Below are 100,990 nucleotides of genomic sequence, written 5' to 3' on the forward strand. Positions count from 1 at the left end.
GGCCGGCATCGAGTCGAGGGCCGGCATCGAGTCGGCCCGTGAGATTGTCGTGAGCGTACGCATGGGGTCGCTGTGGGTAGGAAGATGTGGGTCATGCACGGTGACGTGGATGTGGTGGGGCTGGAGCAGGTCGTCAAGTCGTATGGCGGTGGTCTGGCCGGGGTGACGGNGCTGCGGGGCGTCAGCGTCGGATTCAGGCGCGGTGCCTTCACGGCGGTCATGGGGCCCTCCGGCTCCGGAAAGAGCACGCTGTTGCACTGCGCCGCCGGGCTGGACCGTCCCACCTCGGGGTCGGTGTGGCTGGCGGGACGGGATCTCGCGCGGATGCCGGAGCCGGAGCTGACCGAACTGCGTCGCCGGGAGATGGGGTTCGTCTTCCAGGCGTTCAACCTCGTCGAATCGCTGACGGCCCTGGAGAACATCACGCTGCCCTTCCGGCTGTCCGGAACCCGTGCCGACCGCGCGTGGGTGCGGGAGGTGGTGGCGCGCACCGNCCTGCCGGAGCGGGTCCGGCACCGCCCGGCGGCGCTGTCCGGCGGGCAGCAGCAGCGGGTGGCCATCGCCCGGGCGCTGGTCACCCGTCCCGAGATCGTGNTCGCCGACGAGCCCACCGGGGCGCTGGACATCGAGTCCGGGCGGGGAGTGCTGCGCCTGCTGCGGGAGGCGGTCGACGACTACGGCCAGAGCGTGGTGATGGTCACCCACGACGCCGGCGCGGCCGAGTACGCCGACGAGGTCGTGTTCCTCGCCGACGGCCGCGTCGTGGACACCGTGCCCCATCCGTCGGCCGCGGCGGTGGCCCGACGCCTGCTCGGGCTCGGGGGGTGACGGTGCTCTGGCTGGCGCTGCGGACGCTGNGGACGCGCAGGTCCGCCTTCCTCGGCTCGTTCGTCGCCCTGGTGTGTACCTGCGCGCTGATCACCGCGTGCGGGCTGCTGTTCCAGTCCGCGCTCACCTCTCATCCGCCGGCCGAGCGCTACCGGGACGTCCCTCTGGTGGTCGCGGGCAGGCAGTCACTGGCCTTCACCTACGGCTCGGGGGACGGGAAGAACACCGAGCACGTGGCACTGCCAGAGCGGGTACGCCCCGCACCGGGCCTCGCCGACCGGCTGCGTGCCGTCCCCGGCGTGGCCGAGGTGGTACCGGACGTCTCGCTGCCCGTCGGACTGGCCACAGCCGGAACCGAGATCACCACCCCCGACACCGTGCAGCTCCACGGCTGGGACAGCGCCCGGCTCACCCCCTACCGGTTGACGAAGGGACGCGCACCGGCCGGCCCCGGGGAAGTGGTGGTCGACGCCGACCTTGCCCGCCGCGCGCGTCTCGCTCCCGGAAGCCGGGTGACCGTGGCCGCCACCGACCGGGTAGCAGGCGGTTACAGCGTCGTCGGTGTCGCCGCTCCCCACAGCGCCGATCCGGGGCCCGCCGTCTTCGTCGCCGACGCCGAGGCGAACCGCCTCACCGCCGGCCTGGTGGACGTCCTCGGCGTCTATCCCGCCCCCGATTCCGACTCCGCAACCGTGGCCAAGGCGGTCCGCCGGAGCCTGCACGGCCTGCCGCTGTCGGTGCGCACCGGCGACGGCCGCGGCGCCGCCGAGTTCCTCGACGTGGACGGCGCCCTGGAGAACGTCGTCGCGCTCAGCGCGACCTTCGGCGGCATCTCGATGGCGGTCGCGCTGTTCGTGCTCGCCGGCACCTTGGCGCTGTCGGTGCAGCAGCGCCGGCGCGAGCTGGCCCTGCTGCGCGCGGTCGGCGCCACCGGACGCCAGATCCGCCGGCTGATCTGCGGGGAGACCCTGGTACTCGGCCTGCTCGCCTGTCTGCCCGGCCTGGTGGGCGGTGCCGCGCTGGCCTGGGTCCTGCGCGCCGTCCTGGTCGACCACGGGGTGGCACCCGCGGCGATGCGCCTCGACGTGGGATGGATCCCGCTGCTCGTCGGCGCGGGCGCCACCGTGCTCACCGCACAGCTCGCCGTTCTGGTCACCGGACTGCGAGCGGGCCGCCTGCGCCCGGCGCAGGCCCTGTACGAGGCCACCGTTCCGCCTGCCCGCCTCGGATTCGCCCGGCTCCTGCTCGGGCTGCTGTGCGCGGCCGGCGGGATCGCCGTGGTCGCCACGACCCGTTTCCTCACCGGCGGCGTGCTCACGGCCATCGCCGCCGGCGCCGTCCTGCTCCACCTGTTCGCCGCCGGCCTGCTCGGACCGCTGGTGGCCCGCCTGGCCCTCGCCCTGCTCGGCCCCTTCATCCGCGGCCTGTCCCGCNCCACCGGCTTNCTCGCCGTGGCCAACAGCAGGGCCCACACCCGTCGGGTCACCGCGGTGTTCACCCCCCTCGTCCTGTGCACCGCCCTCGGCGGAACACTGCTGTTCCTCCAGACCAGCCGCTCCCACGCCAGCGAGGTGCAGGGCCGCGACCGCGTCCTGGCCGACCAGGCGTTGACCACCCGCCAGGGACTGCCGGCCGGCTTCGTCGACACCGTCCGCGCCACCCCCGGCGTCACCGCGGCGGCCGGCCTCACCCCCACCACCGTCGTCACCGGCGGCTCGGACAGCTACGCCGCCCAGGCCATCACCTTCGCCGGCCCCCCCGGCCCCCCCGGCACCCCCGGTGGCACCTCGGGCCTGCTCGACCTCGACGTCACCGCCGGCTCGCTGGCCGACCTGCGCGGCGACACCGTCGCCCTGAGTGCCGACCGGGCCCACGGCAAGCACGTGGGGCGCACGGTCCGACTGTGGCTCGGCGACGGCACCCGACGCGACCTGCGCCTGGTCGCCGTCTACCGGCGCAGCATCGGGTTCGGCGACTACCTGCTGCCGTCTCCGGTCGTGGCCACCCACACCACCAGCCCCCTGATCCAGACCATCCTGGTCGACACCGCACCCGGGGCCCACATCGACTGGCGGGCGCTGGTCGCCGCCCAGCCCGGGCTGCACGTCCACGACCGCGCAGCCCTCGGGAGCGCGGCCCTCGACGGCGCCGAACAGCAGCAGGAGGACCTCGGCGCCTGGTCCAACTACCTCCTGGTCGCCCTGCTCACCGCCTTCGCCGCGATCGCCGTCGTCAACACCCTGACCATGGCCACTCTGGAACGCGGCCGGGAGTTCGCCACCCTGCGACTGACCGGCGCCACCCGCCGCCAGGTGATGCGCATGGTGCGCTGGGAGGCCGTCCTCATCACCGCCATCGCCCTCGTCGTCGGCGCCGCCATCACCGCCGCCACCCTGGTGCCCTTCAGCCGGGGCATCAGCGGGACCGGCACCCCGTACGTACCACCGCAGTGGGTCGCCGCCCTGTTGGGCTCCGGCCTGCTCCTGNCCATGGCCGGCAGCCTGCTCCCCGCCCGCGCCGTCCTGCGCACCCCACCCGTCCAGTCCGCGGGAACGGGACGGTGACGGCCGCCTGTCGCGACAGGTGGCGCACCGGTGGCGGCGACGATGGGTGAGCGGCTTCGGCGTCAGGTCCCGCGGCGTGGCGAGGCCGGCTGGTTCGGGTGGACGAGCGGGTCGGCGCCGAGCAGGCGCAGGGTCCGGGCGCGTTCCTCGGCCGTGCCGACCAGGCTGACCAGGACATCGGTGGCGCCGAGCGCGTGGTAGGCGGCGAGCTGGTCGACGACCGCGTCTTCGTCGCCCACGACGGCGATGGCGCCCGGCTGGGTGAAGCCGTCACGGTCGAGGGCCGTGCGGTAGGACGGCAGGGCGGCGTAGTCGGCGTACTCGGCGTCGAGCTCGGTGCGGATCCGGTCCGGTGCGGACGTCACCGCCACCGGCAGCCCGACGACGACGCGCGGCGCCGGCCGGCCGGCATCCCGGGCGGCCGCGCCGATCAGCGGGACCACGTGGTCACCGATGGTGCGGGGTCCGGCCAGGAAGGTGATCGTGCCGTCGGTGCGTTCCCCGGCCAGCCGCAGCATCGTGGGGCCGAGGGCGCCGAGCAGCACCGGGACGCGGACCCCCGCGCCGGGCACGGCGCTGCCGGCGGGGTCGGATCCGATCCCCGTGGCGCCGGGAACGCGGCGTCCGTCGAGGATCGGCAGCAGGGTGTCGAGGTGGGTGCGCAGCGCGGCGACCGGCCGGTGGAACGGCTGGCCGTAGATCTCCAACAGGCCGGGATGGCTGACGCCGAGCCCCAGGGTGAACCGGCCGTGCGCCGCGGCCTGCGCCGTCAACGCCTGCCCGGCCAGCACCCGGGGATGGCGCGGCTGGACGACGACGACGGAGGTGCCCAGCTCGATGCCCGGCACCTCGCGGGCCACCGCGGTCAGGACGCCGATGGAGTCGTAGCCGTAGCCCTGCGGCAGCCAGGCGGTGGACACCCCGGCGGCGGCCACCGTCCGGGCGATCGCCGCAAGGTCGTCGATGAGGTTGCCGGAACCGGGAGTGCCGAGGCCGGCAGNGAGGTTGACGCCGATACGAATCACGTCCACCAGCCTGGTCGAAGGTTGGGTACGCAGACCAGGAGCCTGCCGATGGTGCCAGTGGAAGTGACACCCTGGACGGCCACCCCGGCCACCCCGGCCACCCCGGCGGCTCGGCGACGTGAGCTCGGGGCCTGCCTGCGGGCGTACCGCAGGTTGGTCGAACCGGCCAGCGTCGGACTCCCCGCCGGGGGGCGTCGCCGCATCCAGGGGCTGCGCCGCGAGGAACTCGCGTCCCTGGCCGGCGTCAGCCTGACCTGGTACACCGGGCTGGAGCAGGGCCGGGTGACGGCCTCGGCGCAGGTCCTCGACGCCGTCGGCCGGGTGCTGCGCCTCGACGAGGTGGGCCGGCGGCACCTTCGCCGGCTGGTGGCGCCCGAGCCGCCGGCGATCGCCCCGCCCGGCGAGCATCTGCGTGGGCTCGCCGGGCTGCTGGACAGCTGGCCGGCGAGCCCGGCGGCGCTGCTCGACCACCATCTCGACATCGTCGCCACCAACGCGGCCTGGGCTCGGGCCTGGGGCGACCCCGCCGGGCACGAACCGGCACGCCGGCACGTGCTCTGGCTGCTCGCCGCCGCGTCGGCGCCCGCCGAGCTGCTGCTGCCGGTGGCACGGCAGTTTCGCATGGCCGCCGACCTGCACGCCGGTGACCCGCGGATCGCCGAGATCGGCGCGCTGCTGCGCGCGGACCATCCGGCCCTGGACCTGGTGTGGGACTGCCGGGGAATCGGCGCGTTCGGCCATCCGACGTTCGACCTGGTCGGGGAACCGGCGGCGGCCCATCTGCTGCATCCCACCGGCCGGCCCGAGATCGCCGTCCTCGTCGCCGCGCGCCCGCGCCCACGCCCACGCCGGACCGGCTGACCCGACCCCCGCGCCTTCCTCGCCAGCTACCTCAACGCACCTTGCTCAACCCGCGGAGTCCGGCGGGAACTCGACCGGGTAGGGCTCGGCGAAGTCGGCCGAACGGCTCACGTCGCGCCAGGCGAGGTCCGCCGCCAGAAGTCGGCGATCCAGTGCGATCGACCCCTCGGCGGCGTTCACGCCCAGCGGCAGGTGCTCGGGGATGTCACGGCGTCGGGCCAGGGCGACGAGGATCTCCGCCGCCCGCGCCGGATCGCCCGCGGCGCCGGAGTCGCTCTGGCGCACCCGCGCGTTCAGCGCGCCCACGGTGCTCGCGTACTCGGCGGGAATGTCGTGCACGGTCATGGACGCCCCGGCCCAGTCGGTGCGGAATCCNCTCGGCTCCACCACGACCACCCGGACGCCGAACGGTGCGGTCTCGGCCCGCAGGACCCGNCTGAAGCCGTCGATGGCGAACTTCGCCGCCTGGTAGGACGCGATCCCGGGCGACCCCCCGACCCGGCCGCCCACGGACGAGAACTGCATCACGAGCCCGCCGCCCTGCGCGCGCAGCAGGGGGATCGCCGCCTTCGAGACGTGGTAGACGCCCCAGAAGTTCGTCTCGAACTGGGCCCGGAAGTCCGCGTCGTCGCCGGTCTCGATCGGCGCCACGTTGGCGTAGCCGGCGTTGTTCACGATGACGTCCAGCCGGCCCAGCCGCGACGCGGCCTGCGCGAGGGCGGCGCGCGCCGCCGCCGGGTCGGTGACGTCGAGCTGGAGCGGCACGACGGCGTCGCCGTACTTCGCGACGAGATCGGCGAGCTGTTCGGGCCGCCGGGCGGTCGCGGCGACCCGGTCGCCGGCGGCGAGGGCGGCGACCGCGAGGGCGCGGCCGAACCCGCGCGAGGAACCAGTGATGAACCAGGTCTGCTGCCTGGAGGTCTGCTGCATGGGGTTAATAAAACACCGTTCCGCTAAGTTGCGCAACCGCGTTGCGCTATGATCGGCCGGTGTCGACGGACGACTTCCAGCGCGCTCGTTCGCCCGAGGCCAAGCGCGTCCGCGAAGCCGCGATCCTCGACGCGNCCCGCAGGCTCGGCGAGCAGCACGGGGTCCGGCAGGTCACGCTGACGGACATCGCCGCCGCGGTCGGGATGCACAAGTCCGCCATGCTGCGGTACTTCGAGACGCGTGAGGAGATCTTCCTGCGCCTCACCGCCGAGGGCTGGCGGGAATGGGCGCCGGCAGTCTGCGCGTCGCTGCGCGCCCTCACACGCCCCGTCGCCGACGCCAGTGCCCCCGCCGATGCGGACGCTGTCGCGGCGGTGTTCGCCTCGACGCTGGCCGCGCGGGCGCTGTTCTGCGACCTGCTCGCGCAGGCTCCGATGAACCTCGAACGGAACGTGTCCGTGGCCAGGGTGCGGGAGTTCAAGCTCACGACCCGTGGCGCGCTGGCGGAGATCGTCGCCGCGGTGCGCGAGGCCCTGCCCGGCCTCCCGGAGGGGTCCGTCGTCGACCTGGTGGCAGCGGCGACGGCGTTGGCCGGCACGTTCTGGCAGATCGCCACGCCGTCGCCCGAGATCGCGGCGCTCTATCGCGCCGACCCCCGGCTCGCGCACGCCATCGTGGACGTCGAACCGCGCCTGGCCAGGATCCTCGCCGCGATGCTGCGCGGCCTGCAGCCCTCCGGCGCCGGCGGCCAGTAGCGCGGTCGCAGCCGGCAGCGGTGGTCGTGGTCGGCTACCCGGCCGCCTGCCGCTCGGACCGTCGCCTACGAATCGTCGTCGTGAAACCTGTTCAGTTCGGCGTTCCAGTCGACCTGGTCGCTCTCCGCGCCGGAGGGAACCGCCGCCAGCGTGTCGTTGATGAACGCGGCGACCTGCTCGTGGCGGAGCTGGACCTCGGTGTGCCGGGACGCCGACTTCAGCGACAGGACGAGCAGCCTGGTCCCGTCGTGGAACGCCGGGCGCACCTCCACGGCGCCGACACCGGTCGGCCGCCGGGCGCCGTCGATGAGGAGCTGACGGGCGAACGTCCACGTGACCGTCTGCACGGTGCTCGTCCGTAGCCGCAGGCTGACGGCGAACGGATCGGCCCGGTCGAAGCGCAGCGCCGCGGGCAGCGGCGCGCGGGTGCCGTCCGGCTGGACGAGGAAGGCCGACATCTGCGACTCGAAGGGGTTCGCGACCGGCGGGCGGCGCTGTGACATAGCATCCTCCGCTTCCCCGGCTCACGGCCCACGACCGGCAATCGGCGCGGCCGGCGGTCCGCCGACCCGACCCGACATCCCGTCCATCGTCACACGTCGGCGCGACCTCCGTGCGCGCGCGTCCCGGACAGGCCGGCGCCCCGTCGTGGCGACCATGGCCCGCACGCGGATCCCGGTCACGGGTCGTGGGGATGCGCCGACGGGCACCGTCGAACGGGAGGGAGTGAGAAGGCCGAGGTGGGCCGGGGGACGGGTCGGCGGGCGGCCATGTCCGACCGGCCTCCATGCGGGAAGGGCGGACGGTCGGCCGACGACTCCGGCTGTGTGCCGGAATCTCCGCGACTTCCGTTCCATGCGCCGACTATCCTGGAACAGGGATCACCGCGAGTCCGTCAGCGGGCGGAACTGCCTGGACCGTGAGCTCCCGGGTGAGTGGGAGATCGGGGATGGAATGAGTCAGGGTACCGGCATCACGGTGCAGGGCGGCCTCCTGTACATCGGTCGTGACGTCTACAATCTCAGTACCATCACCAGGGTCTCCAGAATCGAGCGGAGGATAGGATTTCAGGGCGGACTCGGAGCGGCCCTGCTGGCGAAATGGCGGTGGTACCTGCCGTTGGCCGTCGGCGCCTTCGTGAATCTGCCGTTCCTGGGCGCGGGAGAGTTGACTTTCCCGGCCAGCATCATCCTCGTGCTGGCTTCGGTCCTCCTGGTCGTGGGCGTTCCGGCCGCTCTGGCCGGCGTCGTCCAGGCATTCATGGCAGGCGGGCGGGGGTACATACTTCACTCGATCGTCCTCGAGTCGGCGGGAGTCCCGGTGGAGGTGGTTGTCGGGCGCGATCCGGCCGCCATCAGCCATCTCGCCGACCTGATCGCGAAGGCGGTCGAGAACCCTCGAGCGAGCCAGGTGAACACCTACTACAACAACATCACCACCAGCATCGGCAGGATCGAGCACCTGGACAACCGCGGCGGGCGGCTCGGTTCGNCGATCAATCATCAGCACCNCGACCATCAGTAGAAGCCGCGGGCCGACGAAGGGCGGGATCCGACGATGGTGTCCGACCGGCACGATTCGCAGCCGAACTCTCTCGCCGTCAGTTTCGGGGATGTCGGTACCCTCGACAACCGGGGCGGGTTCCTCGGCGCGCAGGTGAACCTGGGGCCCGCCGGCGCCGAGCGCCCCCGGGCTGGGAGTCCGGCCGCAACACCGCATGCCGCGTCGGATGACGCTCGGGGCGCAGGTTCGGACGCCGAGGACGCGGGCGGCGATGCGGGGCTGTCCGAGGCCGAGATCTCCGAGCTGGCCACGATTTACAGTTCGCGGTCGTCGGCCGGCCGGCTGCTGGTGCGCGCAGGTCTTCCGCCGCAGCGGGTGCCGGAATGGGCGGGCGACGCGGCCGAGTTCTGGCGCGGTCTGAGTGATCTGNTGACCTTCGGTGTCCTGGTCGACGGCCGGCGGCGACTCCTGCGCGCGGCGCTCGACGACTTTCCCGCGAATCGCGTTCTGGCATCGGCTCCGGGAATCCGGCCCACTGGGCCAGAAGCGTAGGGCCTGAAACGGCCGCCGGCTCGGCAGGGCGCTACGCCGAATTTCGTGTGCTCGAACGGACATCGGTCCGAACCATACCTTTCTTTGCTGTTTATGTCCTATTTGTACTAGCGTCGCGGTCATGAAATCGTGGAGATGGAGACGGCGGATCGTNCTGCCCGCGATGGTTGCGGCGAGTGCGCTGATCGGCCTGCTCATAGTGGGCTCCCCGGCGCAGGCGGNGTCGTGTACGGCGCTCGGGGCCACCGGCGACGACGGATCGTCCGTCACCTGTGTCACCTACCCGACCTCGGGCGACACACGGCTGGTCGACCTCACCGTCCATTCCGCCGCCATGAACGCCAACGAGATCGTGCGGCTCCTGCTGCCGACCGGCTATGACCCGCAGACCGACCGAACCTGGCCGACGCTGTACCTGCTGCACGNCTCGGGCAGCGGGACGTCCGGCCACGTCGACTGGACCACCAACACCGACGTCGAAAGCCAGACCGCCGGACACGGCGTGATAGTCGTCATGCCCGACGGCGGGAACGTCGGCTACTACAGCGACTGGATCTCGGATCCGCAGAAGTGGGAGACCTTCCACCTGGTCGAGCTGCGGCAGTTNCTCGAACGCAATTACCACGCCAATTCCGACCGGGCGATCGCCGGCCTGTCGATGGGTGGATTCGGCGCGGTGTCGTACGCGGCCCGGCATCCCGACGACTTCAAGGCGGTGGCGTCCTACAGCGGCGCCCTGCACCCCTACGCCGACTACCCGACCATCAGGACGCAGGTGTGGTCGGCCGGCAAGGACGTCAGGACGCTGTGGGGCGACCCGACGACCACGTCCGGGGCGGCGGTCTGGCAGCAGCACGATCCGTACTACCTGGCCGACAAGCTGACCGNCATCCCGATCTACGTCTCGTCCGGCGACGGCACCAAGGGTCCGAACGATCCCGACCCCGGCTCCACCAACACGGAGGCGATCGTCAACGCCGAGAGCCAGGCGTTCACCCAGAAGCTCAACGACNCCTACGTCGCCGCGCACCCTGGGGCCAGCGGCGATCCGCTGCTCACCACCCACTTCTACAGCCCCGGCGTCCACGTCTGGAGCTACTGGACGCAGGAACTGCACGCCTCCCTGCCCCTGCTGTTCTCCGCGATCGGCGCGTAGCGGCGCCGTTCGTCCGTGGCCGCGCGGCGGCTGCCGACCAGGAGCTGGGCTTCTGTTGCTCCGCCGCCGGTCAGCGGGCCCGGGTGAGCTTCGGCGCAGGCCCGCCGTCAGCTCAGCCGGGCCGGTGGCGGAGCCGGGCGCGCGCCGCGAACCCGGCAACGAACGCGGCCAACGCCACGATTCCCACCGCAGCGGTTCGTCCGGGCGCATGTGGGTGCCCGGACAGGGCGGCGGGGAGGGTCGGCTCCACGCGGCGGCTGCCCACGGTCAGACCCCCGAGGCGGGAGTCGACGTCGGCCCCGATGGTGACCAGCGGGCCGGCCGGTCCGTGGACCTCGACCGTCATGCCCTCGGCGGCGAGGACGTCGGCGAGTTCCCGCAGGCCGGCGCGCCCCGCGGGAACGGATGCCGGCAGCGCGCCGGGCGGGAGGGCGGCGAGCAGGTCCCCCGCGACCGACCACAGCCGGCCGGGCTGATGGGTGGTGATCCGGATCCGGTCGCCGGACGCCTGGAGGCGCCCGCCGACCGGCCCGGAGCCGTCCTCGACGCTGAAGGCGACGTCACCGGAGAATCGGGCTGTCACTAGCGCGCGGCGCCGTTGGCGAAGGCGCCGGGCGAGTCGTTGTCCGAGGTGACGATCCGCAGCGTGCCGTGCAGGCGCCAGGTCGCGCGGGCGGCGTCGGGCCCGGTGTCCCGCGGAACCTCGACAAGCATGTCGACAAACTGGTAATTGATCGCGGCGCCCTTGCCGGTCAGGAAGGACCACAGGTCCTTGCCCAGATCCGTCCAGTCGATGACCGCGCGGTCCTTACTGGTCTGCGTCATGTTTACGCTCCCCGTAGATGTCGACCAGGCGCGGAATTCGCGAAGCTCGCGCCCATCTCGAAAGTACGACGGCCGACACCGAACCGCACCCTGAGGCGATGGGTCGAGCCCGCTCTTCCCGGTCCGCCGTGGCGGAAACCTGTATTCGGCCGGAGAACGGCGCGGGTAAGAAACGACATCACGGTCGACCGGCCGAAATGCGTCTCATAGCCGTGCGTGGGGGAATCGGTGGCGGGATCACGTCGGATCGGGCGGAGAGCCGGCCACCGCCGTCCAGCCATGCTCCAGCAGCGCGAAGATCCGCATTCGTGGGTGCTCCCATCGAACCGACAGGANAGCGATCACGGAAACCTCTGTCCAGGCCGCGCCGATCGCCGTCGTCGGCGCCGGCCCCGGCGGCCTGACCTGCGCCCGGGTCCTGCAGTGCCACGGCATCGACGTCACCGTCCACGACCTCGACGCCGCGNCCGATCGCCGTTCTCCGGGATGGGGGCCAACCTCGCGATGCTCGACGGCGCCGATCTTGCCCGAGCCATCGTCGCCTCTCCCGAAAGCCCCGACGTCGACGACCTGGACGCTGCCGTTCGTGTCCACGAGAACGTGATGCTGCCGAGGTCCGCGCAGGCCGCCGCCGACGCGATCGCCTCGGCCATCGCGTCCGACGCACCGGCGGGGCTGCTCGCCCACCTGGAATTCCAGCGGTAGCGACGCCGACCGCAGAGTGGATGGCGAGAGCGGTTCCGGTCAGGCGGTCAGCCAGGCACGGCGGTTTCGCGCCGCGGCGTAAATCTGCTCGACGTGGCCCGGCCGCCACACCGCCGGGAGAGCACCGTAGGTGGCGAGCTGGTCGTGCCGGATCGCTCGGACGTCGCGCAGTGAGGACTCCACGGTCAGCTTTGCCGGTTCGACGAACGCCAGAACCGCGCTGACCGGCACTGTGAAGCCGCAGGCGTGCGTCAGCACCTTCGCCGCCCGCTCGGCCTCCGCGCGGGCCTTTCGCACGTACGGATACGGCTGGCGACCCATCTTCACGGCCTGGTCACCGACCCAGATCCGGGCGCCTACATGATATTTCGTGTTGACGGTGAAGACCCCGCCGGGACCGATCAGCAGATGGTCGATGTCGACGCCGCGGGGGAGCGGCACGGAATGCAGCACCCGCCAGCCCCAGGGGATCAGCCGCTCCAGCTCCGCCGCCGCCATCTCCTCCCCGACCAGCCCCTTACGCCACGACTCCAGCTCCGAGGGGCGGCGGAGCAGGCGGTTCAGCAGGGCACGCCAGAAACCCGGCGTCAGCTCCTCGATCTTCACCCGGATCGCCGCGCCGGGCGGATTGTCGGCAAGGTCGTCCGCAGGATGCAGCAATTCTGCAGCACGCGGCGATGCGGTCATTGCCCCGGGGGCCGCCGTTGCGGTGGTGGACGGACTGACGGGGGGAACAACGGGCGTCGGCACAGTCCACGATGAGGACGTCGCCGGTATGGCCGGTGTCCATCCGGCCGACGGTGCGGGCGGCGCCGACACGAGGGGTGGGGCGGGCGGGGGTGCAGTCGCCGGTGCCGGTGCCGGTGCCGGTGCCGGTGGCAGGGGGCCGGTCGGGGCCGCTGGCCCTTCGCCGAGGTAGGGCGCGAGGACGTCGAGCACCGCATCCCGATAGGCGTCGAGCAGGACGTTGAGCTGATGGTTCTTCAGGTCGAACCAGGCGGCGCTCTGCCCGTCGGGAAGGTTCACGTACAGCCGGTGGTGTCCAAACCGACGCCACGGCGTGACCTGTAGCTCGTGCATGCCCGGTAGCTCGCTCATGGCTCTGCCCATTCCTGCCGACGAAGATGACGGATCAAGGCCGATCGACCGGCTTTGCCGCGCGGCGGATCGGCCGTCCGCGGAATTGGACGGCTTCTACGCGGTGCGGCCGGATCACACTATCCTGACGGAACTGGCTAATGCACCGGTTCTGCGACGCCTACCGTGCCCGGCCCCCGGTAAATCGTTTCGTGCTGGGCCGCTGACCAGTGCAAATATCGATGTGAGGTCGCCCCGGAAACCCTGGGGGCCGGTTACTCTTTGTGGTGGCGAATGGGGTTCTTCGTCACGCNACGTACAAGGCGCGGTGTGGCGGGCTGTGGTCCGCCGGGAATCGTGTCGCGGTTCCGCGGAACACCAAGATCGCTGGGATCGGGGCGATCTCGTCGGCCGGCGCGGGCCCACGTGCGGTGGACCTGGACCTGGACCTCGGCGTGGGCGTGGTGCGGAGCCGGGAGAGGGGCAGGGGCGCGCGCGGAAGGGGCGTTCTGGGAGAAGCTGGGACCAGCGCGGCCCGATCGGCGGAGACCGCGACTGTCAGGAGGCGGTCATCTTGATCCGGTTCAGCGTGCTGTACCCGAGGACCGAGGGTGCGACGTTCGACCACGACTACTACCGCGACAAGCACATCCCGCTGGCCAGCGCCGCGTGGGNCATCTCGGAGATCGAGATCGACCGTGGGTTGGACGGCCCGTACGTCNCCGCCTCGCACTTCCGGTTCGCGTCGATCGAGGAGATGCAGGCGGCGATGTCCCGCGGCGACCGGGCGGCGATCGTCGCTGACGTCGCGAACTTCACCACGATCACCCCGGTGATGCAGACCAGCGAGGTGACGGGCTGAGCGTGGCGACGCCCGAACCCGAGCGCGCCCAGGTCATCGCCGCCGTCTTCGCCGTCGCCTTCGGCGAGCTGATGGCGGCGGAGCCCGGGGCGTTCCGGCGGAAGTTCCGCAAGATGGCGGCGACGCCGTTCGCCTTCTACCGGGGCTCGGCGGCGTTGTTCTACGCCGACGTCCACGCCCTCGACGACCCCTTCCTCGACGAGCGGACCAGCCGGATCTGGATCCACGGGGACCTGCACGCGGAGAACTTCGGCACGTACATGAGCAGCAACGGCGTGCTCGTGTTCAACGTCAACGACTTCGACGAGGCCTATGTCGGGCCGTTCACGTGGGACCTGCGGCGCCTCGTCGCGAGCCTGGCCCTGCTCGGGCGCGCCAAGGCGCTCAGCGACGCGGTGATCACCCGGCTCGTTGAGGCGTGCGTGGGCGCCTACGCCGACCGGATCCGCGAGCTTGCCGAGGGCGGCGATGCGTCGTCGTCCGACCTGCTGACGCTCGCGACGACCTCGGGGGTGGTTCACGCGTTCCTCCAGCAGGCGCGGCGCTCCACCAGGGTGGGGCTGCTCGACGAGCTCACCGTGGTCGAGGGCCACGACCGTCGGTTCGCCCGGGGCGACGGCATCAGCCCGGTGGACGAGGCCACCCGGGCGGGCGTCCTCGCCGCGTTCGAGCGCTACGTGCCCACGGTCCCGCCGGACCGGCGCACCCGCCCGGTGTCGCTGACGGTCAAGGACGTCGTGCTGCGCCNCGGGGTGGGCATCGGCAGCGCCGGCCTGCCGTCGTACAGCCTGCTTGTCGAGGGGCAGACGGAGGCGCTGGACAACGACGTCGTCCTGTACATGAAGCAGGGACAGGTCCCGGCGCTGAGCCGGTTCGTCCCCGACCGGCGGATCGCCGACTACTTCCGGCACCAGGGGCACCGCACGGCGCTGTCGCAGCGTGCGTTGCAGGCGGACAGCGACACCTGGCTCGGCCACACGGAGCTCGACGGCNTCGGCCAGCTCGTCGCCGAGGTGTCGCCGTACGCGCAGGACCTGGACTGGTCGGAGGTGAACGAACCCGAGCAGATGCTCGCCCTGGTCGCCGACCTCGGCCGTTCCACCGCCCGGATGCACGCCGTCGCGGACGACGACAGCGAGCACGACCTGGTGAACTTCTCCACCGAGGACGCGATCCACGGTGCGATCACGNGCGACGAGAAGGCGTTCGTCGCCTCGCTGGTCGACTTCGCCCACGACTACGGCGCCCAGGTCCACCGCGACCACCAGCTCTTCGTCGACATGTTCCGCAACGGCCAGCTCATCGACGTGGACTGAGCGGAACATGGCGGACGACCCGCAGTCCCTCCCGGACGAGCTGCTCGAGGCGCTCGGCCAGGCGGACGCCTGGGCCGGCTGGGAGGAGCAGCCGGCGGACGTGCGGGCACTGTATGTCAGGTGGGTGTCCCGGCCGTGGCGTGCCGGCGAGCGACGTCTGCGGNCCGAGACGACCGCCTACTACGCCGCCCACGGGGCGCTGGACAAGGGGGTGCAACGCCCGCGGCTGTGGGAGGCGATCGCGTCGATCCTGCCCTTCTGAGCGACCGATCCTCGCCCGGCTGGGCGACGCGCGGCATCCTTCCCGTGCTGTTCCGCCCCGTGCCGGTTCCTCCTTGGCGGCCACATCCGGCCGCGAGCAGCCTCTCCTCTGACGGGGGCCGTCGCTCACGCGGGGCTGGCGCGCACGTACACATTGTCGGAATAGGAGTGGGCCCGGACGTCGAACGGTCCACCGCAGGTGATCATGACTAGCTGGCGTGGGCCCCGCGATCCGGCGAATGCCGCCGGATCGACGCCGCCGGCCTTGGCGCGGGCGGAGACCCGACTGACCCGCCACGCGGTCTGCTGCCCGCCTGCGTCGCTGGTGTAGACGAGATCTCCGGCGTGCAGGTGGGCCAGCCGTCCAAACGCGAACGGCGGCATCCCCCGCCAGTTCACGTGCCCGACGAGCGTCACCTCCCCGGAGCTGGCGTCCAGCGCGGCCGAACCGGACCACAGCCCGACCTCGGACGGCGCCCGCGGCGGAGTCAGGATGCCCCCGTCCTCGGTCGCCCGGCCGATCCTGGCGGTGACGCCGAGCGCCGGTATCCGGAGGCTGGATGCCGGCAGATCGGACTGGTGCCGCGGGATCTGGACCGTGCCCGCCCCACCGGGCCCGGGCGACGGCTCGGGCAGGTGCGCCCCGCCGACCTCGGGCAGCGGGGCGGCCACGGGAGCCGGTCTGGCCGGCCATCCCAGGACGACCAGCGCAATCCCGGCCACCATGATCCCGGCGAGGGTCAGGGCGCCGAGGACGGGCAGTGAGACGGCCGGGCGTCTTCTGGTCAGGGGTGACCCGCGGCGGTCGGCCGCCTGGCGGCGCGTTGCACCGGCGGTCGCCTCAACGCCGGCGTCTGGTCCGTCGGGCGCCGAGTGCCCCGAGCGCGGCAAGTGCGCAGCCGGCGGTGACCGTGCCGAGTACGACCAGCTCAAGACCGCTGCGCCCGGGTTCATCGGGCTGTCCCCCCGCCACGGCCACCGGCGGATGAGCATCCTGCTGGCCCCCCGGCGCCGGCGACGCACCACCGTGGCGCTGCGGGGAACCGGGCCCGGGCCGGCCCGGGCCGGTGCCGGGCCCGTCACCAGGGCCAGTGCCGGTGCCGGGGCCGCCGCCCGGGCCGGTGCCGGTGCCGGTGCCGCCGCCCGGGCCGGTGCCGGAGCCGTTGCCAGAGCCGGAACCGCCGGTCACCGCGCCGCCGCCCACGACGGCGCCGCCCACCGCGGGGCCATCGAGACCGGGGCCATCGAGACCGGGGCCATCGAAGTCGGGGCCATCGAAGTCGGGGTGATCGAAGTCGGGGTGATGGGGAAGGCCGCCGGGGAACCCGGGTAGCCACGGCGGGGGCGGGAAGACGACGATCGGTTTGACGGTCGGGATCGGCACGCTGGCGAAGGCGGGCGGCGCGATCACCCGCCCACCCTGAGCGGCTGCGGACGCGTTCGCCACGTTTTTGACGACGCCCGCCGCGACATCCGCGGGGGTGATCGTGTGCTCGGGAACGGTGCAGGTCACAGCCTGCTTCGGGAGAAGCGACCTGGCGGGGCAGCGGACCGGGCCCGCCGTGGGATCGCTCACGGTCACCGCGGACACCACCGTGTTCCCGGTGTTCGAGACCGTGATCTTCCAGTGCACCCGGTCACCTGGACCGATCCTGCCGTCGGAGTCCGCGTCCACCACGGTTCCGCGCTTGGTGGCAGCCAGCGCCGGTGTTCCCAGGACGATGAGGCNGACGGTGGTCTGCGCCGAGCCGCTGTCCGCCCTGGCCGGCAGTCCCGGCAGGACGGCCATCATCACCAGCAGCACGGTCGTCGTCAGGACCGCTGACAGCGGCCGGTCAGGGCGACCCTTCGGTGCCGCCGGGGCGGCCGGGTGGCGACGAAGCGGCCGACGGCCGATCATGACGTCGTGGCCNCTGTCGNGCCCGCCGAGTCCAACGACGGTCCCGTCATCACAAGCTCCCCACCCAGCGTCACGGATTGTTACTCAGAGTAATTTGACGCGGACGTGGCCCGTGGTCAAATCGGCGGTGCCAGGGGCGCGGTCGAGGGCGGTCCGGCCCCGCGGCGGGGGAGCGGCTGGCCGGCGCGACCGTGTCCTCGCCACCGGCAGCTCCGATGACGCGGTGCACCTGTGGCGGGTCTCCGCCGACCGGACCTCCCTGAGCCCGTTCGGCCAGCCGATGGCCGGCGACGGCCCGGTGTGCTTCACATCCGACGGCTCGCTCGCCGCGGTCGCGACTTCGACGCCCTTAACCTGTGGAACCTCACCGGGCCGGACGCCCCGCGCCCGCAGGGGACCGCGGTGCGGGGCCACAGCTCGCTCATCGAGTCGGTGGCCTGCTCCCCGGACGGCCGCACCCTGGCCAGCGGCGGCCAGGACAGCGTCCGGATCTGGACCCTCGCCTGAGCTACCGGGTCGGCCCGCGGGTCAACCGGCGGCGACGACGCTCCGTCCGTGGCCCCAGCCCCGGCTGTCGAGGTCGGTCAGGACGCGGATCATGTCGTCGTTGGTCTGCCGGGTGGTGGCCCGCACCAGCTCGGTCAGGGCGGGGCCGGCCTTCTCGGGAGAACCGCAGTCGAAGGGCGGCTGCGGGTCGTATTCCATGGCGAGCTGGGCGATTTTCGCGACGTCGTCGCCGAACATCTGCGCGAGCAGCGTGAGGCCGAAGTCAAGGCCGGCGGTGACGCCGCCGCCGGTGATCCGGTTACGGTCGATCACGACACGGTCGTTGACGTTCTCGGCGCCGACCAGGGCCAGCACGTCGCGGCCGGCCCAGTGGGTGGCAGCCCGGTAGCCCCGCAGCAGTCCGGCGGCGCCGAGGAGCAACGAGCCTCCGCAGACGGCGGTGACGTAGCGGGCCCGCGAGCCTCGGTCGGCGAGGAAGGCGAGGACGTCCTCGTCCGCCGCAGCGGCCTGGTCCCGCCCGCCGGGGACGAACAGGACCTCGACGTCCGGCGGGCAGTCGGCCAGGGTCGTCGTCGGGATCACCGCGACGCCGGTGTCGGACATGACCGGGTCGAGCGTCCGCCAGACCAGATGCACCTCCATGACGGGGGCGAGAGCGGTCTGCGGGCCGATCAGATCGAGCAGGGTGAGCCCGGGGTACAGCAGCATCGCAGCCCGTGGCGGGGTGGGCGTGTCGGCCGTGCGATCGGTCATCGACAACTCCTCTGGTTCAGCGGTCAACCGCGTAATACGGGGCTGGCCCGTCTCCCGACCCCGGAATGGGGGGTCGGTGCCGACGCTATCGATGGGGTGCGGCGCCGACCGCCGGCCGGCGTGACAATGTTCGACGGGAAATTGCCAGCCTGATCGATGGCCGGGCGGCGCGTCCACGGCGAGGATTCAGTGCGCCGCCGCCCAGGGGCCGTCGCCGTCGTCCGATACGTCTCGCTGTACTCGCGCAGATAATCGCGCCACTGCTCGGGGGTCGTCAGCGCGGGTGCGGCCAGGGGCGCGTCGCCGTCGGCGAGATTCGACAACCGCCGGCATACCGGCGGCCGAGGTTCAGCGCGCCGCCGCCCAGGGACCGACGCCACCGACACGGTTGATCGAATAGCGCAGGACGAACCCGTCGCCCCTGGGGCCCGGAAAGTCGGCGTCCGGGTTCACGTAGACCTTCGTCAGGCTGTTCAGCAGATCCAGGGCGCCCCCGGCGGTGACGGTGGCCGTCGCATGCAGGACGGCGTACTCGGCCAGGAAGGCTCCCGGCACCCGCGGNGCGTCGAAGGAGANCACAACGCGGGGATCGCGCTNCACATTGCGCACCTTCACGTGCCGGCCCAGATGACCGCTGACGACGTCGTCACCGTCCAGCCCGATCCAGATGACGCTCACCTGGGGACTGCCGTCCGGATTGATCGTCGTCAGGTGCGCGAGCGGACCACTGGAGATCAGGTCACGGAGTTCAGGTGTCANCAGTGTCATCGCCCGATGCTCCCATCCACGACGATCAGCCTAACAATCATCGGGACGTTTCCCGTGCATTGACGGGTGCGGCGCGCCCGCATTCGAGAATGTGCTGGTCATGCGGGCACGATCCGACGGCGCGCACTCCTGCGTCCTGCGGCACGCGCCCTGCGGCACCATTTTCGCTCAGCCGGCCTCGGGGCCGGTGGCGACGGGACGGTCGGGCAGGTTCGACCACTGGGACCAGGAGCCCGGGTACAGCGCCGCGGGGTGACCGGCGATGGCCAGCGCCGCGACCTCGTGGGCGGCGGTCACGCCCGAGCCGCAGTACACCCCGACGGGCTGCTCGCCGGTGACACCGAGCGCCGCGAACCGGCGGGCGAGCTCGGCGGGGGAGCGGAACGTCCCGTCGGCGCCCAGGTTGTCCCCGGTCGGGGCGCTGTGCGCGCCGGGGATGTGCCCGGCGACCGGGTCGACCGGCTCGACCTCGCCGCGGTAGCGCTCGCCGGCCCGGGCGTCGAGCACGATCCCGTCGCGGGCCAGCGCCGCGACCCCGTCGGCGTCGAGCGTCGGCAGCGCGCCGGGGACGAGGGTGATGTCCCCGGGCGGCGGCTGGACCGGCTCCGTCTGCAGCGTCCCGCCCGCGGCCGTCCAGGCGGCGAGCCCGCCGTCGAGGATCANCACCGGCTCGACCGAGGCCCAGCGCAGCAGCCACCAGGCCCGCGCCGCCGACATCGCGCCCGAGTCGTCGTAGACCACGACGGTGTCCCCGGTGGACAGCCCCCAGCCGCGGGCGGCCCGCTGCAGCGCGGCGACGTCCGGCAGCGGATGGCGGCCCTGTGCCGNCACGGGCGGCGCGGCGAGCTCGGTCTCGAGGTCCACGAAGACCGCTCCGGGGATGTGCCCGGCCAGGTAGCCGTCCCGCCCGGGCGGACCGCCGAGCTGCCAGCGGACGTCGAGCACCCGCGGGGGCCGCGCGGAGTCGAGGAGCCGGACCAGGTCCGTCGCGGAGATCAGCACATTGCTCATGCCCCGGACGCTACCGTCCGGGAGGCCGGCACCGCGCCGCCCGCCGGACGGTCGGCGGTGCATGCGCCGGGTGGCGGGTGGCGGTTGGCGAGGCGGCCGGCGACGGGGTCGCGCCCGTCCGCCGGACCGGATGCTGATTTGTCGCCCGAGACGGATCCGTGCGAGGCTCGGCGCGATGGCGATCGGGGTCGAGGGGGTGCGGGTCGGGCACTGGACCGACCCGGTGGGCGTCACCGGGTGCACGGTGGTGGAGCTGCCGGTGGGCACGGTCGCCTCGGCGGAGGTGCGCGGCGGGGCACCGGCCTCGCGCGAGCTCGACGCGCTGGCGCCGCAGATGGCGCTTGCCAGCATCGACGCCGTGCTGCTCACCGGCGGGTCGGCGTTCGGTCTGGCCGCCGCCGACGGGGTGATGCGCTACTACGCCGAGCGTGGCCGCGGCGTGCCCACGAGCGGGGGACCGGTGCCGGTCGTCCCGGCACTGGCTCTGTTCGACCTCGCCGTCGGAGCGCCCACCGCCCGGCCGACCGCCGACGCCGGCTATCTGGCCGCGCGGGCGACCGGCGGCGAGCAGGTGCTGCGAGGCCGGGTCGGCGCCGGCACGGGGGCGTACGCGAGCCAGTGGCGCGGGCCCGAGCACCGCCGCCCCGGGGGGCTCGGCCACGCGCAACGGTGCCGCGGCGAGGTCAGCGTCGCCGCGTTGTGNGTGGTCAACGCATTCGGGGATGTCGACCACGGCGGCGATCCCGTGCCCCTCGACGCCGCCGAATCGCAGTGGCGACCGTTCGATCTTGCGGCCGGGCGGACCCACACCACGATCGGAGTGGTGGTCACCAACGCCCGCCTGGACAAGACGAGCTGCCTGCTGGTCGCGCAGGGCGCCCACGACGGGCTGGCGCGGGCCATCACTCCGCCGCACACCCGCCTCGACGGCGACGCGTTCGTCGCCGCGGCGACCGGGCGGGTCGAGGCCGACGTCGACCTCGTCCGTCTGCTCGCACTGGCGGCCGTCACCGCCGCCATCCGCTCCGTCGACCGCTCACCCTGACCTGGGTGCCTGCCGGTCGCCGGGTCGCGGCCGTGATGTGGCCGTGTCGCGGACCGAGGGATCCTGCCGGGCGGCGTGGTCCGGCGGCCGTTCCAAAGGATCGTCGGCCCGAAGGGGTCCTGCTGTCGGGGGCTCAGTCACCAGCCTGGGGCCGGGGGAGACAGACGGTTCCCGCCCGGCGGTCCCATGCCGGGCTCGGCCGAGGAACCGGCCTTCCGGACGCTGGTCCGGGGCGGGGCGCCGTCGATGTGGCAGAGGGCCGCCTTCCCGGCGGCCACGGCGTGGCTCGGCCCGCTTTCGCGGTGGCGCGGCCGTTCTGAGCGGTGGGACGGTCAGCGAGTGGGGCGACGACGCCGCTGGTTGTGCCGGACGGGGGTGGCCGCGGGCCTGCGCCGGTTCGGGGCGGCCGGCTGGTCGGCGAACGGGAAGACAGCGTCCCGGGAGGTCGCGTCCCGGGTGGTTACGTCCCGGGTGGTTACGTCCTGGGAGGCTGCGGCCGGGGCTGCCGGCGGAGCCTGGAAGACGAGGCTGGCGACCTGGGTGGCCGCGATCGGGTGCGCGCTGGCCTCCGCGNCAGGCTGGGCGAAGTCCGGGATCCGGAAGGGGCGGGTCGTCGGCGGCGGAAGCTCACGCCTCGGCTGCGACCGGGCCGCCCGTTGCGCGGAGAAAGGATGGATCGATGAGGTAGCGATGGGGGTGTCTCGCTTTCGAGGACGGATCGTCGGACGACGATCGGTATTGCGACCACACCCTGGAGCCGTTGGCCGCGGCGCGAAGCCTGCGTGCCGATGGAACCTGTGGGCGGGTCGTCAGAGCCGGTACATCCGGCTGAAGGGGCTCGGGATGCGTTCCTGCCGGGAGCCGAAATCAACATCCACGGAGGTGTCTCCAGTGACCCCGATAACCCGGCCGAGCCCGTACACGTCATGCGTGACGCGGTCACCGACCGAGAACCNCTCCTGCGCGGGGACCGCCGGAACCTTGAAGGGGCTGTTGGGTAGGCGACGTCGGGGCACCGCTGACTCGGTCATCACCTCCAGTATGCACGTCCGCGCGGGGATGGCCAGTCGCCGCCCGCCCCGGGGCCGGGCTGTCGTCCATCGATGGCCGGAAAGGGGGCGTACGCACGGCTAGTCTGGGTGCTGTGGAACGCGGGCCGGCGGGGGGNCGGGCCCATCCGACGCAGGACCTCGGTGCCCGGATGGTCGACCCCGTCCGCCTGGCCGCGGTCCGTGGGTGTGGCCTGCTCGGCTCCGACCCGGAGGAGCCGTTCGACCGGCTGACCAGGCTGGCCGCGATGATGCTGGACGCCCCGCTGGCGATGCTCACCGTGGTCGATGACCGCCATGCCTTCGTCAAGTCCCAGGCCGGCGCGACAACCCTGGCCGGCGCGCTGTCCCAGGCCGGCGTGCTGTCCCAGGCCGGGGTGGATCCGGTGGNCCGGACCGGCCGGTGCCGCCCGCTCGCCGCGGTGTTGTGCCCGTTGGTCATCGACGCCGCCGCGCCACTCGCCGTGTCCGACACGGCGGGGGACGCCCGCACCCGGGACAACCCGATGGCCACCACGCTCGGCGTGGCGGCGTGGGCCGGCCATCCGGTCTTCGGCCCGGACCGCCAGATCGTCGGGGTCTTCAGCATCGCGGACGACCATCCGCGTCCGTGGACCGACCGCGACCGCACGATCCTGGAGACGCTGTCCGAGGCGGCCTCCGGCGAGATCGCGCTGCGGGCGACGCTCGCGCGCGCCACCGAGCTGGCCCGCACCCTGCAGGCGAGCCTNCTGCCGCCCCGCCTGCCCGAGGTGCCCGGCCTGGACCTGTCGGCCCGGTACCGGCCGGCCGGCGACGGCTCCCAGGTGCTCGGCGACTTCTTCGACGTCTTCGACACCGGACCGGCCGGCCTGGGCGTCGTGCTCGGCGACGTCGCCGGCAAGGGCGTCGAGGCGGCCCGGGTGACCGCCCTGGCCCACTACACGATCCGGGCGGCAGCGAGCCANAGCACCAGTCCCGCCGCCATCCTCGGCCAGCTCAACACGGCCCTGCTGACGCAGCGCCCGGACAGCGAGCGCTTCCTGACCGCCGCCTATCTGGACGTCCGCAACGCACGTTCGGGCCGACGGCTCACCCTCTGCTCGGCCGGCCACACCCCCGTCCTGCTGCGCCGCGCCGACGGTGACGTGCGGCCGGTCGGCGTGCACGGCCTCGTGCTCGGGCTCTTCGACGACGCCGAGCTGGTGGACACCCCGATCCGGCTGGACCCGGGCGACATGCTCCTGCTCTACACCGACGGCGTCACCGAGGCGCGCCGCGGCCGCGAGCAGTACGGCGACGATCGACTTCGTTCCCTGGTCGGCGCCCTCGGCCCGGTCACCGCCGCACGGCTGACGGCGGCCGTCGAGGCCGAGGTTCTCGACTTCGCCGAGGGCGCACCGCACGACGACATCGCCATCCTCGCGCTCGGACTGCCGAGCGCCCCCGGCTCCCCACCCGCCCGGCCAGGGGCCAGCGTGGCTGGGCGGGTCGGCCCGGGTCCTGGCCCTGCACCGGTAGGTCCTGGTCAGGAGGGTGGCGGCTGCGGTGGAGGTAGCGCGCCCTCCTCGTGATCGAGCTCGTCCTCGAGCAGGCGCAGAGAGGCGTCGGACAGGTGACCGGTGTCCCGCCAGAGCTGCAGCTCGTCGCGTTCGGCCTCGATCATCGTGCGGCGAACCCGGCTGAACGCCTCCGTGAGGCTCGCGGTGGGGGGCCGGCCGGCGTCGGCGCGTTTCAGCGCACGCAGGCTGTCCTCACTGCGCCGCTTGCGCTCCTCGGCGACCGTGCGCAGCCGGAGGATGAGATCGTCGGGAAGCTGGCCGCGATCATGGAGGACGGCCAGGGTCCGCAGGCCGGCGTCGGCCGCCGCGACCCGGGCCCGGGCACGCTGCCGCCGGCCCTCGTCGATGTCGGGCCGCACCCCCAGCCGGTGCAGGACCGGTCCGAAGGTCAGCCCCTGCCCGACGAGCGTCACCAGCACCGCGACGTAGGCGCAGAACACCAGCAGGTCCCGATGCGGGAAGCCGGTCCCGTCGATGGACAGCGGGAGCGCGAAGACCGCGGCGAGGGAGATCACTCCCCGCATCCCGGACCAGGACAGCGCCACCAGCTCGCGGGTCGAGAGGTACGGATGGGGGGACAGCAGGCGCAGGCGCGTCAGCGGCGTCTCGGGGGCCGTCGGCGCTGCGGGCGCCGCCGGCGCTGCGGGCGTCGGCGGGGGCTCGTGGGTCGGCGCTGGCTCGTGGCTCGGCAGGATCGTGGGCAGCAGCAGCCACAGTGGCCGGACCAGCACGACCGCGCCGACCGTCACCGCCGTCGCGGCCGCGACGGTCGAGCGCGGGTAGTCACCGATCGCCGGGATGACCGCCGCGAGCTGCTGGCCGATGAGCAGGAAGACGAAGCCTTCCAGCAGGAGGTCCACGAGCCGCCACACCGCGCGCGCATGCAGCCGCGCGGGCCCGGAGAGCAGGCTGCGGGACTGGGAACCGAGGATCAGCCCGGCGGTCACCACCGCGAGGACCCCGGAGGCGTGCAGCTCCTCCGCCGGCACGTAGGCGGCGAAGGGCGTCGCCAGGGAGACGGTCGTCTCGGTCACCGGATCCTCGATGCGCCNCCGGAGCTGGCCGATCAACCAGGACACGGCGAGGCCGACGGCGAGCCCNCCGACGACTGCGAGCAGGAAACGGCCGGCGACCAACGGGACGTCGAACCGTCCGTCGACGACCGCGGCCACCGCCACCGTGTACAGGGTCAGGGCCGTCGCGTCGTTGAAGAGGCTCTCGCCCTCGATGACGGTGCGCAGCCGGTCCGGCAGGCCGACGCGGCGTCCGATCGACAGGGCCGACACCGCGTCGGGCGGCGCCAGCGCCGCCCCGAGGGCGCAGGCGGCGGCGAACGACAGGCCGGGCACCACGGCGACGAGAGCCGCCCCGATCACGACCGCGGTGACGACGACGAGCAGAACGGACAGCGACACCACCGCGCGCAGGTTCGCGCGGATCTCCACCAGGCTTGAGCTCAGGGCGGCGGAGTAGAGCAGCGGTGGAATGATCAGTGCGAGGACGAGGTCCGGTTCGAGCCGCACGGTGGGCCCGGGCAGCAGCGCGTAGACCGCGCTCGCGACGACCAGCAGCACGGGCGCCGGCAGGCCGAACCGGCGTGCCGTGAGGGCGGCCGTCACCACGAGCGCGACGCCGAGCAGCCCGAAGGCTATCTCTCCCAGCATGTGCCGCCCGCCGAGTATGCGTCGCCCCACCAGCACCTGCCGCCCCACCAGCACCTGCCGCCCACCCGGCACGTGCCGCCCCCGGTGGTACGCGACCCGCGCCGACGGACTCCGGCGGCGCGGCCGGGACCGTCAGAGATCAGGACGGCCCTCGGTCAGCCAGGCCTCGACGTCACGCGCCCGCCACAGGACAAAGTGGCCCACGGAGTGGATGGGGGAGGGGAAATCGTCACGGGCGCACAGCCCACGGGCGCGATGTGCCGAAATCGACAGCCGACGAGCGATATCGGCGGTCGTCCACAGATCGTCTACCGCCATAGCGCCATGCTATGCGACAACGGCACGCCCCGGCGCCGCCTCGGCGCACGCCCCGGCGCCGCCCAGGGTTGCCCTGCCCCGCCCGCGCCGGGCACCACGGACGGGCGTGCACGGCACCGCGGAGGGTCGGTACCGCTCGGCGTACGCGCCGCATGCGGGTACGCTTGCCCACGTTGCTCTTCTTGGTGTCGCCGGTCACCTTCAGGATGGCACGATCCATCGACCGGAGCGGATCCGGTCGGCGGAGATATGNGGCGCGTCGTGTGGATGCGCCGCGGCAGGAACAGTGAGGAGCGACTGTGTCAGCAGGAACCGTGAAGTGGTTCAACGCCGAAAAGGGCTTCGGTTTCATCTCGGTGGACGGTGGGGGCGGCGACGTCTTCGTCCATTTCTCCTCGATTGTGAGTGAGGGCTTCAAGTCCCTCGACGAGGGGCAGCGCGTCAGCTTCGACATCGAGCAGGGCCAGAAGGGCCTGCAGGCCGCCAAGGTCCAGGCGATCGGGTAGCCAGGCGGCTCTCACGGGCCGGTCGTCCCACGGTTCCCGGCCAGACCGGGAGCGCCTGGACGGCCCGCTCGGGCAGGCCGCGTGCCCACCGGCTCACGCGGCCCGCCGCTCGCCCCGTCCTCGCGGCGCCGGCTACCAGCTCCCGGGCCCTGACAACCAGCCACCTTGGTTCGTCAACAAGGACGACCCGCCGATGCCGAGCCATTCGGCGAACAACAGCCTGACCGCACGCAGATGATCGTCGACCGGACCTGAACCCACCAGCCACTGCCTGACCTCGGAACAACCCCGCGCGGTGGCGTGGAAGTACCGATGATTGACCTCGTCTGCCTGGGGCTGGATCTCGTGTGGCTCGATCAGACCTNGCCTCTCGAGGACCGGGAACGCGNTCAGGGTCAACTCGTCGAGTTGCTGGGTCCACAGCCGACCGATGATCCCGCGGGGAAGGAACGCCTGGCGAGCCAGCCACGGCGTGCTCGGCTGGACAGCGAGGACGGCCAGCGTGAGCCACTCGACGGCGATCAGATCACGCCCGGGGTCGAGGGTCAGCCCGGCCCTGGGTGACAATGGCAGTCGGGCGTCCTGGGCATGCAGGCCGATCGCGATACGAAGATTCTGACCCGTGTTGGCCGACGCGGAGTGCACGCTGTCGGGGCGGAAGGCCACGGCGTCGCCGAGTTCGAAGGTCGTCGTGCGCCACAGCGGCGCGAGCACCTCCGCCGGCGGCGGGTTTCCCGTGTTGACGAGGACCTCGCTGTGCATCGGATGGGCCACGGCCACCTCCGCGGGTTGATCTGCCATGCGGTGCGTTCCAACCGCAAGGGCAAGCGTGCCGTCGCCCTCGTCCGCACGAGTCAGCGGTATCCACAGGTTGAGATGCTCGTCGGGCGCGCCCGCGCCGAGCATGTACCAGCCGTCGCGATGCACGCGATCGGGGTCGCCCGGCACCATGACGAAGACTCTCGTGAACCGCCAGATCGCCGGTCGGCGTCCCCACATCGCCTCGACTGCCCTGCTGGCGATGCCCGTGGCCACCACCAGCTCCTCACAGGCGGCCGTCAATCCGTCGCGATACCGATCGAGACGCCGATCGAAGCTCGACGCGTCCCCGCACCAGGCGAACCGGTCCTTCTCNCCTTCGACGACCGCCACGTGTCCGTCCGCCACCAGTGCCTCGATCAACGGCGTTCGCAGCCTGCGCAGCACCTCCGGTTCCAACACGCCGCGGCCGACGAGGTGGCCCTCTCGGTCGTAGACCTCTGGATCCGCGCGGTCACCCGCGGAGATCTCGTAGGGCAGCGCACCAAGCGGAGTGATCATTGTGCCTTCTGGTGGCCAGCGTGCGGGTTCAGGCGGAGCGGTGCAGGGCGGCGCCGACGAAGGCGAGCTGGGCCGGGGCGACCGAGCGCCAGTAGGCCGGGGTGTGCCCGCCGGGGCCCAGGCTGTGTTCCTGCGGGCGCAGGTCCGCGACGGCCTGCCGGGAGACGGCGGCGAACGGGTCGGCGTCGCCGCAGTCGATCCGGTACGCCACCCCCGGCGCCGGCGCGGTTCCCAGGATCCGGTGCGCGGCGAAGTCGGCGGCGGAGTCAAACGCGCCGGGGGCGCTGGCGCCGTAGCTGCGCCACATCGCCGGGCTGCTCGCCGCCGCCGCGACCACGAGGTCGGGATGGCGCCGGGCCAGCAGCAGCGCGCCGTAACCGCCCATCGACCAGCCCAGCGCCGCCAGCCGGACGGTGCGCAAGCCCGCTGCGGCCAGCCGGGGCCGGATCTCGTCGAGGATCATCGCCTCCGGGTCGTCGCCGGTGGCCCGCCGGTGCCAGTAGGTCTCGCCGCCGTCCACGGTCACCAGGGCGAACGGCGCCACGCCCGCGCCGATCGCGGCCGGCAACANGTGGTCGAGGCCCAGCAGGCCGACGGCGCGGCGCGCGTCATCACCCCGGCCGTGCAGCACGAGGCACACGGGCAGGCCACGCCCGCCGCCTGCNGGAGTGACGGTGACCATCGTGACCGGCCGCCGCCGGGCCGCACTGCTGAACGTCGTGGTGGTCACCACGGCCGGACCGATGGCCGGCTCCGACGACGCCGCGGCCGGTGACGCCACGACCGGTGATGCCGCGCCGGGTGCCGCGCTCTCGCCGCCGGCACGCGGGTCGGCGGGGGGCGGCGTCCAGCCTGCCGCGGCAGGTCCGTCCGCGGGGGAGGATCGGCCGACGGCGCCGGCGGCAAGCCCGCCGGCGGCGAACCCGACGGCGACGGCACCGGCCGCCGCGACCGGTGCCGCGATCACCAGGGCTCGCCGGCTCGGTCGCATGGCGCCGATCATCTCATCGGGCATCGCGGGCGTTCACAGCCGAGGGCAGGGGGGAGTAGCCCTCGACCCCGGCGCCTCCGCGAGGCGGCCTACGGCCGCGGTCAGCCCTCCAGCGGGCGGGACGCGCGCGGGTACGCCTCGTTGTCCTTCCACATCAGGAGCTTGACCGACCTGTCCTCGACGAACGCGTTCCAGGCCTTGATGAACGCCGCGAGAATCTGGCGCGTCTCGGCTTTCCGCTGCTGGGCCGCCTCGCGGTAGAGGCGCTCGCGCAGGGCCAGGATCGAGCTTCCGGGGGTCAGGTTCNCGCCGTCCAACAGCGGCCCCCAGAAACGAGCGGCCGACTCTGGTGCCGCCCGAGCGATGATCCAGTATGCCGCGGNGGCAGTGGAGATGGTCACAGGCAGGGTGCGCTTGAGCGCTCGTGCCTGTTTGACGGCCGTGTGCAGGCTCTCGCCGTGGTCGTCGACGAACGCGGAGACCTGAGCAGGAGTTCCGCGCCGTAGTGTAGTGGTACGTCGCCCCAGCGTGTTGTTGGTGTAACCCCAGCAGAGCTGGGCTGTTGCGGCAATGTTGTTGGGATCTCCCACTCCCTGGAGCTGGAGGATGTTGCCGATGGTCCGTTTCGCACCCAGGTCCATGGTTTCCTGGGCTTCGGGCGCCAGGCCGACGACTATGACGTAGGGCAGAGCGACGCCCGAGCGGGCGATTGCCTGGAGTCGGTGTTGCCCGTCCAGTAGCACGCCGTTCACATCAAATCTCAGCGGGTCGCCGTTNAACTTCCACTCGCCTCGGATCATCTCGCTGGAGTATCCGGCCTGTCGGTACGAGCTGGCGGTGCGGTTGTGGATGTTCCGCTCGCCTAGCCAGTAGGCCGCTAGTGCCGGCGTGACGACTTTGATCATGGTTTCGGGCGCATCGCTGATCGTGAAGTCGGGGTCTGGCGGCTGAAACTGTAGGTCGGTGGTCATCCTGCTCTACCTCTCCATCCTGAGGTCGGACGTCCAGGACGGGGCCTGGCGTCTGTGGCTTTGCACCGCATCGTCCGTCGGGCCGCGAAGAGCCGGGCGTCGCAGCCGCCGTCGAACCGCGTCATGCTGCGAGGGGCTGGCGCATCCCAGTCTTCTTCGGTCCGACTGCCCCGGCATCCGCTATTGCGCACCTTCTCCAGCGCCGGGCCGACGGGGGTTAGCAGGAGTGCCTCGCCAAGTGCGAGCGGCGGCTGGATGGCCGCTTGTGGTAGCGACATGGGAAAGGAGCGTAGTCCGCCTCCTCTGCTGCGATGTAGCCGCCCCTGTCGTGACCCGTCGCCGTCGACCCGAGCTCCGGTTGGCGGCGATCCTGATTGCTGGGAAGAAGATTTCTGACGGCAGGAGGGAAGTCTGGCGTGGGTCTCCGGCGGCAGGGGCTAGGTGCCGGCGCGGGTGACTGATTAGCCGTGGTGTCGAAGGTTTCGCGAAGATGACTTCGCGACAGAGCGCTAAGTCAGATGTGGCCTGTCGAGGACTGGCGACGAGAAGTATTTTTCTGATCACTCCTCTCCGGGAAACAAGTGACGGTCTCGCCGTGGCGATCCGTCGGCATCTGCAGCAGCGATCGCGGCCGACCCTGGCGCGCCTCAGAGGATCGGGTCGGGGCTGATGGGGCGGCCGGTCGCCCGAACCGCTAACGTAAGTCTATTTTTTTCCTTTATGGTCCTCCTCACTCTCTGGCTCAGAACCGTGTCGGTGAGGGACCGTGGTCGGGTGACCGATGATGACGACGACTGGGCCCCGCCGCCCGTGCCCTACGGTGGCGGCGATCCGGCGGTGGCCGCCGCCGAGGCGCTGGCCGAGGCCGAGGCCGCGCTGCGGGCCGGCGCCTGGNGCCCGGACCCCGACGAGATCGACGCGGCCGTGACCATCCTGCACCGGATGGATCTCGCCCGCCGAACCCCCGACGTCCCCCTGCGGCGGACTGTGCACCGCGCACTGGACGAGACGTATCCGCAGCTCACCGTCTGGCGGGCCCGCCCGCTGTACCTGTACGCGGCNGTGAAGACCGTCCAGTTGCTTGCCGCGGGGCCGCCGACCGGCGCGAACACCGTGGCCGCGCAGGCCGCCTGGGAACGTCTCGGCGAGCTGTTGGGCGACCTGACCGCGGACGTCCAGGCCGGCCCCTGACCGGGGCGCCGGCAGTCACGGGAGGTTGGCAGCTACAGGACGCCATCGACGGCAAACATCGCTAAAGGACCGATATAGGCATAGCATTCCTGGTGACTCTCGGTGGGGAGGAGATGACATGTCGCCAGGTCGGTCGGGCGTGNCGGCCGCAGCTCAGGCTCAGGTCGAGGTTCAGGCCAAGGTCGAGGCCCAGGTCGAGGTCGAGGCCCAGGTCGAGGTCGAGGCCCAGATCGAGCCGTCGGCGTTCGGCCAGGCCGTCCTGATCGGCCTGGAGATCGACGGAGTCCAGCGGCAGATCCAGCACCTGACCGACCTGCTCCGCGAGCTGCGCCGCAGCCGCCGGGCCTGGGAGGCGGGGGCGCGAGGAGAACGCGACGTCGTCCGGGTGCTCGTCGGGATGGACGACGCCGGGTGGCGGGTGCTGCCCGACCGGCGGTGGCCCGGCACCCGCCGCGCCAACATCGACGTGCTGGTGGTCGGCCCGGGCGGCGTCTTCGTGGTGGACGTGAAGAACTGGCGCGAGGTCAGAGTCGAGCACGGCCGGTTGTGGCGGGGCGACGAGAACGCCGAGGACGAACTGCGCAAGCTGACCGATCAGACGGCGGCGGTCGAGCAGGTGCTGGCGGACGCGGGCCTGCCGCCGACCGAGGTGGTGCCCCTGCTGGTCCTCGTGGGACGGCGGGGCACCGAGCAGCTCGACCGGGTGCAGGTCACCGGCGAGCTCGATCTCACCCGTGACCTGGTGCGGCGCGGCCTGCGGCTGGAACCCGCCGTCGTGGAACGCGTGCTGGCCTGCCTGGACGAGGCGTGCCCGCCGATGCAGGACGCCGCCGTGGCCGCCTCCCCGACCGACCTGCCCCGCCGAGTGCGCCCGTCGCGAGCCACCCGCACGCCCCCGCCACCGTCCGCTGCGCCGCCACTGCCCGCCGCGCCGCCACCTTCCGCTGCGCCGCCACCTCCCGCTGCGCCGGCACTGTCCGGCGTGCCGGCACCACCGGCCGGGCGGGCACCGGAGGTGGACGGGCTGTTCAGCCGCGACGAGCTGTGGCGGGAGCTCGTCGACGCCGCGGCTCGCGAGCCGATCGAGACGTGGATGACCTGGCTGCATCCGATGCAGGCCCGGCTGGTCTGCCGCCGCTCGTCCGGGCCGGCGCGCATCCGCGGCGCGGCGGGCACCGGCAAGACCGTCGTCGCGCTGCACCGGGCCAAGTACCTGGCCGCCCGCGGCGACCGGGTGCTGGTCACCTCGTTGGTCCGCACCCTCGGGCCGGTGAACCGGGCGTTGCTGGCCCGGATGGCCCCGGAGCACGTCAACCGGATCGAGTTCACCTCGGTCGACGCGCTCGCCGTTCGCCATCTCGAACAGCGGGGCGCGCGCACCCGCTACCAGCGGGGGATCGCCGAGAACTGCTTCTGGCTGGCGTGGGGGCGCGTCGGGCTTGCGTCGGTCCTGGGCCGTTGCGGGGTGGAACCGGGATACTGGCGCGACGAGATCGCCACCGTCATCAAGGGCCGGGGCCTGACCGGTTTCGAGCAGTACGCCGAGCTTGCCCGGGTCGGGCGCAGCATGCCGCTGCAGCCGACGCACCGGCGCGCCGTCTGGGAGCTGTACGAGCACTACGAGCGGCTGCGGACGGCCCGCGGGGTCCTCGACCGCGGCGACGTGCTGCTGCTGGCCCGCGACCTGGCGAGGGAGCACGCCGGCGACGAGTTCGACGCCGTCATCGTCGACGAGGTGCAGGACCTGACCTGCGTCGGCCTGCAGTTCCTGCACGCCCTCGTCGGTGACCGGCAGGACGGCCTGCTGGTCGTCGGGGACGGGCAGCAGTCGGTCTACCCCGGCGGGTTCACGCTGGCGGAGGCCGGCGTGTCCGTCGTCGGGCGGTCCACCGTGCTCGCCCGCAACTACCGCAACCGCGAGGCGATTCTGCGCTACGCCCAGCAGGTCGTCGCCGGCGACAGCTTCGACGACCTCGACGTCGCCGGTGAACGCGGCCGGCGTCACGTCGAGATCGACCGTCCCGGCGGCGAGGTCGACGAGGTCGCCGTCACCGGCCAGGCCGAGCAGGTGTCGGCGCTGCGCGCGGATCTGGTCGACGCCCACGACGGCCGCGGGGTCCGCTACGGCGACATGGCCCTGCTCACCTCGACCAACGACGCGGTCGCCAGCTGGCAGCGCCTCCTGACCCGGGCCGGCATCCCGGCGGTGTCGCTGCTCGAGTACGACGGGACGACGTCCAACGCGGTCAAGGTGGGCACTTATCACCGGGCCAAGGGCCTGGACTTCGCCCGCGTGTACATCCCGGACCGCAACCGCTTCCCGCGCCCGCGGCGCGCGACCGAGTCGGACGACGCCTACCGCGAACGCGCCGTGCTGGAACGCCGCCAGCTCTACGTCGCCCTCACGCGGGCCCGCGACAGCCTCTGGGTCGGCCTGCGGGAGCCGGTTGGTGCTGGCACGAGTGTGGGCGCCGGCGGGGGCAGCCCNCCACGTTGACGACAAATCGTCGCGCACATAGCGTGTGAGCGGCGTCACCTGTCGGAGCGGATGGGAGGTCGGTCGGGTGCGGGACCGCGTGGCGATCGTGACGGGTGGCGGGGGCGGCATCGGCGCGGAGGTGTCGGTGGAGCTCGCCCGGCGCGGCGCCATCGTCGTCGTGCTGGACAGCGGCGACGGCCTGCGCGGCGAGCCGCTGGGGGAGCGCAGCGCCGAGCGGACCGTGCGGCGCATCGAGGCTGCGGGCGGCCGGGCCGTCGCCGCGCCGATCTCCGTCACGGACGCCGACGCCGTGCGCGGGCTCGTGGCGGAGACCGTCGCCCGGTTCGGCTCGTTGGACGTCGTGGTCAACGCGGCCGGGATCGTGCGCTTCCCCCGCATCGGCGACGCCGCCGCCGAGGTCGCCGCGGACGACTGGGCGGCGCTGCTCGGCGTGCACCTCGGCGGGTATCTCACCCTGCTCGCCGCCGCGCTGCCGCGGATGACGGCCGCCGGGTACGGCCGGATCGTCGGCGTCACCTCCGGCGTCGGGCTGGCGCGAACCTCGGTCGACGGCCCGGCCTACGGCAGCGCCAAGCGGGCCGTCGCCGCCCTGACCTGGCAGCTCGGCCCGGTCCTGCCCGCNGGGGTCGCGGTGAACGCGCTGTCGCCCATCGCCGCGACCCGGATGGTGACCGAGGGTCTCGTCGCCGCCGGCGCCGATCCGCGCGGCCTCGACCTGTCCGCGATGCCGCAGCCGGAGCACATGGCCCCCGCCGCCGCCCGGCTGGCGAGCGAGGAGTTCGGCTGGTGCCGCGGGCGGGTGCTGTTCTCCGCCGGTTCCGAGCTGTCCCTGATCGCGCCGCCGCGGCTGGTCGAGGCGGTGGCGACGGGCGGTGCGGGCGCTGCCGCCGCCCTGGGCGCGCTCGCGCGCCCGGTGCTGGCGCCGGCCCACGCGCAGCAGCGCTCGACCGGCGGCTCGAACCCGCGCTCCGCACCCCTCGCCGCCGTACCCCCCGGTTCGGCGGGGCCGAGCGGTTCCGCGGAACCGGGCGTGCGGGCGTGCCTCGTCGTGGGCGATGATCGCGCGCTCGCCGACCAGCTCGCCGCCGCACTCGCCCCGTGGGGCTACACCACCGCCGCGGCGCCGGTCGGCGTCACCGGGACCGACGACGCGGCCACCGGCTTCGCCGCCGCCGAGCAGGGCCTGGGCCGGGCCGCGGCGACCACCGCCGCCGGGCTCGGCGCCGTGGTGGTCATCCACGGCGCCGACGCGACCAGCCCCGGCGGGGAATCGGGCGGGGACTGGCGTGCGATCCTCGCCAGCCACGCGGGGACGGCGGCGACGATCCTCGGGCATGCCGCGTGGTCCCGCGCCGCCGCGCGGCACGTGGCGGCGACCGGACGGGCGCTGCGCGTCGTGCACGTCGTGCCCGCGCTGAGCCCCGGCGGCCGCAGCGCCGCCCAGGCCGTCACCCAGCTCGCCCGCTCCGTCAACGACACCCCGATCATCCCGACCGCGTCCAACCCCGGGCTGCTGGAGTTCGCGGTCAGCGCGGAGAGCCCACACCCGGCCGACCGCGTCGGGCTCGTCGAGCTGGTGGCGAGCCTCGTCGCTGCGCCGGACACGGCGGCGCTGGCCGGCGCCGAACTCGTCGTCCGGCCCGGCTGGCTGGGCCTGCGCGCACACCCGGCGCCGGCCGTCACCGCGTCGCTGGCCGGGGCCGAGCTCGGCCCCTGGACCGACGACGTGCTACGCGACGCCCTCGCACCGTTCGGCTGATCGCCCCGTGCACCGTTCGGCTGATCGGCCCCGTGCACCGTTCGGCTGATCGGCTCCGTCCCCGGGAGGCTGCTGTGGAACATCCGCAACGGGTCGTCGACGCCCACGTCCACCACTGGGATCCGGCGCGCACCGACTGGTACCCGTTCCTCGCCGCCGCCGACACCTCGCTCGCCGCCGTCGGCATGCCCGCTGCCGACCGAATGCGCCGCCCGTTCGACCAGCCGACGTACCTCGCCGAGGCGGGCCACTGGAACGTCGAGGCGTACGTGCACGTCACCGCCGCGCCCGAGCACTTCGTGGGCGAGACCGCCGAGATCGCCCGCCTCGCCAAGGCCACCGGCCAGCCGCAGGCGATCATCGGCGGGGTCGACGGCCGGGACGGCGCGGCCGGGATCGTGGCGCAGCTCGACGCCCAGGCGGGCGCCCCGGGTTTTCGCGGCGTGCGCGCCAGCGCCGGTCTCGACCTCGACACGGACACCGGGCACACCCTGCTCGGCGCGCTCCAGGACCGCGGCCTGGTCTACGACCTCGTCGTCCATCCGGACGGGATGCGGGCGGCCGCCGCGGCGCTCGCCGCGTTCCCGGACCTCACCGTCGTCGTCGAGCACGCCGGCTGGCCGCTGGCGGAGGACCTGGAGCACGCCGCGGCGTGGCGCGACGGCCTGGCCCGCCTGGCCGCGCTCGGCCCGCGAGTGCACCTGAAGCTGTCCGGGCTGGCGATGACGCTGCATCGCATCGACGCCGCGTCGTTCCGGCCGTGGGTCGCGCACAGCCTGGAGGTCTTCGGTACGGCCCGCTGCTTCTTCGCGTCGAACTTCCCCGTCGACGGCATGTTCGGCAGCTACGACGACCTGTACGGGACGTACGCGCAGCTNGTCGACGAGCTCGCCGCCCCGGCCCGCGACGGCCTGTTCGCCGCCAACGCCGCCCGGGTCTACCGCTGCTGAGCGGAAGAGGCGGCGGGACGGTCGGCGAGCAGGTAGGTCGTGNCCGTGGCGGCGGCGGTGACGGTGAGGACGGAGGGCCAGGCTCCGAGCTTCTTCGCGAGCGGGTGGGCCGCCCCGAACGCCGCCGTGTACGTGCCGAGCAGCACGCCCGTCAGCACGGGACCGCGCGAGCGCAGCCAGCTGCGCCCGCAGACCGTGCCGGCGANGGCGAGGACGACGCCGGCGAGTTCCCGGCGCCCGCTGAGACGGGCGGCCGAATAGCCTCCGACGAGACCGGTCGCGACGACGGGTGCAGTGGGTACCGATGCCATACCGGGAACGCTACGCCGCCGCCGGGCACCCGCCGGGGGCCCAAGGTCGTGCCCGCCCGGGACCGGCGGCCCTGCCGCGGCGGCCCCCCAGCGGAAACCGCTGGCCGCGGGCGTCCCCGCCAGCCCGTCGCCGACGAGGTTCCCGACGCGCCCGGCGAACCGTGTTGACGTTCATCACGCCGGGGTGAGCGCCGACCCGTCCCCCGCCCGGGGGCGCCGGTCAGGTGGAGAGGCGGTCGGTGGTGGTCGAGGTCGCCGCGGACGAGGTCAGCGTGCGCGGGCCGAGGAGCTTGGCCATCAGGTGGTCGGCGACCGTCTCCGCCGGGTAGCGCGCCGGGTTGTCGGCGGACACGCAGGTCGGCAGGCACTCGACGACCGCGTCGTGGTTGCCCTCGTGGAAGAAGGCAATCGAGCGGCGCAGCGCCGGCCCACGCTCGGCGGCGGGAGGCGGCACTACCCGGTGCAGCGTCGAACGCCACCGGTCGTTCGTCCACCGGGCGAGCAGGTCGCCGATGTTGACGATGAACGCCCCCGGCTCCGGCCGCACCCCGTGCCATGCCCCGTCCGGGCCGAGGATCTCCAGGCCCGGCACGTCGTCGGCGAGCAGGATCGTGCAGGCCCCGTAGTCCGTGTGGGCGCCCATCCGCAGCTGGCCCGGCGCCGCGTCCGGCGAGCCCGGCTGGCGCAGGTACCGGTTGGCCCGCATGACGTTCGGCGCCCGCCCGGTGCGTCCGGCGAAGTAGTCCTCGGGCAGGTCCAGCGCCTGGGCGAACGCGGACATCAGCGTGGCGGCCAGCCGGGCGAGCGCGTCGAAGTACGCGACGTACACCGCCCGCATCCGCTCCGGGCGCGCCGGCCACAGGTTCGGCGCGAACATCCGGTGCGCCTCGGCCTCGTAGTAGGCGTCCCCCGCCGGCCAGGCGTCGACGCCGATGTTGAACGCCTCGAACATGTCCGGCAGCGCCGTCTCGGCGCCGAGGCTGTAGGCGAGCGCCTCGCTGCCGAACGGCGCGTAGCCCCGGTTGACCTCCGGCCCCGGCGGCAGCAGCCGCGCCTTCTCCTCGACGGGCAGCTCGAAAAACTCCGAGGTGACGGCCAACGTGTCGGCGATCAGCCCCGCCGGCACCCCGTGCCCGACGATCTGCGCGAACCCCACCGTCCGACACACCTCGTCCAGCCGCCGCGCCACCGCCCGCCGCTCGGCCGCCCGCTCACCACCATCGGCCCCGCCGTTGTCTCCGGCGTTGGCCCCGGCGTCGGTCCCAGCACCGGTCCACGCACCGGTCCACGCCGAGATGTCGACGACCGGCACAATTCCCTCGCCCACGCCGACGGTCGGCCGGACTCCGGGGGCCGGTTCCGCGGCTGATGTCGGCCTGGCGGCCCTGCTCGGCTCCGCATCGTCCGCGCCCTGGATCGGCATCGGCATCCCTCGACTCATCACCCGGCGTCCTCGACGTCGAGCACGTTAGGCCCCCCCCATTACGTCCACATGTCTCCGACCACGAGCATCAGCCGCGCAAGAGCACCCCCGCCGGCATGGCGCGGTTCGCCGGAACCCCGTGCTCACGGGCGCGGTTCCGCGGTTCCGCGGAACCGCGGAACGTCGTGATCGTCAGGTTGAGGCCCGGATCGCCTTGTAGCCGCGACCCGGCAGAGCGGGCGGCGGCGAGGAGCTCACGGCCTGATCATCGCAGCTCATTCAGGGACCTTCCGCCACGGCGCGGGTTCGATCGGCGTGGGACGGGCCGGGACGGGGTCCCGGTCCCGTCCGCGGTGGCGCCGCGGCCGGGACCGGGGGTGGGATGCGGGCGGGGGCGGGGCGCCCGCGTGGGGGTCAGCGGCCGAGCGGCTCGGCGATCGACTGGCCGGCGGCACCGAGGGCGGCGTCGAGGGCGGCGTGCCGGTGGTGCAGGCCGGGCTCGTTGCGGCCGAACACCAGCTCGGGGCGCACGCCGGTCGCCATGGTCCGCTGGATGTCGCTGGCCAGGACGTAGTCCTCGTCGCGGACGGTGGCGTGGGCGTACTCGAAGATCTCGTCCGCCGCCTTCCGGTTCCCCTCGTCGCTGAGGTCCATCGGGGTGGCGTTCTGGTGGAAGGTCACCGAGTGACCCGGTCCGGTGCCGGGGTAGACCCGGAACACCTCGCCGTTGGCCACGGTGCACGACAGGACGATGTTCGGGAACAACGCGTAGATCACCACGAAGTTGTGCAGCGGCTCCCAGCTCTCCTCCGGCTGGTCGGCGATATCGCCGATGTGGCGCATCGGGAACACCAGCCGGTGGTGCGGGCCGTAGGAGTCGAACAGCGCGCAGTTGCTCCGGGTGAACAGGGCGAACGTGTCCTTGTGCACGGTCGCGAAATGATAGTTCTCCGCGAACGTGTCCAGCGCGAGCTTCCAGTTGATCGGGAAATCGAGGGTCTTCTCGCCGATCGGTGCCCAGTTGCCGATGTTCCAGGACTCGAGCTCCGGGCCCAGATCGCCGAGGTGGGCGCCGATGTCGAGCGGCCCGGCGTCCGGGCGCAGGCCCACCCACAGGAAACCGGAATGCTCGGCGGCGGGCAGCTCGGTGAGGCGGACGCCGCCCGCCATCGTGGCGGGGAAGCCCTCCCGGCCGGGACCACCGGTGAAGCAGCCGCGGTTGTCGTACGTCCACGCGTGGTACGGGCAGACGAACCGCTCGGCCTCGCCGCAGCCCTGCGCGACCGGCGCCTGACGATGGGCGCACACATTCTGAAAGGCCCGGACAATGCCGTCCGACCCGCGGGTCAACAGCACGGGAACGTCCATGACGGTCTTCGTGCAGTAGCTTCCCGGGTTCGGCAGCTCGGACCGGTAGCCGACGAGCTGCGGCGAGTTCAGGACGAGTTCCCGCTCCTGGTCGAAGCGTTCCCGTTCCGTGTACACGGCCGCCGGTTGACGCCGCTCCTCGGGCGTCATGTCCGTTGTCTTGTCGGTGACGATTTTGAGCGCCCGTCGAGTCAGGTCGATGAGCTCGTTGCGGTCTATCGGATGCCTCCCTGATGCGGCGGACATGCCTTGGAGAACCCGCCGTACCGGCGGCCCAAGATCATATGTCCCGGTCGGAGGAAATCNTATGTGGCCGTCTTCAATGGCCGATGCTCCGGGATGAGTCGTCATTCCGACAGCAGTGGAGGTGTCGCAGGCCGTGATGAGGCGGAGATGGTGGCTGGACGTGACNCCGCCATTTGTCGTCGAGATGTTGCGGAGAGTCGTCATCGGATCGGTGTGCGGCGGACCTGCGTAACCCGGCCGAGCTCGGGCAGGGCTGCCAGGAGGGTCCGCGGACGGAGAGCAGCCCGCGGGCCGGGAGCGGCCCACGGACGAGACCAGGCCGCGGACGACGAGCAGGCGGAGAGCACCCGAGAACGGCTGAGAGAGGAACACGCTGATGACGAAGGATCTCGCTGGCACCCGGATCGCGTTCCTGACGGCGCCCGAGGGCGTCGAGCAGGTGGAGTTGACGGAGCCCTGGGAGGCCGTCCGGGAGGCCGGGGGCGAGCCGGTCCTCGTGTCGACCGCACCCGGGAAGATCCAGGCGTTCCGCCACCTCGACCGGGGCGACCGCTTCGACGTCGACGAAACGGTCGACCAGGCCGACCCCGCCGCCTTCGACGCCCTGGTCCTGCCCGGCGGCGTCGCGAACCCGGACTTCCTGCGCACGCATCGCGACGCCGTCCGGTTCACCCGGGCCTTCTTCGACGCCGGCCGGCCGGTCGCGGTGATCTGCCACGGCCCGTGGACGCTCATCGACGCCGAGGTCGTGCGCGGGCGGCGGATCACGAGCTGGCCGAGCGTGCGCACCGACCTCGTCAACGCCGGCGCCCACTGGGTCGACGAGGAGGTCGTCATCGACGCCACGGACGCGAACATGCTGATCAGCAGCCGACGCCCGGATGATCTGAAGGCCTTCTGCGCGGCGATCGTGGACCACGTCCGCCCCGCCGACCAGCAGAACACCCGCCCGGCCGGAGCCGGCCTGTCCGACGCCGAGGCCGCGCGCGAGGTCGCCGGGCAGACGTCCGCCGACCGCCGCGCCGCCGACGTGTTCGCCCGCGAGTCGGGCGGCGCCGCCGGCGACACCGAGGCCGCCCGCGCCCCCGCCGACGAGCTGCGCTGACGCCGCGATCAGCCTGGCGCACGGCCGGTCGGCCACCGCGGCCGGTCGAGGGCCGCTGCCAGTCGGGCGCGGCGGCCAGGAGGCTGGGAAAAGCGTCGCGGTGCGCGGGCGTTGCATTGTCGCCAGGCCGCTGGACGGTGACATCCGCGTCGGTATGGTGAGGGTAGGTGTGGTGACGCCGGAGCGCGCTAATCCGGGTGCGACGAGTACTGAAGGGCAGCATCGCTATGCACGACGGCGGCGGTTCCGTTCCGCCGTTCTCCGACGTGATGGCGGTGCTGCGGCGGCGCACGGCCGCGGTGCACACCCGGCTGGAAAACGCACTCGAGCTGCTGTCACCTGACCTTTCGGTCAGTCGTTATCGTGACGTCCTGATGCGGATGTACGGCTTTTACGAGGCGCTGGAGCCGCGGCTCGACGACATGCTGACCGGCGCCGGCTCGCCGCTGCCCGACTGGCCGTCGCGGCGAAAGGTGCCGCTGCTGCGCCATGATCTGCGGTTGCTCGGCGTCGACGAGGCGGCCCTCGCCGCGCTGCCTCGCCCCCGGGTGCCGGCGGTCGACGGCGTCGCGGCGGCGATGGGCGTGCTGTACGTGTTCGAGGGGGCCACGCTGGGCGGCCGGTTCATCGTCCGCCACGTCGTGACGACGGCGGTGCCGCCGGGGGCGACGGCGTTCTTCGGCTCCTACGGCGACGAGGTCGGCCGGCGCTGGAGCCAGGTCCGCCACGCGATCCGCGCCGCGACGGCCGGCGAGGCGGCGCGGGTGGAGGCCTGCACCGGCGTTGCGGCGGCCCTGTTCGGCGCCCTCGAGGCGGAATTCGCCCGGTGAGCGGCGCCGGCGAGTTCCCGGAGATGCCGCCGCCGGAGCCCGTGGATCTGACGAACTGCGACCGCGAGCCCATCCACATCCCGGGCAGCGTGCAGCCCCACGGCGTGCTGCTCGCCGTCCGCGCGGACGACGACCTCACCGTGGTGCAGGTCTCCGCCAACATCGCCGAGACCCTCGGCCGCGAGGCCGCGGCCACGATCGGCCGGCCGCTGCGCGAGCTCGTCGGCGACGCGGCGGCGAAGGCCGTGCGGGACGTCGTGCGGACCGCGTTCGACCTGCGTGGGGCAGGCCCGGTCGACCTCGTCGTCGGCGACGGTCACGACCTGCGCCGCTACGACGCCCTGCTGCACCGGGTGGGCGAGCAGGTCGTCATCGAGCTGCAGGCCGCCCGCAGCACCCGGCCGCTGTCCTATTCCGGCACCTATGCGCGGACCCGGCAGTCCGTGCTGCGGCTGAGCAGCTCCAGTTCGCTCACCGAGCTCTACGACGTGGTGGTCGAGGAGGTCCGGCGGCTGACCGGGTTCGACCGGGTGATGGTCTACCGGTTCGACGCCNCCTGGAACGGCGAGGTCGTCGCGGAGGCGAAACTCGACCGCCTGAACAGCTTTCACGGGCTGCACTATCCGGCCACGGACATTCCGGCGCAGGCCCGCGCCCTCTACGAACGGTCGTGGCTGCGGCTGATCCCGGACGTGGACTACCGGCCGGTTCCGCTCGTCCCGGCGGTGAACATCGTCACCGGTGGGCCGCTCGACCTGAGCGACGCCTGGCTGCGCAGCGTCTCGCCCATCCACATCGAATACCTCCAGAACATGGGCGTCACCGCGTCCATGTCCATCTCGCTGCTGCGTGACGGCCGGTTGTGGGGGCTCATCGCCTGCCATCACTATTCCGGCCGGCACGAGCCCGGCTACGAGATCTGCGCCGCCGCCGAGTTCCTCGGCCACCTGTTCTCGCTGCGGCTGGTCAGCCGCGAGAACGAGCAGACCCTGGAGTCGACGCTGGCAACCCGCGAGGCGCTCGACCAGATCCTCGTCGAGGCGCAGAGCGGCGGCGCCCTGCTGGTCGACGTCCTGACCTCGGGCGGGCCGAACCTTGCCGACCTGATCGACTGCGGCGGCGTCTCCGTCGCGATCGACGGCGAGTACCGCACGTTCGGCGCCGTCCCGCCGCGCGAGGCGCAGCGAGCGGCGTTCGACGCCCTGGGCACCGAGGGCGCCATCCTCGCCTGCGACGCGCTGCCCCGCGATGCCCCCCACATGGCCGAACACCGCGACGTGGCCTGCGGCATCCTCGCCTTCCGGCTCTCCGGGGACGAGGGTGTCGCCTGGTTCCGGCCGGAGACCGTCCGCACCGTCGACTGGGGCGGCGACCCGCGCAACAAGGAGCTCAACGCCCGGGAGGGCGCCGGGGTGCGGCTCAGCCCGCGCCGGTCGTTCGACCGCTGGCGCGAGGTCGTCCGCGACCGCGCCCGTCCCTGGTCGGCCCACGACCTCGCGATCGCCGCCGAGCTGCGCCAGCACCTGCTGCGGCTGGTCTACCCGGGGGCTCGGCGCGGCGCCGACCTCGCCCGGCTGATGCAGGAGAGCCTGCTGCCCGAGCGCCTCCCGCCGATTCCCGGCTTCGAGATCGAGGCGTGGTACGACCCGGCGGCGGCCGGGCGGGTCGGCGGCGACTGGTACGACGCCGTCCCGATGCCCGACGGGCGGGTGGCCCTCATCGTCGGCGACGTCGCCGGCCACGGCGTCGCCGCCGCCGGCACGATGGCGCAGCTGCGCAACGCCCTGCGTGCCTACGTCGTCGACGTCGACCCCGCCGACCCGCGGCCCGCCCGCAGCGTCCTCGACCGCCTCGACCGGCTCGCCGCCGCCCTGCTGCCGGAGGCGATCGCCACGGTCGCCGTCGCCGTCACCGACCCGGTGACCGGGCTCGCGCAGATCGCCTCGTCCGGTCACCCGCCGCCGGTGCTCCTGTCGGCCGTGGGGGAGCCGGTCGTCGTCGAGGTCGAGATCGCCCCGCCGGTGGGCGCCGCGATCCCCGGCCTGGCGGCCACGAGGCCTCCGGCGACGGCCGGCGAGGCCGTCGATGCTCCTGGCGGGTGGACGGCGCGGGTGCGTCTCGCGCCCGGGGACGCGCTGGCCCTGTTCAGCGACGGACTCACCGAGCGGCGCACCGAGGCCCCCGACGTCGGCATCGAGCGGCTGCGCGCCCAGGCCGACGGCGCGGCGGCCGCCCACCCGGACCTGCGCGGCCTGGGCGACTCGCTGTTCCGGACCTGCCGCGACCCGGACAACGACGACGACGCCACCCTGCTCCTGCTCCGCCGCCGCCCGCCCCACCAGCCCTGACGCCGGCCGCGAGAGCTACCAACGCCTCCATCCGGGCGCCGTCGTCCCCGCCACCTGAAAGGATTGGCGGCGGCAGGATCGTGCCGGCGACCCGGTCGCCGCGGAGGTGACGACAGCGTGCATGCGCGCGTGCGCCGCTCTTCCGCGACCCGGGCCCGGCACCCGACGGAGGGGAGCATTCGATGGTCGACTTCAAGGGCGCGCTCGGCAAGCTCGGCGACCTGGCGGAAGAGCACGACGACAAGATCGACGCCGCCGTCGCCAAGCTTGGCGACGTGGTCGACGACCGCACCGACCACAAGCACACCGACCACATCGACCGCGCCGTCCGCGAGATCCAGGACCGCACCTGACCTCGCCCCGCCGCCCCCACCCCGGGGGCGGCGGGCACCCGGCCCACCGATCGTCAACAATCGGTCGCCGGTCACCCCCCGCCATGATCGACGCAACGGCGGGTGACGCAGGTTCCGTTGCTCGTCCGCCGAGCCGGGTAGGAACACGCTGTGAGGTGAGGAGGAGCCGCCATGTCCGCCGCCGCTGCCGACGCCGTCCGCGCGGCCTTCGCCGCCTACCGGGCCCAGGATCGCGAGCAGGCCGCCCGCCTGCTCGCCCCCGAGTTCACCTTCACCAGCCCGCAGGACGACCATCTCGACCGCGACGCCTTCCTGGAGCGGTGCTTTCCGACGGCGGACAGGTTCGTCTCCCAGGAGATCCTGGCGCTCGTCGAGGCGAACGAGGGCGGTGTGTTCCTGCTCTACGAGTACGAGCTGCGCACCGGTGAACGGTTCCGCAATACCGAGTTCAGCACGGTGCGCGCCGGCCAGCTCGTGTGCACGGAGGTCTTCTTCGGTGGCCGGGTCGGCTGAGGGCGTGCTCGACCAGGACGACGGCGGGGGGCACGGTCGAATGGACGTCACGGGGAGCGTGCAGGTCGACCCGCAGGACGGTGTGGCGGGCGGGTCCTGCCCGTTCACCGTCGAGCAGCCCACGATGACGCAGCGGTGGGCGGAGCTGACGTTCGTGCACTGGGCGTTCGAGCCGGCGGTGGTGTCGCGGCTGGTGCCCGCCCACCTGCGGGTCGAGGTCCTCGACGGTGCCGCCTGGGTGGGCCTGGTGCCGTTTCGGATGCGGGTCGCGACCGCGGGCGGCCGGGGGCTCGGGCCGGTGACGACGTTCTGCGAGACGAACGTGCGGACCTACGTCGTCGATGCCGCGGGCCGGCGCGGGGTGTGGTTCCTGTCGCTGGACGCCGCGCGGCTCGGTGCCGTCGTCGTCGCGCGCACGCGGTTCCGGCTGCCGTACTTCTGGTCGTCGATGGCGCTGACCCGGGTCGGTGACGAGATCACCTACCGCTGCCGCCGGCGGGCCCCGCGGCCGGTGGCGGCGGAGAGCCGGGTGCGGGTGCGCGTCGGCGCGCCGCTGGCCGCCGCCGATCTCGGCCCGCGCGAGCACTCCCTGACCGCCCGCTGGCGGCTGTTCAGCGCCGCCGGTGGGCGGTGCCGGCACGCCCAGGTCTGGCACGAGCCGTGGCCGCTACACCGCGCCGACCTGCTCGACGTCGACGATCACCTGCTCACCGCGGCCGGGCTGCCGCCTCCGATCGGCGACCCGCTCGTGCACTACTCGCCGGGCGTCGACGTNCGGATCGGCGCACAGCGACCGTAATGTTGGTTCCGCGCCCACCGTCCGCCGGCCGCGCATGGGGCGATGTCGAGCAGGGACGGGCAGCGTGGACGTGGACGGCGCCGGGGCGGACTACCGCGAGGTCTTCGAGGCGGCAACCGGCCCGGCGGCCGAGGGTGCCGGAGCTCGGGACGCCGAGGGCTGGATCCGGGCGGTGCTCGAGGGGGCGCCCGCGCCGGTGCGGTGGTTCCTGCGGGCCGGCTGGCGGTTCGTGCTGGGCCTGCGGCTCGGGCCGGTATCGTCGCCGCGGCACGTGCTCGGCTGGCCGATCGTGGCGCGCGAACCGGATGTGGTCCGCCTGGCCACGGACTCGCCGCTGGTGTCCGCCGAACTGGTCCTGCGCGTGCGGCCGGCGGCGATCAGCCTCACCACCAGCGTGACCTTCACCCGGCGGGCGGCCCGCCTGCTGTGGGCCGCGGCCCTGCCGCTGCACCGGCTGTCGGTGCCGCGTCTCCTGCGCCGCGCCGTCGCCGCCTCCCCTGCCTCCCCTGCCTCTCCCACCCCGTAGAACGAGTGGTTCCCAGGCGGAACCGCCTGTTGGTGCTTGCGTGGCGGGGGGGTCGGCGGGAGGCTCGTTCGGGAGAATGTTCCGTTCGGCGTGATTGTCACGTCCAGGGGTAGTCCTCGGGTCTCGTCCGAGGTGAGGGTCGACCGCCATGCCGTTCGGCCTGGCTCGAGGGGGTGCGCGGTGGCTGTCCCGTTCCAGGCCGATCCGGACCGGCTGCGGGCTCGGCTCGCCGCCTGGCTCGCCGCGCATGCCGCCGGCGCGGGGGATGGCGGCCCGGCGGGTGCCGACGCGGCGGATGGCGGCTCGGCGAGTGGCGGCCCGGCGGGGACGGCGGGCGTGCGGTGGGAGCTCGGGGAGCCGACCGTGCCGTCGGCGCAGGGGTTCTCCGGGGAGCTGGTGGTGCTGCCGGCGTCGCGGATCGGGCCGGACGGGCGGCGGGTCTCCCGGCCGCTGGTCGTGCGGATGGCGCCGCGGCGGTTCCGGCTCTACCCGTGGGACCGGTTCGCCGAGCAGTGCCGCGTCGCCGAGATCCTCGCCCGCGACACCGACGTTCCGGTGCCGCCGGTGTACGGCCACGAGCTCGACCCGGAGGTGCTCGGCGCGCCGTTCGTCGTCCTCGGCCGGGTCGACGGCGACGTGCCCGCCGACCTCCCGCCGTACCACATGCAGGGTTTCATGATCGAGATGTCGCCGGCCGCGCGGGCCAGGGTCTGGGACGCGGGCCTGGTCGCGATGGCCGGGATCCACCGGCTCGACCCNCAGCGGCTCGGGCTCGGCTTCGCGGGGCAGCCCGAGTACGGCCCGGTCGGAGCGGTCCAGCAGCTCGCCGCCTACGAGCGGCACCTGGAGTTCTTCGCCGTCGACGAGGCCGCGCGGGGCACGGTGGACGACGCGCTGGCCTGGCTGCACGGCCATCCGCCGGCCGAGCGCCATCCCGTCCGGCTGGTGTGGGGGGACGCCCGGATCGGCAACATGATCTTCCAGGGGGAGCGGGTCGCGGCCGTGCTCGACTGGGAGATGGTCTCCCTCGGCCAGCCCGAGACCGACCTCGGCTGGTTCCTGCACCTCGACCGCCACCTCGGCGAGGGCGTCGGGTTGGCGCGGCTNCCCGGCCTGCCGGACCGGGCGGCGACGGTGGCCCGCTACGCCGAGCTCCTCGGCCGGCCGATGGAGAACATGGAGTACTACCTCCTGCTCGCCTCGCTGCGTCACACCCTGCTCGCGGCCCGGGTCACCCGGCTGATCCGCGAGTACGAGCTGCTACCGCCGGACCTCGTGCCGCCGATCGACCAGTTCGCCNCCCGGCTGCTCGCCCGCGTGCTCGACGAGGCCCGCGCCGGCGTGGGCTCGGGGGCCGGCTGACGCCCGGCGTGGCAGTCCGTGCATGGGCTGTCCAGTCTTTGTCAGTCCAGGCTTATCAACCTAGCCTGATGAAATGCCCTCGGACCCCGATGCTNAGCCCGGTGACCAGCGTGTTGTCCAGCCCGATGACCTTCACGATGTTCCTCCAGATGTCCGTCAGATCGCCGTCGCCCTGCGGCTGAGTCTCGGGATGCTCGTGCGCCGGCTGCGCCAGTCTCAGCCGGCGGGGGAGCTGACGATGCCCGAGTCGGCGGCGTTGGCCCGCCTGGACCGGGGCGGGCCGGCCACGGCGGCGGCGCTCGCCCGGCTCGAGCAGATCAGCCCGCAGGCCATGGGCGCCACCCTCGCGGCGCTGGAGGCCCGCGCCCTGGTCGAACGCCGTCGCGACCCGGGCGACGGCCGGCAGGTGATCCTCTCGCCGACCGATGCCGGCCTCGCGGCGCTGCGCAGCCGCCGCGACGCGCGCACCGAGCTGCTCGCCGGGGCGCTCTCGGCCGGGTTCAGCCGGGCCGAACTGGACCAGCTCGCCGCGGCCGCGCCCCTGCTCGAACGCCTCGCGGAGCGCGTCTGATGCCGGCGTCCGACACGGGGACGTCGGGCGCGGGGACGTCCGGCACGGGGACGTCGGGCACGGGGACGTCCGGCGTGGGGACGTCCGTCGGGGCGGCGGGTGCGAACGGCAACTACCGGTGGGTGGTGCTGGCGAACACGACCGCGGCGGTGTTCATGTCCGCGCTCGACGGGTCGATCGTCCTCATCGCGCTGCCGCCGATCTTCCGCGGCATCCACCTGGACCCGTTGGCCCCGGGCAACGTCGGCTACCTGCTCTGGATGATCATGGGCTACCGGCTCGTGCAGGCGGTGCTCGTCGTCGCCCTCGGCCGGCTCGGCGACATGTTCGGCCGGGTCCGGATCTACAACGCCGGGTTCGCGGTCTTCACGCTCGCCTCGATCCTGCTGTCGTTCGACCCGTTCGACGCCGGCCGCGGGGCGCTGTGGCTGATCGGCTGGCGGGTGCTGCAGGCGGTCGGCGGGTCGATGCTCACGGCGAACTCGGCGGCGATCCTCACCGACGCCTTCCCCGCCGAGCAGCGGGGCTTCGCGCTCGGCATCAACCAGGTCGCCTCGCTCGCCGGCCAGTTCGTCGGCCTCGTCGCCGGCGGCCTGCTCGCCGTGCTGGACTGGCGGGCGGTGTTCTGGGTGAACGTGCCGGTCGGCGTGTTCGGGACGGTGTGGGCGTACCGGCGGCTGCGCGAGACCTCCGCGGCGCGCGGCGGCGGCGGCCGGCGTATCGACTGGTGGGGCAACATCACCTTCGCGGTCGGCCTCGCCGCCGTGCTCATCGCCGTCACGGAGGGCCTGCAGCCCTACCGCGGGCACGCGATGGGCTGGACGAACCCGACGGTCGTCGGCCTGCTCGTCGGGGGAGTGGCGCTGCTCGTCGCCTTCGTCGCCGTCGAGCGCCGCCACCCCGAGCCGATGTTCGCGCTCGGCCTGTTCCGGATCAGGGCGTTCACCGCCGGCAACGTCGCCGGCCTCGCCGTGTCCGTCGCCCGCGGCGGCCTGCAGTTCATGCTCATCATCTGGCTGCAGGGGATCTGGCTGCCGCTGCACGGCTACGACTACGAGGACACGCCCCTGTGGGCCGGGATCTACCTGTTGCCGCTGACCGTGGGCATCCTCGTCGCCGGGCCGGTCAGCGGCATCCTGTCCGACCGGTTCGGCGCCCGCGGTCTCGCCAGCGCCGGGATGGCCGTGTTCGCCGGTAGCTTCGTCGGTCTGATGCTGCTGCCCGTCACCTTTTCGTACTGGGCGTTCGCCCTGCTCNTCGCGTTGAACGGGATCGGCGGCGGGATGTTCGNCGCCCCGAACTCCTCGGCGATCATGGGTAGCGTGCCGGCGGAGCAGCGCGGCGCCGCCTCGGGGATGCGCGCGACGTTCCAGAACTCCGGCACCGCGCTGTCCATCGGCGTGTTCTTCTCGCTGATGATCGCGGGTCTCGCGGCCACCCTGCCGGACGCGCTGGACGGCGGCCTGCGGGCGCAGGGCGTGCCGGCGGGGATCGCCCACGACGTCGCCGCGTTGCCGCCGGTGTCGTCGCTGTTCGCCACCGTCCTCGGCGTGAACCCGGTCGAGCACCTGCTGTCGGCCGGCGACGGGCTGGCCGCCGTGCCGCCTGCGAACCGGGCGACGCTGACCGGCCGCGAGTTCTTCCCCGAGCTGCTCGCCGGGCCCTTTCACCACGGGCTCGTCATCGTGTTCGCGGTCGCCGCCGGGCTCGGCGTGCTCGCCGGCCTCGCCTCGATGCTGCGCGGGGCGTCGGTGCCGAGCGGGGCGTCGGTGCCGAGCGGGGCGTCGGTGCCGCCGGACCGGGTAGAGATCGGGCGGCAGTCCGAGAGGATCATCGAGGAGGCGCCCGATGCGCATGGCGGTGACGACGCCGACGGGCAACGTCGGCCGGCACGTGGTGGCGATGCTGGTCCGGGCCGGCATCCGGCCGCGCCTGCTGGCCCGTGACCCGGCCGCCGTGGTGGCCGCGTCCGCCGGCGTCGACGCGCTGTGCGATCACTGCCAGAGAACGGCGCGGGTGTGGCCGCCGGGGGCCAGCGCGTCGCCGACGACCTGGCCGCGGTTGTTGATCGCCGCCGCGCGGCTCTCGCCGCCACCGAAGTCACCGAGGGCGGTCATCCGGCCGTCGCGCCAGCGGAAGCCGTGACGGTGGCCGTCCGCCGAGGTGCTGTCGCCGATCACGTCCCCGCGATCGTTGATCGCGATCGGCGAGCTGACCGGGCCGCCGAGGGTCCCGAGGTCCCGTGGCTGGCCGAGGTCCCGTGGTCGGCCGAGGTCCCAGCGCACACCGTGGCCGGGCTGGCCATCGGCGTCGGACGTCTGCCCGACGACCTGTCCGGCGTCGTTGACGGCCGTCGCCTGGCTGGTGCGGCCGGGCAGGCTGGCGCCGAGGTCGACCAGGCGCCGGCCGAGCCACACGACCGCATGGCGGGAGCCGGTGGCGGTGTCCGCCCAGCCGACGATGTCCCCGCGGCCGTTGATGTCCGTCGCCCAGGCCGCGCCCCCACCGGGCAGCGTGGGCAGCGCGTCGAGTCGGCCGCCGGCCCAGCGGGCCACGCGGGCGTGGTTGCCGTCCGCGTCGCTGACCCGCACGGCGATCTGGCCGCCGTCGCTGATCGCCACGCCGCCGCTCGACGTTCCGGGCGGGGCGCCCAGGTCAGTGGTCTGGCCGCGCCACCAGCGCACCGCGCGCCTGGTCCCGTCGGGCCCCGGCAGAGCGCCGACGACCTCACCGCGTTCGTTCTGGCCGTCGACCGGAAAGCCGGTATCGACGACGCCGCGCCCGGCGTCGAGCACGAACCCGGTGTTGAGCCTGTCCCGGTGCGGCACGAACCCGGCGATCTGATCACCATTGTTGATCTCGGACGGGCCGGGGGCGCCGTCCGGCAGCGCCGCCGACCGCCCCACCGCCCAGCGGAAGCCGTGCAGGTCGTACGACCCGCCGGAAGCGGTCCCGGCGACCACCCCGCGGTCGTTGATCGCCGTCGCGGAGTGGTAGGGCAGGTCGGGCGCGAACCCGAGATCAACCGGCGCGATCGGTCGGTCGGATCCGCCGGCCACCGGCCGCGGCCCCCCGTGCCCGCCGGTCGTGGCCTGCGCCGCCGGCCCCGTCATCGGGTTCGTCGCCAGCACCGCGGCGGCCGCCGCGGCGGCGGAGGCCATGAGGGTACGCACCGAGCGCATCGTCGTCCTCTCCACAGGTCCCGGCCCCACCCCCACGGCCGCATCGTCAGATGCGGGACAGTGTCCAAGGCGCTCCGCCTCCGCCTGTTGTTGACACTCCGTGATGAAGCGTTGACGACCGAGGGCAGGTCGAGACGACCGCCGCGACACGGGTNGACAGCGGTGGCGGACAGCGGTGGACGACAGCGGCGGACGACAGCGGTCGTCGACAGTGGTGGTCGGCGGCGGCTGGTCAGTAGATGTCGCGCAGGTAGCGGCGGTCGGTGGTCAGCTGGCGTACGTAGGCGGCGGCGCCGTCGGCGTCGAGGCCGCCGTGCAGGGCGACGATCTCACGCAGCGTCCGGTCGACGTCGGCGGCCATCCGGCTGGCATCGCCGCAGACGTAGACGTGAGCGCCGTCCTGCAACCACGACCACAGCCGGGCGCTGTGCTCGCGCATCCGGTCCTGGACGTAGACCTTCGTCCGCTGGTCGCGGGAGAAGGCGAGGTCCAGGCGGTGCAGCGTGCCGTCCGCCTGCAGCGCGGCGAGCTCGTCGGCGTAGTAGAAGTCGGTGGCCCGGCGCTGCTCGCCGAAGAACAGCCACGTCCGGCCGCGGGCGCCGCGGACGCGGCGGTCCTGCAGGAACGAGAGGAACGGGGCCACTCCCGTCCCCGGCCCGATCATCACCAGCGGCGTGTCCGGATCGCTCGGCGGTCGGAAGTGGGTTGAGCGCTGTACGAACNCCGNCACCGGCACCGACCCCGACGCCTCGTCCGGCCCGTCGGCGAGGAACGTGGAGCACACGCCTCCGCGGGTCCGGCCATCCCGGCCGTCGAACCGGACCACCGACACCGTCAGATGCACCTCGTCGGGATGGGCCAGTGGGCTCGACGAGATCGAGTACAGTCGCGGCTGCAGCCGGGACAGCACCCCCGCCCACTCGGCCGCGGTGGCCCGCACGGGAAGCTCGGCGAGCACGTCCGCCGCCTGGCGTCCCCAGCTCCAGCGGGCCAACGCGTCGGAGTTGTCCGGGCGCAGCAGGGTGCGCAGGTCCCGGTCGCCGCTACGGTCGGCGACGAACCGCAGCAAGGCCGGGGTGATCCTGGTGATGTCCAGGTGGCGGCGCAGCGCCGCGCCGAACGGCACCTCACCCACCCCGCCGACGGCCACCGGCTGCGCCGGGTCGGCGCCGGTGCGCTCCAGCCACTCCGCGACGAGGCCGGCACCGTTGACCGGCCAGACGCCGAGGGCGTCGCCGACCTCGTAGGTCAGCGCGGTGCCGGCGGTGCGCAGGGCGAACCGCCGCACCTCTTTCGCCGAGCCGGGTCCGCTGAGCAGCTCGTTGCCGATCAGCGGCACGATGACCGGCGCCGCGCGCGACGGACGGCCGGCAGGACCGCCCGGCACGGTGCTGGCCGGTGCTGTGCTGGCCGGTGCTGTGCCGCCCGGTGGTGAGCTGGCCGGTGGTGAGCTGGCCGGTGCCGTGGCCCGAGGGGCGGCGTGGCCGTCGGCGGCGGTGAGCGCGGTGAGCACGGCGTCGAGCCAGCTCGCCGCGTCCTGCTCGTAGTCCGGCTCGCAGTCCGTCCGCGGTGCCAGCCGCACCGCACCGAGCTCGCCGAGCCGCTCGTCGACGCGCCGGCCGTGGCCGCAGAAGTCCGCGTAACTGGAGTCGCCGAACGCCAGCACCGCGTAGCGCAGGTGGGACAGACGGGGTGTGTCCGGCGCCGCCAGCGACTCCAGGAACCCCGCGCCGTTGTCGGGCGCCTCGCCGTCGCCGAACGTGCTCGTGATGACGAGCAGGTCGCCGCCGCCGTGCAGTTCCTCGGGCGGGCACTCGCCCATGGACCGCACCCGCGCCGTCCAGCCGGCGGTGGTGAGCCGCTCGGCGGCGATCGTGACGGCGAAGTCCTCGGCGGTGCCCGTCTGGGACGCCCACAGCACTGTGACCTCCCGCGTCCCCGGTCCCGTTCGACCCTCCGCATCCGTGACCGTCGGGCCGGCAGGGCACTCCGGACTGGCAGNGCTCTCCGGGTCGGCGGGCACGGAGCCGCCGCGGCGCTGGGCGGGGACGTCGCCCGCGGGGACGTCGCCCACAGGGGCGAGCGGGGGTGAGAGGGTCCGGGAGAACGCCCCGGCGAGCGCGCCGTTGACCCACGCCACCTGCGCGGGGTCGAGTGGAGAACCGAGCGGTAGGACCGGAACCCCGCCCGGTGCCCCCGGGACCGCGTCGCGCAGGGCGGCGANGAAACCCGCGAGATAGCGCCGCTCGTCGTCGCCGAGGGTCGGCGCGGCGATTGCCCGCAGGCCGAACAGCTCCCCGAGCGCCTCCGCTGCGGTCGGCCCGGAACCCGCCGTCGGCGGTGCCGTGGGCTCTGGTGCGCCCGGGTGCGCGCCCGTCGGGATCGGCGCGGTTCGCGTGACCGGGGGAGGGGCGCTCGCCGCGGGGAGATCCGCCGGCGCGTCGGTCGGCGTCTCGGTCGGCGTCTCGGTCGGTGTGGCGGCGACGCGGGTGAGGGTGACCGCGCAGACCTTCAGTTCCGGCTGGAACGAGATCGGGTCGACGGCGTCGGAGGTGACCGCGTTGACGCTGAGATACTCGCCGAACAGGTCGTTCCAGTGGATCGGGGCGAAGCAGTTCCCGGGGAGCACCCGGTCGGACACGACCGCCGGCAGCACCGCCCGTCCGCGCCGGGAGGCGACCTCGACCGCGTCGCCGTCGCCGATCCCGAGGGCCTCGGCGTCGCGCGGATGGATCTCGACGAACGGGCCCGGGTTGAGTCGGTTGAGCTTCGCGACCTTGCCGGTCTTGGTCAGGGTGTGCCACTGGTGCTGGACGCGGCCGGTGTTCAGCACGAACGGGAAATCGTCGTCGGGCAGCTCGGCGGCGGGCAGGTGCGGGCGCGGATGGAACACCGCCCGCCCGGACGGGGTCGCGAACGCCAGGCGCGGCCGCGTCCCGTCGGGCCGTTCGACGAGTCGCTGGCTGACCCCGTCGTTGCGGTACCGGACCGGGTTGCGCGCCNGGCCGTCCGCCGCCGCGGCCGGCCACTGCACCGGCGTCTCGCGCAGCCGGTCGTAGCTGACGCCGCGCAGGTCGTAGCCGGTCAGCGGGTTGTGGAAGGCCTTGATCTCCTCGAAGACCTCCTCGGCGTCGCGGTAGGTGAAGGCGTCGGCGTAGCCCATCTCGGCGGCGACCCGGGCGATGAGCCGCCAGTCCGCCATGGCCTGACCGGGGGGGTCGGCGGCCTGCTGGACCAGGGTCAGGTTCCGCTCCGAATTGATCATGATGCCGGTGCTCTCGGCCCACATCGCGGCGGGCAGCAGCACATCGGCGTAGGCGTTCGTCTCCGTCTCGGCGAACGCGTCCTGGGCGACGACGAACTCGGCCGCCTCCAGTCCCTCGATCACCGTGCGCCGGTTGGCGACCGAGGCCACCGGGTTCGTGCAGATGATCCAGCAGGCCCTGATCTCGCCGGCGGNCATCCGGGCGAACAGGTCGACGGTGCCCCGCCCGGCGTCGGTGCGCAGCGTGCCCGCCGGCAGACCCCACCGTTGCTCGACGAAGGCGCGGTCGTCCGCGGCCACCACCGAACGCTGTCCCGGCAGGCCCGGTCCCATGTAGCCCATCTCCCGCCCGCCCATCGCGTTCGGCTGGCCGGTCAACGAGAACGGGCCCGCGCCCGGCCGGCAGATCGCCCCGGTCGCCAGGTGCAGGTTGCACAGCGCGTTGGTGTTCCAGGTGCCGTGGGTCGACTGGTTCAGGCCCATCGTCCACAGGCTCATCCACGCCTTGGCCGCCCCGATCCACTGCGCCGCCCGGCGGATGTCCGCCGCCGGGATGCCGGTGATCTCCGCGACCCGGTCCGGCGGGTAGTCGGCGAGGAACGCCGGCATCGCCTCCCAGCCCTCGGTGTGCTCGGCGATGAACGCCTCGTCGATGTGCCCGCCCTCGACGAGCAGGTGGAGCAGGCCGTTGAGCAGCGCGAGGTCCGTGCCCGGGTTGATCTGCAGGAACAGGTCGGCCTTGGCGGCCGTCGNGGAGCGCCGGGGGTCGACGACGATGAGCCGGGCACCGGCCCTGACCCGGTCGAGCAGCCGGAGGAACAGGATCGGGTGGCAGTCGGCCATGTTCGCGCCGATGACGAAGAACAGCTCGGCGTGGTCGAAGTCCTCGTACGACCCGGGCGGGCCGTCGGCGCCCAGCGACAGCTTGTAGCCGCTGCCGGCGCTGGCCATGCACAGCCGCGAGTTCGACTCGATCTGGTTGGTGCCGACGAACCCCTTCGCCAGCTTGTTCGCCAGGTACTGCGCCTCCAGCGACATCTGCCCCGAGACGTAGAACGCGACCGCGTCCGGGCCGTGGGTGTCGATGATCCGCCGCAGCTCCCGGGCGACGCGCCTGATGGCGGCGTCCACCTCGACCGCCGACGGCTCGCCCTGCCGGTCGCCGCGGACGAGCGCGCTGGTCAGCCGGCCCGGCGCGGCCAGCATCTCCGCGCTGGTAGCCCCCTTGGTACACAGCCGACCGCGGTTGGCCGGATGCTCACGGTCGCCGGAGACCCTGGCGACGCGGCGCCGGCCGTCCTCGCTCACCTCGACGTCGAGCACCATCCCGCAGCCGACCCCGCAATAGGAACAGACCGACCGCACCTGGCCTGCCAGGCTCTGGCAGGTCGGGGCCGGTTGGGCGGGTGCGGTCACGGGTGGTCCCCTCCCTGACCAGGGATACTCGGACGACGTCCGCACCGACTGTAGGAACGACCGGTTTCGGGGGGATCGCACGCGCCGGCGNCGGCGGTAACGTCGGGCGCACCACGGCTGACAGCCCCCTGTGAGACTCGGGACGCCGGAACAGCGGCGTCCGTACGATGGGCCATCGTGATTCTCGAAGCTGATCGGGTGGCCCACCTGCTCGCCGCGCAGGCCCGCGCGGTGGAACTGTTCGACGAGGTCACCGCGCGGGGCCTGATCGTCCCCGGCCGCGGGGAACGCGAGGTCAGCGACCAGATCCGCGACCTCGCCCACGAGATGTTCGGCGTCGAGCGGCACTGGCACAAACGGATCGTCCGGGCCGGGCCGAACACCCTGTACCCCTACGCCGACAACCCGCCCGACCGGCCGATCGGCGCCGACGATGTCGTCTTCTGCGACTTCGGGCCGGTCTTCGACGGCTGGGAGGCCGACTTCGGCCGCACCTTCGTCCTCGGCGACGACCCGGCCAAGCACCGGCTGCTCGCCGACCTGCCGCAGATCTTCGACGCCGGCCGCCGCTACTTCGAGACCCACCCGGACGTCACCGGCGCCGAGCTGTACGCCGCCGTCGGTCAGCTCGCCGCCGACGCCGGCTGGGCCTACGGCGGCCCGCTCGCCGGCCACCTCGTCGGCGAGTTCCCGCACGCCCGCATCCCCGGCAACAAGATCGATTATTACGTCACCCCCGGCAGCGATCAGCCGATGCGGCGGGCCGACCTCGACGGCCGGCCCTGTCACTGGATCCTGGAGATCCACCTCGTCGACCACGCCGCCGGTTTCGGCGGATTCCACGAGGAACTCCTCGACCTCGGCCACCGGATCGACTGACCCCTCGAACCCGCCGAGCGGAATGCCGCCACCACCCGGCCGGGCGGCGGAGCCGAGAGGAAAGATCGTCCCCGTCCGCCGATCCGCCGATCCGCCGATCCCCTGGGCCGCTGGGCCGTTCCCACGACGGCCCCCCGTCGGTCGACAGATCGAGCGATCCGACGTCATCTGGCTGCGCGGCGGCCGCGGTGACCGATCGCGGCGATGGGCAGAATGGGGAAGTGATCGACGCGCTGTCCTGAGCTGCGCGGCTCGGATCCGGGTGGGGTTCGTCGCGCGTCGGGCCTCGTCCCAGCCGCGGAGGCGGTTCCGCGGAACCGGCCGAGCCTGGGGCCCGGGGTCGGAGCGCGGGCGCACCGTTCGGTTCGGCATCCGGCTGCACGTCATCACCCGCGACAGAGCCGAGGACGGCAACCGTCCCTTCCTCCCCGCCGCCGCCCACTGATCGCCACCGGTCCTCACGTTCGGCGGCGGCGCGGGCGCATCCCGGGCACGGTCAGAGGGGGCGGCAGGCCTGGGTGAGGGTCCAGCCGGCGGCGGGTTCGGCGGCAGGAGCGGGTTCGGCGGCGGGAGCGTGGGCCGAGGCGGGGGCGGCGGCGGGCGAGACACGGCGGTGCAGCAGGGTGGCGGTGAGCGGGGCGACGTCGATGCGCCAGAACACCTCCGGCGGGCAGTGCAGCACCAACAGCAGCACCGCGCGGACGACCGCCGGATGGGTCACGGCGATCACGTTTCCGGCGGTGGCATTCCCCGGTTCGCCGCCCAGCCGCGCCAGCCAGTTACCGACCCGGTCGAGCAGATCCAGCCGCGACTCGCCGCCCGGCGGTGTCATCGCCGGGTCCTCATGCCACCGCCGCAGCATGTTCAGGGGCACCTCGTCCAGCCCGCGACCCCGCCAGTCACCCACGTCCAGGTCCCGCAGCGCGACGTCGACGCCGGGCACGGTCGCGCTCCCCATGGCGCCCGCGGGCGGGTCGGCGCCGGGAAGGCCCAGCGCCTGAGCGGTCTGGCGGGCGCGGGCGGAACCGTCGGTGAGCACCCGAGCCCGGCCGGGCAGCACGCCGCCCGCCACGGCCCGGGACGCGAACGCGGCGCGCCGCCGGCCATCGGGGTCGAGGTCCTCGTCGGCCGGGAAGCGGGCGGCCCGCAGCGCCGGCGTCGGTGCCGCACTCACCAGCGCCAGCCGCACGGTGGCGCNGCCTGTCACCACGTCATTTCCTCGCGTCCCTCGGCCGTCGCTCGCACCGGTGACGGTAGCCTGAGAAACACCGGCAGGTCATGGGAGGTCGAGGTCGACGCCGACCAGGGAAACGACGGTGCGGACAGGCCGTGGAGCGAAAAGTGGTCACGGACCGGTGGTTACACCGTCGCACATCCCGTCGCGGGCGCAGCCGTCGCGACGGCAGCCGACGACGAGTCGCCGGACCTGCCGGCGCGACCCGTGGAGTCGTCGGAGCGAGTCACCACCGCGACCCGGCGGACCCGCGCTCCCGGGCGCGCTCGTCCCGGTCGTCCGGGTCGTCCCGGTCGCCGTGCCGGGATCCCGTTCATCGTCCTGGCGGCGTTCGTCGCGCAGTTCCTCGTCGCCGACCGGGTCGCCGTCGCGGTCGCGAAACGGGAGATGGCCAGCCAGATCCGCAGCGGTGCCCTGGCCGACCTGCCGTGCGACACCCCCCCGCCGAGGGTCTCCGACGTCAGCATCGGCGGATTCCCGTTCCTCACCCAGGTGCTGACCGGATCGTTCTCCGACGTCGGCATGACCATGACCGGCCTGGCCACCACCGGCCCCCGCATCGAGCGGATCAGCGCACACGTCCGCGGCGTCCACGTCCCGATCTTCAGGCTCGCCACCGGCGGCGACGGCACCATCCGCATCGACGACATGAGGGCGACGGTCCACCTGACGTACGCCGACCTGAACGCCTTCCTCCACACCCAGCCCGGCCGGGTGCACATCACCCCGGTCGACGGTGGGAGGCGCCTCGAGATCACCGCGACCGCGAACATCCCGCTGCTCGGCGACCAGCAGGTCGGCGGCGTGACCACCTTCGCCGTCCACGACAACAAGGTCACGCTGGTGCCGTCGGAGATCTCGCTGAGCGGACTGTNCAACGTGACGTTGCCGCTCGGCAACCTCGGCAGCTACGTGCCGCAGATCCCGATTCCCGTCGGTGACCTGCCCTTCCACCTGACCGTCACCAACGCCTCGACCGACGCCACGGGTCTGTCGCTCGCCGCGACCNCGACGAACATCGAGGTCTCGACGGCCGACCAGAAGCCCTGCCGCCCCACCGGCCGCTGACCGCGGCCCGGCCGTCAGGGCTTTCTGCCCAGGCCGCCGTGGATGCTGACGGCGGCGTCGGTCAGGTCGGGGACGGCGCCGTCCGGGCGCCAGCGGTGCACCACCTGAATGCCCGGGTCGACCAGTTCCAGGCCGTCGAAGAAGCGGGCGAACTCGGCGCGGGAGCGCTGCTGGGCGGGGATGCCGCGGGCCCGGTAGGTCTCGGTCACCCGCTCCCAGGCCGGGTCGTAGTCGGCGGTGATGTGCGACAGCAGCAGGTAGCTTCCGGAGGGCAGCGCGTCGACGAGCCGGCGGACGATGCCGTCCGGGTCGTCGGCGTCCGGGACGAAGTGCAGGAGTGNGACGAGGGACAGCGCCACCGGTCGGTCGAGGTCCAGGGGGTCGCGCAGTTCGGGCGACGTGAGGATGCGGTCGGTGTCGCGGACGTCGGCGTCCAGGTAGGCGGTGTGTCCCTGCGGGCTGCTGGTCAGCAGGGCGCGGNCGTGCGCGAGCACGATCGGGTCGTTGTCGGTGTAGACCACGCGCGACTCCGGCGCGATGGCCTGGGCGATTTCGTGCAGGTTCGGGGAGGTGGGGATGCCCGTGCCGACGTCGAGAAACTGGCGGATTCCCGCCTCGCCGGCCAGGTAGCGGATCGCGCGTGCCATGAACGCACGGTTCTGCCGGGCGGTGACGCGACCGTTCGGGAACACGGCCAGGGCCTGCTCGGCGGCCAGCCGGTCGGCGGGGAAATTGTCCTTCCCGCCCAGGTAGTAGTCGTACATGCGGGCGGCGTGCGGCCGATCGGTCTTCAGCTCCACCGCGGTGCGCTGCTCCATGAATGCCTTCCACCACTCCTTGTCGTCCCGCTTTGGGNCATCTCGATCCGGGGCGTTCCGGCCACGGTCGGCCCGGTCGGGAAGATCCGTGCTCGGCATCGGTCCAGCTCCTTCGCTATCCGGACGATGNGGCACAAATCATCGTAACGGGTCCATGGTTATCCGTGGGCAGAGAGGTGCGGCCGGTCGCGGAGACGAGCCGGGTGCCGGCATCATCCTTTCCTGTCCGGCGTGTCCCCTCGTCGTCGGCCGCGTCCAGGACCGAGCGGAGGCCACTTCGCCGGTCTTTGCTTCGTCATTGTGGATGAGATCCCCTGCTGTCCCTCGCTTCACGGAAGCGGAAATCATTATTGATTTAACTAATGTTGGGGGAGCGGTCGGGGGTCTCGGCATGGCGCGGACGGGGGGAGCGTGGTCGGGTGGCCCGGTGCGGGGAGCGACGAATGCCGTCCCGGGAAGGGCCGCCGTCGTGGGCCTGGCCGGGCTCCTGGCTGTTACGGCCCTCGCGGGAGTGGCCGCCGTCCGTCGGATGAGATCCATCCCGGCGACGGGCGGTGGACCGCGCCGGCACCTCCGCCCGCCCTGGCCCCGCTGGCCCCGCTGATTCGGCGGGCTCGGGTCCCGGCCGTTCGCGTGATTCCTGCGGCGCCTGCTCGGCGGTGCTGCTGTCGGCGGTGCCGCTGTCGGCGGTGCTGCTGTCGTCGGCTGTCGGGGAGGAGGGCGGGTGCGGGCGGCGTCCGGGCAGCGAGGGCCGGGGGAGCAGTGCCTCGGCGCGCAGGGCGGCGAACAGGACGCGGGGAAGGTCGCGGGTGGTCGGGTAGCAGCCGTAGCGGGGCTGCCAGGTCGGGTCGAACTTGGCGTTGAAGCGGTAGATCGACTCGATCCGGAACCAGCGGGACGCCGCGAGCAGCAGCCGGCGCCACAGCCGCAGGGCGGGGGTCGCGCCCAGCCGTTCCCCGCGGGACAGGGCGGCGCGGAAGGGCGCGAAGGTCAGCGACACCCGGGTGACGCGCAGCCGGTCGGCCTCCCGCAGCAGGGCCACGACCATGAACTCGGTCAGCCCGTTCGCGGCGGCCCGGTCACGGCGCACGGCGTCCAGGGACAGGCCGTCCGGTCCCCAGGGCAGGAAGGTCAGCAGGCCGCGCAGCCGCCCGTCCTGGAACGCCCGGACGACCACGCAGTCGGTGTCCTCGGGCGCCCCGACGCGGCCCAGCGCCATGGAGAAGCCGCGTTCGGTGCGGCAGGAACGCCAGGCCGCCGCCCGGTCCGCCAGCGCCGCTCGCTCGGCCGGGTCCAGATCGGCGGCCCGGTCGATCCGGGCGGTGTAGCCGGCGCGCTCGACCCGGGCCACCGCCTGCCGCACGCCGCGCATCGGCCGCCCGTCCAGGCCGAACGCCGCGCACCGCACGACCGCCTCGTCGCCGAGTTCCAGCACCCGCAGGCCGGCCCGCTGGTAGGCGCGCCCGCCGTCCGGCCCGCAGCCGAGCACCGCCGGAACCCAGGCGTGCGCGGCGGCGAGGTCGAGGAACGGGCCGATCACCCCGGGCCATGCCTCCGGGTCGCCGATCGGGTCGCCGGCGGCGAGCGCGACCCCGCCGACGACCCGGTAACTGATCGCGGCCTTCCCCGACGGCGACCACAGCACGCTGCGGTCGCGGCGCAGCGCCACCTGCCCGCGCGAGTCCCGCCCGCCGTGGCGGGCCAGCAGTGCCCGCAGCGCGGCCTCGTCGGCCCCGGTCAGCGCGGCGACCGGGGCGGCCGGACGCAGCGCGAGGTAGCCGGGGACGGCGACGGTGAGCGCGCCGAGGGCGAGCAGCACCGCCCCGACGAGATCGCCGTCACCCGGGCCGAACCGCACCGGTCCGGTCACCCCGACGAGGCCCGCCAGCACGTGCTCCATCCGCGCCCCGAGGCCGCCGTCGCCGTGGCGGAACCGGATGACGGCGAGCCCGACGACCAGATCCGCGGCGCCCAGCGCGGCGAGGGCGCCGAGGGCCCGCCACCTGGTCCGCGGGTCACCGGCGGCCGGGAAGTGGCGCCGGCAGGCGACCAGCACGGCGAACGGGACGAGGTCGATGGCCGCGGGAACCACCGCCAGGCCGCGGGCGAGGTCCAGCAGCACGGCCGCGCCGGACAGTGCCACCGCCGCGCGCCAGGCCCGGCGTTTACGCCGGCGCAGACCGTGGGCCAGGCCGACGAGCAACAGGCCCACGCCCACGCTGGTGCCCGTGGCAGCCTGCGTCACGATGCCGGGGATCAGCCGGCCGAGCCAGGTCCACCGGGTCGGCCGGTGGCTGATCGCGCCGATGACGTCGACGAGCCCGACGAGGGCGGTCAGCGTCGCGATCAGGGCAGGTCCGGGCAGGCGCCCGCCGGTCGGGGCGGTCGCCGCCGTCCCGTTCTTGCGACGCGTCACGAGGTAGGCGCTCCAAGCTGCGAACCGGGGTCATGGGCGGCCCGGGCGAGGTCCGGGACCGCCGGCACGGTACATCCCCGACGCGCTCGGAGGTCCGGCGGTTCGCCAACTTTTGGGCGCGCCGACGGATCGTCGTCCCCGCGGCGGGACTTTTGCCCGCCTCAGGTGGCCGTTGCGCGGCGGCTGATTCCCGTCGGGAGCGCACGCGCGGGAAAGGGAACGGGCGTGGCGGTCCCCGGCTGATCGAGGGTGTTGTTGGTGGATCCGTCGTCCTTGTCGGGGCTGGTGAGCAGGAGTTCGGCGGTGATGTAGCCGAGGCGCCGACCATCCCGACCGCGGACGACGACGATTCCGCCGGGGTCGCGGGCGAGGGTGCGCCTGACGGCCTCGATCGGGGCGTCAGGTGGCACGAAGTCCGCCGGCCGAATCAGCCCGGTGACGCGCTCGATCGACGGGGAGCCCTGGGCGGCGGCCAGCCGCTGCGCGAGGGCGGTCAGGCCGATGACGCCGACGAGTTCCGAACCCGCCTCCACCGCGGCCACCTGGGCCTCGGCGGTGAACAACCGCTCCAGCGCGGCATGCACGGTCGTCTCGGCGGAGATCACCGGAACGGGAACGTCGATGCGCATGACCTCCGCGGCCGTCCTGGCGGCGGGCCGGTGGAGGCGATCGACCCGCCGGGTCTGCTGATCGATCGGCCGGAGGTCGCGGGCCGGTGGAACCAGCACGAAACGGGAGTTGAACGTACAGGCCGTCCCGAGGGCTGGGACCTCCTCCGCCCACAGGACGGCCAGCGAAGGCCCGTGCCTGTGGGCCCGGAAGGAGCCTGCCCTCAGTGCCCGCGCCCGGAACAGGGACGGTCCCTGGAGATCGACCGTAAGAAACGTCACGGTGGAGTAACGGAACCGCAGGCCGAGATCGTCGCGGACATCCGCATGGGGGTCGATCCCGGCGGGGAGAAGCAGATCGTCCGGGCTGCCCGCGACCGAGGTCCACTCGGGCCGATCCGGTGCGGGGGGCTGCCCACCGAAGCCGCTGGGCCCGGGGGTGCCGGCGGCGGCGTCGGTGGCGGCGTCGGTGGCGGTGGCGTCCGCGGGACGGTTCGCCAGGAGGCGGGCGAGGTGGTCCTCGGCCTCGCCGACGCCGGCGTCGGCGGCGAGGCGCAGCAGCGGCTCGGCCGCGTGGTCGTCGCCGGCCGCGAGATGGTCGAGTGCCTGGGCGTAGACGGCGTCCTCGACGTCGAGGAGATCGGCGAGGCGCTGGATGCGGCGGCGTTCCCGCGGGTCCTCGTCGGCACCCTGCATGATCTGGACGAAAGTCCGCCCGGAANCCCCGCCGGTCGGCTCGGCGGGGNCGGCAAGGGNTCTGAGCAGAGATTCGACGTCCATCAGTTGGTGCCCTCCTCCCGAGTTTCCCCGGAGCCCTCCACGAACTTCCTCAGGTTCTTCTTGGCGTCGCTGAACTGCGACTTCACCGTGCCGACGGAGATCTGGAGCACCTCCGCCGTCTCGGCCTCGCCGAATCCCACCACGACCCGCAGCCAGANCACCTGCCGTTGTCGTAGTGGGAGGCGGTGGACGAGCGCNAGCGCGGCCTNCCGGCCGTCCGGATCGACCGCCCCCTCCACCGGGTCTGGGAGTGNCTGAAGATAGTCGGCCGGATCACCGGGAAGTGATCGGTCGCGCCGCTCCTTCAGGAGCTTCCACGCCAGGCGGCTGGCAATCCGATACCAGTAGGTCCGGACCATCTCCGGGCGGTCGAGACTCGCATACCTGCGGGCCACGATCAGGATGCTGTCCTGGATGACGTCGTCGACGTCGGGTTCCGGGCAGCCGACGGAGAGCAGATACCCGCGAAGCCGGGCGGCGTTGTCGTCGAAGAGTTTCTCCACCTCACTCGGCCACACACTCGGAAAGGACAGGGCCCGAGATCGCTCGGGCAGGCCGCTCACCGCGGCGCTCCGGCTGCCTGGGGCGAAGCGTTGCCGCCGGATTCGTGCGTCGTCGTCATCCTGCTGGGGCCTCCGTTCCCNCTGCTTCGCGGTTGTGCCACTGCCTGCACAGAGCACCGCCGGGCGGGAAAGGTTGGGCCGCGCCGAAAGAAATATTCGGAGACGTCGTAGTCAGATCATCCAACCATGCCCGGCCCGGGTCGCCGGCGCGGCGCCCGAGCCGGGCATACGCACTGGTCAGATGGGCAAACCGGGCAGGTTCGCGACCCACTCCCAGAAGCACCCGGCCGGATAGGCCGCGAAGGCGCCCGCGATTCCCGCGACGACGGCGCCGCCGACGAACCGGACGACCCGGCGCGTCAACCGAACCCCACGACGTTCTGGCCGAGAGGGCCGTTCGGGCAGAGCCGGCCGTTCACGCCGATCTGCCCGAATCGGCCGAGCGGGCCGGTTCGGCGGAACCTGCCCGACCGCAACGGCGGCTGTGGACGGGACTCGGTGCTCCTGCGGACGCGGGGTGGTGACCGGGTGGGCAGCTGCCATGGGCGGACCTCTCCAGGCGGGAACGGGTGCCGGGCCTCGCGACGCTGGCCTGCTGCGTGCCGGACGCGAGAACCGGCGGAGCCGGGCGACGCCTGTGTGTTTCTGCGGCGGGGTCCAGGACGCCCACCGGCTCCATTTCCACAGAGGATTCGTCGGTACCGAAAGGTTGGGTCCGCGTCATGGCGCCCGCGAGATCAGGGAGCGGGGGCGGACCGGTGTCGGTTCATGCGGCGGGATGCGGCGTGGGTCGTCGTGGGTGGGCCAAAGCAGCTGGGCACCTCGCCGCGACGAGACTGACCGGGGTTCGCGGCGAGACTGACCGGGTTCGCGGAGTCGGCGAGTTGCGGCGGAAGGGTTGGGTCGGGTGGTGGGCGAGGGGCGGTCTTCGGGCTGGCGCTTCGGGTGGCTCTGGGCCGCGTTCGCGGTCAGCACCCTCGGCACCTGGCTGGCGTTCGACGCGTTTCCTCTGATCGCGATCCTCGTGCTGCACGCCGGGGCGACCGGGGTGGCGGTGCTTGCGGCGGCGGGGCCGGCGGTGGGGGCGCTGGTGGCGGTGCCGCTCGGCCCCTGGGTCGAGTTCCGCCGCAGGCGGCCGGTGATGGTGGCGATGGACCTGACCCGGTTCGTCGCGGTGTTGAGCGTCCCCGTCGCGTTCGCGCTCGGCTGGCTCACCTTCGCGCAGCTCGTCGTCGTGTCGATCACGGTCGCCGCGGCCGACATCGCCTTCACGGCCGCCGCCGGCGCCTACGTCAAGGCACTCCTGCGGGGCGACGCCCTGCTCGTCGCGAACGCCCGACTGGAGTCCACGACCTGGACCGCCACCATCGTCGGGCCGCCGCTCGGCGGGGCCGCGATCGGCCTGTTCGGACCGGTGGCGACCGTGCTCGCCGACGCGATCAGCTACCTGCTCTCGGCGGCGGGACTGCGCGCGATCGGCGCGATCGGTAGGGGCGGCGCGATCGGCGGGGGCGGTGCGGTCGGGGGGAGCGGGCAGCGCGCCGCGCCGGGCGGCAGGCCGAAGGCCCGGATGCGCGACCTCACCGAGGGGTGGCGGCACATTCTGAACCACCCGGCGCTGCGGCCCCTGTTCGTCAACACGGTTCTGGTCAACGGACTGATCATGGCGACGTCGCCGCTGGTCGCCGTCCTTATGCTCGGCCGTCTCGGCTTCGCGCCGTGGCAGTACGGCCTGGCGTTCGGTGTGCCGTGCGTGGGCGGCCTCGTCGGCGCTCGGCTGGCCCGACCCCTCGTCGCGCGGCACGGCAGGCACCGGGTCCTGCTCGTCGCCGGCACGCTGCGGGCGTGCTGGTCGCTCGGGTTGGCCTTCATCCGCCCCGGCACGGCCGGGATCGTGCTCGTGTTCGCCGTCCAGTTCGGCCTGGTCGCCTGCATGGGCGTGTTCAATCCCGTGTTCGCCACCTACCGGCTCGACCAGACCGACCCCGGGCGCGTCGCCCGGACGCTGTCGGCCTGGTCGGTCAGCAGCAAGGCCGCCATCGCAGTCCTGACGGCGCTGTGGGGCCTGCTGGCCGGCCTCACCAGCCCGCGGATCGCGCTCGCGGCCGCCGGCCTGCTCCTGCTGGCGACCCCCCTGATCCTCCCGCGGCGCGCCCTGACCCCGCAGCCCGAGCCCGGACCGGTCGCCGCGTTGCTACCGGAGGCCGGCCCCGGTGGGGGGTAGCGGCCGCGCGGCGGCGCGGGCGCGTTCGATGTCGTTGATGTGGGTCTCGGTCCAGCGGCGCAGGGCGGTGATCGGTTCGGCGAGGCTGTGGCCGAGGGGGGTGAGCGTGTAGTCGACGTGCGGGGGGCTGGTGGGGTGGANGGTGCGGGTGACGAAGCCGTCCGTCTCCAGGGCGCGCAGGGTCTGGGTGAGCATCTTCTGCGAGACGCCCTCGATGCGGCGGGCGAGCTCGGTGTAGCGCATGGTGCCGTCGCTCAGCAGCGCGTCGACGATCAGTACCGTCCACTTGCCGGCGATGTGGTCGAGCACCTGGCGGGTCGNGCACTTGGCGCAGAAGGCGTCCGCGGGCAGGCCCGAGGACTCGACCACGGTGCGGTCATCCATGCAGGGGAGAGTAGCGCACCAACAAGTGCCTTCTTCCGAAAAGAGAGTGACTCCCCGACAGTGAGTGCCATGACGCAGCTTCTGCCACCCGGACCCGCCGCCGGTCTCGGGACGCCTGCCCGGCCGACCCTGTCGGTCGCCGACGCGATCCGGACCCGCCGCACGGTCCGCCACTACCGGCCCGACCCGATCCCGGCCGCCACGCTCGACGCCCTGCTCGCCCTGGCCATCGAGGCACCCACGTCCTGGAACCTGCAGGACCGCTCGATCGTCGTCGTCAGCGACGAGACGGGCCGGGAGGGTCTCGTGCGCGCCACCGGCGGGCAGCCGCAGCCGGCCGAGGCCCCGGTCGTCCTCGTCGTCGTCGCGCAGCCGCAGGCCTGGCGCGCCGACCGGGCCGACATCTACGAGCAGGCCCGCGAGGCGGGCGCCTGGTCGGACGACTTCATCGCCATGTTCGCCGCCGCGTCCGACGACTTCCAGCGCGACCTGGACCGGCGCGGCCTGCTGCGCGAGTACGCAATCAAGGATGCGATGATCGCCGCGACCTATGTCCTGCTCGCCGCCACCGAGCTGGGCCTGGCCAGCTCGCCGATGAACGGCTGGGACGAGGCCGCCGTGAAGGAGACGATCGGCATCGCCGACCGCGACGACCTGGCCATCGCCCTGCTGGTCGCCGTCGGTTATTCCGCCGAGGAACGCCGCCACCCCGGACGCCGTCCCGTCGACCACAACGTCTTCCACCAGCGTTACGGGCGCTCTGCCGAGTCTGAGGTTCGGTTCCCGGCGAGAACCTGAGGCGACGGTCAGGGAAGGAGCATCGTCTTTCCGACGGGAGAGCTCCCGCCCCTACCGGACGCGGGAGGCCGCGGTGCCGAGGTGGAGCTGCGTTCGCAGTGCCCGGGCCAGATCGGCGAGGACCTGCTCGNCCTCCTCCGCGGGCATGGCGGCGAGCGTCCGGCCGCCGGGGTTGACGTGTTGGAAGCGGGCCAGCTCCGGCGTCTCGGTGAAGGCGCTGGCACTCACGAGGACGGGCAGGACACGGCAGCCGCCCTCGGCAGCGGCGGAGAGCAGGCGGGGGAGCTCGACTTCCCGGATGAAACTCGACGCGAGGAAGTCCGCGCTTACGAGGAGAATCGCATGGCGGGCGCTGGCCAGCGCGGCGTCGATCTCGGAGCGCCAGTCGTCGCCCGGGTGAATGTCCTCGTCGGACCAGACGGTGAGGAGCTTGTCGCGTTCGAGCGGACTGAGGTGGACCCGCAGGCGCTTCAGCCAGTCGACGTCCTGATGGCTGTAGCAGACGAAGGCACGATGNCGCGCAGGCGGCGGGCGCTTCCCCGCGTCCCGGAGCAGTTGTTTGCGGTCGAGCTGGCGGATGTAGAACATGAACTGGGGATCGTCCGCGATCAGCCGCCGGCGCACGGCGTCATGGTAAAGGATCCTGGTGATGGTCTCGTTCTGTGACATCGCCGCGCCGACCCGTTTTGCGAAGACTTTGTCGACCTTCCTGGCCGCGCTGATCTGCGTGCCGGCGTGCTCGTCCAGGCCGAGTATTCCGTCCGGGCTTCTCGCCAGGCCGAGCAGCAGGTCGATGCATACCGTCTCGGCCAGCCCGTCGAGTGCGACGAACGACTCCACCGCATCCTGATACTTCAGTTCAAGCTCCTCTGCGACCTGGATGNGGGCCTCCCGGACGTCCGTGCGGATCGTGATGTGTTCCGGAACGGTCTCCTCAATCCGCGCCAGGCCAAGCAGATGCCAGCACAACGCCTGAGCGGTGATGAGGCTGCCCGCGGCCGCCCGCACGATCGCGGATCGGTCGTCAAAGCTGATGTTCAGCGCCCGCTCGCCCTTGTCGATCAGCTCGTTGATCTGGTCGTCGGTCGCCCGTCCTGGCCGGAAGGCGCGGATCCTGTTCGCGACGTCGAAGCTGACCTTTACCAGCGAACGGGCCGTGTCCGGGATGCCTACGACCACGAGCTTGCGGGTTCGGTCGCCGGAGTCTGCGAGGTGCTTGAGGTAGTCGACCACCCTGCCCTGTTCATTCGCCGACAGGCGATGGTAGTCGTCGATCGCCACGATGCCGGTGTGGCCGGCGCCGCCGATCATCGCGTCGATCTCGGCCCGATCCTTCTCAACTCGCGCGCTGAAGATGCGGGGTTCCTTCAGACGCGCGGCGTCCTGCTCGATCGCATGCCGGAGAAACGTGGTCTTGCCGACTCCCGACGGCCCTTCCAGCACGATGCTCAGGCCGGGCTGGCGCAGGGCCATCCCGAACGCCACGAAACGTTTCGGCTGGACGAACGTGATCTCCGGAATTCCCGTTGGCTGGAAGACCTCACCGACCTCCCACACCCGCCCCCTGCGCACCGCGGACGGCAACGGCAGAGGTTCTGAGTCCGGCTCGGACGCGGGGAACTCGGGCTCCGCCGGCGTCGTGGTTCTGATCCCGACTGGAAAGGACGGTGCCGAGACGGGTTTGATCCTGCCAGCGATTGCTGACCCGACACCNTCGAGGAGAACCTGCCGGGCCGCCGCGNCCTCAAAGCCAAACAGATCAACAGACACGATCTGGCCGAGTAGGCCCGGCCGTGGGCAGTCCTCGATGCGTACCGGAAGGAGCTTGCGGGTCAGCCCGGTCGGATCGGCCCGGATGGCTGCCTGCCACTCCGCTTGCCCGTAGACCGACCGGAGATAGGAGTTGGACAGCACGGCGATAGTCCGAACCGCATGCTCTATACCGTCGGCCATCGAGGCCGTCCAGTTCGAGCCGGGTACGAAGTCCCATGCCTGGATCAAGAGGCGGTGGCCGTGGTCTTCAAGCTGCCACGCTATCCACTCGGNCCATGCCCGGTCCGCCGCTGTATAGGAGACAAAGAAGTCCCAGCCATCCCCAGATCGCCCCCGGTCAATCACACCGCTATTATGCCTCGGCCGGCACCGCAGGTGTACCCCGGGTTACGGCTTGCACGAAACCTCGGACAACTTCGTTTCCGGCCTTGCTTGCTTACCGTCGAAGCCGNCCCCCTGCTCGCAGCGCTCGGCTATCCCACGCAGGAACGCCGTCTCAAGACCGCAACCGTCATCTGTCAGAGCTACGGTCGGACCAGCTGGTAAGGCACCGGACCGCCCTCCGCGACAGTCTCTGGCGTTTCAGGTCGCGGCCGGGGAAGAGGGGGCCGTCCGTACCGGCCGGGGCGCGGCCGCGGGCTCGCCGGTGCCGATACCCGTGCCGGTCGCGGTGGTGGACGGTGCGCGGGAGGTGCGCAGCAGGAGGGCCACGGCGAGCGCGGCGATCCCGGTGGCGACCGCGCCGCCGAGGAAGGCGATCTGCATGCCGTCGACGAAGGCCGTCCGGGCGTGGCCGAGGACCGGTTCGCCGAGGTGGGCGGCGACTCCCAGCGAGGAACGGGCCTTCTCGGCGAGGGCCGGCGGGAGCGCGCCGTGCTGGGCCAGGTGGCGGCGGTAGGTGGAGCTGAGCAGGCTGCCGAGCACGGCGATGCCGAGCGCCCCGCCAAGCTCGCGGGACAGGTCGTTGACGGCGGAGCCGACGCCCTGCAGCGCCGGGGGCAGGCTGTCGGTGACGGCGGTGGTCGCCGGCGTCATCGCCAGGCCCATCCCGACGCCGAGCGGGAACAGCCCGGCCAGCAGCAGCCAGTACGAGCTGCCCTGGTCGAGCCGGGACAGCACGACCATCCCGGCGGTGATCAGCAGCAGCCCGGCCACGCAGCAGGCGCGGGCGCCCACGGCGACGACGACCCTCGGGGCGAGGCGGGCGGCGGGCATCATCCCGGCCGCCATCGGCAGCACGCTGAGCGCCGCCACGAGCGCGCTGTCGCCGCGGACGAGCTGCAGGTACTGCATCGTGATGAAGATCAGGCCGAAGAAGCCGAAGAACTGCAGCAGGATGGCCAGCGTGCCCGCGGCGAACGCCGGCCGGGTGAACAGCCGCGGGTCCAGCAGCGGCNCACGGGTGTGCAGCTCCCAGGCGACGAAGCCGGCCAGCAGCACGACGCCGGCGCCCAGCCCGAGCAGGGTGGGGACGCCGAGCCAGCCGTTCTCCGGCGCCTCGATGATCGAGTAGACGAGCGCGCCGACGCCGGCGATCGAGATCACGGCGCCGACGACGTCGAGCGCCGGGCCGTCCGGGGCGGCCGAGTCGGGCACGAACAGCCAGGTCCCCACCGCGGCGAGGGCGGCGAGCACGACACCGAGCAGGAACACCGAACGCCACGACCACGCCTGCAGCAGCAGCCCGGAGGCGAGCAGGCCGACGACGGCGCTGGCCCCGGCGACGGCCGCCCACACGCCGACCGCGGCCGCCCGCCGTTCCCGCGGGAACGTCCCGGTGATCGTCGACAGGGTCGCCGGCATCACCAGCGCCGCACCGACGCCGAGGACGCAGCGCAGCCCGATCAGCGCCGTCGCGCTGCTCGTGAACGGCGCCGCCGCCGAACCCGCGCCGAAGATCAGCAGCCCGGTCAGCAGGGCGCGTCGCCGCCCGAACCGGTCACCCACCGCACCCGCCGGCAGCAGCAGCGCGGCGAAGACGAGGCTGTAGGCGTCGATGATCCACGACAGCCGGGTCTGTGAGGCGTGGGTGTCGGCGGCGATCGACGGCAGGGCGACGTTCAGCGACGACATCCCCGAGATCACCGTGGCCAGGGCCCCNCACGTGACCACCAGCACCCGGGTGTGGTGGAGAGCGGGCCCGGTCGTGGACGCCGGGTGCGTCTCCGCCGGCGTCGTCGGCGTCGGTGGCGTGGTCGGTGTGGCTGTTGTCGGCGTGGTTGTCGTCGGTGAAGGCGACGTGGTCATCTCGGTCCTCCAGCTTGGTGTGCTGGATCGACCATGGCGAGGCCGGCTAGGGTTGTTCAACCGTGATGAATTCTTCGCCGCGGCGCGGGCGGCGGCCCGGCAGCCCCGACGTGCGGGCCCAGATTCTCGCCGTCGCCCGGGATCGGTTCCGCCGCGAGGGCTACGAGGCGGTCACGATGCGCTCGCTTGCCGCCGACGCCGGCGTCGACGCGGCCCTGATCAGCTACTACTTCGGCTCCAAGCGTGGCCTGTTCGCCGCCGTCCTGCAGCTCACCCTGAACCCCGCGGATGTCCTGGCCGGCCTGCTCGAAGGCGAGCTGGAGTCCCTGCCCCAGCGGGCGATCCGCGCCCTGGTGGTCGGCTGGGACCGGCCCGAGACGGGCCTGCCGCTGCTCACCGCGGTCCGCGCGGCGGCGGCCGACCCCGAGCTCGCGACGCTGCTGCGCGGCGGCCTGCAGCGGGAGATGGTCGACCGGCTGGCCGACCGCCTCAGCGGCGCCGACGCCCGCCACCGCGCGGGCGCGTTCGTCGGCCAGCTCGGCGGCCTGGTGTTCACCCGCTACCTCCTGGCCGTCGAACCGCTCGCCTCCATGACCGTTGATGAAATAGTCCGCACCCTCGGCCCGGCTCTGCGCACCACCCTGTTCGGCACCGTCGCCGGCCATGCCCGCCGTCCGGACGCCGACGGTGGCCGCCCGGCTGTCCGTCGGTAGTCGGGCAGGCCGCGGGCACTTCCTTGCTCTTGTGGGGGGTTCGGCGTCCGATTCGTCCCCCAGAAGGGCAAGGGAAGCCGCGCGGGGTCCGTCGAGGGGCGCCTGCCTACCGGCTAGTGTCGGAGGGTGCGATTCGGTGGTGTTCGGGCGGAACCGGGGACCTTCGCCGTGCCGATCTGCGCGTTGTGGGGTTGAGGGTGCCGTTCACGTTGAGTCATCCGGCGGCGGTNCTGCCGCTGCGGCGCGTCGGGCTGCCGATGAGCGCGATGGTGGCCGGGTCGATGGTTCCCGACGTGCCGGTGTTCTTCGGGTGGCCGGAGTTCTACCGGCTCACGCACAGCCTGCTCGGTGTCGTGACCGTCGCTCCGGTGCTGTCNCTGGTCGCGTTGGGGGTGTGGTTCCATCTCACTCGCGACGCCCTGGTCGATCTCGCCCCGGATCCGGTCCGGTTGCGGCTGNCTGCGCGAGCGCGGCTCACGGGACGCCAGTGGCTGCTGGCACCGGTGGCCGCGGCCGTGGGGGCGGCGACCCATGTCGTCTGGGACGACTTCACCCACGAAGATCGGTGGGGCGTCCGGCAGGTGGCATGGTTGCGCGCCGAGCACGGCGCCCTGCCTGGTTACAAGTGGGCGCAGTACGGCATGAGCGCGGCCGGGCTGGTCGTCGTCGCGGCGGCGATCGCCGCCCACCTGCGGGCACTGCCACGGGGGCCGCGGCGGCCGCGTCGGCATCCGTCGGAGTCGGTGGTCCTGCCGGCGGTGGTGGTCGTCGCCGCGGGTGTAGGCGGTGTCGTCGGCCTGACGTACGTGCCGCACGGGCTGCACGCCGTCACCTTCCACGGGGTTGTCACCGGGGTGATGGCGCTGGTGGCCGGGCTGCTGGTCGTCGCCGTCGGCTGGCAGGCGGCAACGCGCGGGCCGACCGTCGAGTAGCCCGCGCCGGTGGTGGCGGTCCGGTCGCTCAGGCGGCGCCGGAGTGCATGCTGACGACGTTGCCCTTGACGTGGTTGACGACGAGGTCCTCCAGGCAGCCGCGCAGCCGGCGGCGGGTGCCCCCGACCGCCGTCACCCGACCACCGGCTGCGTCGCGGCGGTCAGTCCCACATGAGGCCGCCGTCGATGAGCAGGGAGTGGCCGGTGATGAAGCCGGCCTCGTCGGAGAGCAGGTAGGCGACGGACCCGGCGACCTCCTCCGGGGTGCCGATGCGTCCCATCGGGACGAGCGAGGCCCACTCCGCCTGCTGCTCGGGGCCGTAGCCGGNGAGCCCCTCGGTGAGGATCGTGCCGGGGCACACCGCGTTGACGCGGATGTTGCGCCGGGCGTACTGCAGCGCCGCGTTCTTCGTCAGGCCGACCACGCCGTGCTTGGCCGCGGTGTATCCGGCCATCGACGGCGCGTTCTTCACCCCCGCGTTGGACGCCATGTTGACGATCCGGCCGTGCCCGGCGTCGACCATGTGGCCGAGTTCGGCGCGCATGCAGAGGAACACGCCCCGCAGGTCCACTCCGAGGACCCGGTCCCAGTCCTCGACCGGCAGCAGGTGCAGGTCCGTCGGCGCGTGCGCGACGCCCGCGTTGTTCACCGCCATGTCGAGGCCGCCGAGCACCGACACGGCGGTGTCGAACAGCTCGGTGACGCTGGCGGGGTCGGCGACGTTCGACGCCACGAAGGTCGCCTTGCCGCCCTGGTCGGCGATGCGCCGGACGGTCTCCTGACCGCCCTTCTCGTCGATGTCGGAGACCACGACCTGAGCACCGTCGGCCGCCAGCCGCAGCGAGACGGCGCGACCCAGCCCCGAACCCGCCCCCGTGACGACGACTCCCGCTCCATCGAATGCCATGACGACTCCCTCGTGACCATCCCCGTGAACGCTGTTGTCCTGCACGTTCATCCTGCTCGGAAAGGGCGTACCTACCCGTTCGTGCCAGCGTCTGTCTGCTCACATCGCCCGTCCGGACGGGCACGTCACCGAGCGGTCGGGCGCATCACCGGTCGGGCAGCAGGCGGGGGATCGCCCGGACGTAGACGATCATGCCGACGACCTCGACGAGGGTCTGGGTGACGACGACGGCGGCGGCGATCGCGAACCGGTCGGGCAGCGACAGTGCCAGCGGCAGCACGACGAGCGAGTTGCGGGTCGCCCCGCTGAACACCACCGCCCGGGCGGCGGGGACGTCGAGGTGGAACAGCCGGGCGACCCCGAGCCCGGCGAACGCCATGACGACGAGAAAGGTGACGTACGCCGGCACCAAGGCGGCCACCTCGGCGAGGTCGTCGTCGATCTTCGGGGTCTGCGACGCGACGACCGAGCCCAGGACGACGACCATGAGCGGCACCATCGCCGTCCCGGCCGCCCCGGCGAACGCCGCGCCCGCGGGCCGGCGCGCGGCCCACGCCTGCACCGTCCAGGCCAGCGCGAGCGGGACGACGATCAGGCCGCCGAACGCCGCGAGGAACGGGTCGATCTCGACGACGTCGGCGAGCCCCGGGCCGAGGAAGGCCAGCAGGAACACCGGCAGCAGCAGCATCTGCGCGGCCAGCAGCACCGGCGTGGNGGCCAGCAGCGCGCCGGCGCGGGCCCCCGCGAGCCCNCTGAACACGATCACGTAGTCGACGCACGGGCACAGCAGGACGAGCAGCACCCCGAGCCGCACCGCCCGCTCGCCCGGCAGGACCGGCAGCATCGCGGCGACGACGCTCGGAACGACGACGAAGTTGACGACCAGCACCGCGGCGAGGAACCGTCCCGCCCGCAGCGACCGCGCCAGCTCCGCCGCCGGCACCTGCAGGAACGTCACGAACAGCAACGCCCCGAGCGCCGGGTTGATCGCGTGCGCCAGCCCCGGCCCGGCCCCGGGAACCGCCCGACCCGCGGCCGCGCCGACGGCGATCGCGCCCAGGTAGATCGGCACCTGCCACCGCTCCAGCGCCGCCGCGATCCGCTCCCGCACCCGTCCCCTCTCCGCCCGATGCACCGTCCCCACGCCGTTGTACCGGCGGCGGGTTTCAGGCGAGGTCGTCGACGGAGGCCGGCGAACGGGTGGCCGGGCCGAGTTCGGCGTCGTCGAGGGCGGTCAGGGACGGGGGCGGTTCGGCGGCGGGGAGGCTGACGACCATCGTCAGGCCGCCGCCGGGGGTGTCCTCGGGGGTCAGGGTGCCGTTCATCGCCTCGGTCAGCCCGCGGGACAGCGCGAGCCCGAGGCCGACACCGGTGGTGTTGTCCCGGTCGCCGAGCCGCTGGAACGGCCGGAAGACCTGGTCGCGGTGGTCGGCGGGAATGCCGGGTCCGTGGTCGACCACGCGCAGCTCCACCCGGTCGGCGAGGCTGCTGGCGGTGATGACCGGCGGACGCCCTGCCGGGGCGTGGCGCAGCGCGTTGCCGACGAGGTTCACCAGCACTCGTTCCAGCAGCGCCGGGTCGGCGTCGATCGTCGGCAGGTCGTCGGGGATGCGGATGGCGATGGCGCGCGCGGGCGGGCCGAGCTCGTCGAGCGCGTGCGGGACGACGTCGTCGAGACCGATCGGGCGGGGGAACACGCTCAGCGCCCCGGCCTGCAGCCGGGACATGTCCAGCAGGTTCTCCACCAGCCGGGTGAGCCGGTCGAGGGACTCCTCCGCGGTGGCGAGCAGCTCGTCGCGTTCGTCCCGGCTGAGCACGGCCTCGGTCGAGTGCAGGCCGGTGACGGCGGCCTTGGCGGCGGCGAGCGGGGTGCGCAGGTCGTGGCTGACGGCGGTGAGCAGCGCGGCGCGGACCCGGTCGGCCTGGGCGATGGGCACGGCCCGCGCGGCGGCCTCGGCCAGGCGGCGCTGGTCGAGGGCGACGGCGGCCTGGGCGGCGAAGGCGGCGAGGATGCGCCGGTCCGCGGCCGGCAGCGGCCGTCCGGTGAGCGTCAGGGCCAGGGTGTCGCCGACGGGGACGTCCACCGCGCCGTCCTCGGGCCGGGAACACGGGTCCGGGCCGACGCTGAGCACGGCCCGCCAGCCGTCGCCGTCGCGTTCGAGCAGGGTCGCCGAGGTCATGGCGAACGTCTCCCTGGCCCGGTCGAGCAGGGCGGGCAGCGCGTCCTCGCCGCNCAGCACGCTGCCGGCGAGCATCGACAGGGTCGTCGCCTCCGCGGCGGCGCGCGCGGCCTGGCCGTAGCGGCGGGCGGAGAGGTCGACGACGCGGCTGACCATCGTCGCGACCAGGACGAAGCCGGCCAGGGCGAGGGCGTTGTTGCCCTCCGCCACCGACCAGTGGTGCAGCGGCGGGGTGAAGTAGTAGTTCAGCAGCAGGGAGCTGGCCAGGGCGCACAGCAGCGCCGGCCAGAACCCGCCGATCAGCGCCACCGACACCACGACGATCAGGTAGCCGAGCATCTCGGTGGCCAGGTTGAGGGTCCCGCGGCCCTGGACCAGCGCCGCGGTCAGGGCGGGGACGAGCGCCAGGGTGAGCGCGGTCGCGACGAGCCGGCGGCGCGGAGTCAGCCCGCTGCGCACGCGCGGCAGCCGCCAGCCGGTGCCGGCCTCGGCGTGGGTGACCATGTGCACGTCGATCGGCCCGGACTGGTTCGTGGTGGTGACGCCGATGCCGGGGGTGAGGATCCGGGCGAGCCGGCCGCGGCGGCTGGCGCCGAGGACGAGCTGGGTGGCGTTCTCCGCGCGGGCGAAGTCGAGCAGGGCCGTCGGCACGTCGTCGCCGATCACCTGGTGGAAGCTGCCGCCGAGGCTGTCGACGAGCACCCGCTGCCCGGCCAGGGCCGCGGGGTCCGCGCCGGTGAGGCCGTCGGAGCGGGCGACGTGCACGGCGAGCAGCTCCGCGCCCTTGGTCCGGGAGGCGATCCGGGCCGCCCGGCGGATCAGGGTCTCGCCCTCCGGGCCGCCGGTGAGCGCGACGACGACCCGCTCGCGGGTCTCCCACGTCCCGCCGATGTGGTGCTCGGCCCGGTACCGGTCGAGCTGGTCGTCGACCTTGCCGGCCAGCCACAGCAGGGCGAGTTCGCGCAGGGCGGTGAGGTTGCCGGGGCGGAAGTAGTTGGCCAGCGCCGCGTCGACCTTGTCCGCGGCGTAGATGTTGCCGTGGGCCATCCGCCGCCGCAGCGCCTCGGGGGCCATGTCGACGAGCTCGACCTGGCTCGCCGCGCGGACCACCGCGTCGGGCACGGTCTCCCGCTGCGCCACCCCGGTGATCGTCTCGACGACGTCGTTGAGCGACTCCAGGTGCTGGACGTTGACGGTGGAGATGACGTCGATGCCGGCGTCGAGCAGCTCCTGGACGTCCTGCCAGCGCTTGGCGTGGCGGCTGCCGGGGACGTTGGTGTGGGCGAGTTCGTCGACGACCGCCACCGCGGGGCGCCGCGCCAGCACCGCGTCGAGGTCCATCTCGGTGAAGGTGGCGCCGCGGTNCTCGGCGAACCGGCGGGGGATCACCTCCAACCCGTCGAGCATCGCGGCGGTGTGGTGGCGCGCGTGCGTCTCGACCAGGCCGACGACGACGTCGGTGCCCCGGTCCCGGCGGCGGCGGGCCTCGTCGAGGGCGGCGTAGGTCTTGCCCACCCCGGGCGCCGCCCCCAGGTAGATGCGCAGTGTTCCGCGTGGCACGCCACCCATGGTGCGCCCGTCCGGCCTGGGCGGGAAGCATCGGAAGGTCCGGACAGGCCGCTTTTTCAAGATCGGTGTTAGCGGGCCGTGAGAAACCGGCCGGACGGCGTGAGAAACGTGTGAGCGATCACCCTTTTCGGTTTTCGTCGCGCTTTACTGGGCCCCTGCCGGGACGAAGGAGGGGCGCATGNAAGACGTGGTGTACGTCCTGCTGACGCTGGGATGTTTCGCACTGTTGGCGCTGGTGCTGCGAGGGGTCGAAAGGCTGTGAATGCGGAGAACATCGCCGGACTGGTGCTGGCGATCGCACTGGGGATATTCGTCGTCGCGGCGCTGCTGTTCCCGGAGCGGTTCTGATGTCGACGTCCGTGGCCGGCGTGCTGNCCGTCGCGCTGCTCGTCGCCGCGCTCTGGGTCATCTACCGTCCGTTCGGTGACTACCTATACCGGGTGTTCACGGCGAAACGGCACCTGCGGGTCGAGCGGGCGATCTACCGGCTGACCGGGGTGNATCCCGACACCGGCCAGCGGTGGCCGGTGTACGCCCGCAGCGTGCTGGCGTTCTCGTTGGTCAGCGTGCTGCTGCTGTACCTGCTCCAGCGCGTCCAGGAGCATCTGCCACTGAATCTCGGATTCGGCGCGGTGGGGCCGGCGCTGGCCTGGAACACCGCGGTCAGCTTCATGACGAACACCAACTGGCAGGCGTACTCCGGCGAGTCGACCATGGGCCACACCGTGCAGATGACGGGCCTGGCCGTGCAGAACTTCGTCTCCGCGGCGNTCGGCATCGCGGTGGCGATCGCGGTGGTGCGCGGCTTCGCGCGGCGCCGCGCGCCGGTGGCTGTGGGCGGTCCGGGTGGTCCGAACGGGCCGGGTGGGCCGGGTGGGCCGAACGGGCCGGGCGCCGGCAGCCGGGACGACGTGATCGGCACCGGTGACGAGCTCGGCAACTTCTNGGTGGACCTCACCCGGACGGTGATCCGGATCCTGCTGCCGGTCTGCGTGATCGCGGCGATCGTGCTCGTCGCCGGCGGGGCGATCCAGAACCTGCACGGCAACCGGGTGGTGTCCACGCTGGNCGGTGGCCATCAGACGATCACCGGCGGGCCGGTCGCCAGCCAGGAGGCCATCAAGGAGTTCGGCACCAACGGCGGCGGCTTCTACAACGTCAACTCGGCGCACCCGTTCGAGAACCCGACGTCGTGGACGAATCTGGTCGAGATCTTCCTGCTGCTGGCGATCGCCTTCTCGCTGCCGCGCACCTTCGGCCGGATGGTCGGCGACCGCCGCCAGGGGCTGGCGATCGTCGCGGTCATGGCGGTGCTGGCCCTGGGCAGCTTCGCGGTGAACGCCGCCTTCCAGACCGCGCACCACGGGACGGTGCCGGTCGCGGTCGGCGCGGCGACGGAGGGCACCGACACCCGGTTCGGCGTGCCGAACTCGGCATTGTTCGCCAGCGCGACGACGCTGACCTCCACCGGCGCCGTCAATTCCTTCCACGACTCCTACACGAGTCTCGGCGGCGCGACGCTGCTGTTCAACATGATGCTCGGCGAGGTCGCGCCCGGCGGCACCGGATCCGGTCTTTACGGAATGCTCGTGCTGGCCGTCGTCACCGTCTTCGTCGCCGGGTTGATGATCGGGCGAACACCCGAGTATCTCGGGAAGAAGATCGGCTCCCGAGAGATCAAGTTCGCCTCCCTGTACTTCCTCGCCACGCCGGCGATCGCCCTGCTCGGCACCGGAGTCGCGATGGGGCTGCCCGGTGAGCGGGCCAGCATGCTCAACTCCGGGGCGCACGGACTGTCCGAGGTGCTCTACGCCTTCACCTCGGCGGCGAACAACAACGGCTCGGCGTTCGCCGGCATCGGTGTGAACACCACCTGGTACAACACCGCGCTGGGCCTGGCGATGCTGTTCGGCCGGCTGCTGCCGATGCTGCTGGTGCTCGGGATGGCCGGCTCCTTCGCCCGCCAGCATCCGGTCCCGGCGACCGCCGGGACGCTGCCGACGCACCGGCCCCAGTTCGCCGGGATGCTCGGCGCCATCGCCCTGATCATCGTTGCGCTGACGTTCTTCCCGGCACTCGCCCTCGGCCCGCTCGCGGAAGGGATCCACTGATGACCACCACCGTCATCGCCCCGCCCAGCGCCGCGCCGCGGCCGGGCCGGGGCCGGGGCCGGGGCGGGCCGCGCCGGGTCGGCGGCGGCCTGCTCGACCCGCGCCAGCTTGNCCGCTCGCTGCCCGCGGCCCTGCGCAAGCTCGATCCCCGCACGCTGTGGCACAACCCGGTCATGCTGATCGTCGAGGTCGGTGCGGCGTTCACGACCGTGCTGGCGATCGCCGACCCGTCCGTGTTCGGCTGGCTGATCACCGTCTGGCTGTGGCTCACCGTCGTCTTCGCGAACCTCGCCGAGGCCGTCGCCGAGGGCCGCGGCAAGGCCCAGGCCGCGGCGCTGCGGCGCACCCGCACCGACACGATCGCCCGCCGTCTGACCGGCTGGTCACCCGGCCAGCCCGCCCCCTCCGACGCCGAGATCGCCGCGGGGGCCCTCGCCGCGGGGGAGCGGATCTCGGTGCAGGAGGTGCCCGCGCCCGGGCTCGTACGCGGGGACATCGTCGTCGTGGCCGCCGGGGAGCTCATCCCCGGGGACGGGGACGTGGTCGAGGGCATCGCCAGCGTCGACGAGTCGGCGATCACGGGGGAGTCCGCGCCGGTGATCCGCGAGTCCGGCGGCGACCGGTCGTCGGTCACCGGCGGGACGAGGGTGCTCTCCGACCGGATCGTCGTGCGGATCACCCAGCAGCCCGGGGAGAGCTTCATCGACCGGATGATCGGCCTCGTCGAGGGCGCCGACCGGCGCCGCACCCCGAACGAGATCGCGCTGAACATCCTGCTCGCCGCGCTCACCGTCATCTTCCTGCTCGCCGTCGCCACCCTGCAGCCGCTGGCGATCTTCACCAAGGCGCAGCAGCCCGCCATCCCGGACTCGGCGGCGCTGACCGGTCACGGGATCACCGGCATCGTGCTGGCGTCCCTGCTGGTCTGCCTCATCCCGACCACGATCGGGGCGCTGCTGTCCGCGATCGGCATCGCCGGGATGGACCGGCTCGTCCAGCGCAACGTGCTCGCGATGAGCGGCCGGGCGGTCGAGGCCGCCGGCGACGTCAACACGCTGCTGCTCGACAAGACCGGCACGATCACCTTCGGCAACCGTCAGGCCCGGGAGTTCCTCCCGGTCGGCGGGATCGATGCGGCCGCCCTCGCCGACGCCGCGCAGCTGTCCTCGCTCGCCGACGAGACGCCGGAGGGCCGTTCGGTCGTCGTGTTCGCCAAGGAGCACCACGGCCTGCGCGAACGCTCACCCGGCGAGCTACGCACGGCGACGTTCGTCCCCTTCACCGCCCAGACCCGGATGTCCGGCGTCGACCTCGCCGACCCGGCCGACGGCGTCGAGAGCGCGGGCGTGGGCGGGGCCGGCGGGCAGAGGCGTCGGCGGATCCGCAAGGGCGCGGCCAGCGCGGTGATCCTCTGGGTGCGCCAGGCCGGCGGGACGATCCCCGCCGAGCTGGGCGAGATCGTCGACGGGGTCTCCGCCGCCGGCGGGACGCCGCTGGTCGTAGGGGAGATCACCGGCGCCGGCCCGGCGGCGCACGCCCGGGTCCTCGGCGTCATCCAGCTCGCCGACGTCGTCAAGAGTGGCATGCGGGAACGGTTCGACGAGATGCGCCGGATGGGCATCCGCACCGTAATGATCACCGGCGACAACCCGCTGACGGCGAAGGCGATCGCCGAGGAGGCCGGGGTCGACGACTTCCTCGCCGAGGCCACCCCGGAGGACAAGCTCGCCCTCATCCGCGCCGAGCAGGCCGGCGGCAAGCTCGTCGCGATGACCGGCGACGGCACGAACGACGCCCCGGCGCTCGCCCAGGCCGACGTCGGCGTCGCCATGAACACCGGCACCTCCGCCGCGAAGGAGGCCGGCAACATGGTCGACCTCGACAGCGACCCGACGAAGCTGATCGAGATCGTCGAGATCGGCAAGCAGTTGCTGATCACCCGCGGGGCGCTGACCACGTTCTCCATCGCCAACGACGTCGCCAAGTACTTCGCGATCATCCCGGCGATGTTCGCCGGCGTCTACGGCNGGCTGGACCGGCTCAACATCATGCGGCTGGCCACCCCCGAGTCGGCGATCCTGTCCGCCGTCATCTTCAACGCGCTCGTCATCGTCGCCCTGATCCCGCTGGCGCTGCGCGGAGTGCGCTACACGCCGAGCAGCGCCTCCGCCCTGCTGTCGCGCAACCTGTCCCGTTACGGCCTCGGCGGGATCATCGCGCCGTTCGTCGGCATCAAGATCATCGATCTGCTCGTCCAGTTCATCCCGGGGGTGGGTTGACCCATGTTCGCGCGACTGCCCGGCTGGGCCCGCCAGCACCTGGCCGCCCTGCGGATCCTGCTCGTGTTCACCGTCGTCGTCGGCCTCGCCTACCCGCTGGCGATCCTCGCCGTCGCCCAGCTCCCCGGCCTGCACCACCGCGCCGACGGCTCGTTCGTCCACGGCGCCGACGGCCGCCGGCTCGGCTCGTCGCTGATCGGCCAGTCGTTCACCGACGCCGACGGCAACCCGCTGCCGCGCTACTTCCAGAGCCGGCCGTCGGCCGCCGGGGACGGCTACGACCCGACGTCCACGTCCGCGTCGAACCTCGGCCCGGAGGACGTCGTCGACACCTTCGACGACCCGGCCACGCGTGACGCCGACGAGTCCCGGCAGAGCCTGCTCACCCAGGTCTGCGCCCGCAGCATGGCCGTAGGGACGCTCGACGGCGTCGACGGCCGCCGGCCGTACTGCACCGCCTCCGGGGTCGGCGCCGTGCTCGCCGTCTACCACGCCGGGCCCGGCTACGACGGCCGGGTGACGCGGGTCGTCAGCGTCGACGAGCTGTGCCCGGCCCGGCCGTTCCTCGCCACCTACGCCGGCGTGCCGGTGCGCTGCCGGACGCTGACCGACGACATCGCCGCCGGCCGGCGCGTCCTGATCCGCGGCGACGCTCCCGCGCACCCCGCCGTCCCCGCGGACGCGGTCACCGCCAGCGCCAGCGGCCTCGACCCGCAGATCAGCACCGCCTACGCTGACCTTCAGGTCAGCCGGGTCGCCCGGGTCCGCGGCCTGCCCGTGGGCCAGGTCGCCGCGCTCGTGCGGGATCACACGACCGGCCGCAGCCTCGGCTTCCTCGGCGAACCGGCGGTCAACGTGCTCGGCCTCAACCGGGCGCTGGACGCGCTCACCCCGGCGCGGCGGTGAGCCCGGCGGCCGGGTCGGGCGGCGAGGGGAGCGGGGAGCCGGTGGGACGCATCCTGATCGTCGAGGACGAGCCGCAGCTGCTGCGCGCGATGCGGATCAACCTGCACAGCCGCGGCCACGAGGTCCGCACCGCCGTCGACGGTGCCCACGCGCTGCGCGAGGCCGCCAGCCACCCGCCCGACCTGGTCGTGCTCGACCTCGGCCTGCCCGACCTCGACGGCATCGACGTCATCCGCGGCCTGCGCGGCTGGACCCGCGTTCCGATCATCGTCCTGTCCGGCCGCACCTCCGGCCACGACAAGATCGCTGCCCTGGACGCGGGCGCCGACGACTACGTGACCAAGCCGTTCTCCGTCGAGGAACTCCTCGCCCGCATCCGCGCCGTCACCCGCCGCGCCGGCGGTGCCGAGACCGGTCCGGTCATCACCCTCGGCCGCCACCGCATCGACTTCGCCACCAAGACGGTCACCACCCNCCCCGACCCGGCGACACCCTCGGCCAGCGAGTCCGTGCAGGGGGCCGAGCCGGGGCCGACTCCCGAGTCGGTGCGGTTGACGCCGACCGAGTGGCGGCTGCTGGCGACCCTGGTCCGCGAGCCCGGCAAGCTGATCAGCTCGCGGTCCCTGCTCGACCAGGTCTGGGGCCCCGGCCACGCCGACGACACCTCGTCCCTGCGTCTCTACGTCAACCGCCTGCGCCGCAAACTCGAACCCGACCCGTCCCGCCCCCGCCACCTCACCACCGAACCCGGCATGGGCTACCGCTACCAGCCGTGACGCAATCGGCGTGGCTGGAGCCGGGTGCGTCGGCGGCGCCTGTGCTGATCCCCGAGGATCATCGCTCGAAGATGCCGTTTTTGCAGGTCAGNGGGCCGGCCGCCTTTTCTTGGTAAAAGGGTTGGCCCGAAAGAAACGGTGACCGCCCCGTTGGCTATGTTGTTGCCTCGTCAGCGCGGCAACGTAGGCGGACGAAGCGGTGGGTACACGGCATGGCGATGAGGCTGGGCAGTTCCTACACCCTGGAATCCCTGGTCGGACGGGGTGGGATGGGGGAGGTGTGGCGTGGGCACGACCAGTCNGGACGAGTCCTCGCCTTCAAGCTCCTGCTGCCGGAACTCACCACCGACGAAAGAATAGTCGCCCGGTTCATGCGGGAGCGTTCGGTCCTCACCCGCATTCAGTCGCCGTTCGTGGTGAAGGTCTGGGACCTGGTCGCCGAGCACGGCCGGCTGGCCATTGTGATGGACTTCATCGAGGGTTCCGACCTGCGTCAGTACCTGCGTTCCCGGGGAACGCTGCCCCCGGCGGAGGCGGCGGCCCTGACCGGCGACGTTCTGACCGGTCTCGGCGTCGCCCACGACCTCGGCATCGTCCACCGCGACCTCAAACCCGCGAACGTCCTGCTCGGCGGCGACTCTCCGGCGCTGCACCCCAGGGTGACCGATTTCGGCATCGCCGCCGTGATGGANGCCTCCACCGAGCTGACCACCAGCCAGGGCATCCTCGGCACGCCGACGTACATGGCCCCGGAGATGGTCTCCGGGGGTGAGGTCGGTCCGCCCGCGGACGTCTACGCCGCCGGCATCGTGCTCTACGAACTGCTCAGCGGGGTCACCCCGTTCGCCGGACTGATGCCGCTGGCCGTCATGCGCGCCCACGTCGATCTGCTGCCCGGTCGTCCCCCCGGCCTCGACGACGCGCTGTGGGCCGTCATCTCGGCCATGCTCGCGAAGAACCCGGCGGACCGGCCCGGGATGGCGGACCTGCGCGCGCTGCAGCCCGGACTCGAGGGCCGCCCCGCCCAGCCGCCGCTCGGCTCGCCGCCGCCCGCCGCGACCGGACCGCAGCCGGCCCCGGCCGGCCCCGCCCATCCGCAGGCCGCGGCTCCGTTACCTCCGCCGGACCCCGTGACAGCGGACTCGGTGGTGTCGGACCCGGTCGCGTCAAACCCGGTGGCGTCAAACCCGGTGGCGTCGGACCCGGTGGCGTCAAACCCGGTGGCGTCGGACCCGGTGGCGTCAAACGCGCACGGCGGTTACTGGCGGCGGGTGCCCGTCTTCGTCGCCGTCGTGGCGGTGGTCCTCACCCTCGGGGCGACGGCGTTGGAGCGCACGTTGCGCGACGGGCCGGACCCAGCCCCTCGTCAGAACCTGGCGGCCAGCGACCCCGGACCCGTCCGACCGTCGACCGCGGCCGCGTCCTCGGCCACCACCGGCACATCCCCGGTCACCGGTGCCGCGGCGTCGGCCACCGCGGGCGCGACGTCGGCCACTGCTGAGGCATCCTCGGCCACCGCCGAGCCCGGTTCCGCGGGGCCGGCCGCGCCTGCCGCCGGAACCGGGTCGCGCCCGGCGCCGGGTTCGGCGGCCGGGCCCGGCACCGGGAACGTCTCGGCGGGCAATGCGGTTCCCGTCGCCGAACCGGTAGCACCCAGGTCGCAGCCGCCAGCCGGGACCGCAGGCGATCCCGCGACCGCACCGGCCCCGGCGGCTCCCGCGGCCCAGTCGGCGACGAAGTCCTGGGCCGACACCGCGACCGGCGCCTGCCTCGACAGCGACGGTGCCAGGATCTACACGCTCGACTGCAACGGTGGCGACTGGCAGCGGTGGACCCGGGACGGTCTCCGGTTCCGCAACCTCCACACCGGCACCTGTATGGCCAGCGCCGCCGGTGGGCACACCGCGGACGGCACCCAGATCCCGGACTCCCTGTACGCGACCACCTGCGACGGGTCCGCCGGCCAGCAGTGGGCGGTCGCGTCGAGCACCCGATTCGGGCAGGCTTTCCGCAACGTGGCGACGGGAAACTGCCTGGACAGCAATCACGAAAGCCCGAACGGAACCGGATACCAGGCCTACACGCTGCCCTGCAGCGGCAACAACTACCAGAACTGGACGTAGACGCCATGTCCTTGGATCCGCGTCGCGGAGCCGGTACGGCGTCGGTGACGCCCACCCCCGGGTCGACTACGGGCCGCCGCCGACGCGAGACGCGACGGCGATCGCAACCAGGGCCGAACGTGCCCTCACCACCCGACCAAACCTAGCCTGACCAAGGCTAAACTAATACCTAAACTAATCAAACCTAGACTTCGAAATTCGGATTCCCCGGAAGGTTTTCGTGTGCGGCTTCGAGCACGCGACGCCAGGTGACGTCCTTCGCGGCCCCGAGGATGATCCTGTCGTGGATCAACTGCCAGTAATGCTCGGGGGTGAGGTCCTCCTGCCAGGGCGGTCGGCGCTCTCGGGGCAGCCCGGCCCTGGCCAGAAGCCCGTCCGCGAGCGTCGGATTGTGAAACGCCTGCGCGACTGCTTTGATCTGCTGGTCTGTCGTCAACCGAGCCGAGCCGCGCCCCGCAGGAAGAGTTCCTCCGGCGGTCGCCGGAGCCCCGCTCCGATATTTCTCGGCNCAGGCTCGCATCAGGGGATTGTTCGCACGCTCGGCGTAGGCCTTCGCGGCGAGAGGCGCCAGCCAGCCGGCGGCCTGCGCCTGTTCGACCACCGTGAACACGGCGGCTTCCATCCCGACGGCATCGCCGACGTAGTTGTCGAGCGCACGGTCGAGTCGGTGCCGAAGGAACCGGGCAAAATCCGATCGTCTGGGGAACACGGTGCACAGAATCTTGCTGAGCTCGCCCTGCTCCGGTCCGGTGAGCTGTTCGACCCGTGCCCAGTCGATCTCCAGAGGACCTCTGGATTCCGTCATGATGCGAGAACGCTCCTTCCGGCGAGGTGGCGGCTTGCCGGGGGTGGTCCTCCTGCCTGGTTGAGCCGACAGGCGGAGGCAGGCCACGGAAGAGAAGATCAGGGCGACCGCGGCTTCGGGGAGGAGGATGCTCGGCTCTTCTGGCCCGGCGCCGAGCAGAAGAGCCACGGGCACCCCGACGACCGCACCCAGCAACGCGGCAAGGACCACGACGAGACCGTCCGGCCGGCGGGGGAGCTGCAACCTCACGATGGCGAACGCCGCCATCGCCGTCCCGACGACGGCCCCGACCCCTACTGGGCTGAGGACCGCGCCCGGCCCAGGCCACCATGCCGGCGAGGCGACGGCGAAGATCGATGCCACGGTTCCGCCCGAGGCGAGCGCAACAGACCATGCCGTACGCCGACGTCCGTTCACGTACCGCCGTTCCGGGGAGTCGGAGCCACGCACATTCCTACGTTTTCCCGCAGTCCGGCAGCTCGAGCTTCGAACGATGGTAGACCTCGGCCGCTTCCGGATGCAACGNCACCAGGCAGAACAGAGAGGACGCCTGGCTCGTCAGATAGCTCTCCAGACCCGCCAGCTTGTTGTGCCTCGGCTGGTGCCCCCAGAGAGCGTCCGTGAGCGGCGCCCGGCGCTCCTCCGACAGCAGAATCCGGGCCAACGCCACCACCAAGCCGGGGTCGGCGGATTGCAGGACCACCAGGCCGTTGGGTACACCGACGGTCGTGACGTCATGGGGGAGGCCGTAGTCCTCCTTGAAGATCGTGCCGGGCAGGATCACGTCCTGGTCGATGAATTTCCTGCCGGCCCGCTCCCGGTAGACCTCCCGCCAGTTGTCGTTCATGTCGTACCGCACGCCCGGTGAGATGGAGAGCAGGTGAGCATGGTGCTCCCGGATCTCCGTCTGAACCTGGAGCGTCGGCGTCGCGTTCACCCAGATGACCNCATCAACGGCGTCGGGCCCATCGCTGTTGAGGTGCGTGAAACCATCTCGCAGTTTCTCCTGCCTGACCTTCGTCAGGTCGAGTTCGGTGGAGCAGATCTCGCGGTAGAAGACCTGGGTCAGCTGCAGCGAGCCGGACAGCGGCAGGCCGGCGCTGAGGGGGCGGTCGCAGAGCTGGTGCACGTCGGTGATGTTCGGCTGGTCAGGCCGGTTGGGCCGGTCCCGGACGACGATCTGCATGAGGTCGTCGAACGCCGGCCCGATGGTCCGCAGGCCCGCTATCGGATTCTGAGGTTTCGGGGCGCGTGCTCCCCCGGTCGGGCCAGGTGCGAACTGGTTGACTCCGTAGGTCGCGTCCACCGCCACGTTGAGCTTGGCTATAGCGATTCCGCAGCGGGCGTTCTCCTGGAGATGATAGAGGTTGTCCGCACCGCCGTCAGTCGCCTGCGGGGCTGCTGTCACTCCCGGCAGTTCCAGGCTGATCTGCTCTGCCAGGGCCGTCGCGAAAGGNCAGTACGGCGACTGCTGGTTGCCGGTGAAAATATCCACCCTGGCGCAGTCGGAACGCTTGTGTGCTGAGGGCTCCGGATGATTCCCCTGCTTCCCCAGAATCAGCCCGCCCAGCACGAGAGCAAGCACCGCGAGAACGACGATGACTACCAGCCAGCGCCGGGCGTGATCCCCCGGCTGGTCCCTGACCGCCATGCCCCTGCCCCCCCGGCCCGGCGTGCGCCTCGTGGCCCCCGCCCAGAGTGTGCCGAACTGTCATCACTCTACCGGCGGGGCGATTGTGGCCCTCTCCGCCATGCTGGTTCGACGGCTCATGCTTGCTTGTGCGCAGCTTCGACGAACCCGCCGGTGCCACCGCGGAATTGCCTCCCCTGGTCGCAGATTCGTGCCGGCCGAGTAGGTCCGGCCGAGAAGGTCCGGCCGGACCGGTGTTGCGCGGCACAGGGCCGTTTCTCGTGCACGTCGGGAGCGGTACCGCCGGCGGAACCCCGGCTCCGGTTCCGTGGACCGGCACGCCGGGCCGGGACGGCCTTACGCGGTACTGCGAGCGGGCGCGGTCCGAGCGGGATCGTCCTGGGCGTCCTCGCCCGGCCCCTGNGGCCCGGCCCCTGCGGCCCGGCCCGGTACGCCTCGGCGATCAGATCGCCGTGTGCGCTGGTTTAGGGTAGCCTAACCAAACATTCGAGGGCTTCGCCTGGTCGACCCTGGTGTTGGCACGACACAGGTACCGGCGTCGGCACTGTGGACCCGGCGGCGGCAGCCCGACAACGGGGGAGGACGGGTGGCTTTCGTACCCTGGCGGCGCCACGGCCCGACGGCCCGATCCGCCCGATCCTGGCCGGCCGCCGAGGTGTCGTCAGCTGCGGACGCGTCGCCGGTCGACGGCTCGTCGGCTCCCGGCGATGCCGGCCGCCCGCCGGCCCGGCTGCTCGGCGAGGAGCTGACCCTCGCCTACGACCGTCGCGTCGTCGCGCAGGGCCTCGCGGTGCGGATCCCCGACGGCGCGTTCACCGTGATCGTGGGCCCGAACGCCTGCGGCAAGTCCACCCTTCTGCGTGCCCTGGCCCGGGTCATGCGCCCGGCCGCCGGCGTGGTGCGCCTCGACGGCGCGCAGATCGCGTCATTGCCGTCCAAGGAGATCGCCCGGCGCCTCGGCCTGCTGCCGCAGACCGCGATCGCGCCGGACGGCATCACCGTCGTCGACCTCGTCAGCCGCGGCCGGTATCCGCACCAGACGATCTGGCGCCAGTGGTCCACCCGCGACGAGCAGGTCGTGCGCGAGGCCATGGCGGTCACCGGCGTCACCGATCTCGCGAGCCGGTTCGTCGACGAGCTGTCCGGCGGGCAACGCCAGCGGGTGTGGCTCGCGATGACGCTGGCGCAGGAGACGCCGATCCTCCTGCTCGACGAGCCGACCACCTACCTCGACATCACCCACCAGTTCGACGTGCTCGACCTGTGCGCGGACCTGCACGAGAACCACGGCCGCACGCTGGTCGCCGTCCTGCACGACCTCAACCAGGCCTGCCGTTACGCCACGCACCTCGTCGTGATGGCCGCCGGCCGCATCGTCGCCGAAGGGCCGCCCGCCGAGATCGTCACCGCGGCGCTGATCGAGACGACCTTCGGCCTCGGCTGCCGGGTGATCCCCGATCCCGAGACGGGCACCCCGATGATGATCCCTGCCGCCCGGCGCCGGGCGCCCGCACCGACGATCGGGGTCGCTGNGGCTCAGGCGGTGGGCGGCGACGACAAGGTCGGCGACGGCCGCAACAGCGACGGCGGAGATGGCGGCCGCGGGGATGGCGACAATGGGGATGGCGGCCGCGGAGATGCCGTGGCCACCACCGGGGTCGGCCGGCGCGGCTGACCGGGCGCAGGCCTGCTGTCCCCGCGCGCGGGTTGCCTCGACGCGCTGGCTGTTCCGGCGCGGGGTGGGCCGAGCGCGCCCCTGAGAGGTGATCCGCGCAGCGCCCCCGGCCGGGCGTCCGTGGGCAAACGAGCCTCCAAATCGGTTGAATCATATGATTCAGCAGTGTTGCGGGTCACGGCCGGCGGGCCGCCGGAGACGGCGGCCCGGCACCGGGGTGAAGACCGCGCCTCGGTGATCGGCCGCTCGATGCGGGTGCGCGGACCGGTCGCGGCGCTCACCCCGGCGTGGGCTGGACCCATCGCCGAATGCCAGGCAGAGCCATCCTGAGAGCCAGTCGGGTCCTCATCCCTGGGGCCTGCCGTGTGGGCTATCCCTGAGAGCCAGGAGGAGCAGATGACAGCAGCACCGGAAGCCACCACCGGCTTATCCGCCACCTCCGCCGGATCGTCGGCCGCCGAACCCGCCGTGTCGCCGGCCCCCGTGTCCGCGGCGCCCGTGTCCGCGGCCCCCNTATCAGCGGCCCCTGTATCAGCGGCCCCTGTATCAGCGACGGAGCCGGAGGGGACGGGGACGGTCGGGGGGCGCTTCGCCGNCACCGTCGTCCTGGTCACCGGCGCCGGCCGCGGGCTGGGGCGGACGATCGCCGAGGCGTTCGCCGTCGAGGGCGCCACGGTCGTCGTCGCCGCCCGGACCGCGCGGTACGGCGAGCGCACCGTGCGCGAGTTCCGCGAGCGGGGGCTGTCGGCCTCCCTGGTGATCGGCGACCTGGCCGAACGGGCCGACGTCGCGACGATGTTCGACGAGGCGGTCGCCCGGCACGGGGCGCTGGACGTGGTCGTCCACANCGCCGCCGACAACGCCCAGGGCCTGCTCGCCGAGATCGACGACGACACGCTCGACTACCTGCTGCGCAGCAATGTCCACGCACTGCACTGGATCACCAGGGCGGCGGTGCCGCATCTGACCAGGTCGAAGCTTCCCGGGAGGATGATCTTCATCTCCTCGGGTGCGGCGAACCGGGTCTTCTCGCCCGGCCTGAACGCCTACGGCTCCACGAAGGCGTATCTGGAGTCGTTCGCCCGTGGCCTGGCCGGCGAGCTCGGCCCGCTCNGCGTGCGGGTCAACGTCGTCGGTCCCGGCCTGACCGTGACGGAACGGATGCTCGGTCACCTCACCCATGCCCAGGCCGACGCGCTGGCCAGCACCTACCCNCTCGGTCGGGCCGGCCTGCCCGAGGAGATCGCCGCGGCGGTGTTGTTCCTCGCCTCCCGGGAGGCCTCCTACATCACCGGTGCCTCTCTGCTCGTCGACGGCGGGGCGAGCATGGTCCCCTTTCCGGCCCGCGGTNCCATGAACGACTCCGCCAGTCACTGATCCGGCCAGGGCGCGCACCCACCTGTGATCAAGGGCCGGCGTGCGGGAGCACCAGGTCGGCCGGCGCCCGTCCCCGCCAGCCCGCCAGCCCGCCGGCAGACGGATCCGGCCGGCGGGCGACTCCAGGGTCGGCCCCGGCCGCGTGGTGCGGCCGGGGAACGTCCGGGTGGTTGGTCAGGGTTCTGTCACCCGCAGGTCAGGTATCAAGCCGATGTTCCCGGCCGACGACGAAAGCCCGGCCGGTCACACATTCCTTGCCCTTTGGTCAGGCAGGGGGAGGCGAACCTCGGTCAGGAAGAACTCGTCGATTCTGCGGACCACCTCGGCGAACTGATCGAGATTGGNGGGTTTGGTGACGAAGGCGTTGGCCTGCAGGTCGTAGCAGGCGGCGACGTCCGCCTCCGCGGCCGACGCGGTGAGCACGACGACGGGGATCGATCGTAGATCGACATCGGCCTTGAGCTCGGCAAGTACCTCCCTGCCATCCCGACGCGGGAGGTTCAGATCAAGCAGGATCAGATCGGGTCGCCGCACCCTTCGGCCCGCTCCGAGGGCGCGTAGATACGTCATCGCGGCGACACCGTCGGCGGCCACCCGCAACTGCGCCGGCACTCCCTGGTCCAGTAACGCCACCTGGATCATCAGGGCATCACCGGGATCATCCTCCACCAGGAGAACTTCGGTCGGAGCCGAATCCGGCACGGAACCTCCTCACGCCCGAATCTGCCGTCATCCGCTCTGGTAATACCATTTCGCCGGAAGCAGCCGCCGGCACCGGGAGCCCGCTTCGCCCGCCGGCGCCCGTCGGGGCCGGGGCCGCCGTCGGCCGTCGCACGGCGACCCGCGACCACACCGGCCGGCGAGGTCGCCGCGTGGCGGGCGGTCCCGCCGCGTGGGGGAGCGCCGATCGGCGGTGATCGGCTGCGCGGTGATCGCTGCGTGGCGGCGGCCCCGCTGCGTGGCGGCGGTCCCGCTGCGTGAGCGCGGGCCGTGCGTCGGCGGAGGCTTCTCGGCTGGCCTGCCCGGTGTTCGGTCGGGTTTCGCCGCGGCACGTGGAGTTCTTCCGGGTGAACCGTCGCGAGAACGCCACCGGAGATGCGCGTTGGCGGTGGGAAAGCGGCCGGCTACGGGTATAACCGGATCACCGGCGACCAGCGGATCGCCAAAGGCAGCCGAATTCCGGGTGGCGCCGCGTCGCGGTCGGCTGNGACTGCTCCTCGCGCGTCGCGGACCACGGCAGACGGCCGAAAGGCGGGTGTGGCAGTGGGATGCGGCGAACCGGTGCTCTGGGGAATCTCCTTCGACGCGACCCCCATCTCGGGCGTGGTGGTCGAGTTCGTGAAGACCGCCCGGATCCTCTCCGAGCGCGGCTACCGCGTCCACCTCGACCTCGGGTACGACGTGAAGGCCGACAAGAACGCGTTCTTCCGGCCCTACCGGGACGAGGCCGCGCTGCTGCCGGACTGGGTTCGGCTCGCCCGGATCGACGGGCTCGACGCCGTGGCGGGATATGACGCGGATTTCGTGACCGCCGTGCTGCGCGAGGTGGTCCAGGCCGGCGACGACGAGCGGCTCGGGCCGCGCATCGATGCAGTCGCCGAGCAGATCAGTCGCCGCATCGTCGACACCTGGCGGCGGTTCGGCGTCTCGTTCGTGCTGGTGGAGAACGGCACGCTGCCGGAGAACATCACCTACACCCGGGCGCTGTATCTGGCCATCGAGCGGTACGGGCGCGAGGAGGGGCTCGGTCGGTTCGTGCTCTGGCGCGACCACGACCTGATGTGGCAGAGCGAGCCGGGCGCGGGCAAGTACGGAACCTTTCCCTATCCGCAGGCCGTCGCCCCCGCGGACTCACCGCACATCCAGTATCTGGTCCAGCACGCCGAGGCCCGCCGCCGGATGCTGCACTGGCAGCCCGATCTGCGTCACCTCGCGGTCCTGCCGAACACGTTCAGCGCGTCGCCGGCCGTCGTCGACGAACACAACGCCGCCTTCCGTCGGGACCACGGCATTCCGGCGCAGGCCCTCCTCATCGCCCGTCCCACCCGCCTCATTCCGCAGAAGCGCATCGACCGCGACATCCACCTCCTCGCGGCGCTGCTCGCCCATCCGCGGCTGGCCGACGACATTTACCTGTTCGTCACCGGCGACCGGGCGGAATCCCCGGCCGAGTACACGCGTCTCGCCGCGTTCGCCCGACGGCTCGGGGTGGCCGACCGGGTGGTGTTCGGCGGCTGGCTCGCCCCGCACGCCGGTGAGGTGGGTCGACCGGCGGGGCGCGGGTATTCGGTGCAGGACCTGTTCGCCCATGCCGACCTGGTCTCGTTCCTGACCTCCGGCGACTACGAGAGCTACGGCAATCCGATCGGGGAGGCCATCGCCGCCGGCGTTCCGTACATCACCACCGGCTACGACCTGTACGACGAGGTGTATGGCAGCGCCGGATTCCAGGCGCCGGTGATGGATCTCGCGGCCGGCGACCTGCCGACCCCCGACTTCGTCGACGCCGTCGCGGACCTGCTCGGCGACGCCGAGACGCGCCGGCGGACCGTCGCCGTCAACCACCGGCTCGGTGCCCGTCGCCTCGCCCTCGGTCGCCGCCTGGTCGGCGACCTGCTCGACGGTATGGTCGGGCCCGCGACGGCACCAGGGCCCACACCGGGGCCAACATCAGGGCCCACACCAAGGCCCACGCTGCGGCCGACACCGATGGACGCCGGCATCCGGATGACCGTCGTGCTGCCGGTCTACAACGAGGCCGCGAACCTGCCGGCGGTGCTGGCGTCCCTGTACGGCCAGCGCGGCGACGACGGGTCACCGCTGCGGGTCAGGGTGCCCTACGAGGTGGTGGTCGTCGACAACAACTCCACCGACGCCACCGTCGACGTCGCCCGCCGCTTCGCCGCCGCGCACCCCGACCTTCCTGTCCAGGTGATCCACGAAGGCGAGCAGGGGGTCGCCTGCGCCCGCCGGGCGGGCATGCAGTTCGCGGTCGCGCGCAGCCGGGCCCGGACCGACGCCGAGCCGGCCCGGCGGTTCTACCTGGTCTCCGCGGATGCGGACTGCCGGGTCGACCCCACCTGGCTGTGGGAGCTGTTCGTCGCCATGGAGGCGGGAAAGGCGGCGATCGGGGTCTGCGACTACTACTACCGCGCCGAGCACTTCGCCGGCCGGCCGCGGCTGTGGGCCGCGATCGACCGCACCCTGCGCTGCCGTGCGGTGACCTTCCGCCTGTTCGGCGGTTTTCCCGACGGAAAGGGCTTCGCGGTCGAGCGCGGCGCGTACGAGAAGGTCGGCGGAATAGAGATCTTCTATCAGGTTCAGGACGGCCGGTTCGTCCCGCACCTGTCCGACGACTGGGATTTCGGCATCTCGGTGCGAGGATCCGGTGAGGAGATCGTGTACGCGNCGAGATCGCGGGTCGAGATCAACCCCCGGCGGGTCGACCATGCCCTGGACGAGGTCATCGCCGGCCGGGCGTACGGTCAGGGCGGCACGATCGTGATGCGCGACATCCGGGACCCCGACCTCGCCGTCGACCGAGCCCGGGACCTCACCGCGGCGCAGGCCCGGCAGGCGTGGGAGTTCTCCGTCAAGGACTTCACGCCGAAGAACACGATCCTGCCCGTCCTGCTCACCCCGTCCCTGCTCGACGACGACGCCGTGGCGGACTTCTTCACGCCGTCGCTGGCCCGGCGGCTGGGCCGCCGCATCGCCGAGATCATCGACGAGATGCGCGTCGTCGACCTCACCCCGATCCACGCCTACAAGACGCCGAGCTACCGGCTGTACTTCGAGTTCGCCGACGAGATCTTCGCCCGGCTGCGGGCGACGGCGGGGTCGGACATCGGTCTACCACCGCCGCTGCCCACCTGCCTGCGCGAGGTCCCCGCCGGCCGTTTCCGGGAGTTCGTCCGCTATTACTGCGAGGACCGGGAATCGGGTGCGGCCCACGACTACTTCGGCAACGGCGGGGNGTTCTGATGACCATCGTCGACGAGAACGCGGAACTGGCGTCTCTGCGGGAACTCGACCCGTCGTACCCGGCTCCGACGGTGCTGTCCGTGCTCGGCGCGCCGCGGAACCGGGAGCTGCTGGACTACGTCGCCCGGGATCCGTTCGGTGCGCACGTCTTTCCCGGCGACCTGGCCGACCATCCGCCNGAGCGTTTCCTCGCCGACCTCGCCGACCAGCTCGCCGACACCGCGCCCATCCACCTGTGGTCCTACATTCCGACCTGTTCCTACCGCTGCCGGTTCTGCCAGTACCCGACGGTCCTGATCGCCGGTGAACCCGCGGTGGCCGCGGACCGGGCGGCCCGGTGGGTGGACCTGAACATCGCCGAGGCCCGCCTCTGGCTCGACCGGGTGCCCACGCTGGCGGCTGCGCCCGTCGGCGAGTTCAACGTCTTCGGCGGCACACCGTCCCTGCTGCCCGCATCCGCCATCCGCCGGCTTCTCGGGTTCTACCGGGAGCACTTCGGTTTCACCCCCGACACCGCGATCCGGTTCGAGGGCGATCCCAGCAGCCTGACGGCCGAGAAGTTGGAGACGCTCGCCGAGCTCGGCGTCACCAAGCTGTCCTGCGGGGTGCAGTCCTTCGACGACCGGGTGCTGGCNCAGTCCGGCCGGCCGCACACCGGCGCACGGTGCGTGGAGTTCGTCCGGGACGCCCAGCGGCTGGGATTCGCCTGGATCAGCGTCGACCTGATGTACGGCCTGCTCGACCAGACCGTCGACAGCGTCCGCCGGGACCTGGCCGTCGTCGTGGACACCGGACTGACCGCGGTGNTCTGCACGAAACTCCACCTGCGGCCGTACGCCGAGACGAGGACCGGGGTCGCCGGGGAACGACCGGCGGCCTGGCAGATCCCCGCCTACCGCGACCGGCTCGCCGCGGAAGGTCACCGGTGGCCGACGCTGGGCGAGCAGTACCAGATGCGTGAGGTGCTCACCGACGGGCTGGTCGACGCCGGCTATGTGGAGCATCCGACCATGTACTTCGCCCGCGCCGGGCTCGGCCCCGAGACCTGGAAGTCGATCATGGTGGATCAGGACCGGCAGGAGGCCGAAGTGGCGATCGGTCTCGGTGGCAGTTCGAGCTGCCGGGCCTCGGAGGCGATCACCGAGGTGGCCTGGGGGCGCTACGCCGCGGCCGTCGAGTCCGGGCGGCTGCCGCTGGCGTCCGCCACCTCGTTCTCGCCGGCCGCCCGTGAGGCACGGGCGATCCGAATGGCCCTGTCCACCCTGCAGCCGCTGCGGGACCGCCTGCACCGCGCCCGGTTCCCCGGCAGCTGCCTGCTCGACGAGCCGTGGCTCGGCCGGTTCCGCGCCCTGGCCGAGCGCGGGCTCGTCGGCGTCGACGAGGCCGCCGGGACGGTGACGCTGACCCGGGACGGCCGTACGCTGGTCGAGGCGATCATCAACACCGCCCTGTGACGACAGGGCGGTGGCGCCCGCCGGTCAGCAGTCCCGCCGGTCAGCAGTGCGCGGCGTGCAGGAGTGCCGAGACCGCGGTGAGCCTCAGCATGATCAGTTCATTCGCGTCCAGGATGTGTCGAAGCTCGTCGGGGTGGGCGAGCCGGTTCGTCAGCAGGGTGCGCATGGACCGGTCGTAGGCCATGCGCCGGCCGGGTCCGGCCCGCTTCGCGGCGTACATCGCGATGTCGGCGGCGTTCAGCAGCTCCTCGCCGCCGCCCAGCTCCTCGCCGCCCAGCTCGGGGCCGGACAGCTCGGGACCGGACAGGGCGAGGCCGACGCTGCCGGTCAGCACGATGGGCGCCTCCCGCAGCTGGCTCGGCACCTCCAGCGCCGCGAGCACCCGGTCGGCGATCGTCGCCAGGTCCGCGATGCTGTCCACGTTCTCGCACAGGACGGCGAACTCGTCTCCGGCGAGCCGGCCCACCACGTCACCGGGGCGCACCGCGTGCCCCAGGCGGTCGGCGGTGGCCCGCAGCACCTCGTCGCCGGCCTGGTGGCCGAGGGTGTCGTTGACCGCCTTGAACCCGTCGAGGTCGATGAAGAGCACCCCGACCCGGCGGTCGTCGTGGCGGGCGCGGCGCAGCGCCCGGCCGAGATGGTCGAGCAGGGCGGTGCGGTTCGGCAACCCGGTGAGTCCGTCGTGCAGGGATCGGTGGCGGATCTCGCTCTCCATCCGGAAGCGGATGGCCGCCGACCCGAGTACCGCGGCGACGGAGTGGAGGAACGCGTCGTCCTGGTCGGTGAACGGCTCCGCGCCCGGTGGCCGGCGGACCTCGATCNTCGCCAGGACCTGGTCGGCCCGCCCGACCGGGACCGTCCGGCCGCCGGCGTCCGCGGTGCCCGCCTCCCCGGTGCCCGCGTCCCCGGTGCCCGCGTCCCCGGTGGCCGGGGCCGAGCCCGCCGCGGCCTCGGGCGGGACGCGCCGATCCACCAGGGCGAGCAGGTCACCCCGGTGTCCGTGCTCGTCCACGTCGTGGGCCTGCACGAGGTCGGCGCCGAGATGGTCGGCCAGCGCCGTCACCGCGTGCTCCCACAGCGCGGCCGGGGATTCGGCCTCCAGCGCCCGCTGGCCGAGCTCGGCGATCACCGCCTGTTCGGNGGACCGGACCCGCAGGTCCGCCAAGGCCTGCTGTCGTTCGGTGATGTCGGTGACCACCGCGGCGACGGAACCCACCTCGCCGCCGTCCCGGATGGGCACGAGATGCACGTCGAGGCAGCGGCCGTACGCCTCGACGATCTCGTTGACCCGTTCCCCGGCCAGTGCCCTGCGCATGATCGAAACGGCCTGCGGAAGATCGGCGAACGTCGTGAAGATGGAGGACTGACGCGCCTCCCACAGCCCCGCCGCAGCCTGCGGGCTCACCGTCCCCTCGCTCACCAGGACCCGGCCGTCGCGGTCCGCCAGGAAGATCGACACCGGGGTGTTCTCCACCACGAGCCGGAGCCGGTCGTGCGCGGCGATCTCCTCGGACACGTCCTGGAGAGTGGAGAGGAAGTACTCTTCCCCGCCGGAATCGGTCAGCAGCGCGATCGTGGACAGGGCGTGCACGATGGCGCCGTCCGGGTGCAGCAGGCGCAGCATCATCCGGGTCCTGGGNTGGCCCGTCGCGAGCCNCAGGCGCGCCTGCTCGGACCAGCGTTCCCTGTCCTCCGGGACGGCGATGTCCTCCCAGGTCAGGCCGACGACCTCGGACTCGGGGCGGCCGAGCACGGCGCAGGCCGCCGCGTTGGCGCGCCGGATGCGATGATCCCGCGCACCGGTCTCGACGACCGCTATGTCCAGTACCTCAAAAAGGTCCGGACGCTCCCCCTGCGTCACGACCGCTCCCACTCCGCCCGGCTGGTCCCTGGAGTCTTATACCCGATCGCGCCGAAGGTAATCAGTCAGACACAATGCGCATCACCCGCGAAGATGGTGGCGGTAGGCCGCGGGTCACCGGGGTTTGACCAGTCCCTCGCCGCCGGNCGCGGCCGTGGGTGTCGGCGGCGCTCGCTACAGTGATTTCGGCCGTGATCCGCCCGGGTCACCAGTCGCACACGGGGAGATCGACGGGATGGATGTGGCGAAGGCGGTCCGCCGGGTGATCCCGGNGGATCCGGAGACGACGCGCGACCGGGTGATGGTGCCGGCGCGCTCGCTGTGGCGCAGGGCCTGGACCCGGNGCGGCATCGACATCACCTCGTCCATGGCGACGAGATCCTGTCTCGTGGTCGCCCCGCATCCCGACGACGAGACGCTGGGGTGCGCGGTGGCGATCCTGCGCAAGCGGGCCGCCGGCACCCCGGTCACGGTGGTGATCGTCAGTGACGGTTCCCGCGGGGAGCCGGCGACGCTGCCCCCGGCGGAGTTGGTCGAGCTGCGCAAGGCCGAGACCCGCCGGGCCTGNGCCCTGCTGGATGTCGACGAGTCCGACGTGCTGTTCCTCGGATTTCCCGACGCGGAGCTCAGCGACCGGGTGGCGGCCGTCGCCGCGCGGATCGGCGAGCTCATCGGCGCCCTCGAGCCCGAGCAGATCCTGGCGCCGACCTCCTGCGAGGGCCATCCGGACCACGACGCGACCAACGAGGCGGTCCGCCGGGCGGTGGCGGCGACCGGGTACCGCGGCCAGGTGCTCGAATACACCGTCTGGCTCTGGACGCACTGGCCCTGGACCCTGGGGTACGGGTCGGCGGGCTGGTCGGCGCAGCGGCTGCTCGTCCAGCCGGTCCACCGGCTGCGGGAACGCCGTCCGCTGCTGGTGGACGCACGTGGCCTGCGCGAGCGCCAGCGCCTGGCCCTCGCGGAGCACGCCACCCAGGTGGGGGAGGGGAACGCGGAGCCCGACGCCGCCGCGCCGGTGACCGGCTCGCTGCTCGCGACCCTGCAGAGCCCGTACGAGGTCTACGTCGACGCGGGGGCGCTGAACCATCTCGACTTCGACCGCCCGTGGCGTTCCGGCGCCGGCTCCGGCCAGCACCAGTAGCGCGGGCCGGCCCGCGCCGCCCACAGCACGGCGGGCGATCGGTCCGGGCCGGCGGGGCGGGCGTCGCGTCAGCCGCGGGGGGCGGGCCAGTGCCGGCGCCGCTCCCCGGGCAGGTCGGGGTAGAGGGCGCCGGTGCTCGGGGGGCTCGACCGGCGCCGCTGCTGCGGCAGGTTCTGCGCCCCGAAGTGCGCGATGGCCCGCCGGTACGCCTCGACCTTGCGCCGGGCGATGGCCGCGGGTTCGATCTCGACCACGCCGAGACGCCCCCGGGCCCCGAACGCGCTCGCCCGCGCGGGGTCGAGCAGGAACGGCGCCAGCGCGTCGGCCAGCGGCGCCGGATCGCCCGCCGGAACCGAGGACCCCGCCTCCCACCGCTCGACGAAGGGCGCGACCCCGGCCTGGTTCGTGGTCACCACCGGCCGCCCGGCCGCCATCGCCTCGGCGGCGACGATCGAGAAGCTCTCGAAGCGGCTCGGCACCGCGACGACCCGGGCCCGCCGGTAGACCTCCTGGAGCTGCGCACTGGACAGGTGGCCGGTGAACTCCACGTCCAGCCCGAGCTGGAAGGCCCGGCGGGCCAGCCACTCGCCCGAGGCGATCCCGTCGATCTCACCCGCCGAGCGCCCCGCGAGCACCAGCCGGTGCGACACCCCCGCCGCCCGCAGCCGCGCCGAGGCGTCGAGCAGGACGTCCACGCCCTTGAAGGCCTCGAGCCGGCCCACGCAGGCGATGGTCGGCGTGGTGTCGGCGACGTCGGGAACGCTCAGCCACGGCTCCGCGTCGAAGGGGTTGGGAATCACCTCGACCTCGCGGTCATCCAGCCAGCCCCGCTCCCGCAGCGTGTCGACGAGGAGCTGGGACGGGGAGGTGACCACGTCGGCCCGGGCGGTCGAGATCCGGTCCAACCGGTCGGCGAGCAGACCCTTCGCCCCGATCGGCTGGCCCNAGAGCCGGACCGTGAGCATGGTCGGGCAGTGCAGGTGAATGGCCAGCGGAACCGAGTGGCGCGCCGCCTGGATCAGGGCCCGGGTCTCGCCGTCCTGCGTCTCGATCACGTCCGGTCGCAGCCCGAGCTGGCGGGTCCACAGGGTGTAGGACAGCGGGAGGCTGGCCCGCAGCGTCAGCGAGTCACGCGGGTACAGCGGCCCTCGAAGCTGGGCGCCTATCC

Annotated in this window: 61 protein-coding genes and 77 pseudogenes; 76 read left to right on the top strand and 62 right to left on the bottom strand. The window is 72.9% G+C overall.

Annotation, left to right across the window (positions count from 1 at the left end; translation table 11 throughout):
* Positions 1 to 171 precede the first annotated feature (171 nt).
* Positions 172 to 493 (top strand): ATP-binding cassette domain-containing protein (locus UK94_RS52980; RefSeq protein ID WP_268761369.1); only part of this gene is annotated, 322 nt, incomplete at its 3' end.
* 1 nt (position 494) lies between these two features.
* Positions 495 to 594: pseudogene (locus UK94_RS52985) on the top strand (ATP-binding cassette domain-containing protein); the annotation flags it as partial.
* 2,860 nt (positions 595 to 3,454) lie between these two features.
* Here UK94_RS52985 and UK94_RS15140 read toward each other — a convergent pair.
* Positions 3,455 to 4,392, bottom strand: a 938-nt coding sequence (locus UK94_RS15140) for an LLM class F420-dependent oxidoreductase (protein ID WP_268761370.1), incomplete at its 5' end; no start/stop codon positions are given.
* A gap of 73 nt (positions 4,393 to 4,465) precedes the next feature.
* On the opposite strand from UK94_RS15140, the gene UK94_RS15145 reads away from it, so the two are divergent.
* Positions 4,466 to 5,278: a helix-turn-helix domain-containing protein gene (locus UK94_RS15145; RefSeq protein ID WP_095212757.1), complete on the top strand. Its 813-nt coding sequence runs from the start codon at positions 4,466 to 4,468 to the stop codon at positions 5,276 to 5,278.
* Positions 5,279 to 5,323: 45 nt separating this feature from the next.
* On the opposite strand, the pseudogene UK94_RS52990 reads toward UK94_RS15145, so the two are convergent.
* The 3 pseudogenes from UK94_RS52990 to UK94_RS53000 all read right to left on the bottom strand — a co-directional run.
* Positions 5,324 to 5,653 (bottom strand): annotated as a pseudogene (locus UK94_RS52990) (short-chain dehydrogenase/reductase); the annotation flags it as partial.
* A gap of 1 nt (position 5,654) precedes the next feature.
* A pseudogene (locus UK94_RS52995) lies at positions 5,655 to 5,713 on the bottom strand (hypothetical protein); the annotation flags it as partial.
* 1 nt (position 5,714) lies between these two features.
* A pseudogene (locus UK94_RS53000) lies at positions 5,715 to 6,208 on the bottom strand (SDR family NAD(P)-dependent oxidoreductase); the annotation flags it as partial.
* Positions 6,209 to 6,343: 135 nt separating this feature from the next.
* On the opposite strand from UK94_RS53000, the pseudogene UK94_RS15155 reads away from it, so the two are divergent.
* Positions 6,344 to 6,963 (top strand): annotated as a pseudogene (locus UK94_RS15155) (TetR family transcriptional regulator); the annotation flags it as partial.
* Positions 6,964 to 7,028: 65 nt separating this feature from the next.
* On the opposite strand, the gene UK94_RS15160 reads toward UK94_RS15155, so the two are convergent.
* Positions 7,029 to 7,466 carry an SsgA family sporulation/cell division regulator gene (locus UK94_RS15160; protein ID WP_011606457.1) on the bottom strand — a complete coding sequence of 146 codons (438 nt, stop codon included), beginning with the start codon at positions 7,464 to 7,466 and terminating at the stop codon, positions 7,029 to 7,031.
* A 451-nt stretch (positions 7,467 to 7,917) separates the two neighbouring features.
* Between UK94_RS15160 and UK94_RS15165 the strand changes: the two genes are divergently transcribed.
* The 7 genes and pseudogenes from UK94_RS15165 to UK94_RS53025 form a co-directional block, all read left to right on the top strand.
* A partial coding sequence (locus tag UK94_RS15165) for a DUF6232 family protein (protein WP_235488030.1) occupies positions 7,918 to 8,454 on the top strand: 537 nt, incomplete at its 3' end.
* 66 nt (positions 8,455 to 8,520) lie between these two features.
* A partial coding sequence (locus tag UK94_RS15170; RefSeq protein WP_235488032.1) for an effector-associated domain EAD1-containing protein occupies positions 8,521 to 8,895 on the top strand: 375 nt, incomplete at its 3' end.
* A gap of 457 nt (positions 8,896 to 9,352) precedes the next feature.
* Positions 9,353 to 9,443, top strand: a pseudogene (locus tag UK94_RS53005) (esterase family protein); the annotation flags it as partial.
* A gap of 1 nt (position 9,444) precedes the next feature.
* Positions 9,445 to 9,624: pseudogene (locus UK94_RS53010) on the top strand (esterase family protein); the annotation flags it as partial.
* Between the two features lies 1 nt (position 9,625).
* Positions 9,626 to 9,905: pseudogene (locus tag UK94_RS53015) on the top strand (alpha/beta hydrolase-fold protein); the annotation flags it as partial.
* A gap of 1 nt (position 9,906) precedes the next feature.
* Positions 9,907 to 10,030 (top strand): annotated as a pseudogene (locus tag UK94_RS53020) (esterase family protein); the annotation flags it as partial.
* Position 10,031: 1 nt separating this feature from the next.
* A pseudogene (locus tag UK94_RS53025) lies at positions 10,032 to 10,174 on the top strand (esterase family protein); the annotation flags it as partial.
* A gap of 112 nt (positions 10,175 to 10,286) precedes the next feature.
* Here the strand turns inward: UK94_RS53025 and UK94_RS15180 are convergent.
* The 3 genes from UK94_RS15180 to UK94_RS15200 form a co-directional block, all read right to left on the bottom strand.
* Complete coding sequence (locus UK94_RS15180; RefSeq protein WP_055750366.1) at positions 10,287 to 10,757, bottom strand: hypothetical protein; 471 nt, start codon at positions 10,755 to 10,757, stop codon at positions 10,287 to 10,289.
* Positions 10,757 to 10,999 carry a hypothetical protein gene (locus UK94_RS15185; RefSeq protein WP_011606452.1) on the bottom strand — a complete coding sequence of 81 codons (243 nt, stop codon included), beginning with the start codon at positions 10,997 to 10,999 and terminating at the stop codon, positions 10,757 to 10,759. The genes UK94_RS15180 and UK94_RS15185 overlap by 1 nt, the downstream gene beginning before the upstream one ends.
* A 744-nt stretch (positions 11,000 to 11,743) precedes the next feature.
* Positions 11,744 to 12,802 (bottom strand): nuclease-related domain-containing protein, encoded by a 1,059-nt coding sequence (locus tag UK94_RS15200; RefSeq protein WP_235488034.1) that lies wholly within the window; start codon positions 12,800 to 12,802, stop codon positions 11,744 to 11,746.
* Positions 12,803 to 13,370: 568 nt separating this feature from the next.
* Here UK94_RS15200 and UK94_RS53030 point away from each other — a divergent pair.
* The 7 genes and pseudogenes from UK94_RS53030 to UK94_RS53060 form a co-directional block, all read left to right on the top strand.
* Positions 13,371 to 13,455, top strand: a pseudogene (locus UK94_RS53030) (EthD family reductase); the annotation flags it as partial.
* A gap of 1 nt (position 13,456) precedes the next feature.
* Positions 13,457 to 13,502, top strand: a pseudogene (locus tag UK94_RS53035) (EthD family reductase); the annotation flags it as partial.
* A gap of 1 nt (position 13,503) precedes the next feature.
* A pseudogene (locus tag UK94_RS53040) lies at positions 13,504 to 13,643 on the top strand (EthD family reductase); the annotation flags it as partial.
* A gap of 71 nt (positions 13,644 to 13,714) precedes the next feature.
* Positions 13,715 to 14,390: DUF2252 family protein (locus tag UK94_RS53045; RefSeq protein WP_268761382.1), on the top strand; the 676-nt coding region annotated here is incomplete at its 3' end.
* A gap of 1 nt (position 14,391) precedes the next feature.
* A pseudogene (locus UK94_RS53050) lies at positions 14,392 to 14,635 on the top strand (DUF2252 family protein); the annotation flags it as partial.
* A gap of 1 nt (position 14,636) precedes the next feature.
* Positions 14,637 to 14,833: pseudogene (locus UK94_RS53055) on the top strand (DUF2252 family protein); the annotation flags it as partial.
* 1 nt (position 14,834) lies between these two features.
* A pseudogene (locus tag UK94_RS53060) lies at positions 14,835 to 14,959 on the top strand (hypothetical protein); the annotation flags it as partial.
* Positions 14,960 to 15,346: 387 nt separating this feature from the next.
* On the opposite strand, the gene UK94_RS15220 reads toward UK94_RS53060, so the two are convergent.
* Positions 15,347 to 15,943, bottom strand: coding sequence for a class F sortase (locus UK94_RS15220; RefSeq protein WP_157734289.1), 597 nt, complete (start codon positions 15,941 to 15,943; stop codon positions 15,347 to 15,349).
* Positions 15,944 to 17,420: 1,477 nt separating this feature from the next.
* On the opposite strand from UK94_RS15220, the gene UK94_RS15230 reads away from it, so the two are divergent.
* Positions 17,421 to 17,627: a WD40 repeat domain-containing protein gene (locus UK94_RS15230; RefSeq protein WP_011606444.1), complete on the top strand. Its 207-nt coding sequence runs from the start codon at positions 17,421 to 17,423 to the stop codon at positions 17,625 to 17,627.
* A 21-nt stretch (positions 17,628 to 17,648) separates the two neighbouring features.
* Here the strand turns inward: UK94_RS15230 and UK94_RS15235 are convergent, their stop codons facing one another.
* The 6 genes and pseudogenes from UK94_RS15235 to UK94_RS53095 form a co-directional block, all read right to left on the bottom strand.
* Complete coding sequence (locus UK94_RS15235) at positions 17,649 to 18,380, bottom strand: DJ-1/PfpI family protein (protein WP_011606443.1); 732 nt, start codon at positions 18,378 to 18,380, stop codon at positions 17,649 to 17,651.
* A 348-nt stretch (positions 18,381 to 18,728) separates the two neighbouring features.
* Positions 18,729 to 18,941 (bottom strand): annotated as a pseudogene (locus UK94_RS53065) (PPOX class F420-dependent enzyme); the annotation flags it as partial.
* A 36-nt stretch (positions 18,942 to 18,977) separates the two neighbouring features.
* A pseudogene (locus UK94_RS53080) lies at positions 18,978 to 19,138 on the bottom strand (pyridoxamine 5'-phosphate oxidase family protein); the annotation flags it as partial.
* Between the two features lie 178 nt (positions 19,139 to 19,316).
* A complete protein-coding gene (locus UK94_RS53085) occupies positions 19,317 to 19,655 on the bottom strand; it encodes a rhodanese-like domain-containing protein (protein ID WP_313949514.1) in 339 nt (112 codons plus the stop codon).
* Between the two features lie 156 nt (positions 19,656 to 19,811).
* Positions 19,812 to 19,955 (bottom strand): annotated as a pseudogene (locus UK94_RS53090) (sulfurtransferase); the annotation flags it as partial.
* Between the two features lie 21 nt (positions 19,956 to 19,976).
* Positions 19,977 to 20,222 (bottom strand): annotated as a pseudogene (locus UK94_RS53095) (rhodanese-like domain-containing protein); the annotation flags it as partial.
* Between the two features lie 112 nt (positions 20,223 to 20,334).
* On the opposite strand from UK94_RS53095, the gene UK94_RS53100 reads away from it, so the two are divergent.
* The 6 genes and pseudogenes from UK94_RS53100 to UK94_RS53125 form a co-directional block, all read left to right on the top strand.
* Positions 20,335 to 20,861 (top strand): P1 family peptidase (locus tag UK94_RS53100; RefSeq protein ID WP_235488036.1); only part of this gene is annotated, 527 nt, incomplete at its 3' end.
* A gap of 1 nt (position 20,862) precedes the next feature.
* On the top strand, positions 20,863 to 21,204 hold the full coding sequence (locus UK94_RS53105; RefSeq protein ID WP_235488039.1) for a P1 family peptidase: 342 nt from the start codon (positions 20,863 to 20,865) through the stop codon (positions 21,202 to 21,204).
* Between the two features lie 1,201 nt (positions 21,205 to 22,405).
* Positions 22,406 to 22,643: pseudogene (locus UK94_RS73970) on the top strand (hypothetical protein); the annotation flags it as partial.
* Between the two features lies 1 nt (position 22,644).
* Positions 22,645 to 22,983 (top strand): annotated as a pseudogene (locus UK94_RS53115) (GAF domain-containing protein); the annotation flags it as partial.
* Between the two features lie 76 nt (positions 22,984 to 23,059).
* A pseudogene (locus tag UK94_RS73975) lies at positions 23,060 to 23,199 on the top strand (SpoIIE family protein phosphatase); the annotation flags it as partial.
* Position 23,200: 1 nt separating this feature from the next.
* A pseudogene (locus tag UK94_RS53125) lies at positions 23,201 to 23,806 on the top strand (PP2C family protein-serine/threonine phosphatase); the annotation flags it as partial.
* Here the strand turns inward: UK94_RS53125 and UK94_RS53130 are convergent.
* The 3 genes and pseudogenes from UK94_RS53130 to UK94_RS53140 form a co-directional block, all read right to left on the bottom strand.
* Positions 23,761 to 24,828, bottom strand: a complete 1,068-nt coding sequence (locus UK94_RS53130) for a cation:proton antiporter (RefSeq protein ID WP_313949515.1) — start codon at positions 24,826 to 24,828, stop codon at positions 23,761 to 23,763. The pseudogene UK94_RS53125 and the gene UK94_RS53130 sit on opposite strands and share 46 nt — an antisense overlap.
* A gap of 18 nt (positions 24,829 to 24,846) precedes the next feature.
* A pseudogene (locus UK94_RS53135) lies at positions 24,847 to 24,894 on the bottom strand (hypothetical protein); the annotation flags it as partial.
* A gap of 1 nt (position 24,895) precedes the next feature.
* Positions 24,896 to 25,458 (bottom strand): annotated as a pseudogene (locus UK94_RS53140) (cation:proton antiporter); the annotation flags it as partial.
* A 617-nt stretch (positions 25,459 to 26,075) separates the two neighbouring features.
* Between UK94_RS53140 and UK94_RS15270 the strand changes: the two are divergent.
* A complete protein-coding gene (locus tag UK94_RS15270; RefSeq protein WP_041939680.1) occupies positions 26,076 to 26,282 on the top strand; it encodes a cold-shock protein in 207 nt (68 codons plus the stop codon).
* 1,348 nt (positions 26,283 to 27,630) lie between these two features.
* Here the strand turns inward: UK94_RS15270 and UK94_RS53150 are convergent.
* The 3 genes and pseudogenes from UK94_RS53150 to UK94_RS53160 all read right to left on the bottom strand — a co-directional run.
* The coding region (locus UK94_RS53150; RefSeq protein WP_235488041.1) for an alpha/beta hydrolase-fold protein at positions 27,631 to 28,172 on the bottom strand (542 nt) is incomplete at its 5' end.
* Position 28,173: 1 nt separating this feature from the next.
* A pseudogene (locus UK94_RS53155) lies at positions 28,174 to 28,266 on the bottom strand (hypothetical protein); the annotation flags it as partial.
* Position 28,267: 1 nt separating this feature from the next.
* Positions 28,268 to 28,617: pseudogene (locus UK94_RS53160) on the bottom strand (hypothetical protein); the annotation flags it as partial.
* A 2,535-nt stretch (positions 28,618 to 31,152) separates the two neighbouring features.
* Between UK94_RS53160 and UK94_RS15295 the strand changes: the two are divergent.
* The 4 genes and pseudogenes from UK94_RS15295 to UK94_RS15305 form a co-directional block, all read left to right on the top strand.
* A partial coding sequence (locus UK94_RS15295; RefSeq protein WP_235488108.1) for a 3'-5' exonuclease occupies positions 31,153 to 33,242 on the top strand: 2,090 nt, incomplete at its 3' end.
* A 98-nt stretch (positions 33,243 to 33,340) separates the two neighbouring features.
* Positions 33,341 to 33,876, top strand: a 536-nt coding sequence (locus UK94_RS53165) for an SDR family NAD(P)-dependent oxidoreductase (RefSeq protein ID WP_268761386.1), incomplete at its 3' end; no start/stop codon positions are given.
* A 1-nt stretch (position 33,877) separates the two neighbouring features.
* Positions 33,878 to 35,014: pseudogene (locus UK94_RS15300) on the top strand (oxidoreductase); the annotation flags it as partial.
* A 74-nt stretch (positions 35,015 to 35,088) separates the two neighbouring features.
* The coding region (locus tag UK94_RS15305) for an amidohydrolase family protein (protein WP_235488042.1) at positions 35,089 to 35,891 on the top strand (803 nt) is incomplete at its 3' end.
* Between the two features lie 604 nt (positions 35,892 to 36,495).
* Here UK94_RS15305 and UK94_RS15315 read toward each other — a convergent pair.
* Together UK94_RS15315 and UK94_RS15320 are read right to left on the bottom strand one after the other, a co-directional pair.
* A complete protein-coding gene (locus tag UK94_RS15315) occupies positions 36,496 to 37,602 on the bottom strand; it encodes an isopenicillin N synthase family oxygenase (protein ID WP_162246908.1) in 1,107 nt (368 codons plus the stop codon).
* 510 nt (positions 37,603 to 38,112) lie between these two features.
* Positions 38,113 to 39,216, bottom strand: a complete 1,104-nt coding sequence (locus tag UK94_RS15320; protein WP_050997228.1) for an SRPBCC family protein — start codon at positions 39,214 to 39,216, stop codon at positions 38,113 to 38,115.
* 472 nt (positions 39,217 to 39,688) lie between these two features.
* On the opposite strand from UK94_RS15320, the gene UK94_RS15325 reads away from it, so the two are divergent.
* From UK94_RS15325 to UK94_RS53195, 13 genes and pseudogenes are all read left to right on the top strand, one after another.
* The gene (locus UK94_RS15325; protein WP_011606423.1) at positions 39,689 to 40,417 is read left to right on the top strand and encodes a type 1 glutamine amidotransferase domain-containing protein; all 729 of its coding nucleotides are present in this window, start codon (positions 39,689 to 39,691) and stop codon (positions 40,415 to 40,417) included.
* Positions 40,418 to 40,614: 197 nt separating this feature from the next.
* The gene (locus tag UK94_RS15330) at positions 40,615 to 41,247 is read left to right on the top strand and encodes a biliverdin-producing heme oxygenase (RefSeq protein WP_011606422.1); all 633 of its coding nucleotides are present in this window, start codon (positions 40,615 to 40,617) and stop codon (positions 41,245 to 41,247) included.
* A pseudogene (locus UK94_RS53170) lies at positions 41,244 to 41,801 on the top strand (histidine kinase); the annotation flags it as partial. The gene UK94_RS15330 and the pseudogene UK94_RS53170, both read left to right, overlap by 4 nt.
* Position 41,802: 1 nt before the next feature.
* Positions 41,803 to 43,595 (top strand): annotated as a pseudogene (locus UK94_RS15335) (SpoIIE family protein phosphatase); the annotation flags it as partial.
* A gap of 182 nt (positions 43,596 to 43,777) precedes the next feature.
* Positions 43,778 to 43,948 carry an antitoxin gene (locus UK94_RS32655; RefSeq protein ID WP_011606420.1) on the top strand — a complete coding sequence of 57 codons (171 nt, stop codon included), beginning with the start codon at positions 43,778 to 43,780 and terminating at the stop codon, positions 43,946 to 43,948.
* Between the two features lie 171 nt (positions 43,949 to 44,119).
* Positions 44,120 to 44,461 (top strand): DUF4440 domain-containing protein, encoded by a 342-nt coding sequence (locus tag UK94_RS15340; RefSeq protein ID WP_011606419.1) that lies wholly within the window; start codon positions 44,120 to 44,122, stop codon positions 44,459 to 44,461.
* Positions 44,462 to 44,585: 124 nt separating this feature from the next.
* The coding region (locus tag UK94_RS15345; RefSeq protein ID WP_235488112.1) for a DUF2071 domain-containing protein at positions 44,586 to 45,235 on the top strand (650 nt) is incomplete at its 3' end.
* 89 nt (positions 45,236 to 45,324) lie between these two features.
* On the top strand, positions 45,325 to 45,786 hold the full coding sequence (locus UK94_RS15350; protein WP_050997227.1) for a DUF2867 domain-containing protein: 462 nt from the start codon (positions 45,325 to 45,327) through the stop codon (positions 45,784 to 45,786).
* A gap of 456 nt (positions 45,787 to 46,242) precedes the next feature.
* Positions 46,243 to 46,544, top strand: a pseudogene (locus tag UK94_RS53175) (phosphotransferase family protein); the annotation flags it as partial.
* Position 46,545: 1 nt separating this feature from the next.
* Positions 46,546 to 46,892 (top strand): annotated as a pseudogene (locus UK94_RS53180) (phosphotransferase); the annotation flags it as partial.
* Between the two features lie 494 nt (positions 46,893 to 47,386).
* A complete protein-coding gene (locus UK94_RS15360) occupies positions 47,387 to 47,719 on the top strand; it encodes a MarR family transcriptional regulator (RefSeq protein WP_235488114.1) in 333 nt (110 codons plus the stop codon).
* A partial coding sequence (locus UK94_RS53185; protein WP_235488044.1) for an MFS transporter occupies positions 47,719 to 48,975 on the top strand: 1,257 nt, incomplete at its 3' end. The genes UK94_RS15360 and UK94_RS53185, both read left to right, overlap by 1 nt.
* Positions 48,976 to 49,010: 35 nt before the next feature.
* Positions 49,011 to 49,665, top strand: a pseudogene (locus UK94_RS53195) (MFS transporter); the annotation flags it as partial.
* Positions 49,666 to 49,713: 48 nt separating this feature from the next.
* On the opposite strand, the gene UK94_RS15370 reads toward UK94_RS53195, so the two are convergent.
* From UK94_RS15370 to UK94_RS53225, 7 genes and pseudogenes are all read right to left on the bottom strand, one after another.
* Positions 49,714 to 50,892 (bottom strand): hypothetical protein, encoded by a 1,179-nt coding sequence (locus tag UK94_RS15370; protein WP_157734292.1) that lies wholly within the window; start codon positions 50,890 to 50,892, stop codon positions 49,714 to 49,716.
* 241 nt (positions 50,893 to 51,133) lie between these two features.
* Positions 51,134 to 51,565, bottom strand: a complete 432-nt coding sequence (locus UK94_RS53200) for a hypothetical protein (protein ID WP_235488116.1) — start codon at positions 51,563 to 51,565, stop codon at positions 51,134 to 51,136.
* A gap of 63 nt (positions 51,566 to 51,628) precedes the next feature.
* A pseudogene (locus tag UK94_RS53205) lies at positions 51,629 to 52,822 on the bottom strand (sulfite reductase flavoprotein subunit alpha); the annotation flags it as partial.
* Between the two features lie 303 nt (positions 52,823 to 53,125).
* Positions 53,126 to 53,794: pseudogene (locus tag UK94_RS53210) on the bottom strand (molybdopterin dinucleotide binding domain-containing protein); the annotation flags it as partial.
* Positions 53,795 to 53,904: 110 nt separating this feature from the next.
* Positions 53,905 to 54,360: pseudogene (locus tag UK94_RS53215) on the bottom strand (molybdopterin-dependent oxidoreductase); the annotation flags it as partial.
* Between the two features lies 1 nt (position 54,361).
* Positions 54,362 to 54,918 (bottom strand): annotated as a pseudogene (locus UK94_RS53220) (molybdopterin-dependent oxidoreductase); the annotation flags it as partial.
* A 1-nt stretch (position 54,919) separates the two neighbouring features.
* Positions 54,920 to 55,492: pseudogene (locus UK94_RS53225) on the bottom strand (molybdopterin-dependent oxidoreductase); the annotation flags it as partial.
* Positions 55,493 to 55,759: 267 nt separating this feature from the next.
* Here UK94_RS53225 and UK94_RS15380 point away from each other — a divergent pair.
* Positions 55,760 to 56,461 carry a M24 family metallopeptidase gene (locus tag UK94_RS15380; RefSeq protein ID WP_011606409.1) on the top strand — a complete coding sequence of 234 codons (702 nt, stop codon included), beginning with the start codon at positions 55,760 to 55,762 and terminating at the stop codon, positions 56,459 to 56,461.
* A gap of 496 nt (positions 56,462 to 56,957) precedes the next feature.
* On the opposite strand, the gene UK94_RS15390 is transcribed toward UK94_RS15380, so the two are convergent.
* The gene (locus UK94_RS15390) at positions 56,958 to 57,650 is read right to left on the bottom strand and encodes a phosphoglycerate mutase family protein (RefSeq protein WP_313949516.1); all 693 of its coding nucleotides are present in this window, start codon (positions 57,648 to 57,650) and stop codon (positions 56,958 to 56,960) included.
* Between the two features lie 252 nt (positions 57,651 to 57,902).
* Between UK94_RS15390 and UK94_RS53230 the strand changes: the two genes are divergently transcribed.
* On the top strand, positions 57,903 to 58,569 hold a 667-nt coding region (locus UK94_RS53230), incomplete at its 3' end, for a DUF2993 domain-containing protein (protein ID WP_268761372.1).
* 1 nt (position 58,570) lies between these two features.
* Positions 58,571 to 58,703 (top strand): annotated as a pseudogene (locus UK94_RS53235) (DUF2993 domain-containing protein); the annotation flags it as partial.
* Between the two features lie 74 nt (positions 58,704 to 58,777).
* On the opposite strand, the gene UK94_RS53240 reads toward UK94_RS53235, so the two are convergent.
* From UK94_RS53240 to UK94_RS73980, 8 genes and pseudogenes are all read right to left on the bottom strand, one after another.
* On the bottom strand, positions 58,778 to 59,103 hold a 326-nt coding region (locus tag UK94_RS53240), incomplete at its 5' end, for an SAM-dependent methyltransferase (protein WP_235488046.1).
* A 1-nt stretch (position 59,104) separates the two neighbouring features.
* Positions 59,105 to 59,243: pseudogene (locus UK94_RS53245) on the bottom strand (SAM-dependent methyltransferase); the annotation flags it as partial.
* Between the two features lies 1 nt (position 59,244).
* A pseudogene (locus tag UK94_RS53250) lies at positions 59,245 to 59,581 on the bottom strand (SAM-dependent methyltransferase); the annotation flags it as partial.
* A 355-nt stretch (positions 59,582 to 59,936) separates the two neighbouring features.
* Positions 59,937 to 61,997, bottom strand: a complete 2,061-nt coding sequence (locus UK94_RS15405) for a phosphatidylglycerol lysyltransferase domain-containing protein (protein ID WP_011606404.1) — start codon at positions 61,995 to 61,997, stop codon at positions 59,937 to 59,939.
* 1,387 nt (positions 61,998 to 63,384) lie between these two features.
* Positions 63,385 to 63,542 (bottom strand): sigma factor-like helix-turn-helix DNA-binding protein (locus UK94_RS53255; RefSeq protein WP_268761388.1); only part of this gene is annotated, 158 nt, incomplete at its 5' end.
* Positions 63,543 to 63,594: 52 nt separating this feature from the next.
* Positions 63,595 to 63,638, bottom strand: a pseudogene (locus tag UK94_RS53265) (hypothetical protein); the annotation flags it as partial.
* A gap of 1 nt (position 63,639) precedes the next feature.
* Positions 63,640 to 63,948, bottom strand: a pseudogene (locus UK94_RS53270) (sigma factor); the annotation flags it as partial.
* A 237-nt stretch (positions 63,949 to 64,185) separates the two neighbouring features.
* The gene (locus UK94_RS73980) at positions 64,186 to 64,311 is read right to left on the bottom strand and encodes a hypothetical protein (RefSeq protein WP_256788595.1); all 126 of its coding nucleotides are present in this window, start codon (positions 64,309 to 64,311) and stop codon (positions 64,186 to 64,188) included.
* A 544-nt stretch (positions 64,312 to 64,855) separates the two neighbouring features.
* On the opposite strand from UK94_RS73980, the gene UK94_RS15420 reads away from it, so the two are divergent.
* Complete coding sequence (locus UK94_RS15420; protein ID WP_235488048.1) at positions 64,856 to 66,172, top strand: MFS transporter; 1,317 nt, start codon at positions 64,856 to 64,858, stop codon at positions 66,170 to 66,172.
* Here UK94_RS15420 and UK94_RS53275 read toward each other — a convergent pair.
* Together UK94_RS53275 and UK94_RS53280 are read right to left on the bottom strand one after the other, a co-directional pair.
* Positions 66,143 to 66,312, bottom strand: a 170-nt coding sequence (locus tag UK94_RS53275) for a winged helix-turn-helix transcriptional regulator (RefSeq protein ID WP_235488122.1), incomplete at its 5' end; no start/stop codon positions are given. The two genes, UK94_RS15420 and UK94_RS53275, sit on opposite strands and share 30 nt — an antisense overlap.
* 1 nt (position 66,313) lies before the next feature.
* Positions 66,314 to 66,481 (bottom strand): annotated as a pseudogene (locus UK94_RS53280) (helix-turn-helix domain-containing protein); the annotation flags it as partial.
* A 144-nt stretch (positions 66,482 to 66,625) separates the two neighbouring features.
* On the opposite strand from UK94_RS53280, the gene UK94_RS15430 reads away from it, so the two are divergent.
* On the top strand, positions 66,626 to 67,354 hold the full coding sequence (locus UK94_RS15430; RefSeq protein ID WP_055750394.1) for a nitroreductase family protein: 729 nt from the start codon (positions 66,626 to 66,628) through the stop codon (positions 67,352 to 67,354).
* A gap of 131 nt (positions 67,355 to 67,485) precedes the next feature.
* Here the strand turns inward: UK94_RS15430 and UK94_RS53285 are convergent.
* From UK94_RS53285 to UK94_RS53305, 6 genes and pseudogenes are all read right to left on the bottom strand, one after another.
* A pseudogene (locus UK94_RS53285) lies at positions 67,486 to 67,870 on the bottom strand (toll/interleukin-1 receptor domain-containing protein); the annotation flags it as partial.
* Positions 67,871 to 68,238: 368 nt separating this feature from the next.
* Positions 68,239 to 68,827: pseudogene (locus tag UK94_RS53290) on the bottom strand (ATP-binding protein); the annotation flags it as partial.
* 269 nt (positions 68,828 to 69,096) lie between these two features.
* Positions 69,097 to 69,399, bottom strand: a pseudogene (locus UK94_RS53295) (toll/interleukin-1 receptor domain-containing protein); the annotation flags it as partial.
* A gap of 1 nt (position 69,400) precedes the next feature.
* Positions 69,401 to 69,472, bottom strand: a pseudogene (locus UK94_RS73985) (hypothetical protein); the annotation flags it as partial.
* A 237-nt stretch (positions 69,473 to 69,709) separates the two neighbouring features.
* A partial coding sequence (locus UK94_RS53300; RefSeq protein WP_235488050.1) for an MFS transporter occupies positions 69,710 to 70,523 on the bottom strand: 814 nt, incomplete at its 5' end.
* 1 nt (position 70,524) lies between these two features.
* Positions 70,525 to 71,212, bottom strand: a pseudogene (locus UK94_RS53305) (MFS transporter); the annotation flags it as partial.
* A 227-nt stretch (positions 71,213 to 71,439) separates the two neighbouring features.
* On the opposite strand from UK94_RS53305, the gene UK94_RS15445 reads away from it, so the two are divergent.
* From UK94_RS15445 to UK94_RS53320, 4 genes and pseudogenes are all read left to right on the top strand, one after another.
* The gene (locus UK94_RS15445) at positions 71,440 to 72,087 is read left to right on the top strand and encodes a TetR family transcriptional regulator (protein WP_041939675.1); all 648 of its coding nucleotides are present in this window, start codon (positions 71,440 to 71,442) and stop codon (positions 72,085 to 72,087) included.
* A gap of 230 nt (positions 72,088 to 72,317) precedes the next feature.
* Positions 72,318 to 72,463: DUF4184 family protein (locus tag UK94_RS53310; RefSeq protein ID WP_268761389.1), on the top strand; the 146-nt coding region annotated here is incomplete at its 3' end.
* Position 72,464: 1 nt separating this feature from the next.
* Positions 72,465 to 72,545 (top strand): annotated as a pseudogene (locus UK94_RS53315) (DUF4184 domain-containing protein); the annotation flags it as partial.
* 1 nt (position 72,546) lies between these two features.
* A pseudogene (locus UK94_RS53320) lies at positions 72,547 to 73,019 on the top strand (DUF4184 family protein); the annotation flags it as partial.
* Between the two features lie 161 nt (positions 73,020 to 73,180).
* Here the strand turns inward: UK94_RS53320 and UK94_RS53325 are convergent.
* The 7 genes and pseudogenes from UK94_RS53325 to UK94_RS53355 all read right to left on the bottom strand — a co-directional run.
* Positions 73,181 to 73,347: SDR family oxidoreductase (locus UK94_RS53325; protein WP_235488125.1), on the bottom strand; the 167-nt coding region annotated here is incomplete at its 5' end.
* 1 nt (position 73,348) lies between these two features.
* Positions 73,349 to 73,978, bottom strand: a pseudogene (locus UK94_RS15455) (SDR family NAD(P)-dependent oxidoreductase); the annotation flags it as partial.
* Between the two features lie 94 nt (positions 73,979 to 74,072).
* Positions 74,073 to 74,641, bottom strand: a pseudogene (locus UK94_RS53330) (arsenic resistance protein); the annotation flags it as partial.
* 38 nt (positions 74,642 to 74,679) lie between these two features.
* Positions 74,680 to 75,071: pseudogene (locus UK94_RS73990) on the bottom strand (bile acid:sodium symporter); the annotation flags it as partial.
* Positions 75,072 to 75,093: 22 nt separating this feature from the next.
* Positions 75,094 to 76,107, bottom strand: a complete 1,014-nt coding sequence (locus UK94_RS53345) for an ATP-binding protein (protein WP_313949517.1) — start codon at positions 76,105 to 76,107, stop codon at positions 75,094 to 75,096.
* A gap of 54 nt (positions 76,108 to 76,161) precedes the next feature.
* A pseudogene (locus UK94_RS53350) lies at positions 76,162 to 77,471 on the bottom strand (DUF4118 domain-containing protein); the annotation flags it as partial.
* A 1-nt stretch (position 77,472) separates the two neighbouring features.
* A pseudogene (locus UK94_RS53355) lies at positions 77,473 to 77,676 on the bottom strand (hypothetical protein); the annotation flags it as partial.
* Between the two features lie 213 nt (positions 77,677 to 77,889).
* Here UK94_RS53355 and UK94_RS15470 point away from each other — a divergent pair.
* The 14 genes and pseudogenes from UK94_RS15470 to UK94_RS74000 all read left to right on the top strand — a co-directional run.
* On the top strand, positions 77,890 to 78,024 hold the full coding sequence (locus tag UK94_RS15470; protein WP_235488127.1) for a potassium-transporting ATPase subunit F: 135 nt from the start codon (positions 77,890 to 77,892) through the stop codon (positions 78,022 to 78,024).
* Positions 78,025 to 78,051: 27 nt separating this feature from the next.
* A pseudogene (locus UK94_RS53360) lies at positions 78,052 to 78,176 on the top strand (hypothetical protein); the annotation flags it as partial.
* Between the two features lies 1 nt (position 78,177).
* Positions 78,178 to 78,446 (top strand): annotated as a pseudogene (locus tag UK94_RS53365) (potassium-transporting ATPase subunit KdpA); the annotation flags it as partial.
* 1 nt (position 78,447) lies between these two features.
* Positions 78,448 to 78,621, top strand: a pseudogene (locus UK94_RS53370) (hypothetical protein); the annotation flags it as partial.
* A 1-nt stretch (position 78,622) separates the two neighbouring features.
* Positions 78,623 to 78,744: pseudogene (locus UK94_RS53375) on the top strand (potassium-transporting ATPase subunit KdpA); the annotation flags it as partial.
* Position 78,745: 1 nt separating this feature from the next.
* Positions 78,746 to 79,787 (top strand): annotated as a pseudogene (gene kdpA / locus UK94_RS53380) (potassium-transporting ATPase subunit KdpA); the annotation flags it as partial.
* 112 nt (positions 79,788 to 79,899) lie between these two features.
* Positions 79,900 to 81,814: pseudogene (gene kdpB / locus UK94_RS15480) on the top strand (potassium-transporting ATPase subunit KdpB); the annotation flags it as partial.
* 1 nt (position 81,815) lies between these two features.
* Positions 81,816 to 82,066: pseudogene (locus UK94_RS53385) on the top strand (potassium-transporting ATPase subunit B); the annotation flags it as partial.
* A 3-nt stretch (positions 82,067 to 82,069) separates the two neighbouring features.
* Positions 82,070 to 82,972 (top strand): potassium-transporting ATPase subunit C, encoded by a 903-nt coding sequence (locus UK94_RS15485; RefSeq protein ID WP_055750402.1) that lies wholly within the window; start codon positions 82,070 to 82,072, stop codon positions 82,970 to 82,972.
* 41 nt (positions 82,973 to 83,013) lie between these two features.
* On the top strand, positions 83,014 to 83,446 hold a 433-nt coding region (locus UK94_RS53390; RefSeq protein WP_235488055.1), incomplete at its 3' end, for a response regulator.
* Position 83,447: 1 nt separating this feature from the next.
* A pseudogene (locus UK94_RS53395) lies at positions 83,448 to 83,748 on the top strand (winged helix-turn-helix domain-containing protein); the annotation flags it as partial.
* Between the two features lie 218 nt (positions 83,749 to 83,966).
* Positions 83,967 to 84,049 (top strand): hypothetical protein (locus tag UK94_RS73995; protein ID WP_268761390.1); only part of this gene is annotated, 83 nt, incomplete at its 3' end.
* Position 84,050: 1 nt separating this feature from the next.
* A pseudogene (locus tag UK94_RS53400) lies at positions 84,051 to 84,439 on the top strand (protein kinase); the annotation flags it as partial.
* Position 84,440: 1 nt separating this feature from the next.
* Positions 84,441 to 85,871: pseudogene (locus UK94_RS74000) on the top strand (RICIN domain-containing protein); the annotation flags it as partial.
* Positions 85,872 to 86,055: 184 nt separating this feature from the next.
* On the opposite strand, the gene UK94_RS53415 reads toward UK94_RS74000, so the two are convergent.
* Positions 86,056 to 86,379: effector-associated domain EAD1-containing protein (locus UK94_RS53415; RefSeq protein ID WP_235488057.1), on the bottom strand; the 324-nt coding region annotated here is incomplete at its 5' end.
* A 2,678-nt stretch (positions 86,380 to 89,057) separates the two neighbouring features.
* On the opposite strand from UK94_RS53415, the gene UK94_RS15510 reads away from it, so the two are divergent.
* From UK94_RS15510 to UK94_RS53435, 5 genes and pseudogenes are all read left to right on the top strand, one after another.
* The coding region (locus UK94_RS15510) for an ABC transporter ATP-binding protein (protein ID WP_235488132.1) at positions 89,058 to 89,859 on the top strand (802 nt) is incomplete at its 3' end.
* Positions 89,860 to 90,608: 749 nt separating this feature from the next.
* A partial coding sequence (locus UK94_RS53420) for an SDR family NAD(P)-dependent oxidoreductase (RefSeq protein ID WP_268761391.1) occupies positions 90,609 to 90,849 on the top strand: 241 nt, incomplete at its 3' end.
* Position 90,850: 1 nt separating this feature from the next.
* Positions 90,851 to 91,115, top strand: a pseudogene (locus tag UK94_RS53425) (SDR family oxidoreductase); the annotation flags it as partial.
* Between the two features lies 1 nt (position 91,116).
* Positions 91,117 to 91,216 (top strand): annotated as a pseudogene (locus UK94_RS53430) (oxidoreductase); the annotation flags it as partial.
* Position 91,217: 1 nt separating this feature from the next.
* Positions 91,218 to 91,352: pseudogene (locus UK94_RS53435) on the top strand (SDR family oxidoreductase); the annotation flags it as partial.
* A gap of 270 nt (positions 91,353 to 91,622) precedes the next feature.
* Here UK94_RS53435 and UK94_RS53440 read toward each other — a convergent pair.
* Both UK94_RS53440 and UK94_RS53445 read right to left on the bottom strand, forming a co-directional pair.
* Positions 91,623 to 91,723 (bottom strand): annotated as a pseudogene (locus UK94_RS53440) (response regulator); the annotation flags it as partial.
* A gap of 1 nt (position 91,724) precedes the next feature.
* A pseudogene (locus UK94_RS53445) lies at positions 91,725 to 92,081 on the bottom strand (response regulator); the annotation flags it as partial.
* A 579-nt stretch (positions 92,082 to 92,660) separates the two neighbouring features.
* On the opposite strand from UK94_RS53445, the gene UK94_RS15525 reads away from it, so the two are divergent.
* From UK94_RS15525 to UK94_RS53455, 3 genes and pseudogenes are all read left to right on the top strand, one after another.
* A partial coding sequence (locus UK94_RS15525) for a glycosyltransferase (protein WP_235488059.1) occupies positions 92,661 to 94,787 on the top strand: 2,127 nt, incomplete at its 3' end.
* Positions 94,788 to 95,608: 821 nt separating this feature from the next.
* A partial coding sequence (locus tag UK94_RS53450) for a radical SAM protein (RefSeq protein ID WP_268761392.1) occupies positions 95,609 to 95,997 on the top strand: 389 nt, incomplete at its 3' end.
* A gap of 1 nt (position 95,998) precedes the next feature.
* Positions 95,999 to 96,169: pseudogene (locus UK94_RS53455) on the top strand (coproporphyrinogen III oxidase); the annotation flags it as partial.
* A gap of 688 nt (positions 96,170 to 96,857) precedes the next feature.
* On the opposite strand, the gene UK94_RS53460 reads toward UK94_RS53455, so the two are convergent.
* The 3 genes and pseudogenes from UK94_RS53460 to UK94_RS74005 all read right to left on the bottom strand — a co-directional run.
* Positions 96,858 to 97,532: a GGDEF domain-containing protein gene (locus tag UK94_RS53460; protein WP_235488136.1), complete on the bottom strand. Its 675-nt coding sequence runs from the start codon at positions 97,530 to 97,532 to the stop codon at positions 96,858 to 96,860.
* A 426-nt stretch (positions 97,533 to 97,958) separates the two neighbouring features.
* Positions 97,959 to 98,456: pseudogene (locus UK94_RS53465) on the bottom strand (PAS domain-containing protein); the annotation flags it as partial.
* Positions 98,457 to 98,474: 18 nt separating this feature from the next.
* Positions 98,475 to 98,690, bottom strand: a pseudogene (locus UK94_RS74005) (PAS domain-containing protein); the annotation flags it as partial.
* A gap of 355 nt (positions 98,691 to 99,045) precedes the next feature.
* Between UK94_RS74005 and UK94_RS53480 the strand changes: the two are divergent.
* Both UK94_RS53480 and UK94_RS53485 read left to right on the top strand, forming a co-directional pair.
* On the top strand, positions 99,046 to 99,245 hold a 200-nt coding region (locus UK94_RS53480; RefSeq protein ID WP_235488137.1), incomplete at its 3' end, for a PIG-L family deacetylase.
* Between the two features lies 1 nt (position 99,246).
* Positions 99,247 to 99,822 (top strand): annotated as a pseudogene (locus tag UK94_RS53485) (PIG-L family deacetylase); the annotation flags it as partial.
* A gap of 68 nt (positions 99,823 to 99,890) precedes the next feature.
* Here the strand turns inward: UK94_RS53485 and UK94_RS15545 are convergent.
* Both UK94_RS15545 and UK94_RS53490 read right to left on the bottom strand, forming a co-directional pair.
* Positions 99,891 to 100,767 (bottom strand): glycosyltransferase family 4 protein (locus UK94_RS15545; protein WP_235488061.1); only part of this gene is annotated, 877 nt, incomplete at its 5' end.
* Position 100,768: 1 nt separating this feature from the next.
* Positions 100,769 to 100,990: pseudogene (locus tag UK94_RS53490) on the bottom strand (glycosyltransferase family 1 protein); the annotation flags it as partial.

The sequence above is a fragment of the Frankia sp. AvcI1 genome (assembly GCF_001420875.1).
GTDB classification, from domain to species: domain Bacteria; phylum Actinomycetota; class Actinomycetes; order Frankiales; family Frankiaceae; genus Frankia; species Frankia alni.

Coding starts and splice junctions, on each gene's coding strand:
- UK94_RS15145 (WP_095212757.1), top strand. CDS start 4,466: ATGGTGCCAGTGGAAGTGACACCCTGGACGGCCACCCCGGCCACCCCG.
- UK94_RS15160 (WP_011606457.1), bottom strand. CDS start 7,466: ATGTCACAGCGCCGCCCGCCGGTCGCGAACCCCTTCGAGTCGCAGATG.
- UK94_RS15185 (WP_011606452.1), bottom strand. CDS start 10,999: ATGACGCAGACCAGTAAGGACCGCGCGGTCATCGACTGGACGGATCTG.
- UK94_RS15200 (WP_235488034.1), bottom strand. CDS start 12,802: ATGAGCGAGCTACCGGGCATGCACGAGCTACAGGTCACGCCGTGGCGT.
- UK94_RS15235 (WP_011606443.1), bottom strand. CDS start 18,380: ATGACCGATCGCACGGCCGACACGCCCACCCCGCCACGGGCTGCGATG.
- UK94_RS15320 (WP_050997228.1), bottom strand. CDS start 39,216: ATGACGCCCGAGGAGCGGCGTCAACCGGCGGCCGTGTACACGGAACGG.
- UK94_RS15325 (WP_011606423.1), top strand. CDS start 39,689: ATGACGAAGGATCTCGCTGGCACCCGGATCGCGTTCCTGACGGCGCCC.
- UK94_RS32655 (WP_011606420.1), top strand. CDS start 43,778: ATGGTCGACTTCAAGGGCGCGCTCGGCAAGCTCGGCGACCTGGCGGAA.
- UK94_RS15340 (WP_011606419.1), top strand. CDS start 44,120: ATGTCCGCCGCCGCTGCCGACGCCGTCCGCGCGGCCTTCGCCGCCTAC.
- UK94_RS15360 (WP_235488114.1), top strand. CDS start 47,387: ATGCCCGAGTCGGCGGCGTTGGCCCGCCTGGACCGGGGCGGGCCGGCC.
- UK94_RS53200 (WP_235488116.1), bottom strand. CDS start 51,565: ATGATCGGGCCGGGGACGGGAGTGGCCCCGTTCCTCTCGTTCCTGCAG.
- UK94_RS15430 (WP_055750394.1), top strand. CDS start 66,626: ATGACGCAGCTTCTGCCACCCGGACCCGCCGCCGGTCTCGGGACGCCT.
- UK94_RS15445 (WP_041939675.1), top strand. CDS start 71,440: ATGAATTCTTCGCCGCGGCGCGGGCGGCGGCCCGGCAGCCCCGACGTG.
- UK94_RS53345 (WP_313949517.1), bottom strand. CDS start 76,107: ATGACCTCGGCGACCCTGCTCGAACGCGACGGCGACGGCTGGCGGGCC.
- UK94_RS15470 (WP_235488127.1), top strand. CDS start 77,890: ATGTTTCGCACTGTTGGCGCTGGTGCTGCGAGGGGTCGAAAGGCTGTG.
- UK94_RS15485 (WP_055750402.1), top strand. CDS start 82,070: ATGTTCGCGCGACTGCCCGGCTGGGCCCGCCAGCACCTGGCCGCCCTG.
- UK94_RS53460 (WP_235488136.1), bottom strand. CDS start 97,532: ATGGAGAGCGAGATCCGCCACCGATCCCTGCACGACGGACTCACCGGG.